Below are 115,343 nucleotides of genomic sequence, written 5' to 3'. Positions count from 1 at the left end.
AGCGCTCGCGCAGCTTGACCGGCGTCCACCACGGCAGGTCGAGCTCCCGCAGCCGCGCGATCAGCTCGGCCACGAGCTGCAGCGCCGGCTCGCTCGCGAGGTGCACGCGCGCCTCTCTCCTCAGCGTCTCGTCGTCCTTGGTGTCAGGATCTCGGTGCTGCAGCGATCGCTCCGCCATCGTTCCTCCGTGTCCCCCTGGCCGCTCTGCTGCATACCAGAACCGGATCGGCGACGGGCAGCCCGCGCGCGCCGCCGCGAAGGGCGCTCCCGCTCGGCTCGATCCGAGCTTCTTCGACGCGCCACGGCGAACCGCCAGTGTGTCGTTATGCAACGACGCGCGAACGTCTCGGATCCGGGCTAGGCTCTCGCGGCCATGCACGACGCGGTGGAGGGCGCCGGCGAGCGCGCTGCGCGAGGGCTCGATCGGCTGGACCGCCCCGGGCGAGGGCTATCGCCGTGGGCGCGCCGCGTCGCGTGGGCCGCCGCCGAGGCGATGCTCTGCGATGAGGACGAGCGCGGGGAGCTCGTCCCGCCGGGCGCGGGGGTCTGCGAGCGCGCTGTCGCGGCGCTGGATCTCTCGCTCGGGCAGGCCAGCCCCGAGACCCGGCGCGGGTTCGCGCTGCTGGCCGCCTGCCTCGAGCTGCTGCCGCCGTTCGTGATCGGCGCCCTCGGCCGGATGAGCCGGCTCCCGCTCGGCAGGCGGCTCGCCTACCTCGAGGCGCTGGAGTCGAGCCGCGTCGGGCTCCTCGCCATGCTGCTCCTCGCGTTCAAGGTGCCGCTGTGCATCCCGGCCTTCGAGGAGGGCACGGAGCTCGCGCTGACCGGCCTCGACCGCGAGAGCACCGCGGCGCGCCGCAGGTTGCCCGCGCTCCGCCCGGCCGCGGACGCGCCGCCCGCGGCCCTCGCGCGCGCGGCGTCGCCCGACGACGCCGCGCGCGCGCAGCCCGCCGCGCCGGGCGCCGAGGGGGCGGCGTGAGCAGCGCCATCGCGTCGAGCGAGCCGATCGTCAGCGGGCGCGACCTGCCGGACGGGTTCGACGAGGCGTGCGACGTCGTCGTGGTCGGCTCCGGCGCCGGCGGCGCGGTCGTCGCGGCGCTGCTCGCCGAGGCGGGGCGCCGCGTGATCGTGCTGGAGGAGGGCCCCTACTACCGCCCTGACGACTACCAGCGCTGGAAGCCCAGCGAGTCGCTGCGGCGGCTGTTCCGCGAGGGCGGCATGCTCACCGCGCTCGGCGTGGGCCAGACGCCGATCATCTCCCTCACCCTCGGGCGCGCCGTCGGCGGCTCGTCGGTGGTGACCGGCGGCGTCTGCTTCCGCATCCCGGGCAGCGTGCACGCGCGGTGGGTGCGCGACCTCGGCCTCGACGAGCTGTCGGAGCGCGCGCTCGAGGCGGCGTACGACAGCGTCGAGCAGCGGCTCCACGTGCGCGAGGTCCCCGAGGCGCTGCGCTCGGCGTCGACGGCGCGGTTCGTCGAGGGGGCGCGGCGGCTCGGCATCCCGATGCGCCCGCTCCGCCGCAACACAGGCGACGCGTGCGAGGGGAACGGCCGGTGCAACTTCACCTGCCCCGCCGGGGCGAAGCGCTCGGTGGACATCGCCTACCTGCCCTCGGCCGTCGCGGGCGGCGCGCGCGTCGTCGCCGACGCGCTGGTCGAGCGGATCACCGTGGCGCGCGGGCGCGCCGCCGGCGTCGAGGGTCGGCTGCTCGGCGGCGAGCCGGGCGCGCCGCCGCGCCGGTTCCGGGTGCGCGCGAAGGTCGTCGTCGCCGCGTGCGGCACGCTGCACACGCCGCTGCTCCTCGGCACCGCGGGCGCGTTCAGGGCGAGCGGCGCGCTCGGCAACGACGTGACGCTGCACCCCGCGGTGCGCGTGGTCGCGCGGTTCGACGACACCCTGAACGGCTGGGACGGCGCGCTCCAGAGCGTCTACTCCGACCACTTCGACGCCGAGGGGATCAAGCTCGTCGGGGTGTACTCGGCGGTGAACGTGCTCGCGGCCGGCCTGCCCGGCGTCGGGCCCGCGCTGCGGCGGCGCGTCCGCGCGCTCCCGCGCTGCGCGGTGTTCGGCGCCATGATCCACGACGAGGGCGGCGGCCGCGTCCGCCGCGGCCTGGGCCGGGAGCCGCTCGTCTCGTACGCGATGGCGCCGCGGGATCTCGCGCGGCTCCGCCGCGCCATCACGATCCTCAGCGAGATGGCGCTCGCCGCCGGCGCGCGCGAGGTCTACACCGCGCTGCTCGGCGCCCCGCCGATCACGTCCATGGACGCCGCGCTCGCGGACGAGCGCGCCCCCGTGGACGCGCGCCGCATCGAGTGCATGGCGTTCCACCCGCTCGGGAGCGCGCGCGTGGCGAACGATCCGCGGCGCGGCATCGTCGACCAGAGCGGCGAGTGCTTCGAGCTGCCGGGGCTCTTCGTGGCCGATGGCTCCATCCTCCCCACGAGCATCGGCGTGAACTCGCAGGTGCCGATCATGGCGATGGCGACGCGCATCGCGTGGCGGATGGCCGAGCGGTTCCCGCGGCTCGCGGCGGCGAGCCCCGCGTAGGGGCAATGGCGCGGTGCTAACGTGTCGGCCCCGACCTACAGCCGAGGTTCCAGCATGCAGGCGATGATCGATCTCCGCTCCGACACCGTGACCCGACCGACCGAGGCCATGCGCGCGGCCATGGCGGCGGCCGAGGTCGGCGACGACGTGTACCGGGAGGACCCCACCGTGCGCCGGCTCGAGGAGCGCGTCGCGGAGCTCACGGGCAAGGAGGCCGCGCTGTTCGTGCCGAGCGGGACGATGGGCAACCAGATCGCGCTCCTCTGCCACACGCAGCGCGGCGACGAGGTGATCGCGGGCGAGGGCGCGCACTGCGCCTTCTACGAGAGCGGCGCCGCGCCCGCGTGGAGCGGCGTGCAGTTCGTCTTCGCCGGCCGCGGCGGCCTGTTCACGGCGGGGGACGTGGAGGACGCGATCAAGCCGCCGCTCTACTACCTGCCGCGCACGCGCGTCGTCGCGATCGAGAACACCCACAACCGCGCCGGCGGCCGGGTCTTCCCGCAGGACGACGTGCTCGCGATCGCGAGGGTCGCGCGCGCGCACGGGCTCGCGCTCCACCTCGACGGGGCGCGCATCTGGAACGCCTCGGTCGCCTGCGGCAGACCGGTCGCCGAGCTCGCGGCGCCGTTCGACACGGTGAGCGTCTGCTTCTCGAAGGGGCTCGGCGCCCCGGTCGGGTCCGCGCTGTGCGGCAGCGCCGACGTCGTGCGCGCCGCGCTCCGCTTCCGGAAGATGCTCGGCGGCGGGATGAGGCAAGCCGGCGTGCTCGCGGCCGCCGCGCTGTACGCGCTCTCGCACCACCAGGACCGCATCGCCGAGGACCACGAGGCAGCGCGCGCGATCGCCCGCGCGCTGCGCGAGGTCGCGCGCCGCGCCGCCGCGGAGCCCTCCACCGCGCCGCCGCCCGCGACGATCGAGGAGCCCGAGACGAACATCCTCTACATCGACACGCCCGGCGTCCCGGCCGAGCGGCTCGTCGACGCCGCGCGGCGCCGCGGCGTGCTCGTCGGGGCGGCGGGCCGGAGCGCCGTCCGCGCCGTGACCCACCTCGACGTCGCGCCCGAGCAGGTCGCGCTCGCGGCGAGCGCGCTCGCCGAGGCGCTCGCCGAGGCGCTGGCGCAGCCGCTCGATCGCGACGGCGCGGGCGTGCGCGCATGAGCCGCCGCGCCGCGAACGCCTCCGCGCCGGCGCTCGCCCTCGCGATCGCCGCGCTGCTCGGCCCCGCGTGCGCGCCGGCGCGCGGCGACGCGTACCTCGCCGCGATCGCCGCCGGCGAGCGCGCCTACCACGCGGGGCGCTACCGCGAGGCGGCCAGCGCGTTCGACGGCGCGGCGTCGCGCGCGCTGCTCGTGAAGGACCGCGACGAGGCGCGGCTCATGCAGGCGCGCGCCTTCGAGCGGGCGGAGGCCTGGGGCGAGGCGCGCGCGTCGTACGAGCGGCTGCTCGCCGACTCGCCGGACGGGCCGCGCTCGGAGCGCGCGGAGTTCGAGCTCGCCGATCTCGCGATCGAGCACGGCGACGCGGACGCGGGCTTCGCGATGCTGCTCGCGGCGACGCGGCGCCACCCGTCGCACGGGCTCGCGCGCAACGCGCTGAAGCGGCTCATCCGGCGCGAGGAGGAGCGCGCCGGAGCGGGCGGCGCGCTCGCCTGGCTGCGTCAGCAGGCCCCCGCGCTCCGCGGGACGGAGCTCGATCAGGACGTCGCCTACCACGAGGCGCTCCTCCTCGAGCAGGGCGGCGATCGCGAGGGCGCGCTGCGCGCGCTCGTCGCCGCCGCGCGCGCGCACCCGTACCCCGCCGGCAGCCTGACGGACGACGCGCTCTTCCACGCCGCGGAGCTCGCCGCCGCGCTCGGGCGCCCCGAGGAGGCCATCGGCTACCTGCGAGAGATGCTCGCCGCGCGCGAGTCCGCCCTTACCGGCAGCTACGACCGCGGGAAGTTCGACGACGCGCAGCTCGAGATCGCGCGCCTCTACAGCGAAGCGCTCGGCGACCGCGCGGCCGCGCGGCGCGAGCTGCGCAAGCTCTACACGGACCACCCCGCGTCCATCCTGCGCGACGACGCGCTATGGACCGAGGCGAAGCTGTGGCGCGAGGACGGCAGGGCCGAGGAGGCCTGCGCGACCGCGGCCCTGATCGTCCGGGAGCTCCCCGAGTCGCGCTACGCGCGCTGCGCGCACGCGATCTGCCCGTCGCTCCCGGCCGCGAAGAGCCCGTGCGCGGACTACATCCTCCGCGAGCTCGACGGCAAGAAGGAACCTTGACGCCGGGGCGCCGCCGTGACGGCGCCCGCCCGCGCTCAGGGGTCCTCTTCGTCCGCGGGCTCCAGCTCGGCGTCGTCGTCCTCGCCCTCCTCATCGTCGTCGCCGAGGTCGTCGTCATCGGCCTCGTCGAGGTCGTCGTCGTCCTCGCGCGGCTCGTACTTGAGGTCGATGCCGATGTCCCCGAGCTGCGTCTCGAGGAGCTCGAAGAGCTCGTCCACGTCGTCGCCCCCCCACTCATCGAGCACGTCAGTCAAGAACTCAAAAAAATCACCGCTGTCCAGACGACGCTCGATCTCTTCGACCTGCTCTTCCGAGAACGCCTCGAGGACGTCCTCGCGCAGCGCTTCGGTGTCGCCTTCCTCAACGGCATCCGCCGCAGAGAGGCGGATCTGCTTTACGGCACGCTTGTCGAGGTGAATCTCCATGAAGGTGGCTTCGTTTAGGCGACCCTCGCAGCTGCCGTCAAGCGGCGTATGGCGTCGAGCTTCAAGAGACCGCTCGGCTCGCTCCCCCGCACCCCCTTTTCCGGGGGCGCGCCCCGCGGCGCAGAGGCCCCCGGGCGCCGGCGCCCCGCCGCCCGCGCCGCGGAGGAGCGTTGCCCGCGGCAGATCTCTCGCGTATCTCAAGCAACTCGTGCGTCTACGACCTCCGCCCGGCGCGCTTCCGGTCGCGATCATCGCGGCCGGCGCCTTGCTGTCCTCGACAGCCGCGGCCGCGCCTCCCGGAGGCAAGGTCGAGGGCGCGCTCCCGCGCGCCGCGCCGACCCCTCCCGCCGGCGCCCGGACGGCGGGAGCCGTGGACCAAGGCACCGGCGGCGACCCCGCCGCGCCCGAGGCGGACGACGCGATCGAGGCGCAGGAGGACGGCGCCGCGACCGCGCAGCCTCCTCCCCTCAGCCCGCGCGTGCAGCTCGCGACCCGGCCGCCGCCGCTGCACGTCGAGTACGCGCAGTACGGCGTCGCGCTCGCGGCGGAGATCAGCCTCGACGCCGGCGCGGCGTGCCCGCGGTCGGGGCCCCTGTACTCGTGCATCCTCGGCAGCGGCGGCGGGCTCGCGATCCGCAGCGGCTACCGCTCGCCTGGCCCCTGGTACTTCGGCGGGGCGTACCAGTTCACCAAGATGGACTCGAGCAACCTCTACCGGCTTGGAATCTTCCAGCAGCTGCGCGCCGAGATGAGGTACATGCCGGACATCGGCTACCGCGCGGCGCCGTATTTTTCCGCCGGGATCGGCGGCGTCGTCTACGGCAACGAGTGGGGCGTCGAGACGGGCGGCGCGCTCATCTTCGGCGGCGTCGGCGTCGAGCTGGAGGTGTCGCGCCGGGCGGTGTTCGGCGTGAGCTGCGTGTACCGGCCGGTGCTGCTCGCGGGCTGGAAGGACACGGCCAACTACGAGCGGGCCACCGCCATCGCGCAGTTCGTCGGCTTCGAGCTCCTGCTCGAGGTGCGGACCGAGCTCGGTCGGCGCTGAGCGGCTCCCCTGCCTGCTCGAGAGAACGCACCGTCTACTTGACTCGACCGTCGCTCCGCGGTCCCCTCGGCAGCGTGATCTGCGATGTGTGCGGTCGCGAGAATGCTGGCGATCTGACGTTCTGTCAGGATTGCGGCCGACGGCTCAAGGCTCGCGAGGCGCGGGTCGCTCCGCCGACGCCGCCGAGCGGCTTGCCGCAGGTGTCGCTCCCGGCCCTGTCCGCGCCAGCGCAGCCCGAGGAGGCTCCGGCGAACGACGCGCGCGCGGCCGGCCGTACGCCGGGGGCGCGCCACGCCCCGGGACGACTTCGCCCGGAGGCGCCGGTGTTCTCGTTCAGCCCGATCAGCTCGGCGAGGACGGAGCCCGCGATGCAGGCGGTGCACGGCCGCGCGGAGGTGACGTCCCGCCCGGCGCGCGAGGGCGCCTCGACGGTGGCTTCGGGCGCCCTGGGCAGCGCCATCCAGATGGCGCCGGCCCTGCAAGCGCCGAGGGTCACGGACCGGGTCGACGCGCACGTGCCGCCCGCGACGCCCACGATCACCGACGCGCTGCTGGGGCTGTCGTGCGCGAGCTGCGATGCAGACAACCCCCCGGGCTACCGCTACTGCGTGACGTGCGGCGCGCCGCTGCACAAGAAGGACGGCGCCGCCTTGGCGGTCCCCCCCGCCTTGGCGGTCCCCCCCGCCTTGGCGGTCCCCCCCGCCTTGGCGGTCCCCCCCGCCTTGGCGGTCCCCCCCGCCTTGGCGGTCCCCCCCCCAGCGGTCCCCCCGCCCTCGACGGACCCGGCGCCCCGGAAGGCAAGGGGCAGCGACCCGGACGCCGCGCTCTCCCCTGAAGCGCCGTACGTTGCGCACCCGCCGCTCGAGAAGATCGAGACGACCGCGCGCGGGCTCCAGGACGCCGCTCTCCGGCACCCGCCCCCGCCCGACGCCGCTCTCCGGCACCCGCCCCCGCCCGACGCCGCGCCGCGCGACGATCGCGCCGGTGGGTCCGAGATCCAGCGGCAGGCCCCCGGCGGCTCGCCGCCGGGCAAACCGGCCCCTCCGCCGCTGCCGCCCGTCGCCCTGCCGCCCCCACGGCTGCCCGCTCCGCCAGCCGGCGGGGGCGCCCATGACAAGATCGTCGGCTCGCCGGTGCTCGACATCGCGTCGTCGCGCCAGACGCCCGCCCCGCCGGTCGAGTGCGCGCGCTGCCACGGCCAGTGCATGGCGGGCACCCGGTTTTGCAAGTACTGCGGGGCGCCGCTCGACGGCGAGCGGTCCACCTCGGAGCGCCCTGCCAGGGCCGTCGCCGACCGACCGTCCGCCCCGGAGGTCGGGCGCGACCCACCGCGGCTGCCGCAGGGCGAGCCCGCCAAGCCGAGCTCGACCGACACGGGCAGCACACCGCCGCCCTCTCAGATCCCGCTCGCCCCGCTGCGGGCGTCCTACTCGGTTCGCCCGCCGGCGTGGGTCCCGGCTGACACCCGGCCCGCCCGGGCGCCCGAGGGCAAGCTCATCGTGATCGTCGAAGACGGGACCGAGGGGAAGAGCTTTCCGCTCGCGGGCACGCAGATCGACATCGGCCGCAGCGAGGGGGACATCCTCCTCGAGGACGACCAGTACGTCTCGCCGCGGCACGCGCGGATCATTCCGCAGAGCGGTTCCTGGGTTCTCCGGGACCTGGGCAGCGTGAACCGCATCTACCTGCGCATCAGGAAGACGCACGCCCTCCGAGATGGCGACTTGCTCCTCCTGGGGCTCGAGGTGTTACAGTTTCAGACCGTGAGCGACGGGGAGCGAGGCCTCGGCCATGCGATCCAGCATGGAACGTTGCTGTTTGGCTCGCCCGCCATCCACCGGCGGGCGAGACTCTGCCAGAAGACGGTGGAGGGCGTGACGCGGGACGTGTACCACCTCTACCGGGATGAAACGGTGATCGGACGGGAGACGGGAGACATCGTGTTCACGGCCGATCCGTTCCTCTCGCGACGCCACGCCGCCATCCGGAGGAACCCGGCGACGGGCGAGTTCACGCTCACCGACCTGGATTCGTCGAACGGGACCTACGTCGCCATCCGCGAGGACGTCAGCCTCGTGGATCGCGATTTCGTGCGCATCGGGCAGCACCTGTTCCGCGTGGATCTCCCCCGATGAGCGACCAGACCGTCCGCGAAACGCCCACCGAGGCGCTGGAAGTCGATGGGCTCCCGAGCGCAGCGTCGGTAGGGGCCGACTCGAGCGGCAACGCGGGCAAGGCCCTTGGTGACTCCCCGCTCGGCGCCGCGTCGCTCGAGTCCGGCAAGGCGGGGTCTGTGGAAGCAGGCAAGCCCGTGAACTGGAAGCCGCCCCCGCCGCCCAAGATGCGTCCGGCCACGAGCGCCGCGCGCGAGCAGAAGGCTGGCATCGCTGTGAAGCCCGTGAAAGCGCCCAGCACCCCGATCCCCGACAAGGTCGGGAGGAAGCTCCCTCCGCCGCCGCGGGTGCGGCTCACCGCGAGCGGGTCGCGCGACGAGGACTCCGATGGCGGCGTGACGAGGTCGGACGACCTCGCGGACGCCGTGACCCCCGACGCGCCCGCGGCCGCCGCCCGGGCAAAGGCCGCCCACGCGGCACCGGCGATCGCGACCTCGTACGGCGACGGCGCGTTCGACGAGACCCCCGCCGCGGAGGCCGCGCACGGCGACGGCTCGGCAGGCGACGAGGGGGGCGAGGGCGCGGGGCGCCCCGAAGACATGGACAGCGAGGCTGCAGCGCCGGACGAGCCGCGTCGCCCCGAGGTCGTGCTGCGGCTATTCGGCCGGACCGACGTGGGCCAGGTCCGCGAGCACAACGAGGACAACTTCATCGTCGCGGACCTCACGAAGGCGAGCCGCGGCCTGATGGAGATGGACCGCTACCAGGTCATCGGCGAGCGGGGGGCGCTGCTCGGCGTGTGCGACGGCATGGGCGGCGCCGCTGCCGGCGAGGTCGCGAGCCAGCTCGCGGTCGACATCATCTACCAGCGGATGAGCGCCGGCGGCCCCCCGCAGAACCACGACGAGCTCGCGGCGCGGCTGGTGCAGGCGATCGAGGCCGCGGGGCTCAGGATCTTCAGCGAGGCGAAGCTCGATCGGACCAGGCGGGGGATGGGGACCACGTCCACCATCGCCGCGCTCATGGACGATCACCTGTTCCTCGGCCAGGTCGGCGACAGCCGCGCGTACGTCCTGCGCGGCGATCGGCTCGTGCAGGTGACGCGCGACCAGTCGCTCGTGAACCAGCTCATCGAGGCCGGCCAGCTCACGGAGGAGGAGGCCGAGACGTTCGAGCACAACAACATCATCCTCCAGGCGCTCGGCACGGCGGACTCGGTGCAGGTCGATCTCACGTACGTCGCGCTCAAGAGCGGCGACACGCTGATGCTCTGCTCCGACGGGCTCTCGGGCATGGTGCGCAACGAGGAGATCCGCGAGGTGCTGCGGACCGTCGACGACCCCATCGAGGCCTGCAAGGTGCTGACGGATCGGGCCAACCAGGCCGGCGGCCACGACAACATCACGGTGGTGGTCGCGAAGTTCGACGGCGACGGGCTCGCCCCGCCGGAGCTCGAGGACATCGAGGAGCTCCGCTACCAGAAGTACCAGCTGCCCGAGCACCTCCTGGCCCAGAACTCGGTCGCGTCCGAGCCGGCGCGCAAGGTGAAAGAGCTCGACGAGAAGAAGATCTCGCAGCGGCCTCCCTCGCCGAAGTCGTGGCTGAGCAGCTCGGACGGCGACATGGGCGAGGAAAGCGACGAGTACGATCGCGCCTTCTCCGTCCTGGCGCCGGACGACGCCCTGGACGAGCGCAACGCCCGCGCGCCCGTCCAGGGCGACGAGCCGATCATGATCCCGACCGACGGAGCGCCGCAGTGGCTCGTGATCTTGATGATCGTGAGCGCTGTCGCGTGCGTTACCATCGCCGGCTACTACCTGCTTCGTTAGGCCGCGCGCGGCGCACGCGCGCGCGCCTCCACCGCCATGCTGCGCAGCAACGACAAGCGTGCCCGGCAGACCCCGGCCGCCCCGCAGGAAGGGTCGCCGCCGCGCCCCCCGGACGCGGACGGGGGCGTCGACGTGCAGACCGCGCAGCGCATCGTCAGGGATGCCGTCGTGCAGGCGATGCAGCGCGAGGACAAGGCGGTCGCGCTCGTGCGCGCGAAGGCCGACGAGGCGAGGCGCCGGGTGGCGCGCAACAACCTGCTCCTCGGGCTCGGCGTCGTCGCGGCGCTCGTGGCGGTGGCGGTGGCGGGCGTGGTCGCGTACCGGTCGCGGCGCGCGGCGGACGCGCTGGCGCGCGAGGTCGGCCTGGGGCGCGCTCCCGCGGCGCGACCGTCGGGCGCGATCCCGGAGCAGGTGCTCTCGGGCCGCGCCATCTTCGAGCAGAACCGGCTGGCGCTCTACGTGATGGGCTACATGGCGGATAACCGCATCGGCGGTTGCTGCTCGGCGTTCGCCATCGCGCCGAACCTGCTCGCCACGAACGCGCACTGCGTCCGCGACTGCCGCGCGCGCGGCGGCACGCCGATCGTCACGCAGAACGACTCGATGGGGAAGACCCGCCTCCGCATCGTCGCGATGTCGGCCCACCCGGCGTACAAGTCCGGGCAGGCGGGCGCCGGCTCGCCGGACGTCGCCCTGCTCCGCATCGACGGCAAGGCGCCGCGCGCGGTGACGCTCGCGAACGACGCCGAGCTGCGGGCCATCGGGCCGGGCGACGACGCCTACGTCATCGGCTTCCCCGGCCGCCTGATGGACCCGCTGAGCCCCTCGGCGACGTTCCTGGAGGGCCGCATCGGGCGGGTGACCGGCCTCGACGACGAGGCGACGACGCCGGATCGCGCCGTGCTCATCCAGCACGACGCGGTGACGCGCGGGGGCAACAGCGGGAGCCCCATCTTCAACCAGTACGGCCACGTGATCGGCATCCACGCGGCGCACATCGACGACGAAGACGACGTGACGATCGATGGGCGCAAGACGAAGGTGACGCAGAGCTCGCCGTTCCGGATCGGGATGCGCATCGATCTACTGCAGGGGGTCCCCGCGCCGTGATGCTGCGCGTCGTGCACACCTTCGGGCGCAACGCCGGGTCGGTGGAGCTCCATGACAGGCGCGTGGTGCGCTTCGGCCGCGCGCCGGACAACGACGTCGTGTTCGACCCGAACCACGACCGCGACGCGAGCAGCCACCACGCGGAGGCGCGCCTCGAGGCGGCGGGCTGGGTGCTCTACGATCTCGACAGCCGCAACGGGACCTACGCGGGCGGGCAGCGGATCAAGCGGCACCCGATCGCCTCGGGCGACGAGATCACGTTCGGCGCGAAGGGGCCGCGGGTGCAGCTCGAGCTGGTGGAGCGCCGCGCGCCCGGTCCTCCCCAGACGCACGCGGCGCCGGCGCACCCCGCGCTCGCCGCGGCCCCTCCGGCGCCGCCCACGGGCTACCCCGCGCCCGCGGCGTACCCTGCGCACGCGGGCTACCCCGCGCACGCCGCGCCTTCCGCCGGCCACGCCGCGCCCGCCGCCGGCCACGCTGCGCCCGCGGCGTACCCCGCGCCCGCGGCGTACCCCGCGCCCGCCGGCGCTCACCCGGGGCGCGTGCCGGCCGCGCCGCCGGCTGGCTCGCGGCGGGTCGGCGAGCGGACGATCGCGATGATGATCTCCTCGGCGGTGTCCGCCGCCACGGGGCGCTCGAAGCCGCGCGGCACCGTCGAGATCAACGCCATGCTCCACAAGGAGGTGCACGCCGCGACCGCCGGCCAGCGCCGCACGACCTACGTCCTCGCCTCGCTCCTCGTCGTCGCGCTCACGAGCCTCGGCGCGCTCATCATTTACAACCGCTCCTCGCACGACGAGATCAGCCAGCTACGCGCGGAGCTCGCGCGCCTCCCGCCGGAGGACCCGCGGCGCAAGGAGATCGAGCAGCGCCTCGGGACGCTTCACCCCTCGAACGCCAACTTCGGGCGCAACCTCCACGATCGATCCAGAAAGGGGATCTTCATGCTCGCGTCCGGGCGCGAGGGGTTCTGCACGGCGTTCGCGGTGCGTCCCTCGATCCTCGCGACGAACGCGCACTGCATCACCGCGGCCAAGCGCCGCGGCGGCACGATCGTGGCGCTCGAGAACGAGGGCCGGGGCCAGGTAAGCTTCGCCGTGACCAGCATGCGGACGCACCCGCAGTACCGCGACAGCGCGGACCAGCTCACCCCCGACATCGGCGTCGTGTCGATCGCGGGGCGCGCCGCCGCCGTGCTGGAGCTCGCGACCCGCGAGCAGCTCGCCGCGGCCGGCGCGGGCGACGACGTGTACCTCATCGGCTTCCCGGAGCGGCTCACGGACGCCACGAACCCCGTCGCCACCTTCCTCGCCGCCAACATCGGCCGGATCACGGGCGCGAACGGCCGGCCTGCGCCCGCCGCAGAGGCCTGGCTGATCCAGCACGACGCCCGCAGCACGAGCGGCATGAACGGGAGCCCCATCTTCAACGGCGATGGCAAGGTCATCGGCATCAACGCTGGCGGGTACCTCGAGGGCAACGACGAGACGATCTCCGGCCAGAAGACGGAGGTGGTAAAGGCCTCCCCCTACAAGTTCGGGATGCGCATCGACCTGCTCGACGCCATCCTGCGCTGACCCCCGCGCGAGAGAGATGCTCCGCCACGCGCTCCGCCGGCTCCTCTGGACGCTGCCCACCCTCGTGGGCGTCTCGCTGCTGACCTTCTTCGTCCTCTCCTTCGTCCCGGACCCGACCGACGATCCGCTGCTCGCCAGCTCGCTGTCCAGCGCCGAGCTGGCGCGGCTCCGCCGGGAGCGCTTCCTCGATCTCCCGCGCTTCATCAACCTCGAGCCGCGCGACGTGCGCCTGCGCGCCCTCGAGGCAGCGCGGGCGATCGCCGACGGCGGCGATGACGCCGCGGCCGCGGCCGACGAGCTGCGGCGCCTCGGCGGCGCCGCGCTGCCGCACATCCTCCCGCTCGACGCGCTCGCGCCCGAGCCGCGCACGCGCGTCGCCCTCGCGCTCGCGCCCGTCGCGGCGCGGATGGGCCTGCCGAGGGCCGAGGAGGCCGCGGACCCGGCGCACGCGGTCGCCTTCTGGACGCGCTTCTGGGACGACCGCGGCATCGAGTTCCGCAGCGCGTCGGTGCGGAGCGGGGTACGCCGCCTGGTCCGCTACGGCTCCACGTCGCGCGCCGCCGAGCTGCTCGAGCTCGACACGTTCGCGCTGCAGCCGGTGATCGCCGCGCTCCAGCCGCCGCGCGACGCGGAGACGTTCGCGCAGGCGCAGGCGCTCGTCGACGTCGCGGCGCACATCGCCGAGGTCGACGACCGGATCGCCCCGGGCGACGACCTCGCGGAGGCCCGCGCGTGCGTCACGCGGTGGAAGTCCTTCTGGAACGTGTACCGCAGCGACTTCGAGGTGTTCACCGGCCCGACGCGGCTCGCGGCGACGGTGCTCGAGACGCGCTACGGCAAGTGGGCGCTCGGCGCGGTCACCCACCGCCTCGGCGTCGCGGCGACCGGCGAGCCGGTGCTCGACGAGCTCGCGCGGCGCGCGCCGGTCACGCTCGCGCTCGTGTTCGGGGCGATCGCGCTCGCCTACGCGGTGGCCGTGCCGCTCGGCGCGCTGAGCGCCGCCTCGCGCGGCCGGCGGAGCGACTCCGCGGTCGCGGCCGCCGTGCTCACGCTCGCCGTCCTCCCGACCGCCGTCGTGGCCGTGGCCGCCGCGCTCCTCTCGGGCGGCACGCAGTCGCTGCTCCTGCCGACGTGCCTCATCGCGCTGTCGCTCATCGCCGCGCCGACGCGGCAGCAGCGCGCCGCGCTCGTCGCGGTCCTCACGCAGGACTTCATCCGGGCCGCGCGCGCGCGGGGCGCCGGCACCGCGCGCGCCATCACGGTCCACGCGCTGCGCAACGCCGTGCTCCCGGTCGTGACGCTCGCCGTCCTGGAGCCGCCGATGGCGCTCGGCGGCGCCTTCGTCGTGGAGCGCGTCTTCGAGCTCCACGGGCTCGGCGAGCTCACCCTGCTCGCCGTGCAGGCGCGCGACGTGAGCTGGCTCATGGCGATCTCCATCGGCGCCGCGGGCATCGCCGCGCTCGGCGTGATCGCGACCGATCTCGCGTACGTGCTCATCGACCCGCGGCTCGGCCCGGCGGTGCTCTCCCGGAGGGGCGGGGCGTGACCCACGCGGAGGCGTTCCTTCGCCGGATGGTCGGCAGCAAGCGCGTCACCGCCGGCGCCGTCCTGCTCGGCGTGCTCGCGCTGCTCGCCATCTTCGCCGAGCTGCTCGCCGCCCCCGCGCCGATCGCCCGCTTCGGGCCGGGCGGCGCCGAGATCCTCCCGGCGGTCACCGAGTCCGCGACGCTCGAGTCGCTCACCGAGGCCGAGCTCGGGGCGCGCTTCGAGGGCGGCCTCGCGATCTGGCCGCCGATCCGCTACGGCCCGGAGCAGCGCACCGACGCCGGCCCGAACGCGTCGCCATCCCGCGCGCACCCGCTCGGCACGGACTTCGAGAGCCGCGATCTCGCCGCGCGCCTGATCTACGGCGCGCGCACCGCGCTCGGCCTGTCGCTGAGCGCGGTGCTCGTGGGCATGTTCCTCGGCGTCGTCCTCGGCGGGCTCGCCGGCACGCTGCGCGGCTTCTGGAACGACGGCCTCGTCCGCCTCGTCGAGACGGTCGACACGTTCCCGGCGATCCTCGTCGTGGCGATCGTGCGCGCCATCGAGCGCGAGCCCTCCGCGCTGTCGCTGGTGCTCGCGGTCGCCTTCGTCCGCTGGGCGGAGATCGCGCGCCTCGTGCGCGCCGAGGTGCTGCGCGCGTCGAGCGAGGAGTACGTGATGGCGGCGCAGGCGCTCGGCAGCACGCGGCTGCGCGTCTTCTACCGCCACATCCTCCCGAACGCGCTCGGCCCCGCGATCGTGAGCTCCGTGCTCGGGGTGGCGTCCGTGGTCCTGCTCGAGGCGGCGATCTCGTTCCTCGGGATGGGCGCGCCCACCCGCGTGGCGTCGTGGGGGGAGACGCTGGGCCAGGCGGCGCGCCACCCGAGCGAGATCCGGCTGCTCGTGTTCCCCTTCGTCCTGCTCCTGGCCACGGTCGGCGGCTCGTACCTCATCGCCGACGCGCTGCGCGACGCCGTCGACGCGCGCACCGTGCGCTCGCGCAAGCCGCGCTGAGGTCGGGGCGGGGCGGCGAGGCGGCCGCGGGCGGCGCGGCGCGCATTTCACGCCCGAGGCACGCCCGGTTCAGGCCTGACCTGCGCCCGGCTCGCACCGGCCAGCGCTCGGCCAGCGCTCGGCCAGCGCCGATTGCGCCGAAATCGGCCTCATCTGCGCGATCTCGGCGGCGGGGGTCTCGCGCCACTCGATCTCGATGGAAAGGCCCGCTATGAATTCGCCCGCCATGGCTGTTCCCGAGATCAGCGAGCAGGAGTTCGAGCGCGAGGTGCTCCGCAGCGAGTTGCCCGTGCTCATTGATTTCACCTCCACCCGGAGCACGCAGTGCAAAGCGGTCGCGCCGGAGGTCGACGCCATCGCGCGCGAGCTCGAAGGCAAGGCCAAGGTGGTCAAGGTCGACATCGACCGGTCGAAGCGCATCGCCACCACGCTGCGCATCCAGGCCGTCCCGACATTCATGGTCTTTCACCGGGGCCGCCCGGTGGCCGCCGAGCAGGGCGTCATCGACCGCAAGCAGCTCCGCGAGCTGCTCGATCCGTTCCTCCCGCGCGCCGAGGGCGCCATCCGGGCGGCCGAGCTGGCGCAGCTGATCCGCGAGGGTCAGGTGGTCGCCGTCGACACGCGCGAGGGCCCGGCGTACGGCCGCGCCCACATCCCCAGCGCGGTTCACCTCCCGCTGGATGAGATCGAGGGGCGGCTGGCCGAGCTCCACATGCTCCCGGGCGCGCCGGTCCTCTACTGTCGTGCCGGCGACAGGTCGAAGGAGATGGCCGCGAAGCTCGCGGAGGAGGGCGTCCCGGTCGCGTTCCTCGAGGGCGGCTTTCTCTCGTGGGAGGCCGAGGCGCTGCCCATCGAGCGCCCCGACTGATCCCTCCCTCGCGCACAGCGCCGCGCGCTCGACGCGCGGCGCTGTGATGCGATCAGCGATGTCCGACGTCAGCCCTTGGCGGCCGAGAGCGCCGCCGAGACGACCTCGCGCACGGGCACGCCGTGCGTCCTTGCCGCCGCGGCGCAGTCGTCGAACTCCGGCTTGATCTGCGGCGGCCCGAACGGCCCCTCGCTGATCTTCACCCGGATGGCGCCATACGCGGTCTTCACCGTCGTGATCCGCCGCGGGCGCTCCGTGCGCGCGACCGGGATCTTCCGGAGCCCGATGCTGGTCGTCTCGCGCAGGAGCGCCGTCGCGACGGCGTCCGCCTGCGGGGCGGCGGCGAGCGCCGCGATCGTCAGCGCGGGGCGGCCCTTCTTCATCGTGATCGGCGCCGCCCACGCGTCCAGCGCGCCTGCCGCGAGCAGCGCCTCGATCGCGTGCCCGGCCACCTCGCCCGTCAGGTCGTCGACGTTCGCCTCCACGATCACGTGCGATGCGCTGCCGAGGCTCTCCTCCCCGCCCGAGCGCGTCCCGAGGACGACCCGCAGCAGGTTGGGGCGGTCGGGCAGCTCTCGCGTGCCGGCGCCGAAGCCGATCCGGTCGGGCGCGAACGTCGGCCAGCGCTCGAACCGGGTGGCCAGCGTCGCGATGATGGCCGCGCCCGTGGGGGTGACCAGCTCGGCGTCGAGCTCGACGCCGTAGGTAGGCACGCCGCGGAGGCACGCGACCGCGGCGGGCGGCGGCAGCGGGAGGATCCCGTGCCGCGCCTTCACGAACCCGCGCCCCATCGGCAGCGGCGACCCGACGACCTCCGCCCCGATGTGCACGATGGCCGCGGCGGCGCCCACGATGTCGACGATCGCGTCGACGGCGCCCACCTCGTGGAAGTGCACGTCTTCCAGGCGGATCCGGTGGACGGCGGCCTCGGCCTCACCGAGGCGCCGGAAGATCCGGCGCGCCAGCGCGGCGACGGGCGGATCGAGCGGCGCCGCGGCGAGCATGGCGTCGATGGATCCGTAGGTGCGCTCCGGCTGGGGCGCCTCGACGTGCACGTCGAACGAGGTCGCCACGATGCCGCTCCGATGGGCGTGCCCGCGGTGGAGGTGGAAGCCGTCGAGGGGCAGCGCGGCGACGGCGCGCTCGATCACGAGGAGTGGCACCCCGAGGTCGAGCAGCGCCGCGATGGTCATGTCGCCCGCGATGCCGCTGAACGCGTCGAAGAACAGGATCTTGCCTGCGCCCGCGCCTTCTTCGAGGAGCGGCGCGCGTGGGTGGTCGTGGCCGTGCGCGTGCTCGTGACCGTGCGCGGGCGCATGGTCGTGGCCGTGCGCGTGCGCGTGCTCGTGACCGTGCGCGTGCTCGTGGCCGTGCTCGTGCTCGTGGCCGTGCGCGTGCTCGTGATCGGGCGCGTGCTCGTGGTCGTGCGCGTGCTCGTCACCATGCGCGTGCTCGTGACCGTGCGCGTGCTCGTGGTCGTGGTCGTGCCCGTGTCCCATGTCTCGCCTGCTCCGTTCAGCGGGCGTCGGCGCGTCGCGACGCTCCCGCGGTCGCGCTCGTTCCGCGCTCACTCCTTCGGCAACATGCGATGGACCACCATCGCCGCGCCGAAGCCGCTGTCGATGTTGACCACGGCGACGCCGGAGGCGCACGACGTGAGCATCGAGAAGAGCGCGGTGAAGCCGCCCAGCGCCGCGCCGTAGCCGATCGACGTCGGGACCGCGATGACCGGCGCCGCCACGAGCCCGCCGACCACGCTCGGCAGCGCGCCCTCCATGCCCGCGACGACGATCACGGCCGACGCCTTGCGCAGCTCCTCGACGCGATGGAGAAAGCGATGCAGCCCCGCGACCCCCACGTCGTACAGCCGCTTCGGCTCGAGCCCCACGGCCCGCAGCGTCTCGATGGCCTCCTCGGCGACCGGCACATCGCTCGTGCCCGCGGTCACGACGGCGACCGGCCCCGCGGCGCGCTTCGGCGCCGGAGCGACCTCGATGGTGCCGGTCCGCGCAATGGGTACATAACGAAACGCGGGCAAGAGCGACGCGACGGCCGCCCCCTTCGCGGCGTCGACCCGGGTCACGAGCACGTTCTGCCCGGCCCCCGAGATCTCCTGGGCGATCAGCGCGATCTGCTCGGGCGTCTTCCCTTCGCCGAAGATCACCTCGGGCACGCCCTGCCTCAGCGCGCGGTGGTGATCGACGGTCGCGACACCCAGGTCCCGGAAAGGCAGCCCCCGGAGCGCCTCGAGCGCCTCCTCGATGGCGAGCTCACCAGAACGAACGCGCTCAAGCATCTCTCGGACGAGGCGCGGCTCCATGTGCGCAGCCGCTTAGCGCGGCAGCGCCGCCACCGCAAACCTTCCGCCTCGTTCGCCCGCTGTGGCCGGCGGCTCGGCCCGCGGTGCGTCTCCTGCGCGCCCCCGCGCCCGCCCCTCCCGGACGCTCCCCCGGCGCCCTCCCCCGGCGCCCTCCCCCGGCGCCCTCCCCCGGCGCTCTCCCCCGGCATTCCTTGCTCCGATGCACCTCCCCTGGCCGAGGAGACGCGCGCGGCGCAAAGCGCGCGCAAACCGCCCAGGCTCTTTGCGCAGGAGGGGGCGGCGGGGCTACTTTCCGCGCCGCGTGCCCGCCTTCGTCGCTCCCCTCGTCGGCTTTGCTCTCGGCGCGCTGCTCGCCTGGTTCAGCGCCGCAGCCCCTCACCGCCCGGGCGCGCTGCGCGCGGCCGAGCCTCGGCTCGCGCCGGACCCACGCGATCGGCCGCTCGCCCTCGTCACCCTGTTCGCCGTCCTCGTCTTCGCGCCGGTCTGCGCCTACTTCCTCGTCTTCGCGCCGGACTGGAGCTTCGCGTACCTCGTCGACACCCGCCGGATCCCGTCCGCCATCGACCTCGTGCTGCTCCTCCTCGACGCCGCCTCGGTGCCCGCCGGGTTCGCCGCCGCGCAACGCTTCGCCGCGAGCGCCGGCGGCAGGCCCACCGCGCAGCGCTCGGTTCGCGCGGTCGCCGTGTTCGCCGGCGCGCCCCTCGCGATCGCCCTCGTCGCCGTCATCGCCCTGGCCCGGCGCCTCGCGCTCGACGGCACCTACCGCCAGGTCGAGGGCGACTTCGGCGTCCATCCGGTCGCCGGCGGCCCCCTGGGCTACGCGCTCCTCTGGATGCACACGATGCTCGCCGCCGGCTTCGCGGTCACCGTGAGCGCCCTCCTCCGGCGCGAGCTGCCGGGCGGCGGGCACAAGGCCGAGTCCGCCCGCGCCCCGCAATCCCGCGCCGTCCCGACCGAGCCGGCGCCGGTGGTCGATCCGCCCCGGCCCGCCTCCACGCGCCCGCAGCGCCGGCTCGGCCTCGGCAAGGGCGGTCGCTCCAACCGGCCGGACTGAGGCCGCGCCCGCGCTCCAGCGGGTCGCCTCACCGCGTTGCCTCACCGCGTTGCCTCACCGCGTTGCCTCACCGCGTTGACGGAGCCACCGCGCTCCAGCACCCTGTCGCCCCATGTCCGAACGAGCCCGCGTGGATCAGCAGATCGAAGAACTGATGGAGCTGGCCGATCAGGTCGTGACACGCGCCAGGAAGGGCGGCGCCGATGTCGCGGAGGCGATCGCCCGCTCCGGGTCCGAGCTCTCCACAAAGGTGCGCCTCGGCGAGCCTGAGCTCGTCGAGGAGGCCGTCCACAAGAGCCTCGGCATGCGGATCATCAAGAAGCAGCGCGTCGCGCTGACCTCGACCTCCGACCTCACGCCCCGCGGCATCGATCGTTTCGTGGCGGACGCGCTGGAGCTCGCCGACATTTCCCAGGAGGACGAGTTCGCCGGCCCCGCCGATCCCCAGCTCATCGCCACGGGTCCCTTCCCCGCGCTCGACCTCTACGACCCTTCCGGCGGGGGCGTCACGGCCGCGCAGGCCATCGACATCGCGCGCCGCGGCGAGCAGGCCGCGCGCGACGCCGATCCTCGCATCACGAACAGCGACGGCGCGACGTTCTCGCGGACCGCGAGCGCCTTCGCCCTCGTCCTTTCCGGTGGCTTCCGCGGCGGTTACGCCGGCTCGTACGCGTCGCTCGTGGTCTCGCCGGTCGCCGACGACACCGGCGACAAGAAGCGCCGCGGCTTCTACTTCAGCGCCCGGCGCTACCTCGCCGACCTCGACGCCCCGGACGCGGTGGGCCGCGAGGCAGCCCGCCGGACGCTGCGCAAGCTCGGCGCCCGCAAGGTGGCGACCTGCGAGGCGCCGGTCGTCTTCGACCCGGACGTCGCCCGCTCGATGCTGGGGCTGCTCGGTTCCTGCCTCATGGGCAGCTCGATCTGGCGCAAGTCGAGCTACCTCGTCGGCCGCGAGGGGACGCGCGTCGCCAGCGATCTCATCACGGTGGTCGACGACCCGCTGATCCCGCGTGCGCCCGGCTCGCGCCCGTTCGACGGCGAGGGCGTCCAGGCGCGGCGCAACGTCGTGGTCGAGCAGGGCATCCTGAAGACCTACCTGTGCGACAGCTACAGCGGCCGGAAGCTCAAGCGCCCGCCGACCGGCAGCGCCTCGCGCGGGGCGGGCGGCGGCGTGGGCCCGTCGACGTCCAACTTCATCCTCCAGCCCACCTCCACGCCCGCGGAGGAGATCGTGCGCTCCACGCCGCGCGGGCTGTACGTCACCGAGATGATGGGCTTCGGCTTCAACGCCGTGACCGGCGACTTCTCCCGGGGCGCGTCCGGCTTCTGGATCGAGAACGGCCAGCTGACGCACCCCGTCAGCGAGGTCACGATCTCGCTGAACCTCGACGAGCTCCTCCAGCGGATCGACGCCGTCGGCGACGATCTGGATCTCCGGACGGCGACGGCGGCCCCGACGTTCCGGGTCTCCGCCATGACCATCGCTGGAAGCTGAATGCCTCCGTCCGAGGAGCCTGCGCTCCTCGAGCTCACCCGTTTCCAGGAAAATCGGATCCGGACTCGACAGCGGGCTGAGAGCGACCGGTGAACCGGCCCCAGGTTGCGCTGCGGGAGGGGGGGACTCCGTCCGCAGCCGGTCGCTCCGCAGTGCTGCGGCTTCTGTCGGATTGCCCGACAGCCGGCCGCGGCCGTCCTCGCCTGGCCTCTCAGCCGGGCGCAGGACGGCCGGGGCCCTCGCTCAGCGCGAGGACCCGCCAGCGGCCAGACTGCGCGGTGGCTCTTCCGATGCCGCGCCGGCGCCCGCCTGGAGGGGCGTCCCTGTCTGCGCAGCGGCTTCAGGCACGAGGAAGGCCTTCAGCTGCTGCGCGTCGTTGCGACCGATCCGGCCCACGAACGAGGGCAGGCTGATCGGCTCGTCCGACAGGGCGACGAACGTCCCCTGCGAGTTCGCTCGATGGAGCGCCTCGAAGAGGGAGGTGGCGTCCACGTCACTGGACACCGCCCGTACGTCGACGATGTACACGTCCGCGGGGTCCGCCCCCGCGTAGATCAGCGCGTCATAGGGGTGGCTTGCGTGCCGTATGGGCACACCTTCCCCGAGCGACCGCGCCACATGGGTCATCGTGTCCTTCGTGCCGATGACCATCATCGACCTGGAGGTCGCCTTCGCGAGCTCCCGGGGCACCGAATAGCCCCATGCGCGGAGGAACTCGGCCACGTCCGCCGCCTTGAAACGCAAGTGTCTCCCTGGCGTACGGAAATGGGCAATCCTCCCCCGATCTACCCAGTTATGGATTGTCTTCAAGTCGACCTCGCACAAGGCTGCGAGGTCGGATGCCGTCAACAGCTTTTCACGAACACCAGCCATCGCCGAACTCCACGCGAAAGGCACCTGCCGCACAGCTCGCGTTCACAGCGCGGCAGCGTCTCCTCAGGTGGCGGCCCCCCCCACCCGTCTGTCTACTCGATTGAAACCTAGCTCTCACAGACGGGTCCGTCACCCGCTTTGCTCGAATTTTCTCGGCCCCTTAGAGAGAACGCCCCGCGCGGAGGCAGACTCCCCATGCTTCAGGGGATCTCCACGTTCATTATGTTCACGCAACCGGGTGTAGGCCAGAGGGTCACGAAGGAGCCAGCCGATCCATCGGGAGCGCGGGGCCCTATGCGAGCCAGGCTCATCCCCGCTCTGGGCTCCGGCGAAGCGGGCGACCTGGACACGACGACACCTCCTCCATCCTTTAATTTGAGCGGTTCTCCCGAGTTTGACAGCCCATGGCTGCCAAGTTTTGGCACGCGGAGCAGCATCGTCTCGGGAGGAGCCGGAGGATCGAGCTCATCCTCTGTGACGTAGCCCTCGTTGACGACCAGCGCGTAAGCGCCGGCTTCCAGGGAAATGGAGGGCAATTCAGTCTCTCCGCCCACATCGGCGAGCACATACCCTGTGAGCTCAGCTGTGACCTCACCATCGTTGTAGAGCTCGACCCACTCCTGAGCCGGCTCGGCCCCTACCGGGTTTGCCAGCACCTCGTTGATGATCACGTGAGGCATGGGCGCACGCGTCATGGCTGAGAGCGTCCGTCGCTCCACCCGTCCGGCGTTATCGATGATGGCCACGGCGAGCTCCACGGGCGTGAGGGGCGGCACGGGCGCGAGGACGAACGGCTCGCCGGGCGCCAGCGCCAGGACCTCGTCGAGCCCCGCCCCCGCGACCGCCCAGAGCAGCGGCGCGTCCGCCGAACGGACGTGAATCCGATCGTCGGCGACCCGAGCGCAGCCCGGCCCCAGGGGCACTTCGTCCAGCGCGCACGCCACTGCCATGGGAGGGAGGGGATCCGATTCCAGCGCAAACGGTCGCGGGTCGAGGCTCACGATCGACGGCTCACCCGCGAAGGCGACGGGCGGGCCGACGAGGCGAAGGTCGTCCGCCTGCCTGGGTGCGGCGGGCGCCGGCTCGCCCTCGAAGCGCAGGCAGTGCGCGCCGATGCCATCGGCCGCGCCGCGGCGCAGCTCGCCCGCCGGTCCGCCCGGGGCGAGCTGCGCCGGAGCGACCCTCTCCGGGAGGGGCGCATCGCCGCACCACACGCCGAACGTGAGGCTCGCCCCGGCGTCGAGCGGGGGCCAGAGCCGCGGGAGCACAGGCGGCGAGCCCTCCGCGGCGATCTGGATGTGGTGCGAGAAGGAGGGGCTGCCGCTCGCCACGGCGTAGGTCTCCCCGGGCGCGAGCGGGGCGAGCGGCGCCACGGTCAGCCAGAGGTCTCCCGAGGGCGTGTCGCTCAGCCAGGCGATCGAGGGGACCACGCGCTCCGAGAGCGCCTTCGACAGCTCGCCTTGCTCGATCTGCCGGACGTGCGCCGCGCCGATCTTCCCGCGGATGATCAGCGCGCGCGCTGGATCGACGCTCGCGGCAGAGGCGCCCGGGAGGCGCACCCGCAGCCGCAGCACCGGGGGCGCGGCGTCCGGCGGCGCGGCGGGCTCGATCTGGAGCTCGGGGGCTACGTCCGTGTCGCCGGCGGTCCCGGTGACCTCGTCTTCATCGAGGCGAGGGGGAGCCGCGAGCTCTGGCGCGCAGGAAGGGCAGCCCACGAGCGGCGCGAGCACGAGCGGCAGGGCGTAGCGGGCGCAGGGCGTGCACGAGGGGCGGGTCAGGCGACGATGGGTCATGACGCCGAGTTCGGCGGGAGCCCGCTGCCGGTTGCCCCGACGTCGCTTTTTTTTTCGAGGCCGCTACCCTCGCCTCGCATGGCCCCCGAGGACATCAAGAAGCTCCGGCAGGAGCTCGGCTGTACCGCCCGCGAGCTCGCCGGAGCGCTGGGTATCGAGCAGGAGACGGTGCTCGCATGGGAGCACGGCGACCTCTTTCCGACGAAGCGCTTCGTCGGGATGATGGAGGAGCTGCGGCGCAAAGGTCCGGAGGCGATCCCCCGGAAGAAGAAACGGCAGGCGAACGTCTCGCCGCTCCAGGTGCTCGCCGACCCCGAGCTCTGGCGGCTTTTCCGCAAGCTCCTCTCCCACCCGGAGCTCAGGAGCGCGGCGCTGAAGCTGGCAGAGGCTTATCAGGATCCGGCGGACGCTCCACCGTCGTGAGCGGCGAGATGAGCGGCGGGCCGACGCACTCGAAGGTCAGAGGGAGGTGACGGCTCAGGCGTCTTCCTCGTCCTCGTCCTCGTCCTCGTCATCCTCGTCGTCGTCCTCGTCCTCGTCCTCGTCCTCGTCCTCGTCCTCGTCCTCGTCGTCGCCCTCTTCGTCTTCGTCCTCTTCGCCTTCCTCGTCCTCGTCCTCGTCCTCGTCGTCGCCCTCTTCGTCTTCGTCCTCTTCGCCTTCCTCGTCCTCGTCCTCGTCCTCGTCCTCGTCGTCGCCCTCTTCGTCCTCGTCCTCTTCGCCTTCCTCGTCCTCTTCCTCGTCCTCGTCGTCGCCGTCTTCGTCTTCGTCTTTGTCTTTGTCGTCCTCGTCGCTCTCCGCGTGACGCACTTCGTCGTCCGCGACATCGCTCTCGTGTCCGACGGCGACCTTCGCGCCAGGCTCAGCATCCACGCCAGAAACCGGACTCTCCACACGCACCTCGCTCTCTGTGGCTTCCATCGCAGCATCTCCCTCCCGCGGCGCAACAGGCGACACGCCGACGTCTTCCGGTAGGCTCTCCTCCGCGCTGGCGACGCTCGTCCGGATCGCTCCCTCCGCGCCGGCGAAGCTCTCCTGTTCCGATGTCGCCACCGCCCCCTCGGGCGGCTCCTCGCCGAGCTCGCGCTCGTAGGCGCGGCGCGACTCCTCGGTCAGCTCGGTGAACTCGCGCAGGGTCGGCAGCTCGCCGAGCGCCTTCAGGCCGAAGAACTCGAGGAACTGCGCCGTCGTGCCGTACAGCATCGGACGCCCGGGCTCGTCCTTCTTGCCCAGGATCCTCACGAGATCGCGCTCCAGGAGCGACTTGAGCGCGGCGCCGGAGTCGACGCCCCGGATCTCGTCGATCTCGGGCCGCGTGATCGGCTGCCGGTAAGCCACGATCGCGAGCGTCTCGGTCTGGGCGCGGGACATCTTGACCGGCTTCTGATCGGTCACCTCGCGAACGAAGGGCGCAAACGCGGGGCTCGTTCGAAAGACATACCCGCCGGCGATCTCGTCCAGGCGGAACCCTCGCCCATCGTACTCCGCGACGAGCTCGGCCAGCAGCTCTCGCACGACGCGGTGCTCTGCGTTCGCCGAGCGCGCGAGCTCGCGGGCCGGCACGGGTCGCTCCGCCACGAAGATGAGCGCCTCCAGGACTCCCTTCAGGTGCTTGCGCGCGACCGCGGAGAGCCCCGGCGCCGCGGTCGCGCTCCGGACCGGGGCAGCGGCGCGCCGCGCCGGGTCGCCGAGCTGGGCCCATGCGACGGCGCGGAAGCGCGCGACCGGATCCTGCCGCACCCCCTTCGGCGCTCGCGGCTCCTTCTTCGCCGCCCGCCCCCGCTTCGCTCCTCCAAGCCACGCGTGCGCCGCCGCCCTCAGCCGCGCCGGTGTGCCCTGTCCTCTCGCCCTCGCCGGCGCGCCCTGCCCTGCCGTCTTCGGCGCCCGCGGCTCCTTCTTCGCCCCCCGCGCGCGCTTCGCTCCGCCGAGCCACGCGTGCGCCGCCGCCCTCAGCCGCGCCGGTGTGCCCTGTCCTCTCGCCCTCGCCGGCGCGCCCTGCCCTGCCGTCTTCGGCGCCCGCGGCTCCTTCTTCGCCTCCCGCGCGCGCTTCGCTCCGCCGAGCCACGCGTGCGCCGCCGCCCTCAGCCGCGCCGGCGCGCCCTGTCCCGTTGCCTTCGATCCGCGCCGCCGCTTCGCCGCGGCATCAGCCACCGTCACGGCCACTCCCTGCGTCTACCTCATCCACCCCTGGCGGCGGCGCCGCGACGCCGTCCGACGACGGCCGGTCGCTCGCGTGCGCGACCGCATCGCGGCGCGTCCCGTCCAGAGCGGCGCTTGCATCCGCCTCGGCCGCTGGCTCGACGTCGGCGACGTCGGGCGCGTTGCTCGTCTCCTCCGCGGGCTCAGCGCGCTCCGGAGGCGCCGGTTCGTCGCTCGGCTCCTCGGCTGGTCCGACAACCTCAGGAACCGCAGGCTCGACGCCCTCCTCCGCGGGGGACTCCAGCACATCGAGCGCCGCAGACTCCTCGGCTGGTCCGGCAAGCTCCGGCTCCGCAGGCTCGATGCTCTCCTCCGCTGCGACCTCCACGACCTCGAGCGCCGCAGGCTCCTCGGCTGGTCCGGCAAGCTCCGGCTCCGCAGGCTCGATGCTCTCCTCCGCTGCGACCTCCACGACCTCGAGCGCCGCAGGCTCCTCGCTCGGCTCCTCGGCTGCCCCGGCAAGCTCCGGCTCCGCCGGCCCGACGCTCTCCTCCGCGGGGGACTCCAGCACATCGAGCTCCGCCGCCTCTGCGACGTCCTCTACGACGTCGAGCTCCGCAGGCTCGCCACTCGGCTCCTCGGCTGGCCCGGCAAGCTCCGGCTCCGCCGGCTCGGCGCTCTCCTCCGCGGGGGACTCCACGACGTCGAGCTCCGCAGGCTCGCCACTCGGCTCCTCGGCTGCCCCGGCAAGCTCCGGCTCCGCCGGCTCGGCGCTCTCCTCCGCGGCGGACTCCAGGACATCGAGCGTCGCAGGGTCTTCGCTCGGCTCCTCGGCCGGCCCGGCAACCTCAGGCCCCGCCGGCTCGACGCTCTCCTCCGTGGTGGCCTCCACAACCTCGAGCGCCGCAGGCTCGCCACTCGGCTCCTCGGCTGACCAGGCAAGCTCCGGCTCTGCGGGCTCGACGCTCTCCTCCGTGGTGGCCTCCAAGACCTCGAGCGCCGCAGGCTCGCCACTCGGCTCCTCGGCTGACCCGGCAAGCTCCGGCTCCGCAGCCTCCTCGCTCGGCTCCTCGGCTGACCAGGCAAGCTCCGGCTCCGCAGCCTCCTCGCTCGGCTCCTCGGCTGACCCGGCAAGCTCCAGCTCCGCGGGCCCGACGCTCTCCTCCGTAGTGGCCTCCACGACCTCGGGCTCCGCAGCCTCCTCGCTCGGTTCCTCGGCTGACCCGGCAAGCTCCGGCTCCGCAGCCTCCTCGCTCGGTTCCTCGGCTGACCCGGCAAGCTCCGGCTCCGCAGGCTCGACGCCTTCCTCCGGTGCGGCCTCCAGGACCGCAAGCTCCCCGGCCTCCAGCTCGGCCGACTCGCCACTCAGCGCCTCAGCTGACCCGGCAACCTCGGGCCCAGACGGCTCGACGCCCTCCTCCGCTGCGGCCTCCACGAACTCGAGCTCCGCCGCCTCCGCAACCGAAAGCTCCACCGTTTCGAGCTCCGCCGCCTCCGCAACATCCTCCCGCGCCGGCTCGCCGCCCCCCACCACCTCCGCTGCCTCTCCCTCACCGGCAGGCGGCACTTGTTCCGCTTCGCTCCCGGCCGCCTCGATCCGCTCCGCCGCGGGCGCGCCGTCCTCGGGCTCGAAGCCCGGCGGGGGCGCGCCGTCCCCCACCGAGAGCTGGATGTGGATCGGCGCCAGCGGGTCCGTCTGGTGGACCCGGATCAGCCTCAGCTTGCACATCTCGAGCACGGCCAGGAACGTGATCACGACCTCGAAGCGAGGGATGACGCCCCCCTTCGAGACGCTGTCGAGCAGCAGATCCTCGAAGCGCATCGCCCGCCGCGCCGAGAGCTTCTCCGTGAGCTCCACGATGCGATCCGTGATGCTGATGCGATCGAAGACGACCTCGTGATCGATCTGGACGTTCGTCCGCTTCAGCACCCGCTCGAACGCGTCCAGCAGGCCGAAGATCGTCGTCGACGCGAACGGGGCCGGCCCCTTCGGCACCTCGCTCTCGCTCATGCCGCGCGTGAACACGTCGCGCCCCAGCGTGCCGCGCTCGGCCAGCTCGGCCGCGGCCACCTTGTACTTCTGGTACTCCAGGAGCCGCCGGACGAGCTCCTCGCGCGGATCCTCCTCCTCGCCGGGCATCCCGTCGTCGTCCTGCCCCGCAGGCACGCTCGGCAGCAGCATCTTCGACTTGATGTGCGCCAGCGTCGCCGCCATCACGAGGTACTCGCTCGCGAGGTCGATCGACAGCGAGCGCATGATCTTCAGATATTCGAGGTACTTCTCCGTGACGAAGCTCACGGGGATGTCGAGGATATCGAGCTCGTGCTGCTGGATGAGGTGCAGCAGCAGGTCGAGCGGCCCCTCGAACGAGGGGAGCGTGACGACGTACTCGCCCTCGCGCGGCCCCGCGTCCGCCCCCTCGCGGGCCGCCGGGGCGACCTCGCGGGCCGGGGAGGCCGCCTCGCTGGCCCGAGAGGCGGCCCCGCCGGCCCGCGAGGCCGCGCCCCCGCGGGCGGCGGGCGCAGGAGCAGCGCCCGCGTTGCCGCGCCCTTTGCCGCCGCGCGCCCTTGCCGCGCCCGCCTTCGAACCGCTCACGCGGCGACCGTAATCGCAAGGCGCCGGTCGGTCCACGCCCGAGCGTCCCCCGGCGGCGCCACCGGCGGAAACGCCGCTCCACCGGACAATTTATGGCGAGAGCGGTGCTAGCATCAGCGCTGTCGATGAAGCCGTCCCCCGCGAAGAGCTGCCCCTCGTGCGGTGAGCGCTACGACGCGGGCGTGCTCTATTGCCCGCGCGACGGCACCCCGCTCGCGAGCTCGCGCAAGAGCCCCTCCTCCGCCGCCCTCGAGCGCGACCCCTACGTGGGCCTCACGCTCGGCGGGCAGATCCAGGTCCGCCACCTCATCGGCATCGGCTCGATGGGCCGCGTCTACCGCGCCTTCCAGGCGGGGATCGAGCGCGACGTGGCCGTCAAGATCCTCCACCGCGAGCTGAGCACCAACGCCGAGCTCGTGACCCGCTTCCACCGTGAGGCCAGGATCTCGAGCCGGCTCGTCCACCCGAACGTCGTCCAGGTGCTCATGACCGGGAGCGTCTCCTCCACGGACGACCCCCGGATCGGCGGCGAGCTCTACCTCGTCATGGAGCACCTCGACGGCCTCTCGCTCCTCTCCGCGCTCGCCGCGGCGGGCGCGGGCGGCGAGAGCGAGGCGCTCCCGCTGCCGAGGGCGCTCCACATCATCCTCCAGGTCTGCGACGCCGTGGGCGAGGCGCACGCGCAGGGCATCGTCCACCGGGACCTCAAGCCCGAGAACATCATGCTCGTCCGCCGCGGCGAGGACCCGGACTACGTGAAGGTGCTCGACTTCGGCATCGCCCGCCTCGACTGGGCCGACAAGGCGATGACCACCCAGGCCGGGCTCATCTTCGGCACCGCCAAGTACATCTCGCCCGAGGGCGCCGAGGGGCAGCGCGTCGGCCCGCCGGCGGACGTCTACTCGATCGCGACGATGCTCTACCAGTGCCTCGCCGGGCGCGCGCCGTTCGAGGGCGACTCGCCTGTCGCGCTGCTCGTCCAGCACACGCACGCCCCGCCGGCGGAGCTGCGCAGCATCGCGCGCTCGAGCTACGTGCCCGCGCCCATCGCGCAGGTCGTGATGCAGAACCTCGCCAAGAAGCCGTCCGACCGGGCCCCCGACGCGCGCGCCCTCGGCCGCGACCTCGCCCTCGCCGTGCGCGCGAGCGGCCTCGACCCGGACGAGATCGCCGCCCAGCCCGGGCTCCTGCGCGCCAGCGCGGTCATGAAGCTGGCCTCGAAATCGCGCACCAAGTCGCTCGACCTCTCCCCCGCCCTCGCCGCCCAGATCGGCGGCATCCCCGCGCCCACGCTGGAGAGCGCGCACCTCAGCGATCTCGAGCCGCTCCGGACGCAGGCAGAGGCAGAGCGGTACGGGCCCCCGGCGTCGCACCGCCCCGACGAGGAGCGCGCCTCGTCCAGCGGCGCCGAGCGCTCCTCGTCGCCGAGAGCGAGCGGCGTGGAGCGCTCATCGTTCGACAGCGCCGAGCGCTCGTCGAGAGCGAGCGGCGTGGAGCGCTCATCGTTCAGCAGCACGGAGCGCGCCTCCTTCACCAGCGCCGAGCGCTCGTCCTTCGGCGGCGCCGAACGCACCTCCTTCGTCGGCGACGAGCGCGCCTCCCACAGCGGCGCCGAGCGCGCCTCCTTCACCAGCGCCGAGCGCTCGTCCTTCGGCGGCGCCGAGCGCTCCAGCGGCACCCAGCGCTCGTCCTTCAGCGGCGCGGCATCTTCCTGGCCCACCCCCGCGGCGGAAGAGCCCGCGCGCACCGCGATCGGCCTCGGCATCGACCCCGCGCACGACTCTGCGCCCGCGCCTTCGACCATGCAGGGCGTCGAGTCCGCCGCGCGGCCGCTCCCCCGCCGCGCCGTGATCGCCCGCGCCGCCGCCCTCCTCGCGTGCGCCGGCGCGGTGGGGATCGTCGCGTTCGTCGGCGGGCGGCACCTCGGCGCCTTCGGGGGGCCGGCCGCGAGCGACTCCATCGAGGCGCACATCGAGCGCGCGCGCGACTGCATGGGCAGGCACGCGTGGGACGCTCCGCCCGGCGAGAACGTGAAGGACATCCTCTCGCTCGCGCTCGCGCGGTGGCCAGGGGACGCGCGGCTCGCCGCGCTCCGCCGCGAGTCGTCCGAGCGCATCGTCACCGACGCCCTCGGGCGGAAGTACGCCGGCGACAGGGCCGGCGCGATCCGGCTGGCGAAGCTCGCGATCGAGCTGCACCCGGAGCTCACCACCGCCCAGCACCTCGTCGTCGAGCTCTCGGGCAGCCCGCCGGGCACCGCCCCGGAGCCGCCGCCCCAGGTCTCCCCCGAGAGCTCCGCGCTCCCGACCGCGGGCCCCGGCCGCAGGCCGCCGTCGCGCCGCCCCGCCCCGGGCCGCGCCGAGCCGTCGGCGCCCTCGGCCAGGGGCGCGCCCCCCTCGCCGGCCCCGGGCGGCGCGGGCGCGCCCCAGAGGCCCGGCGCCGCCCCGCCGCCAGCCAGCGCCGGGCCCGCGCCGGCCTTGCCTCCCTCGCCGCCGCCGCTGCCCGCCGATTCCCTCTCGCCGCTCCCCTCTTCAACGGGTCCGTGGCTATAATCGAGCGCAGGTGAATCCAGGCCGTTGGTACCCCACGTCGCGAGCGCCCACCAACGTCCGCGCTGGGGAGGGCCATCGCGCGTCACCGCCGCACCGACGGAGAGCGCGGCCGGCGCATGGCGCACGCGGCGGCGCGGGCGGCGCCGCGCTCGCCCTGCTCCTGCTCGCGGCCCCCGGCCGCGCCGACGAGAGCAGGGCCGCGCGCCGGGCCGCCGCCGCGCGCGAGCAGGACTTCCCGTACACCATGGTCGAGGTGAGCGGCGGCGTGATGACGCTCCCCGGCGCCGACGTCTGCCCCATCTCCGGGTCGCCAGAGACGTGCGAGCGGGGCGAGACGAGCGTCTCCTTCGGCATCCACAACCTCTACCGCTGGGGCGACATCGGCTTCGGCGCGGGCATCTTCTGGGCGGCCACGCTGAGCTCCGAGGCCGCGCGCGGCGCCTCCTCCCTCGAGCGCGATCACTCGCGCCGCTACTTCATGCTCGACGGGGTGTTCCGGTACTACGGCATCCGCACGGACACCTGGGAGGGGTGGGCGGGGGTGACGATCGGCGGCGTCGTCGTCAACGACTCCTGGTCGGTCGAGGCAGACCGCAACCCGTACTCGGACACGGCCTACGTCGGGCCCAGGGCAGCGACGATCGGCACCGAGGGGGTCGCCGCGGGGCTCGCGATCGGCGGCGAGTGGACCTTCGCCGACAACTGGAGCCTCGGGGGCCACCTCCGCTACTCGAGCTGGTTCCTCCCGGAGCAGCGCAAGGTCTCGCCGACGGGCGATCGCGCCTCGCTCTCCGAGCGCGTCGACATGTTCAACATCGGCGTCCTGATCGCCTACCGCGTCGCGCTCTGACGTCGCGGCCACCGCGCCCACCAGGGACGAACGCCGCGCTCGCGCGCGCTCCGCGCGGCAGTTGACGCGACATCGCCAGGTCTGTACGCCTCGTCGGCCGTACCCACCCGCGAGGAGCCACGATGTCGCTGAATCTCTCGAAGGTCGGCCACACGACCCAGCCGAGCGCCTTCACCATCAACTGGAAGACCCTGGCCACCTACGCGCTCGGCATCGGCGCCAGGCGCGAGGAGCTCGAGTACCTCTACGAGGGCACGCCGGGGGGCATGAAGGTCTACCCGACGTTCGGCGTCATCCCGACCCAGGGCACCGTGTTCGAGGCGCTCGAGGCCGTCGGGGCCGAGCTGCCGCTCATCGTGCACGGCGGCCAGACGCTCCGGGTCCACCGCCCGCTCCCGACGAGCGGGACGCTGTTCACGACCGCGACCCTGGCAGCCGTCTACGACCTCAAGAAGTTCGCGCAGGTGATCGTCGAGACGAAGACCACGCTCGAGGGCCAGCCGCTCTTCGACACGGTGTGGTCGATCATCGTGCGCGGCGTCGGCGGGTTCGGCGGGCCGCGCCCCCCGCACAACGAGTCGGAGGCCCCGGTGCCCAAGGACCGCGAGCCCGACTGGGTGATCGAGCAGGCGACCACGCCGGAGCAGGCGCTGCTCTACCGGCTCTCGGGCGACGAGAACCCGCTCCACGCCGACCCCGAGGTCGCGGCCAAGGCGGGCTTCGCCCAGGGCCCCATCCTGCACGGCCTCTGCACGTACGGCTTCGCGGCGCGCGCGATCATCCAGGGCGCGGCGGGCGGCGACGCGAGCCGGCTGCGGGCCTACGGCGCGCAGTTCCGCAAGCCGGTGTGGCCCGGCGACACCCTCGTCACGCGCGGCTACGCGCTGGACGGCGGCAAGGTCGCAGTGGTCACGTCGGTCAAGGAGCGGCCGGACCCGGTGCTCACGAGCGCCTGGGCGGAGATCGGCTGACGGCCGGCGCGGGCGCGTGCTAAGGCCGAGGCCCGCATCAGGGAAGCGATATGAGCAAGACGACCGAGAAGGACAGGGCCAAGGACGACGAGGATCTCGACGAGGACGAGTCGCTCGACGAGGACAAGGACGACGGGGAGGAGGAAGAAGCAAAGGCCACCGCGGTCCACGGCCGCGACGACGACGACGAGGACGACGGCGCCGAGCCGGAAGATCCGTACTGGTGGACGCCGCACGCGGTGCTCAGCGCGCTCGTGCTGGTCGGGCTCCTCGGCTTCTTCGGCATGTTCAACAAGACGCCGCTCGCTCGCCTCGCGGCCCCTGTCGCTCCGGAGCCCGAGGAGCACCACGTCGCCGCGTCTCCGCCGCCCACGCCTGCTCCGACGCCTCGCCCGGCGCAGTCAGCGCAGGCGCCGCGGGAGATGTTCGGCGCGAAGCACCTGCTCGTCATGTACAAGGGGAGCCGCCGCGCCCCCCCGACGATCGAGCGCACGAAGGAAGAGGCCCAGGCCCGCGCGACCGAGGCCATGAAGAAGGCCAAGGCCGACCCGAGCAAGTTCGCCGACCTCGTGAAGGAGTACTCGGACGAGCCGGGCGCGGACAAGCGCGGCGGCGACCTCGGCAAGTTCCCGAAGGGCGCGATGGTCCCCGAGTTCCAGGCCGGCCTCGAGAAGATCAAGGTCGGCGAGGTGAGCGACCTCGTCGAGACGCCGTTCGGCTTCCACGTCATCTTCCGCACGCAGTGATCGCCGGGCGCCTCACGGCGCCCGCCAGCGCACAGGGAGCCCCGCGGCGCCGTGACGCCGCGGGCCCCGCTCACCGCGCCGCGGCGCCGTGACGCCGCGAGTTCCCGCTCACCGCGCTGCGGCGCTCACGGGGCCGGCGCGGTGACGAGCTTCTTCAGCCGCGCCGTCTTCTCTTCCTTGGTCAGCGTCATCTTGGCGTGCTCGTCGGCGGTCATGCCGCTGCGGAGCACGCGGGCCTCGTCGCCGACGCCGTAGACGCTCTTGTCGGCGCGGGCGAAGATCCACTCGGTGGCGGGGCTGTCGCCCTCCTTGTGCATCAGGCGCACCGCGCCGTCGCCGATGCCCTTCTCCCGGGCCGCGCCCGGCAGCTTCGCCAGCGTCGACAGCACGTCCTTGGCCTGGTCGACGTCGCCGCGCACGACCGACAGCACCCGGTAGCGCTTGTCGGCTTCCTTGTAGTAGCCGAACGCGCCGGGCCCCGCGCCGTCGACGCCGAGCACGTCCTTGGTCTCGTAGCGGATCCCGAGCGCGATCATGTTGTCCTTGGGCAGCGCCGCCGCGGCCGGGGGCAGCGCCGGCTCGCCGGGCAGCTTCGAGCCGAGCTCCTTCACGAGCCCGGGCAGGACCTTCTCGCTCGACGACTTGAGCGCCGCCTCGGCCAGCGCCTCGTCGTTGTACGTGATCTCCGCGAGGTACTGCCCGCGCCAGAGGTAGGCGTTCCCGACCCCCATCGCGGCCGCGCCGCCGCCGTCGATGGGGCGCGGCGTCGCCTCGTCGACGGGGTCGCCGTCGCCGACCGTGCGCTTCGTGAACATCCCGTAGGCGCCCTCGGTGGACCCGAACTTCGAGAGGTGCACGTCGACGGTCGCGGAGCCGCCGGTGCCGCTCACGTACCGCGCCTCGACCACGCGCCGCACGCCGAATCCCTTGTAGATCTCGCACTCCCCGTCGAACATGTCGCAGATGCTGTCGAGCGGCAGGGACGCCGATTCGCCGAACGTCTTCTCGGCGCCGTTCGGGTCGAGGCAGAAGCCGCCCGTCATGCGCGGGAAGAACGGCGCGCTCGCCGCGTCGCTGATCTTCCCCCCGCCGTCCGAGCAGGCGGCCGGCTTGGCGGCCGCCGGCGGCGGCGGCGGCGCGCCGAGGCGCTCCTCCTTCTTGCTGCAGCCCGCGGACAGCGCGACCGCGAGCGCCCCGGCGAGGAGCGCGCGGCACATGCGACACGTGCGATACGTGCGACACGTTGAAGACGCGCTGTGGGCAAACAGGACTCTCGATGAACACCTTTCCGGCGGGAATCGCATGGCCCGTTCGCCTTGCACCTTTTTTCATAGCGCCGCAATCGTTAGCGCCCGCCGCGCTGTGTTTTGAGAGATTCGCCATGGGATTCGATGACTTGGCGCGCGGCGGACGGGGCATGCGGCTTGCCTTTGCCCGCTCTTCGGTGCGTTCTTCCTCCTGTTCGCGACCTCCTCTGTGTGATCCTCATCGACCGCGGGCTTGCTCTCCGGGGGCGCGCGCGCGGCGCCGCGGCGGAGCGCGCGGCTTCACCCTCCCGGAGCTGCTCGCGGTGGTCGTGCTGATCGGCATCCTCGCCGCCACCGCGTCGCCGAGCTTCGTCAATGGCATGCGCGATCGCCGCGTGAACCGCACCGCCATGGAGATCAGCGGCCTCTACCGCCTCGCGCGCCACCAGGCGATCGGGCGCGGGACGGCGGTCCTCGTGCGGTGGTCGGGGTCGGCGCGCGAGTTCGAGGTGCGACAGGCGCGGATCGAGGGCCTCGTGCCCGGCTCGCAGCTCTCGAGGAGCTGCCTCAACGTGGCCAACTGGACGGACCCGGCCCAGACCGAGCTGGTCACGAAGCTCAACGTCACGGACGTCGAGCTGGCCAACGTGGAGCTCCGCGATCCCACCCCCCCCGACGGGGTCGCTCACAGCGACGCCGACATCTGCTTCACGGCGCGGGGGCGGACCTTCGTCCGCTACGACCCCGGCGCCGGGTTCGTGCCGCTGCTCGGCGCGATCCGCGTGAACGTGACCAACAACGGGACCGGGCTCCTCCGCTCGGTCTTCGTCCCGCCGAACGGCGTCGCGAGGCTCGGCCTGTGAGCGCGGGGCACGCTGGTCCCCACGGCCGGGCGGCGAGCGCCGGCTACACGCTCATCGAGGTGATGGCGGCGCTCGGCGTGCTCACGATCGGCGCCACCGGGGTGCTCGCGCTGCAGAAGGCGACGCTCATCAGCAACACGAACGCGCGCAACATCGCGATCGCCAACAACATCGCCATGACCTGGGCAGAGCGGCTGCGGGTGGACGCGCTGCAGTGGAACGATCCCGGCGGGGTGCCCGACCGCGACGGCGACACCGACTGGCTCAGGCTGATGACCACCGCCCCCTTCCCGGCGAAGGTGACGCCCACGCTGATCTCGGCGCTCGGCGCGCCGAACGCCGACGTGTTCGGGACCGACATCTACGCGGGCGACCCGTCGCAGTCCGCGTTCTGCACGCACGTCCGCTTCAGCCAGTTCACCGACGCCACGACGGGCGCGCGGCGCTGGGATACCCTCATCCGGGCCGAGATCCGCGTCACGTGGGAGCGCAGCGGGAACCCGATCGACTGCACGGTCGCCACGGCCACCGTCGACGCGGAGCCGGAGCGCTTCGGCGCGGTCTACGTCACGACCGCCGTCCGCCGGAACACGACCGAGAGATGACCGCGATGCGAGACCGACGCACTTCCCCCCCCGCGCGGGCGCGCGCTTCAGGACAGCGAGGCTTCACGCTCGTGGAGCTGCTCGTGGCGATGGCCGCCGGCCTCGTCGTGTCGCTCGCGGCCTTCCTGCTCTCGAAGAACGCGACCCGCTTCTTCCAGAACGAGGCGAGGGCCTCGGCCTCGCACCTCGCGGCGACGATCGGGCTGAACCGGCTCGCCGCGGACCTGCAGCGCGCCGCCTACCTCTCCGCGCGCAACATCCAGACAGACAACCAGCTCTGCGGAAATCGCCCGGTGACGCCGAGCGGCCTGAGGCACCTCGCGGGCATCGCGATCCAGCGCCAGGGGTCGGTGTTCCTTCATCCCTCGGAGCTCGGCCAGAGCATCGTCAACGGCCTGTGGCCGGACGCGCTCGTCATCGGCGGCAGCTTGAACACCACCGAGGTGTTCGCGTCGCGCGTCGTCAACGACAACGGCACCTGGTACGTCCAACTCCTCGACAGCGCCGCCCTGAGGCGCACGAACGATCGCGCGCTGGGCGGCGGGCTGAGCATGGAAGACATCTTCCTGGAGGGCCGCATCCTGCGGATCAGCCGCCCGAGCCAGAAGCATATCTATGCCGTCATCGATCGTCTGGAGCCGGGAAACCTCGTCTACCTCAAGTCTCCTCCCGGCGTGACGACGGTGGAAGCCACCACGGACAACTGCGGCCTGCCCCTCACCGGCGGCAACGCATGGGTGAGCGTCATCTCCCGCGTCCGCTATGACATCCGGAGCCTCGTCGGCAAACCGACCTCCTATGCCCCGCTCGTGGCGCCCATCACACCGGCGCTCACCGGCGACAACGGGCGCACGGAGCTCGTGCGGGTCGAGCTGGACGACGAAGATCAGGAGATCCCGGGGACGCTCGAGGTGATCGCGGAGTACGCCGTCGACCTCAAGTTCGGGATCTCCGCCGTGCAGGCGACCCCCGTACTGCAGGACAGCGATCCACAGATCACGCGGTATCCGATCGCCGCGACCGACAACGCGAGCGTGTACACCATCGCCGCAGCCAACGACCAGCCGGGCGCCAGGCCGCAGGACGTGCGTTCGGTCCAGATCCGGCTGTCGACCCGCACCCGGGCGCCCGACCGCGACGTCGGCTTCCCGGTGGGCCCCGATGGCCGCAGGCTCAGGTTCCTGATCCCCGGCATCGTCGCCGGCGTCAACACGCCGACAGACACGGTGCCTGCCGGAGCCTCTCCGGTGTTCGCCCGGATGCGCACGCTCTACGCCGATGTCGCGCTCCCGAACCAGGCAGAGCCAAGATGATGAAGAACGCATGCATCGCCCGCTCCCGCCGGCGCTCCCGCGAGCGGGGCGCCGCCGTGTTCATCGTCGTGCTGGTCATCACGATGCTCACCGCCATCGGCCTGTTCGCGGCCCACGCCGCCACGCTGTCGACCATCGCGAGCGGCCATCAGCGCCGGATGACACAGACCCACTACCTCGCCGAGTATGCGATGCAGCTCGCGCTCGCCGAGATCGAGCAGAGGGGCGGCCTGGGTGGCCTGTCCACGGGTGTGGACTGCCTGGGAGCACCCATCGATTGCAAGACGATCAACTCGCGCGAGCTCCAGGGCAGCGCGGCGGAAGGCCTCCTCGAGCTCGACGGGTCCGGCGCGCCAGGGAGCCTCGGTCGCACGGACATCCGGTGGAGCTTCGAGGTGGAGTTGACCGACAGCATCCCGCATGCGCTGGGGAAGCACGAAGGCACCTCCCAGACCGAACAGACCCAGGTGGGTATAGGCTACTGCACGGTCGCCATGAACGGGCGGCTCATCGCCTGGCCTGACCCTGGCAGCACGGCCGATGAAGGCGAGGTCGTCGCCACGGCGGGCGCCCAGGAAGCCCTGTCCCTCGTAGCCCATGTCCTCTGCCCGCTGCCGCGGTAGTGAAAGCGACGAACCGGAGCGCACGATGCGAAACCTGACGAAGGTACTTGTCACGATGGGCTCCGCGGCGACGGTCGGCCTCCTCGCCCCCCGCGCGCGGGGGCAGGCCGTCGATGTCGAGCCGCCGCTCCCCAACGTCCTCTTGCTCGTCGACACCTCGGGCTCGATGGAGTGGACCGTGGCGGGCGGAGAGCCGGACTGCAATCCGCTCCATGCCCCTGCCTCCGAGGACCGGAAGAGCCGCTGGGCGAAGCTCGTCGAGTCGCTGACGGGCCCGATCAACGACTTCTCGTGCTACGCGCAGCCCCGCACGAGCTCCGAGTTCGTCGACGAGTTCAGCCTCGGCCCGGAGCCGCCCTACGACAGGAACTATTACATCCCCTTCCATCGCCTGCTCTCCGCGGGCTGCACGAAGGGCCCCGGGGCGGACTACAACTCGCTGCGAGAGCACCCCTACGACGACGCGGCCCAGGCCTGCACGACGGCGTGGAATCAGCAGCCGTCCGGCCTGCTCGACGTCTACCGCGACCGCATCCGGTTCTCGCTCATGACGTTCGACACGCTCCCCGACGCGAGCACCGGGCTCCTCTCCGGCTCGCCCGATCCAGCGGGCGGCATGGAGGGGATGTGGAGCTACTTCCTCGAGTTCCAGAGCGGCGCCGGGTACCCGGCGCGGGGCAACCCGCCCGACTGCGCCGTCGAGGACATCGAGGTCGGCGCCAAGAACCCGGCCGCGCCGCTCTGGGAAGGGCCGCTCGTCCCCCTGCCCTCCTACACGGCGGACATCACCGAGGTCCGCACGACGAACGAGCGCATCCAGAACGCGCTCATCGCGACGCGCCCCTACGGCGCGACGCCGCTCGCCGGGATGCTGACCGACGCGCGCGACTACATCCTCAACGAAGCCTCGATATGGGAGGGCCGGCCGCTCGGGCCGCGCGACGACCCGTACATCAGCGGCGGCTGCCGCAAGACCTCGGTCGTGCTCATCTCCGACGGCGAGCCGAACCTCGACCTGCGCCCGACCTGCGCGCAGGGCCCGGGCCCGGGCCCGGAAGGGACGGGCTGCCCCTACGAGGAGCCGCACACCGTCGCTCACTCGCTCAACACCCACGTGAACCCGAACCGGCGCGTGCGGACCTATACCGTCGGGTTCGGCCTCTCCACCGCGGCGGGCACCGACTGCTCGACGATCGCCGAGTCCGACTTCCTGCCCGCCGGCCGCTGCGACAACGCCGCCGGCGCGCTCAAGGCGTGCTGCACGCTCGCGCGCATCGCCATCGAGGGCGGGACCGACCGCGGCTACTTCCCGGACGACGCCAACGAGCTCTCCTCGGTGATGTCGCAGATCTTCGCGCGCATCGCCGCGAACTCGACGAGCCGCACCCTCCCCGTCTTCGCCAACGCGGTCACGACCGCGGACACCGGCAGCGAGGCCACGGGGGTCGCCTACCAGTTCGGCTCGTCGTTCAGCCCGCCGCCGGACGGCTCGCTCTGGAGCGGCAACCTCGAGCGCAAGCGCTTCGTCTGCGAGGCGGTGAACGGCGTGATGACGACGCAGATCGAGGACGTCGACCCGAACAAGGGCGACGACTTCGCGGCCAACGTCAACGCCAACGACCTCTCGCGGCCGCGGAGGTTCTTCAGCGTGGTCGCCCAGCCCGACGCCGCGCTGAACATCTGGTCGGAGCGGAGCATCCGCCCGTCGGCCGCGTCCGCGGACGGGCTCGGCAGCTACACGGGCACGGTGACCGGCGGCGGCTCCCCGGCGACGGGCTCGGTGTTCGCGACCGAGCTCTCCAACGCGCCGCGCGCGCTCGGCTTCGATCCCAGCGTGGCCACCGTCGCCCCGCAGTGCTCTGGCGGGCTGCGGGCCAACACCGTCGCGCTCTGCGCCGAGCGCCTCGTCGCGTGGGAGGCCGGCGAGCCGATGCCCTCGGACGTCGCCACGCGCGACGGGAACGAGCTCGGCAGCATCTATCACTCCACCCCGATCGTCGTGGGGCCGCCGCGCGAGTCCATCCCCGACGAGTCGTACCGCGCCTTCGCCGAGGACCCGGATCAGGCGAACCGGCCGCTCATGCTCTACACCGCCACGACCGACGGGCAGCTGCACGCCTTCCAGGTGACGGCGGCGAACGCGGCCGACCCGCTCAAGGTGGACCGCGTCGAGAACAACGAGCTCTGGTCCTTCCTGCCGCCCCACGTCCTCCCGCGGCTCCTCCAGACGTTCAACCAGCAGTCGATCCTGCTCGACGGCGCGCCCGTCGTGAAGAACGTCGTCTTCGAGCGCACGGGCGCGCAGGCGGCGGCCGGCAGCTCGACCTGGAACACCGTGCTGCTCGCCTCCGGCGGCGCGGGCGGCGGCTTCTACTACGCGCTCGACGTGACGAACCCGCGGGAGCCGCGGTTCCTGTGGCAGCTCTCCAGGGACAACAACAACGACGAGCTGTTCGGCGAGACGACGCCGACGCCGGCGATCGCCACGGTGGCGATCGAGACCAACGGCTCGCTCCGCGAGGTCGCGGTCGCCATCCTGCCCGGCGGCTCCGCCCCGCTCGACACGAACCAGAGCGCGTGCGCCCGGAAGAGCACGACGCACCCGTTGTTCCAGCCGACGGGCAACCTGGCGGTCCGCGCCTCGGTCCGGTGCTGGGGCCACAGGAGCACCACCGGCGAGGTCGGCCCGGCGCGCTCGCTCACGATCGTCCGGCTCGACACAGGCGAGGTGATCCGCACGTTCCGGGGCCTCGCCGCCGAGGGGCCGGCCGGGCTCGCGTCGCGGACGACGGAGGTCGACTTCGACTCTCCGATCACCGGCATCCCCGTGCCGTTCCCGTCGGGGGTCGGCGAGGTCGCCGAGCGCATCTACATCGGCGACGCCGACGGGACGCTCTGGCACGTCCGCCTGGCGAGCAACGACCCGGCCAGCTGGACCGTGAACCTCGCCTGGGACGCATACTCGTTCGAGAACGACACCGCGGCGAGCAGCCAGCCGATCGAGACGACGCCCGTCGTGAGCACCGACCCGCTCGGCAACACGGTCGTCCTGTTCTCCACCGGCGACCAGGAGGCGTTCACGGCGGGCGGCACCATCGAGACGCGCGTCTGGTCGATCACCGAGAAGCCGGTCAGCAACAGCCTCCGCTTCACCGAGAACTGGGTCGTCCCGTTCACGGACGGCAAGCGCGTGACCGGGCCGCTCTCTCTCTTCAACGGCTGCGCGTACTTCGCGACGTTCACGCCCGCCGCGCCCGGGACCTACGCGTGCGCGGACGGGTTCGGCTCGATCTGGGGCGTCGACTACCTGCGCGGCGCCGCGGCGAACCCGGCCGCCTACCCGAACGCCTGCCTCGTGATCGATCCGCTGTCGCCTCCCCAGCACTTCGAGGATCAGACGCCGGGCACCGTCGTCTTCGGCGTGGCCGTGACGCAGAAGCCGACGTGCATCGAGACGGAGACGTTCTCCGATCCGTACTTCGGCGCGCAGACCATCGTCCGCCAGTCGACCCCGCCCGAGTACCAGCTCGTGTTCCACACCGGCGCCGCGGGCCAGGAGGACGCCCAGGGGGCCGAGACGCGCACGAGCACGAGGTCGCTGCAGGCGCCGCGCCGGATCGTCAAGGTCGACTCATGGGCGACCCTCGTCGAATGAAGCGAGCCGGTCTTCTTTCGCGTGCCGCGGCGGCGCGCGCCGCCGCGGCGCTCGCCGCGTGCGTCGCGTGCGCGTGCGCCGCGCTCGCCTGCCGCAGCGACGCGGGCGCGCCGGCGCCGGCGCCGCCGCCGAGCGACGCGTCGGCCCCGCGACCGCCGGTCGACCAGGCGCTGCCGGGCGAGCTCGCCGAGGGCGTCGAGCAGGCGTTCGGCCTGCCCATCCCGCGGCGCATGAAGGTGCGCGCGCGCTTCTCGGACGCGGTCTTCGCGGTCGGGGAAATCCCGGCCGAGCGGGTGGCGAATTACGTGCGCACGCGCGTCCTCGCGGGCAACGTCGAGACAGGTCCGGCGAAGACGATCTTCTCGCGCGCGACGGTGAAGAGCGCGCCGCAGCGGATGATCCGGATCGAGGTGGTCTCGCGCGCGCACGTCTCGGAGCTCGTCGTCCGCGACGAGACCCGTCCGCCTCCGGAGCGGGGCCTGTCCGTCGAGGAGCGCTGGCGCCGCAACGGGCTCACGCCGGACGGCAAGGTGCTCGATCCCACCCGCCTCGAGTGAGCGCGGCCCGCGCCGGCCTCGACGTTGTGCGCCGCGAGGGGCCGCCGCGCCAGTCGACATCCTCGACCTTTCGAAGTAGATCGCGCCCGTGTCGACCAAGCCGCTCCCCACCGCTCCGCTCCGCAGGACCCCGCTCTACGACGAGCACATCAAGCTTGGCGGCCGCATGGTCCCGTTCGCCGGCTGGGAAATGCCGGTCCAGTACAAAGGCGTGACCGAGGAGCACAGGGCGGTGCGCACCGCCGCCGGGCTCTTCGACGTCTCGCACATGGGCGAGATGATCCTGAGCGGCGAGCACGCCGGGCAGGTGGTCGACTACCTCGTCACGAACGACGTCAAGAAGCTGGAGGACGGTCAGGCGCTCTACACGTGCGCGTGCAACGACGCCGGCACGATCCTCGACGATCTCATCGTTTACCGGATCGACCCGCGGCAGTGGCTCATCGTCTGCAACGCGTCGAACCGCGACAAGATCTCCGCGCAGTTCCGGAGCGCGGCGCAGAACCACTGCAGCTTCGAGGACGCGTCGGACCGCACCGCGATGATGGCGCTCCAGGGGCCGAAGGCGCTCGACATCGTCGCGCTCACGGGCGGCGACGGCGCGGCGCTGCGCGAGCTGCCCTCGTTCCACTTCCGCGACGCGACGCTCGCCAACATCCGCTGCACCGTGGCCCGCACCGGCTACACCGGCGAGGACGGCATCGAGATCTTCTGCTCCCCGTCCGACGCACAGCGGCTCTGGCGCGCGCTCGTCGAGCTCGGCAGCCCGCTCGGCCTCGAGGCGACGGGCCTCGGCGCGCGCGACACGCTCCGCCTGGAGGCGCGCCTGTCCCTCTACGGCAACGACATCGACGAGACCACGAACCCGATCGAGGCGGGCCTCGGGTGGGTGGTGAAGCTCGACAAGGGCGATTTCGTCGGGCGCGCCGCGCTCCAGCGCGTCAAGGAGGAGGGGCCCGTGCGCAGGCTGGTCGGCTTCGAGATGGTGGGGCGCGGCATCGCGCGCCACGGCTACCCGCTGCTCGACGCCGGCGGCGCGAAGGTCGGCGTCTGCACGAGCGGCAGCCCGGGGCCGACCGTCGGCAAGAGCATCGGGCTCGGCTACCTGCCGGTGTCGATGGCCACCGTCGGGACCACGTTCCAGGTCGACTGCCGCGGGCGCTCGGTCGAGGCGGTCGTGGTCAAGACGCCATTCTACAAGCGGGCCTGAGCCGCGGCGCGCGGCCGCGAGCGCGCGAGTCGGTGCGAGTCGATCGATGAGCGGCGCGGGGCGACCAGAGACCCAGGTTGGCAAAGGGAGAAGAAGTCACATGGCGAGCGATGATGTCCGAACGGACCGGCGGTACACGAAGGACCACGAGTGGGCGAAGCAGGAGAACGACCAGGTGGTCGTCGGGATCACCGCCTTCGCGGTCGATCAGCTCGGCGACATCACGCTGGTCAACCTCGACGTGAAGCCGGGCGACACGATCACCGCGGGCAAGGCCTTCGGCACGATCGAGAGCGTCAAGACGCTGAGCGATCTGTTCGCGCCGGTGAGCGGCAAGGTCGAGCGCGTGAACAGCGACCTCGAGAACCGCCCGGAGCTCGTCAACGAGGACTGCTACGGCAAGGCGTGGATGATCGTCGTCTCGCCCTCGGACCAGGGCGAGCTCGGCGGGCTCATGGAGCCCGCCGCGTACGCCGAGCTCCTGAAGACCGCGGCGCACTGAGCGCCGCGCGCCCTCGTCACACTTCCCGCATCACCCTTCCCGCTGCACAAGACCATGCGTTACCTGCCCCATACGCCCGAGGAAATCAGCGAGATGCTGCAGGCCGTCGGCCTGTCGTCGCTCGATGAGCTCTACAGCGCGATCCCGAAGGAGGCGCGGCTCACGCGCCCGCTCTCGATGGATCCTCCCCTCGATGAGGCCTCGCTCATGCGGCACCTCGAGGAGCTCGCGCAGAAGAACCGCGCCGGGCGCATGCTCTCGTTCCTGGGAGCCGGCGCCTACGAGCACCATTTCCCGCCGGCGGCCGACCAGCTGCTGCTCCGGAGCGAGTTCTACACCGCCTACACGCCGTACCAGCCCGAGGTCTCCCAGGGCACGCTCCAGGTGATCTTCGAGTTCCAGACGATCGTGAGCGAGATCCTCGGGCTGCCGGTCGCCAACGCGTCGATGTACGACGGCGCGAGCGCGCTGGCGGAGGCGGTGCTGATGGCGCGCCGGCTCACGGGGCGCGAGCGCACGGTGCTGTCCGAGGGCGTGCACCCCGACTACGTCGGCACGGTCGAGACGTACGTGCACGGCATCGGGACCGGCAAGGCGTCGCTGGTCCGCGTCGACGTGGGCCGCGACGGCACGGCGGACATCGACGCGCTGACGCGGTCGATCGACGAGACGACCGCCTGCGTGGTGGTCGGCTACCCGAACTTCTTCGGCGTGGTGGGCGACATCCGGAAGGTGGCCGAGGTGTGCCACCAGAAGGGCGCGCTGCTCATCACGGTCACGCTGGATCCGTACGCGCTCGCGCTGCTGGAGTCGCCGGGCGCGCTCGGGGCCGACATCGCGGTGGCGGAGGGCCAGCCGCTCGGGCTGCCGCCGCAGTACGGCGGGCCGAACGTCGGGCTCTTCGCGTGCAGGAACGACCGCAAGTACCTGCAGCAGGTGCCCGGCAGGCTGGTGGGCGAGACGGTCGACAAGCACGGGACGCGCGGCTACGTGCTGACGCTCGCGACGCGCGAGCAGCACATCCGCCGCGAGCGCGCGACGAGCAACATCTGCACGAACAGCGGGCTCTGCGCGACGGCGGTCACGATGCGGATGTGCATGCTGGGCAAGCGCGGGTTCGTCGACGCGGCGAGGCAGTGCCTCGCGAAGGCCGAGCACCTCAAGCGGGAGATCGCGCGGCTCGATGGGTACGCGCTGCCGCTGTCGGCGCCCACCTTCCACGAGTTCGTCGTGCAGGTCCGCGGGGGCGACGCGGGCAAGCTCACGCGGGCGCTGGCGGAGCAGGGGATCATCGCCGGGCTCGATCTCGGGCGGATCGACGCGCGGAGACGGGACGAGCTGCTCGTCGCGGTGACCGAGCGGCACAGCCGCGCGGATCTCGATCGGCTCGTGCAGGGGCTCGCGGCGTTCAAGGGCTGAAGCGGCGGGCGGCGGGCGGCAAGGTGGCGCCGAGCTGCCCGGCTTCCTTGCCGGGAGCACTCGCCGGGGGGGCCACCGCTTCTCGGTCGAGCGCCACGACGAGCGCGCTCGCCGGGGCTTGCCGCCCCTGCCAGGTCAGCGCCAGGCGACGTCGCGGCCGCGGTCCTGCGCCGGCAACGGGTTGGGCCACAGCGGCAGGAGCGACTGGCGGTAGACGGTGAGCCGCAGCAGGTCGATCCCGGCAACGGCGCCGAACGACATGGCGTTGTCCGTCCCGTAGCTCCCCTGCAGCGACAGGCTGATCCCGAGCGGGCCGCCCAGCGTGAGCGCGCCGGCGACGCCGGTGGAGCCAGGGCCCCAGAAGCGCCGGTAGCCGCCCACGTCGAGGGCCAGGCCGAGCGGACCGGCCTGGAAGCCGCGCGTCGCGACCCGCGCGAGCAACGCAAGATCGATCCCGCTGTCGAGGATCGGCGTCGCGCGCATCAGGCCGCCCACGATGATGGGCGCGTCCGGCGTGGTCCCGACGCCGATGTCGAACGACAGCGCGCCGTCAAAGACGAGATCACTGTCGCCCTGCTTCCAGCCGACCGCGCCTGCGCCGAAGAAGGTCCACGCGGATGTGTCCGCGCGCGAAGGCGATGACCAGGCGAGCGGGGCAAGCAGGGCCCCCAGGGCGACGAGACAGGTGATCGGCGAGCGCACGCGGAGCGAGCTACCACGAAGCGCCGAGCGGCGATAGGTCAGCGCGCGCCGCCCCGCCGCTCGACGATCCGCCGCGCCACGAGGGTCGCCACCTCGGGGTCGAAGAGGAGCGTGTTGTGCCCCCGCGCCTCCATCACCCGCACCTCGCCGCCCGGCAACGCGTGCGCGATCGGCGAACGAACCAGCGTGTCGGCGCCCGCGACGATCGACAGGTGCGGGATGCTCGACCGCGCCGTCCCGAGGAGGACGCGCCGGAGGATCGGGCTCGACACGTCGAGGTCGCGCGCGCCGCCGAAGCCGAGCAGCCCGGCGCGAGGGATGCCGCCGAACGGGCTCGCCATCGAGATGGTCTGCACGATCCGAGGGTCGCCGACCTCCTGCGCAAAGAAGCGGCACACGATGCCGCCCATGCTGTGGCCGACGAGGTGCAGGCGCGCCCCGTCCGGCAACGCCGAGACGATGGCCGCCAGGCGCTCCGACAGCGCCTCGACACCGGGCCCAGGCGCGTACGACATCGTCGCGGTGTGGACCGACCCCGCCGAAGCCTCGGCGCGCACCGCGCCCGGCCGGCCAGGCGCCCGCGGCGCGCGCGACGTGGCCGCATGGCGCTCGATCGCCGTCCGCAACGGCCGGAGGACACCGGCGGACGCGAAGAGGCCGTGCAGGATGATCACCACGTCGTCACCGGCGCGCGTCCCGGCCGGGATCACCGGCGCGAGCGTGTCGTACGGCAAGAGGACCGCCTGCCTCGCAAACGACGCCACTTCCCTGCCGGTCGCCGCGAAGGCCGCCGCACGGAGCCACTTCACCACGTGGTGGCTCTTACCATGGATCCGTCGCGCGACGTCCTCGTGGCCTCCCGACGCGCTGTGTCGCGGGCGGCCGAGGACGCGGAACGTCGGTCACGGCCGCAGCAGCCACACATGGAAGCTGCGGAAGGTCCCCTGGATCGACCGGATCCGGACGAGATCGCCCGGCGCTGCATCGCGCAGCGGCACGCGGATCTCCGACCAACGGTCCGCCGGGCGCTCGGGCACCTCGACGCGCGCCTCGCCGCCTTCGCCGCGACCGACCGCCACGCCGAGCGCGATCGGGCCGCCCCCGTCGGTGCGCAGCGCGAGCACGGCAGGACCGCCGGCGGCCGCGCCGATCGAGAACGACTGCTCGCGCCCCTCGGGGATGAGCCTGCCCGCGTCGAACCGCGGCGCGCCGTCGGCGCCGTCCCGCAGCACGGCGCCGACGACCCAGCCGCCGCGCGGCGACGGGAACCCGTAGCCGTGCGCCCGCTCGTCGATCAGGTCCGCGATGTCCACCTCGTCGACGGCGCCGGCGCGGCGCTCCCCCGGCGGGGCGAGCGCCGACCAGTCCGCCTCGTAGATCACCTTCTCGTCCGCGGCGCACATCACGTTGTCCTCGATCTTCACCGCGTCGACGCGCCTGCCGAAGACGTCCGCGAGCCCGCCCCACCAGGAAGGGTACAGGGCGAAGACGTCGGGCCGCTCGGCGGCGTCGAGCCGCTCGATGAGCTCGACCACGGCAGGCACCCCGTGCACCGAGGCCCGCGCGAACGGCATGCCCCGGTAGCCGCCGAGCCCGAGCCCGTCGATGGCCGGGATCCCCGACAGGTACGGGATCGCGCCGGCGTCGCCGAGCAACACCCGCCGCGGCCGCGGCGCGCGCGCGGCCAGCCGCCGCGCTACCTCGACGTGCTGCCCGGCGATGTTCGCCGACGAGCGGGCGAAATGGTCGATCTGCCGCGCGAACCACGGCGAGGGCGCGGCGAGCGCCGCGAGCGCCAGCGCCGCGGCCACGCCCGCCGCGAGCCGCCCGCGCCGCGCGAGCGCCTCGGTCCCGAGGGCCGCGGCGACGAGCAGCATCGCGAGCGTCGGCGCGGCGTAGCGGAGGTTCTGGTAGCGCGCCGTCGCGTTGAGCGCGACGAGCAGCAGCGACCCGTAGGCGCCGATGAGCAGCGGCACGGCGAGGCGCCGCGAGCGCCGGTCGAGCGCCGCGACGAGGCCGAGCAGCGGCAGGAGGAGCGCGCAGGACGGGCCGCCGAGCGCGCCCTCCAGCGCCTGCACCCGCAGCGCGGCGAGGTTCTTGATCACCTCGACCGCCTTCTCGAGCGGCGCGGGATACGGGTTCGAGAGGATGAGCTTGCGCACCGCCCCCGCGGCGCCCCACTCGCCCGTGAACGCGCGGTTGGCGGCGGCCTGCGCGCCGAGGAGCAGCGCGGTGGGCAGCGACGCGCGCGCGAGGGACGCCGCCGCGCCGAGCGAGCCCGCCGCGTGGGCCACGGCGACCGCGAGCGGCGCCGCGAGCGCGATCGCCTCGGGCCGCGTCGCCACGAGCAGCGCGGCGAGCAGCCCCGCGCGGAGCTGCTCGGCCGGGCGCCGCGGCGGCGGGGCGAGCTCGGCGCGCCGCACCGCGACGAGCGCCCGGCCCAGCACGGCGCCGAACAGGGCGACCTCCATGCCGGAGAACCAGCTCCAGTCGAGCAGCGGCACCGCCACGACGAAGAGCGGCGCGAGCCAGCCGACCCAGCGGGCGGAGGCGGCGCCGGGCCCGCGCGGCTCGAGGAGCCACCGGAGCGAGCGGCAGAGGTCGAGGAGCGCGGCGCACGCGACGAGCGCGGCGAAGAGGCCGAGCCAGGCGCCGCGGAAGCCGAGCAGGTACCCGGGCGCGAGGACGAGGGGGTACGTCAGGCTGGTCCCGCCCGACGAGTAGCCGTTGCCGGGGATCCACGAGAACGGGTGGCCCAGGGCCGCGGCGCGGGCGAACCCGAAGTGGATGTAGACGTCGTCGAGCGGCGCGGGCCACGCGCCGCCCGTCCTGGCCAGCGCGGGGCCGTAGAACGCCGCGGCCGAGCCGAGGACCGGGAGCGCGGCGCTCGCGTGCCACAAGAGCAGCCGGGTCCGCGGCGGGCGCCTCACGGCCCGGGCGGTACCACGAAGGGGGCCGGGACGGCGCGCCGATTCTGGTTAGACTGCGGGCCATGGTGCTCAGAGCTGTGGTGGACGAATCGATCGACGCCGCCCACTGGGAGGCCGTCGAGGAGGCGGCCGAGCTCCTGCAAGAGGAGCAGTTCCAGGCGGCGCTCGTGGCGCTGCGCGACGTGATCAAGGCCTCGCCGTCGAACCCGTACGCATACAACCTGCTCGGCCACGCGCTCTACGAGCTCGGCCAGCTCGAGCCGGCGCGCGACGCCTACCGCGCCGCCGTGCGGCTCGCGCCGAGCTTCCTCGGCGCGCGCGTGGCCCTGTCGCACGCGCTGCGGCGGGTCGGCGACGTCGAGGGGGCGATCGCGCAGGCGAAGGAGGCGCTCCGCCGCTTCCCGAAGGACGGCGAGGCGATGCACGCGATGGGGCTCGCGTACGCGGCCCGCGGGAACCGCGCGCTCGCGCGGAAGCACCTGCAGGGCTTCCTCGACGCGGGCCCGGAGGTCGAGGCCGCCATGGAGGTGCGCCAGGTCCTCGAGATGCTCGGCGTCGGCGACGACGACGAGCCGCTCCAGTTCGAGTAGCCTCTGCCGGCGCGCGCGACGCGCGCGGCGTTCCCCGGAGGAGAGACACGCGATGGCGACCACCCCGCACTTCGATCTCATCATCATCGGAACGGGGCCGGGCGGCGAAGGCGCCGCCATGACGGCCGCGAAGAACGGCAAATCGGTCGCGGCGATCGAGCGCTACACGCGGGTGGGCGGGGGCTGCACCCACTGGGGCACGATCCCGAGCAAGGCGCTCCGCCGCGCCATCTACCACATGAACCTGATCAATCAGAGCCCCATCTACAAGCGGATGGATGTGGTGCCGGAGTACCCGTTCGGCGAGCTCCTCGCGACAGCGAACCACGTCATCGACGAGCAGGTCGACCTGCGCGAGGGCTTCTACGACCACAACAACGTCCGGCTCATCCCGGGGCAGGCCAGGTTCGTCGACCCGCACACGATCGAGGTGGAGACCGACGGGACGCAGCACCGGCGCTTCACGGCCGACACCTTCGTCATCGCGACCGGCTCTCGCCCGTACCGGCCCGACGACGTGGACTTCAACCACCCGCGCATCTTCGACAGCGACACGCTGCTGCGGATGGATCACACCCCCCGGAGCATCACGATCTACGGCGCGGGCGTCATCGGCAGCGAGTACGCGTCGATGCTGCGCAACATGCAGGTCGCGGTGAACCTCGTGAACACGCGCGCCAAGCTGCTGGAGTTCCTCGACGACGAGATCACCGACGCGCTCGGGTATCACTTCTGCAGCACCGGGATCCGCGTCCTGAACGGCGAGGAGTACGAGAAGGTCGAGGCCACGAAGGAGGGCGTCGTGGTCTCGCTGAAGAGCGGGAAGAAGCTCCGGAGCGAGGTCTTCCTCTGGGCGAACGGCAGGAGCGGCAACACGACCGACCTCGGCCTGGAGAGCGTCGGCATCACGGCGAACAAGCGCGGCCAGCTCGAGGTGAACGAGAGCTTCCAGACGAGCCAGCCGCACATCTACGCGGTCGGCGACGTCGTCGGCTTCCCGGCGCTCGCCAGCGCGAGCTACGACCAGGGCCGGTTCGCGGCCAGCCACATCTGCGGCGAGGCCGACTACAAGCTGGTCCGGGACATCCCCACGGGCATCTACACGACGCCGGAGATCTCGTCGCTGGGCAAGAGCGAGCGGGATCTCACGGCGGAGAAGGTGCCTTACGAGGTGGGGAAGTCGACGTTCAAGACGCTGGCCCGCGCGCAGATCACGGGCCAGCAGGTCGGGATGCTGAAGCTGATCTTCCACCGCGAGACGCTCGCGCTGCTCGGCATCCACTGCTTCGGCGAGAACGCGGCGGAGATCATCCACATCGGGCAGGCGATCATGTCGCAGCCGGCGCCGAACAACACGATTCGCTACTTCGTGAACACGACGTTCAATTACCCCACCATGGCCGAGGCCTACCGGGTCGCGGCGCTCGACGGGCTCGGGCGCGTGTTCTGACGGGGAGGGCGCCGCCTCGATCCGCGTGGGCGATCAGCACGTCGCTCGGCGTCGGCAGGCTGGCTCCCCGTCGAGGACACGCAGCCGTCGAGCAACCACGAGCTCCCGAGCGCCCCGGGACCAGCCCTACCGGCGCTCGCCGCTCGGCGCTCGCCAGGGACGTCCAGCGCGGGCAGACCCGCGCGAGCGCTCGGGTCCGCGAGCGCTCGGGTCGGCGGTTGCGAGCGCCCCGTGCGGCGGTGATACTCTGTCCGAGGAGCACGCTGTCATGGCCGCCGCTGCACCGCTCATCATCCCCCCAGCCGACCGCGCCGGCGCGGTCGCGCCAGAGGGCTCGGAAGACCAGCTCTTCGTCGTGCATGACGTCTCGTGGGAGGAGTACGAGGCCCTCCTGGCGGTCCTCGGCGATCGTCCGGGCGTGCGGGTGACCTACTGCGAGGGAGTGCTGGAGCTGATGAGCCCGGGCGGACCGCACGAAGGGCGGAAGAAGATCCTGGCCCGCCTCGTCGAGACCTACGCCGAGGAGGCGGATCTGCCGCTCAGCGGATACGGCAGCATGACCGTCCGCAGGCGATTCGCGAATCGGGGCGTGGAGCCGGACGAATGTTTCGTGCTCGGGACCGTGGAGGACGGGGGAATCCCGGAGCTCGCGATCGAGGTCATCGAGAAGAGCGGGACGATCGACAAGCTCTCCGTCTACGCCGGGCTCGGCGTGCCCGAGGTCTGGTTTCTGAAGAAGGGTAAGCTCTCCGTCCACCTGCTCGGCCCGGATGGCTACGCCGAGGCGGAGCGAAGCCGGTTCCTGCCGGGCCTCGATGTAGCGGAGCTGATGCAGTTCGCGCAGCGCGCGGGGGACCAGACGACGGTGGTGCGCGCGTGGCGAGCGAGGCTCCGGGAGCGGGGCGCCAGGTAGCTCGGTCCGCTGAACGTCGAAGAGCCGTCGCCAGAGCAGGCTCGCGGCTCTCGAGCGTCGCCGAGGGCGGTCTCGGGACCGAGATCGGGGGTCCGGGGAGCCGCCAAAGGCGGTCTCGGGACCGAGATCGGGGGTCCGGGGAGCCGCCAAAGGCGGTCTCGGGACCGAGATCGGGGGTCCGGGGAGCCGCCAAAGGGGTCTCTAGGCCGGAACCGACGGTCTCGAGATGGTTCCACCCCTCGCCTCGTCATATCGAGACCCTCGCCGGCGGTCTCCGGACCTGACTCGCCTATCCCCCGCCCCGCGCCCGCGCCGCGCACGCCGCCGCGAGCGCCTCCGCCCCGACCTCCCGCGCCGCGATCTCGCACGCGCGCCACGCCGCCAGGCGCTCCGGCCCGGCCGCCCCCCGCGGCGCGGCCGCGACGCGCGCCTCGACCGAGCGCGCGAAGGCGTCCATCGCCGCCTCGTCACCGCGCGCCGACAGGAGCGCGCCGAGCGTGAGCGCCGCGTGCGCGGTCTGCCGCTCCGCGCCCGGGTACATCACCTCCGCGAGCGCCTCGGCGAGCGCCGGGGCGTCGCGGCGCGCCGCCGCCTCGCGCGCGAGCACCTCCGGCGACGCGGGCTCGGCCCCCGCGACGCCGAGGCGCCGCTCCAGGTAGCCGACCACCGAGCGGGCGACGCGCTGGAACGAGGCGAGCCCGTCGGTCGGCACCTCCAGCACGCCGCCCCCGGCGCGCGCGCCCTCGACGTCGAGGTCGAGCACGATCACGAGATCTTCCCGCTCGCCGAGGATCAGGAGGTCGGGCGCCCAGTCGAGCGAGCGCTCCTCCGCGAGCCACGCCGTCGCCCGCGCGACGTCGCCGCGCGGCAGGAGCAGCGTGCCGTCCGGGAGCGCGAGGCCGTCCGCCGCCGCGTAGAGCGCCGCGACGTCCGGCGGCTCGGCGAGCCCGGCAGGCCACGCGCCCGCTTCCGCGCCCGTCGAGGCGGGCCGCGCCTCCACGCCGGCGTGCGCGAGCAGCGCGGCGACGCGCGACGCGAGATCGCCGCCCGCGCTCACGGCGCCGGCACCCGGCCGTGAGGCGCGGCCGCGAGGTTCTCGAGGAAGCCGTGGGCCTGGGCCGCCGCCGCGGGCACGTCGAAGACAACGAAGTGACCGTCGCTCTGTCTGGCGACGGGCCACTGCGCGAGCACCCCCGAGGCGCGGCCGCCGGCGAGGTTGCCGGCGAGCCCGCCGGGCGGCACCTCGACCGGCCGAGGGCCGCCGAAGCCGTACTCGCGGATCGGGCGCTGCGGGGGCGATTGCAGCGGCAGGCCCATCGCGAGCGCGTGCATCTCGATGCCGCGCGGCGGCGCGTAGGTGTCGCCGGTGCCGTCCGGATTGATGCCCTCGGTCATGTAGATGCTCTTCGGCGCGAAGCCGTCGCGGGGCGCGACGAACAGCCGCGCAGCGTAGTGGATCGGATCGACAACGTCGACGATCGACTGCGCGAGCGAGATCGCCGGGTGGAACTCGTTCACCTCGCCCTCCTCCTCTCCCCGGAGCCCGAGGAAGACCGACTTGACGAGCCCCGCGATGCTCGGCGGCGGGTTCGTCTTCTCGAGCAGGGTGACCGACATGACGGCCGACGCCCCGGAGAGCACCCCGCCTCGCGCCGAGTCGTCCGCCGCGAGGTAGAGCGGGCCGTTCAGCCCGCCCTGCGAGTGCCCGAAGAAGAGGATCTTCGACGCGTCGAACCGGATCTCCTCCCCCGCGCTGGACACGCCGGCGGGCACCGCCATGCGCGACTCGGTGAAGAGGCGCGCCCGCTGCACCTCGTCGAGCGCGGACTGGCGCGCGTTCGTGCGCGCCGCGGCCACGTTCTGCACGTTGTAGAAGAGGAGTCCGGCCTGCCCTGGCTGCTGCGGCGCCTCCGGGCGCGCGCCGTGGAAGATCTGGTCGACGCCCATGACCGCGAGGCACCGCCGCGCGAGCTCCAGGCCGGTGTGGCTGCGGACGTAGGACCGGTAATCGCCGCCCGTGCCGTGGGCGTACAGCACGATCGGGTAGCCGGCCTGCGGCATGGGGCAGCGGCTCGCGGCCGGGACCGTGATCGAGAAGCGCAGGTCGAAGTAGCCGGAGACCACCGGCTCGCCGTCCTTGATCCGGAAGCCGCCGCCGTCGTCGTGGCTCGCGTACGGGGCCCGGCCCACCTGGTAGCTCGGCGAGGGCCCGTAGACGCCCGCGTACTCGTCCCACGTCCGCTGGTGGTTCACGAGCCGCCAGAGCGCGGGCCGCGCCTGCGGCGGCGGGACGTTCGCGAGCAGGTGATCGCGCAGCGCGAAGAGCTCCTCGGTGGGGTCGGAGGTGGTGAAGACCGCGAGGTGAACGACGCGCGTCCTGTCGACGCCCGCGGCCTCGAGCTCGTCCACCGCCGGCGCGAGCGCCTCCCGGGCGGCCGCCACCCCGGCGGTGGCCGGGTCGATCCCGAGCGCCTGGCGGAGCTCCGGGCTCGCCTCCACCGGGCCGCCGCCCTCGCCGCGCAGGGCGTCCGTGACGACGAGCGCGTACCGCGTCCGCGGCCGCAGCGGGAAGCCCATCACGGGCATGAAGGCGAGGGTATTGGACGGCCAGTAGACGCCCGCCTCGCGCCGGAAGTAGACCGAGATCGGGCGCCGCTCACCGCGCGCCGGCGAGCCCGGATCGACGTCGATGAGCTGCACCGCGCCGAGGGGGCTCATGGCGAAGGCGGGCGTCGACGGGAGCGAGGAGACGTCGATCGGCCCGGCGAAGCGCAGGAACCCCGCCGCCGCGGGGGAGAAGCCGTCGAGGACCGAGTCCATCTCGCGGACGTACTCGTCGAGGATCCGGATCCGACGCGGGTTGTGGTAGCCGTCGAGCCGCACCGCGCCGCCCTCGCGGCGCAGGTCGCTCGGCCACGGCGCGTCGAAGAACCGCTCTCCGCGGAGCTCGCCCTGCGCAGGCGAGACCCAGATGGACGAGACGCTCGGGCCCGCGTCGGCGCAGCCGAGCGCGGCGACGAGCGACGGTGCCGCGATCACCGCCGCGGCGAAGGAGGGACGCATGGCGAAATGGTGGCGCACGCGCTCGTCGAGATCGACCGGGAGCGCGCGCGCTCGAGCGGCCGGACAGGCGCGGCGCGGCGCTGCGCTCCGCTCCGCGCGGGACGGCCGAGCGCGCCCGCTGCGCGCCCGCCATCACCAAGCGGACGCCACAGCGGGCCGCGTCCGGGGTGACTTCGGCCTGTGCTTCATATATATATGATTTAGGTGCTCCGCATGTCCCTGGAAGGCAGACTCGCGCTCGTCACGGGCGGAGGTCGCGGCATCGGCCGCGCGATCGCCGAGCGGCTCGCGCGCGAGGGCGCGCGCGTCGCCGTCGCGGGCCGCACGCAGGCCGAGATCGATGAGGTCGCGGCGGCCGTCGGCGGCGTCGCCGTCCAGCTCGACGTGGGCGACCGCGAGGGCGCGCGGGCGGCGCTCGCCGCGCTCGAGGCCCAGGTCGGGCCCGTCGACGTGCTCATCAACAACGCGGGAGCGGCCGAGAGCGCGCCGTTCGACCGGACCACCGACGCGCTCTGGGACCGCATGTTCGCGGTCAACGTGACCGGCGCCTTCGCGCTGTGCCGCGCCCTCATCCCGGGGATGATCGCGCGCGGGTTCGGGCGCGTCGTCAACGTCGCCTCCACCGCGGGGCTCGTGGGGTTCGCCTACTCGACCGCGTACTGCGCGTCGAAGCACGCCATGGTCGGGATGACCCGCACGATCGCGCTGGAGATCGCCCGGACGCCGGTGACCATCAACTGCGTCTGCCCCGGGTGGGTGAACACGCGGATGACCGACGAGGCGGTCGCGCGCATCGCCGCGAAGACCGGCCGCGGCGAGGACGCGGCGCGGCGGTCGCTCGAGGCGATGTCGCCCCAGGGCCGGATGGTCGAGCCCGAGGAGGTCGCGCTCGTCGTGTCGATGCTCTGCAGCGACGAGGCGCGCGGCATCCACGGCCAGGCGATCCCGGTCGACGGGGGGCAGGTGATGCGGTGAAGGGCGGCCTCGCGATCGTCCAGCCCGCCGGGTGGCCGGCGCCGCGAGGCTACGCGAACGGCGTCGTGACGCGCGGCAGGACGCTGCACGTCGCGGGGCAGATCGGGTGGGACGCGGCGTCGGGGCAGTTCCGGAGCGACGACATGGCCGAGCAGTTCGCGCAGGCGCTCGACAACGTGCTCGCGGTCGTCGCGGCCGCCGGCGGCGGGCCGGGCGACGTCGCGCGGATGACCGTCTACGTGACCGACCTCGACGCGTACCGGAGCGCGCGCCGCGCCATCGGCGCCGCGTGGCGCGCGCGGTTCGGCAAGCACTTCCCGGCGATGGCCCTCGTCGGCGTGGCGGGGCTCGTCGAGCCGCGCGCGCTCGTCGAGATCGAGGCCGTCGCGGCGGTCGACGAGCCCGGTGAGGGCGCGGCGCGCCACGACATCCACGCGCCCGGCGCGCCCGACCGGGACGAGGGCGGCCTGTGAGGCGCGGGGCGCCGGCGAGGCGGCCGCTCGCCGTGGTCCCCCCGCCCGAGAGCGCGCGCGGCGACCAGGCGGCCGTCCGCGCCTGGGTGCGCATCCTGGCGGTCCACAAGCGCGCGCTCGCCGCGATCCGCGAGGACCTGGAGCACGAGATGACCCTCCCGCGCTTCGACCTCCTGGCCAACCTCGTGCGCAGCGACGGGCAGACGCTCGCGTCGCTCTCCCGCAGCATGCTCGTCACGGCGGGCAACCTCACCGGGCTCGTCGACCGCGCGGCGCGCGACGGCATGGTCGAGCGGCGGGCCGATCCGAGCGACCGCCGCGCGTGGCGGGTGCACCTGACCCCGAAGGGGCAGCGCGCGTTCCGCGACGCCGAGCGGCGCCACGCGGCGCGGGTCGCCCGGGTGTTCTCCGGGCTGAGCCCGGCCGAGATCTCCACCCTGACGCGGCTGCTCGACAAGCTGCGCACCACGCTCCGCGAGCCGGACATGCCGGCCCCGTCCCGCCCCGGCAGCGCCGCCCGCGCGCACGCCGAGCGCGGCGCGCGCAGCCCGCCGCGGCGCACGCGGACGAAGCCCTGACCGCGCGAGACACGCCCCCCGAAGCGCATCGAACCAACCAGGAGAGGCCCCATGACCCTCACCCCCCGCTCCTTCCAGCTCGAGGTAAGCCGCGGCGTCGCGGAGATCACGCTGAGCCGCCCCGAGCGGCTGAACTCCCTCACCTTCGAGGTCTACGGCGAGCTCACCGCCACCTTCCGCTCGCTCGAGCGCTCGGCCGCGCGCGCGGTCGTGCTCACCGGACAGGGGCGCGGCTTCTGCTCGGGCGGCGACGTCGAGGGGATCATCGCCGAGCTCTTCGCGCGCGACGCGCGGGGGCTGCTCGAGTTCACCCGCGTCACGGGCGCGCTGATCCAGAGCATCTGCGAGCTCCGGCGCCCGGTCGTCGCCGCGGTCAACGGGGTCGCCGTCGGCGCCGGCGCGGTGATCGCCGCCGCCTGCGACCTGCGCATCGCCGCGGCGAGCGCCCGCTTCGGGTTCATCTTCCCGAAGGTCGGCCTCTCCGGCGCCGACATGGGCGCCTCGTACCTCCTGCCGCGCATCGTCGGCCACGGCCGCGCCGCCGAGCTGCTCTTCCTCGGCGACCTCATCGGCGCCGACGAGGCGCTCCGCATCGGCCTCGTGAACCGCGTCGTCCCCGACGGCGAGGCGCTGCAGGCGGCGCGCGACTGGGCCGAGCGCCTCGCGCGCGGGCCGGCGTTCGCGCACGCGATCACGAAGCAGATGCTGGAGAGCGAGCGCACGATGCCCCTCGCCGCCGCGATCGAGGCCGAGGCGCAGGCGCAGGCCCTCTGCATGGCGCACCCCGACTTCCGCGAGGCGTACGAGGCGAACAAGGCGAAGCGCCCGCCGCGCTTCGAGGGCGCCGACCCGGGCGACGCCGCGGCGCCTGCCGCCGCCGACTCGGACGCGGCCCCCACCCCGAGGTCCACCGGCCAGGCGACGCCCCGCTCATGACGAAGCTCGCGCTCTCCTCGGCCGATCTCCCGGTCTTCTTCGAGGAGCGCCACGCGGCGCTCGCGGCGCGGCTGACCCCCGAGGCGCTCGCGCCGCTCGCCGGGGCACGCGACGCCGCCGACGTGGCGCGCCGCATGGGCGAGCCGCTCGGGCTCTACGCGCACCTCGTCCCCGAGGCGCTCGGCGGCGCGCCCGCGGGCGCCGGCCGCGCCGCGGACAGGGCCGCCATCGACGTGCGGTCGCTCGTCCTCGTCCGCGAGGCGCTCGGCCAGGTCTCGCCGCTCGCCGACGCGATCTTCGCGGTGCAGGGGCTCGGCTCGTACCCGGTCGTGCTGGCCGGCAGCGACGCCCAGCGCCGCGAGATCCTGCCCGACGTGCTCTCGGGGCGGCGGATCGGGGCCTTCGCGCTGACCGAGCCCGAGGCGGGCAGCGACGTCGCCTCGCTGCGGACGGAGGCCCGCCGCGAGGGGGACGGGTGGGTCCTCGACGGCGAGAAGGTGCTGATCTCGAACGTGCCGCTCGCGCATCACCTCGTGGTCTTCGCGCGCACGGGCTCGGCCGCTCCGCAGCACGGCGGCGGCGCCGGCGGGCGCGGCGCCGGCCGCGCCGCGATCACCGCGTTCCTCGTCGACAGCGGCGCGCCCGGCGTCTCCGCCGAGCCGCTGCCGATGTCGGTCCCGCACCCGATCGGCCGGCTCCGCTTCGAGGGCTGCCGCGTGCCGGACAGCGCGCGCCTCGGCGAGGTGGGCGGCGGCTTCAAGCTCGCGATGCAGACGCTCGACGCCTTCCGGATCTCGGTCGGCGCGGCGGCGAACGGGATGGCGGCGCGCGCGCTGCGCGAGGCGATCGCGCACGTCACGCGCCGCAGGCAGTTCGGCGCGCCGCTGTCCGAGCAGCAGATGGTGCGCGCCTACCTCGCCGAGATGGCGACCGAGCTCGACGCGGCGCGCCTCCTCGTCGCCCGCGCGGCCCACAAGCGCGACACGGCGCCGGAGGACGCGGGCGGCGCGGCGGCGCGCGTGTCGACCGAGGCGGCCATGGCGAAGATGTTCGCCACCGAGGCGGCGCAGCGGATCATCGACCGCGCCGTCCAGCTGCACGGGGGCATGGGCGTCATCGAGGGGACCGAGGTGGAGCGGCTCTACCGCGAGATCCGGCCGCTGCGCATCTACGAGGGGACGACGGAGATCCAGAAGCTCATCATCGCGAAGGGGATCCTCGAGCGCGCGGCCGCGGAGCGACCGGCGGACGAGCCCCCTCCCGGCAGGGCGCCGTAGCGATGTGGAAGCCGCCGGAGAGGCTCCGCCACGCGCTGCCGCGCGACGAGCCCCCGACCGCGGCCGAGGCGGCGCGCGCGCGCCTCTTCTCGCCGCTCCGCCTCGCCTCGGGCCTCGAGCTCGCCGAGCGCTCGTGGGTGCCGGCGATGGTGCCGTGGCGGGCGACGGAGGACGGGCTCGTCACGCAGGAAGTGCTCGACTGGTACGGCCGCTTCGCCGACGGCCAGCCCGGCGCCCTCGTCGTCGAGGCGACGGGCATCCGCGACGTGCCGAGCGGGCCGCTGCTCCGCGCCGGCCACGATCGGTTCATCCGGGGGCTGAAGGAGCTCGTCCGGACGGTCCGCGCCCGGAGCGGCGGCCGGACGCGCGTGTTCCTCCAGCTCATCGACTTCCTGCGCATCCGCAGGCGCCCGCCGAGGGACAGGTTCCTCCGGCAGTTCCTGGAGATCACCGGCGCGCACCGGGCCGCGCTCGCCGAGGCGCTCGGCGAGCCGGGGCTCTTGGACGCGCGCGCGCCGGAGCTCGAGGTGCGCGAGCGGCTGCTCGCGCTCGACGACGACCGGCTCGCGGCCGTGCTCGCGCCGCGCGAGCTCGAGGCGCTGCGCTTCGGCGAGCGGGAGCGGGTCACCGACGTCGCGCTCCCCCACATCCGCGACCTGCCGCGCGCGCTGCCCGGCCTGTTCGCCGACGCCGCGGCGAGGGCGCGCGAGGCGGGCTTCGACGGGGTCGAGCTCCACTACGCGCACGCCTACACCATGGCCTCGTTCCTCTCGGCGCTGAACACCCGGGCGGACGGCTACGGCGGCGACCGCGAGCGCCGGGCGCGCCTCCCGCTCGAGGTCTACGCGGCCGTGCGCGCGGCGGTGTCGGCCCGCTTCACGGTGGGCTGCCGCTTCCTCTGCGACGACGTCATCGCGGGGGGCAACCGGGTCGACGACGCGGCCTTCTTCGCGCTCGCCTTCGCGCGCGCCGGCATGGACTTCCTGTCGCTCTCGACCGGCGGCAAGTTCGAGGACGCGAAGCAGCCGAAGGTCGGCGAGGCGGCGTACCCCTACACCGGCCCGAGCGGGTACGAGTGCATGCCGACCGCGCTCTCGGACGCGGTCGGGCCGTTCGGCCGGCAGATCCCGAAGCAGGCGCAGATCCGGCGCGCCGTGCGCGAGGCCGGCCTGGAGACGCCGGTCGTCGTCGCGGGCGGGATCTGCACGTTCGCCCAGGCTGAGGCGATCCTCGCGCGCGGCGAGGCGGACCTCATCGGGGCCGCGCGGCAGACGCTGGCCGATCCGGACTGGTTCCTGAAGGTGCGCCTCGGGCGGGGCGGCGAGGTACGCCGGTGCATCTACTCGAACTACTGCGAGGCGCTCGACCAGCGCCATCGGCCGGTGACGTGCCAGCTCTGGGATCGCGAGGGGCTCGACGAGCCGGGCGTCGCGACGACGGACGGAGGGAAGCGGCGGCTCACGGCGCCGCGCTGGGGGCGAGGGGTGGGCGAGCGCGCTTAGCGCGGGGATGGCGAGGACGGCGAGACGAGACGAGAAGGGACTCGCGCACGCGCACGCGCACGCGCACGAAGGACGGCAGACGGAGGACGGCTGGCGAGGGACGGAGGACTGAGGGGAGACGAGGGATGAGGGACGGAGGCTGGGGGCGAGTGAGCGAGAGGAGCCGTGACGATGGACGCACCGACATTCCCTGACGAGTTCAACCTCGCCAACTACTACCTTTTCGACCGGCTGCGCGAGGGGCTCGGCGACAAGGTCGCCCTCCTCTTCGGCGATCAGCGGCACACCTACGCCGACGTCGCCGAGAAGGTCCGCAGGCTCCGCGCGCATCTCGCCGTCGAGGACGTCGCGCCCGAGCAGCGGGTGCTCATCCTCCTGCACGACTCGCCCGCTTTCGTGTGGGCCTTCTTCGCAGCGCTGAACCACGGCGCCGTCGTGGCGATGGGCAACCCCGAGGCGCCCGCCGCCGACCTCGCGTACCTGGTCGAGTACACGCGCGCCGCGGCGGTCGTCACGATCCCGCGCGTGGCCGAGTCGATCACGGACGCGCTCGCCGCCGCGGACCTCCGGACGCTCGTGCTCGTGCCGGAGGTCCCGACCGGCGGCGACCTCGAGGCCGAGCTCGCTGTCTCGCCGGCCCTCGATCCGATGCGGGGGATCTCGCTGCGCGACGCCCTCGCGCAGGGGCGCGCCGCGCTCGTCCCGAAGACCGCCCTGCAAGGCCCCCGCCCCACGCGGCGCGACGACGTCGCCATCTGGCTGTTCACGTCGGGCTCGACCGGCAGGAGCAAGGCGGCAATCCATACGCACCGCGACTTCGCCTTCAACACCGAGTGGTACGCCAAGCGGACCGTGGGCTACCGAAAGGACGACATCACCGTCTCGGTGCCGCGCCTCTTCTTCGGCTACGCCACGGGCACGAACCTGATGTTCCCCTTCGCCGTCGGCGCGACGGCCGGCCTCTTCGTCGAGCGGCCGACGCCGGAGTCGCTCGCGCAGTACATCGAGCTTTACCGCCCCACCGTGGTCACGAACGTGCCGACCATGATGAGCAAGCTGCTCGACCACGACGACGCCCGCGCCGCGCGCGGCGAGCCGCGCCTCGACCTCTCCAGCGTCCGCTTCCACCTCTCCGCGGGCGAGGCGCTCCCGCCGGCGCTCCTCGAGCGCTTCCGCGCGCGGTTCCACGCGGACATCTACGACGGCATCGGCTCCGCCGAGATGTTCCACATCTACTGCACGAACCGCCCCGGCGACGTGCGCCCCGGGTCGCTCGGACGCGTCGTGGAGGGGTACACGATCAAGATCCTCGCCTCGGACGCGGCCGGACCTGGCGCGCCCGAGCTCGCGCCCGGCGAGACCGGCGTGATGTGGGTGAAGGGCGACTCCGTCGCGCTCGGCTACTTCCAGGATCGCGAGAAGAGCTGGGGCACCTTCCACGGCCACTGGTGCCGCACCGGGGATCTGTTCCGTATGGATGGCGAGGGCTACCTCTGGTTCAGCGGGCGCGCCGACGAGCTCCTCAAGGTGGGCGGCGTCTGGGTCGCGCCGGTCGAGGTCGAGGAGTGCCTGAGCGAGCACCCGGCGGTCAGCCTCGCCGCGGTGATCGGCGCCGAGGAAGAAGGCCTCGTGAAGCCGAAGGCGTTCGTCGTCGTGCGCGACGACGCGCGCGGCCGCATCGCCACGGAGGAGGGGCGGGCCGCGCTCGCCGGGGAGCTCAAGGCGTTCGTGAAGGACCGGCTGAGCAAGCACAAGTACCCGCGGTGGGTCGTCTTCCTCGACGACGTCCCCAGGAACGACCGCGGCAAGGCCGACCGCAAGGTTCTCCGCCAGCGCGAGGCCGCCGGCGAGAACCCGGCGGGGCTGTAGAGGGCGAGGACGTGCCGGCCGCGCCCCGCCTCGCCGAGCTCACGACGGCAGAGCTCGCCGCGCTCCTGTCGGCCGGCGCGCCGTGCGTCGCGCTCGTGCCGGTCGGGTCGGTTGAGCCGCACGGCCCGCACCTGCCGCTCGGCACGGACACGCTCATCGGCGAGGCCGCGGCCGAGCTCGCCGGCCGGCGGCTGTGGGAGCGAGGCGTGGCCGCGCTCCTCGCGCCGCCCGTCGGCTATGGCGTGACCGACTTCGCCGCGGGCTTCGCGGGCGCGATCTCGATCCCGGCGCCCGCGCTCACCGCCTTCCTGCGCGCCGTCGCGGAGGCGTACCTGTCGGCGGGCCTGTCGCACGTCTGCTTCATCAACAACCACCTCGAGCCGGAGCACGACCGCGCGGTGCGCGCCGCCACCTTGGACCTGCCCCCGGGCCGCGCCTCCGTGGCCTGCCCGCTCGCGCGCCGCTGGGCGCGGACCCTCTCCGACGAGTTCCGGAGCGGCGCTTGCCACGCGGGCCGCTACGAGACCTCCCTCGTCCTCGCCGCGGCCTCCGCGCTCGTCCGGAAGGACATCGCCCTCGGCCTGCCGGACCTCGGCGTGAGCCTGTCGGAGGGCATCCGGGCGGGGGCGAAGAGCTTCCGCGCCCTCGGCATGGACGCCGCCTACACCGGCGCTCCGCGCGAGGCCTCCGAGGACGAGGGCCGCGCGCTGCTCGATCTCCTCGCGACGATGATCGTCACGGAGGTCGAAGAGGGTCTCTCCCGAGCGACCGTACCGGACTCCCCTTCTGGACAGGGCACTGGCAGGTAATCCAGCTGACCGAGCAGGCCAGGAAAGCTGCGCAGGCCGAGAAGGCTGCGCAGGCAGATCGGGCCGGGCCAGGCTGAGAAGCTCAGTCGGCGGAGTGGTCGGACAGGCAGTCAGGTAGGCGGAAGCAAGCGAGTCTGCTCCGTCACCCCCGCTCACACGCAGCCAGTCGGTAAATATCCGCCAGCGCGCCACGCCGCGAGAGCGCGACACCGCAAACCGCGCAAACAGCGCAAACAGCGCAAGACGAGCGCGCAGGGGCTAGACAACCGCCAGCGAAGCGCGCGATACTGGTCAGTTTGCGCTGACTCACAACTCAGCATCACGAGACTTTTCACAACAATTTTCGGTTCGCGATTGACGCGTTCCGTTTGAAGACGTAAAACGGTATCGTTTTCCTCGCGTGCCGATCGAAGCCAAGACGATCCGACCGCTGACCTGCTGATAGGTGAGGCGGCGCGCAGGTGGATGATGGGTTTGGCAGGAGCGCGCTTTTGCGCTCCTGCACAGGGGCATCACATGTGGCCTCGCGGGCGGAGCTCGCCTGGCGACGCGGATCGGAGAGTATCATGAGGAATCGCACGGTCATTGGCGGGTCTCGGCATCTTCTCCTGGCTTCCCTCGTCGCCGCTTCCGGCGCGGCGCTCGCCGGGTGCGTCGGCGCGGACGACGCGGGGGACGAGCCGCTCTTGGAGGCGCGGCAGGCGGTGACGACCTGCGTGACCTTCGAGCGACCCGGGACGACCGGCGGCGTGGTCAAGGACGTGGGCATCCATGAGGCATACCCCGCGTACTCGGACTACAACGCGGGCAACATGGTTGTTGGCGTGACCTCCGGGGACAGCCCGAAGCGCATGTACGGGCTGCTCGGGTTCAACCTCTCGTCCATTCCCTCTGACGCCGTCATCGTCTCGGCGAGCCTCTCCGTGAACCTCAGCGCCGCGACGGCCGAGGCGATCCGTGTACACCGGGTCACATTGCCCTGGGAGGAGACCACCGCCACGTGGACCACGCACGGGAGTGCATGGGACCCCGAGGTCCTGGGGACCGTCACGACGAAGGCGGGATACGCCTCCAGCCGCCCGTCGACCAGCATCACGGCGCTCGTGCAGAGCTGGGTGAATGGCACCGTCGCCAACAACGGAGTCCTCTTCGAGCAGACCGCGAATCGCACCGACATCCGAACCAGCGAGAACGCAGACACCCAGTGGGAGAAGCGGAAGCCGACACTCACGGTCTGCTATGACAGCGCGACGGGCTCCGGGTCGAGCTCCACGTCCTCCAGCACCTCGGCTTCCAGCACCTCGGCTTCCAGCACCTCGGCTTCCAGCACCTCGGCTTCCAGCACCTCGGCTTCCAGCACCTCGGCTTCCAGCACCTCGGCTTCCAGCACCTCGGCTTCCAGCACCTCGGCTTCCAGCACCTCGGCTTCCAGCACCTCGGCTTCCAGCACCTCGGCTTCCAGCACCTCGGCTTCCAGCTCGGGCTCCGGCGGCGCCGGCGGCGCGGGTGGGGCCGGCGGCGCCGGCGGTACCGGCGGCGCGGGTGGGGTCGGCGGCGCGGGCGGCGGAGGTGGAGGCGGCGTGCCTGGCCTGCCGATAAGCTGCAGCAGCAGCACGCCGGGCGCGGGCGCCAACTGTGGCGTCGAGGGCAACGACGACTGCTGCTCGACCCTCCCGGTGCCAGGCGGCACGTTCAACCGGCTCAACCTTCCGAGCCTGCCGGCCACGGTCAGCGACTTCTATCTCGACAAGTACATGGTCACCGTGGGGCGCTTCCGGCAGTACATCGAGCGGACCGGCGGCCCGACGCAGGCCAACCCGCCGCCCGCCGGCGCGGGCGCCCACCCGAAGATCCCGAACAGCGGCTGGGACCCGTCGTGGAACTCGAAGCTCTCGGCCAACACGAGCGGGCTCAAGACAGCGCTCATCTGCGAGCAGTGGGACTGGCCGTCGTGGAGCAACGCCCCGGGAGTCGAGGAGAAGAAGCCGATCGTCTGCGCGACGTGGTACGAGCTGTTCGCGTTCTGCGCGTGGGACGGCGGCCGGCTGCCCACCCAGGCGGAGATCAACTACGTGTCTGCCGGCGGCAACGAGCAGCGCATCTACCCCTGGGGCGGCGCGAACGTCGAGGACATCGAGCTCGACGACGCCTCGTGGTGCTGCCAGGGCGACGGCACCGTCGCGGGCGCCTGCAAGACGTCTTATCCCTCGCTCTACCCGTGCAGCCCGTCGGACCTCACCGACGTCGGCAAATTCCCGAACGGCGCCGGGCGCTGGGGCCACATGGACCTGGCCGGCAACGCGTACAAGGCCACCCGCGACGGCTCGGATATCTATCAGCTGCTGGTGCCCTGCAACAACTGCTCGCGGCTCGACAACAACTCCAACGCGCGCTTCATGCACGGCGGCAGCTTCCTGGCCGCCGGGTACAAGCAGACGACGGACTTCCAGGCCTCCTACCGGGGCGACGATCGCCGCTACTACGTCACCGCCATGTGCGCGCGCGACCTGTGAGCTGAAGCGGGGAAAGCGCGCTGGACCGAGCTCTTCAGCTCGCGTCCGGCGCCGCCAGCCGGCCATCACCGGGCTGCATCATGGTCAACCCGAGATGCCGTCGTTCCTGAGCACCGCGCCGAGGACGCTGCCCGCCGCGAGGCGCTGCTCCGGGCGCCGCCATGAGAGAGCGGCCCGCGCTCGATTCCGCTGCCGCTCGAGACGAGCTCGGGGCGGACGCCGTCGGTGCGCCGGCAGGTTGTGCTGGAGCTCCGGCGATGCGGAGCGCGGAGCGCGGAGCCAGGCGTGCGGACAATCATGTAGGCAAAAGCGCGCACCTCTGCTCGGGCGCCATTCATGGCTCCATCCATGATTGGACTGAGTGACAAAATGCACCACCGATCCGCGCGCTCCACGTGACCGCTGGACGCGGACGCGGAAACGTGGGCAACATCGCCAAACAGGCCTCCGCGGCGCTCGACAATGCTCGACAATGCTCGACAATGACGACGATGCCGACGGGCCCGCGCAACGGTATCAAATTTTTGCACCGGCACCACAAACAGCATCAACAGGTCTTCGACAGCGCATATCCATTCGTTGATGGACGCGTTCCGATCAGAGCCGTAAGCTGGTATCGTTTTGCTCGCGCGCGGTCGCGCGGCTCTGACGGCAGAGCGATCCGACGGCTGACCTGATGAAGAGGATGCTTCACGGCGCACAGGCAGATGTGGCTTTTTGCGGCGCGCACGCTGGCGCTCCGGCGCGACGGCATCATGAGCGGCCTCGCGGGCGGAGCTCGCCCGACGACGCGGCCCGGAGAGCATCATGAGGAATCGAACGTTCGTGAGAGGGTCCCGGCATCTGCTCCTCGCCTCGCTCGCCGCCTCCGGCGCGGCGCTCGCGGGGTGCGTCGACGCGCCGGACGCTGGCGGCGAGCTCATCAGCGAGGCGGAGCAGGCGGCGACGGTCTGCGTGACGCTCAAGCGCACCGGGGACACGGGCGTGGTCAGGGATGCGCTCATCCATGACAGCTATGCCGACGCCACGCTCACCGGAGGCGACATGTACGCCGGCGAGAGCAATGGGGCGCACATGCACGCGCTGATCGCGTTCGATCTCTCGTCGATCCCCCGCGACGCCATCATCGTCTCCGCGGACCTCTCTCTTCACATGGGCGCCGCGGTCCCCGAAGTGATGCGCGCGCACCGGGTCACGAGGGCGTGGGACGAGAGCAAGGTCACGTGGGACTCGCACTCGGCGGCCTGGGATCCCGAGGTCCTGGGGACCGTCACGGCGAGCTCGGGGTACGTCTACGGCTACCACACGCTCAGCCTCACGGGGATCGTGCAGAGCTGGGTGAGAGGCGCCGTGCCGAACAACGGGGTGCTCTTCGAGCAGACCGCGAATCGTACCCACGTCAGGACGAGCGAGAGCTCGCTGGATAAGCGGCCGTATCTCGATGTTTGCTATGACAGCGCCACGGGGAGCGGCTCGACCAGCACGACGAGCAGCTCCAGCACCAGCTCCACCACGGCCTCCAGCACCAGCTCCACCACGGCCTCCAGCACCAGCTCCACCACGGCCTCCAGCACCAGCTCCACCACGGCCTCCAGCACCAGCTCCACCACGGCCTCCAGCACCAGCTCCACCACGGCCTCCAGCACCAGCTCCACCACGGCCTCCAGCACCAGCTCCACCACGGCCTCCAGCACCAGCTCCACGACCACCACGACGTCGACCTCTGGCGGAGAGGGCGGCGCCGGCGGAGAGGGCGGCGCCGGCGGAGAGGGCGGCGCCGGCGGCGGAGGAGGCGGCGTGCCTGGCGAGCCGATCAGCTGCCACAGCAGCACGCCGGGCGCAGGCGCCAACTGCGGCGTCCACGGGAACGACGACTGCTGCTCGACCATCCCGGTCCCCGGCGGCACGTTCAACCGGCTCAACAACGCGAGCCTGCCGGCCACCATCAGCGACTTCCACCTCGACAAGTACACGATCACCGTCGGGCGCTTCCGGCAGTACATCGAGCAGACCGGCGGCCCGACGCAGGCCAACCCGCCGCCGGCCGGGGCGGGCGCTCACCCCAGGATCCCCAACAGCGGCTGGGACCCGTCGTGGAACTCGCAGCTCACCGCCGATACGAGCGCGCTCCGGACCGCGCTCATCTGCGATCCCTACGGCTGGCCGACCTGGAGCGACACCCCGGGAGCCAAGGAGAAGAAACCGATCGTCTGCGCCACGTGGTACGAGCTGTTCTCGTTCTGCGCCTGGGACGGCGGCCGCCTGCCCACCCAGGCCGAGATGAACTACGCCTCTGCCGGCGGCAACGAGCAACGCCTCTACCCGTGGGGCGGCTCGACCGTCTCGGATATCACGCTCCAGGACGGGTCCTGGTGCTGCCAGGGCGACGGAACCCGGGCGGGCGACGGAACCCCCGAGAATAGCTGCATCACAAACTACCCTACGGACTCCAGGCAGTATCCGTGCGCGCAAACGGACATCACGGACGTCGGCAGCTTCCCCCGTGGCGCCGGGCGGTGGGGTCACCTGGATCTCGCCGGCAACGCCTACAAGTCCACCCGCGACGGGGCCGACATCTATCAGCTGCTGACGCCCTGCAACGACTGCTCGCGGCTCGACAACGGCTCCAGCACGCGCTTCATGCACGGCGGCAGCTTCCTCGCCGCCGCGTTCAAGCAGACGACCGACTACCAGGTCGCCTACGCGAACAACTCGCGGCGCTACTACGTCACCGCCATGTGCGCGCGCGACCTGTGAGCTGAAGCCGGGACAGCGCCGGACCGAGCGCTTCGGCTCGCGTCCGGCGCCGCCAGCCTCGGCGAGCGCCAGGCCGCGTCAGGGTCGTGCGCCGACGCAAGCGCAAGGTGGAGCGAACACAGGCGCTGTCAGCCTGCCGACGCGCGCGACGGCGCGCCGAACTTGGCCCTCGGCAGCGCCGCCTGATACGCGCGCTCCGTATGCGCGTGCGAGGCTTTCTCCTGCTGCCGACGATTGCGCTCTCCGCGCTCAGCGTGAGCTGCCCGCGCCCCGCCTCCGAGCCAGCCACGACGTCCCCCGCCCCCGCCCCCGCCTCGGCGGTCACCGCGCCGACCAGCGCCACGGTGCCCCCCCTCGCGGCCCCGGCCCCCGCGCTCGCAGATCCGGCGACCGCCGCGGATCCGGCCGGGCACGCGGCCACGCCGGGCGCGAGCGCCGCGACGGATCCGGCCGCGAGCGCCTTGACGGATCCGGCCGCGGACCTGGCCGCGCCGGGCGTCGACCCGCTCGCCTTGACGGCGCTGCCGCCGCAGCTCGTCGACGACGGCTCGGACGAGCTGCCCCGGCTCGATCCGCCCCCGGCCACCCCGCAGACGCCGGCAGAGGAGGTCGACGAGCTCGCGAGCATCGCCAGGGAGACATGGATCTTCGCCGAGCCGCGCTGGACCAGCCGGCGCATCGGCTACCTGCGCGCCGGCGCCGTCGTCGCGCGCCGGCCGGAGCCGTCCGGCAGAGCGTCGTGCGCCGGGGGCTGGTACCGCATCGAGCCGAGCGGCTACGTCTGCATCGGCGCCAGCGCCACGCTGAACGTCCACGACCTCGCGGTCGAGGCCTCGTCGCGCCGCCCCCTCCGTCGATTCGCCGCGGCCGCGCCGCCCGCGCCGCCGCAGCTCCCCGGTGAGGCCACGCCCAGCGCCCCGCACGCGGCGCTCGCCGCGCTGGATCTCCGCGGCGAGGCCGCGCTCACGGCGCCCACGGACGCCGACGCGCCCCTCGGAGCCCACCCCGGCGCGGCAGGCGCAGCGCCCGGGTCGCTCGCCGGCGTCCTCGACGCCACCCCCGCGGCCCACCCCGGGGCGGCAGGCGCAGCGCCCGGGTCGCTCGCTGGCGTCCTCGACGCCACCCCCGCGGCCCACCCCGGCGCGCCGGACGCGGAGCTCGCCGCCTGGCTCAACGGGCTGCCCTACACGTACGTGATGTCGCGCTCCCCCACCCCGCCGCTCTACGCGCGGCTGCCGAGCGACGAAGAGCAACGCAGCGCCGAGCCCGACCTCGGCGCGCACCTGCGCCGCGCCGCGACCGCCGCGCGCGCGCCCGACTTCGTCGCGCCGCCGCCCGCCGACGCGACGCCCTCGGTCCTGCTCTACGGCCGGCCGGCGCCGGGGCTCGCCGGCGATCGCCGCTCGCCCGACGCGCTCGTCCTCGGCCACGCCCGCACGCGCTCGGGCTTCGCGCTGCTCTCGACCTTCGACCACGACGGGCGCCGCTTCGGCCTGACCACCGACCTCACCGTCCTGCCGCTCGACCGCACCCGCGTCATCCGGCCGAGCGCTTTCTCGGGGCTCCAGCTCCCCGAGGACGCCGGGCTCCCCGTCGCCTTCGCGAAGCGCCGCCACGCCGCGCGCCTCGTCCCGGGCGAGCGCGGCGGCGTCACGCGCGCCCCGCTCGGCTTCCGCGAGGCGATCCCGCTGTCCGGCGCCTCCAGGCGCGTCGGCGGCGTCGACTACCTCGAGGCGCGCGACGGCTCGCTCGTCCGCGCCGACGACGTCGTGCGCGTCGATCCGCTCCCCGGCGCGCCCGCGTGGGCGGTGCGCGGGCGGAAGTGGATCGACGTCTCCATCAACCAGCAGAGCCTCGTCGCCTACGAGGGCTCCCGCCCTGTCTACGTGACCCTCGTCTCGACCGGCGCCGACGGCCTCGGCGACCCGAAGACGACGCGCTCGACCGTCCAGGGGCTGTTCCGGATCCACACGAAGCACGTCACGGTCACGATGGATGGTGACGAGGAGGACGAGGATCCGTTCGACTTCCGCGACGTGCCTTTCGTCCAGTACTTCACCGAGGGGTTCGCGTTCCACGCCGCCTACTGGCACGACGACTTCGGCACGGCGCGCAGCCATGGATGCGTGAACCTCTCGCCGCTCGACGCCGCCTGGCTGTTCGAGTGGACGACCCCCGAGGTGCCGGCCGCCTGGCACGGCGCGCTCTCGCTACGGAAGGGCACGCTCGTCTCCATCCGCCCCTGAGCGGCGTCGCTCGCTGGCGCTGCCCCTTCCGTGCCGTGCGAAGGCACGCTACACGGTCTGCCATGGCCGCCACGCAGGAGCCCGTCTCGCTCGATCAGCTCATGGCGATCGATCCGCTGCTCTCCGACGAGGAGCGCATGGTCCGCGACTCCGTCCGCCGCTTCGTGCGCGAGCGCTACCTGCCGCGCGCCGCGGACCTCTTCGCCCGGGAGGAGTTCGCGACCGACCTGATCCCGGAGATCGCCGCGCTCGGCCTGCTCGGGGGCTCGCTGACAGGGTATGGCTGCGCCGGGATGAACTCGGTCGCTTACGGCCTCGCGCTGCAGGAGCTCGAGTACGGCGACAGCGGCCTGCGCAGCTTCGTCAGCGTCCAGGGCTCGCTGGCGATGTTCCCGATCTGGAAATACGGCTCCGAGGCGCAGAAGGAGCGCTGGCTGCCGAGGATGGCCACGGCCGAGCTGATCGGCTGCTTCGGGCTGACGGAGCCAGACAGCGGCTCGGATCCGAGCTCGATGAAGACGCGCGCCCGGAAGGACGGGAGCTCGTACGTGCTCACGGGCACGAAGATGTGGATCACGAGCGCGCCGCTCGCGCACCTCTGCGTCGTGTGGGCCAAGGTGGATGACGGAGGGCCCGAGTCGATCCGCGGCTTCGTGGTGGAGCGGGGGATGAAGGGCCTGGAGACGCCGCTCATCCACGGCAAGATGAGCCTGCGCGCGAGCCCGACCGGCGAGATCGTCCTGAACGAGGTGCGCGTGCCGGAGGAGAACGTGCTGCCGGGCGTCGTCGGCCTGAAGGGCCCGCTGAGCTGCCTGACGCAGGCGCGCTTCGGCATCTCGTGGGGCGTGCTGGGCGCCGCGCGGGCCTGCTACGAGACAGCGCTCTCCTATTCGCGCGAGCGCGTCCAGTTCGGCCAGCCGATCGCGTCGCGGCAGCTCATCCAGGCCGAGCTCGTGGAGATGGCGACGGAGATCGCGAAGGGGCAGATCATGGCGCTGCACTTCGCGCGGCTGAAGGACGCGGGCGGCATCAGCCCGGTGCAGGTCTCGCTGTGCAAGCGGAACAACGTGGGCGCGGCGCTCCGGGCCGCGAGGACCGCGCGCAGCGTGCTCGGCGCGAACGGGATCCTGCTCGACTACCCGGTCATCCGGCACATGCTGAACCTGGAGACCGTGTACACGTACGAGGGCACCGACGAGGTGCACTGTCTGATCCTCGGGAACGCGCTCACGGGGCACAACGCGTTCTGAGGGGGAGCCGCCCCGGGCGCGCGTCCGTGTGCTGATCGCGTGAGTTGATCGCGCGCGCGAGCGCGAGGAATGCGCCGAGCGCCGCGGACACGGACGCATCGCGCCGGCGGATGAACACGGTCGCCACACGTCCCTTGTTCGCCGGGAGGGGGTGAATCGAGAGGGCGGCGCCGAGGGCGCTGCGCGCTACCACGGCGCGGCAGCATCGTGCGGGAGATGCCGGCGCGCGAGCTCGCCGGGACGCTGGCGCGGGAGATGCTGGAGACCCGGTCGGGCGGGGCCTGTTGAGGCGAGCCGCGGAAGCGGCGGTGGGGAGCTGGGATACGGGTCGAGCCGGGGATCGCGCCCCTACCCCGCCTTCGCCGGCGCCTTCCTTCGCAGCCCGACCAGGAACAGCTCCACGCTGTTCGCCCGCGTGCCCTCGGGCCGGATGCTCCGGACCTCGTCGCACAGGTTCCGCAGCGCGTCGCGGGCCTTCACGAAGTCCTCGCTCATGAAGATCTTGCCGACGAAGGCGCCGCCGGGCGCGAGCAGCGCCTCGGCCACGGCCACGGCGCGCATGAACAGCTCGTAGCTCCGCGCCTGATCGGCGATCTTGCTGCCGCTCGTCGCGGGCGCCATGTCCGACAGCACCACGTCGTACGGGGCGAACTGCGCGAGCGCCTCGTTCGTCAGCGAGAGCGCGTCGCCCTGCACCACCGTCGCCTGCGGGCCGAACGCCGCCGTGATCGGCGAGAGGTCGACGGCGAGCAGCTTGCCCGCCGCGCCGATCCGCTGCGCGGCGTACATCGACCACGAGCCGGGCGCCGCGCCCAGGTCGAGCACGCGCTGGCCAGGGCGGAGCAGCCGCACCCGACGGTCGATCTCCTCGAGCTTGAAGACGCTGCGCGCCGGATAGCCCTGCGCCTTCGCCGCCTTCGTGAAGGCGTCCGGGCGCTTGTACGGGTTCCTGGGCTTCTGCGGCACGAGGTTACCGGAGGGCTCCGCCAGCGGGGGGCGCGCGCTCGCTCAGCGGCGCGCGCGCTCCCCACCAGCAGCCGGGGATCAGCCGCCCTTCTTCTTGGTCGGCTGCTGCGCCGGCTTGGGGAGCCCCTTGCCGCCGCGCTTCTTCACGGCGCCGCGGATCGTGACCACCTGGTTCTTCGGGCCAGGGACGGGGCCCTCGATGAGGATGAGGTTGTCCTCGGGCAGGAGCTTCACGATCTTGAGGTTGAGCGCGCTCACCGTCTCGTCGCCGTAGTGGCCGGGCATCTTCAGGCCGGGCAGCGTGCGACCGGGGGTCATGTTCGTACCGATCGAGCCGCCGTGGCGGAAGTACTCGTGGGTGCCGTGCGAGCTGACCGCCCCGGCGAAGCTCCACCGGCGGATGACGCCGCTGAAGCCGCGGCCGCGCGAGCGGCCCTGCGCGTCCACGCGCTGGCCGACCTCGAAGATCTCGTCGACCTTGAGCGCCTGCCCGAGCTCGTACTTCGCCGCGTGCTCGGGGCTGCAGCGCAGCTCGCGCACGATGCGCTTCGGCGTCTGACCCGACTTCTTGAACGCGCCGGCGACCGGCTTCGTCGTGTGCCGCTCGGCGCGCTCGCCGAGGCCCAGGACGAGCGCGCTGTAGCCGTCCTTCTCGAGGGTGCGCTTGCCGATGACGACGCAGCCCGCCTGCACGACCGTGCAGCGCAGGACCTCGCCCGTCTCGTTGAAGATCTGCGTCATGCCGATCTTCTTGCCGATGATGCCGGGATGCTGATTCATGATGCGGTTGCCTTCTCGCTCCGTCTGGGGGTGGCTCGGACTGGCTCCGCGCGGCGCGCGCCGCGAGAGCGATCCCCTCGGCGCGCCTCGATGCGAGCCGGTTCGGAGCGAAGAACCGGGGCGGTTACCCGCCGGGCGCGTTGGGGGCGCACAGAGTACTCACGGGACCTCCGAAGGGAAGCGAAAGTTGTCGCCTCGGTTGTGAAGCGGACCACAATCCGCACCGTTCTGTGGTTTCGAGCGTTTCGAGCGTTTCGAGCGTTTCGAGCGTTTCGAGCGTTCGAGCGCACCGTCGGGCCGGGCTGAGCCGACCGGGAGCTCGGCATGAGGCCCAGCGCAGCGGGTCGAGCGCCATCGCCGTCCGCGCGGCTCGAGCGTCGCCGGCGCCCACCCCGCCGCCCGCCCTGCCCCGGACAGCTCCCTGCCCGCGACCCCTCGCGATCCGCGCCGCGCGCTCGAGCGGAGGCCTCTCGGACATTGTCCTTCCCGGCGGACATTTCCTGACTCTCCCTGGCATCGCCGATCCCGGAAGCGGCCTCAAGCTATGTCGTCGGAGGTCATGGATGACAGACATCATCGCTCACGGTGAACCGCGCGACGTCGAGCGCCTCATGGAACGTTACTGGTTTCTGCTGAGGGGCGGGGAACCCGGCGCCGGCGACGACAGCGCGGTCACGACGCAGGTGGTCCGTGACGGCGAGTTCGTCGTGGTGAGCGTCGAGGCGACGGCGCTCGGCTGGCCCGAGGGGACGCTGCTCTTCCGGTTCAGGTCCGAGACAGCGCCCTGCGTCGAGTGCGTCGATCGCGCGGCCGCGATCGCGCGCCAACGGACCCACGGCATGCTCACCTCGAGCGACGTGCGCGAGATGCTCCGCTTCGCCGTGGCCCGCTGCGCGGCCTCGGGCATCGACCTGGTCCACGCCAGCGCGCCGGGCAGCGCGGAGGTGCCCGCCTCGGGGACGCGCCGCGCGGCGCGAGCCGCGGAGAGCGGCGCGAAGCGCTACGACGCCGAGCTCTGGCTCATCCTCTGACAGCACCCGCGCGCCGGCGAGGGCGCTGAGCCCGCGCGCCGGCGAGGGCGCGGCCGCGTCACGCGCCGACCACGTTGAGGGTCGCCTTGACCATCCCCATCCAGCACTGAAGCACCATCTTCCCTTCCTTCTGCGGGGTGACGGCCACCTCGACGGGCGTGTTCAGCGGCAGGTCCTTCTCGACCTTCAGATCGGGAATCGCGATCGCCTTCAGACACTCGCTCTTCGTCGTCCGCGTGAAGCGGAGCACGACGGGCTCTCCCTTCTTCAGATCGACGGTCGACGGGGAGAAGCCGCCGTCCGTGACGGCGATGTCGACGCGCTTGACGTTCGCCGGCGCGGCGAGCTCGGCGGCCGCCACGGCCGGCGTCTCCTCGGCGGGCTTGCTACAGGCGAGCGACGGCAGGGAGAGGGCAAGCGCGGCGGCGAGGAGCTGGCGACTCATGGTCAGCCCGTTCTTACCCAGCGGAAAAGGCGCGTCAAGCCGCCTCCAGGCCTCCGCCCGGGGCGAGCGAGGGGCGCTTCGACATCGGCGACATCAGCGGCAGAAGAGCGCGCGCGGGCGGCCGGTCACCGGTCGCCGGTCACCGGTCGCCGGTCGTCGGTCACCCATGCCGGCCCGAGAGGATCTGCAGAATCGACGAGAAGAGGTTGATGAAGTTGAGGTAGAGGTCGAGCGCGCCGCCGACCGGATCCTCCTCGTCCGAGTGGAGCAAGCGCGAGGTGTTGTAGAGGACGTATCCGCCGAACACGAGGACGGAGACGCTGGAGATCGCCAGTCCGAGGAGCGTGCTCCCGAGCAGGATGTTGAGGAGCATCGCGCCGAGGACGACCATCGCGCCCATCACCAGCCCGCTGGCCAGGAACGAGAGGTCCTCCTTCGAGAGGAGGACGCCGAGCGTGAGGCTGCCGAACGTGAGGACCGTCAGGATGAAGGTGTCGCGCACCGGGTCGGACGACAGGGTGCCGCCGAGGCCCGCGGCGACCTGGGCCATGTAGAGCGCGGGCGCCGTGGTGACGCCGAGGATGGCCGCCATCCCGAAGAGCGCGAGGACGTTGACGCCGGGGATGTGGCGCACGGCGCGGGCGCCGAACATCACCCCGAACACGATGGCCATCGAGATGATCGGGTGGTTCGCGAAGAGCTCGACCACCGGCGGCATCGCGTTCTCGAAGGCCCCCTCCTCCACGTCCGGCGCCCCGATGTACAGCGCACACATGGCGCCCACGGAGGACACGAGCAGGCTCGCCGTGAAGAGCCCATACACCTTCTTGAGGAAGTTGATCCGAAGCGCCGCCTTCGGGTTGGCCGCGACGCTCGCCCCGTGGGCGCTGGCCTGGCGTGTATTCATCTGCTGCGCTCCTCCTCCAGGGCGATCCGCCGCTGGGCGATCTCCTAGTCGTGTACCATTCACCAGGGCCGCGCAACACCCCTGCGATGAAGCTCACGGTCGTCCGCTGCCTGCGAAAAATCTCATGCCAGCGGCACGGCGCGCCGCCCGCCCGGGAGGAGCCTCCGGCGCCGGGCGCCCTGGGCGAGGTGGGCGAGGTGGGCGACGCGCCTGTCGAGCCCGCCCGTCCAGCAGGCTGACGACCCGGAAAAGGGTGCTGTGGAAAGGAGGAGAGAAATCACCAGAGCTCTCGTCCGTGGACCGCAACGACCGAACACGCCCCATCCTCATCGTCGCCTGGAACAACGCTCGTCGCCAGGCGCACGCGCGCACGCCGGACATGGGAGCCGGACATGGGAGAACAATACGCCGTCCACCAGGAACGCTTCGTTCCATACAGCGCAACCGACGTGGGCGTCGCAACGCGGCAGGCTGTTGTGTCGCGCCGCACGCTCGTGTACGAAAGGACGGCGCAAGACCGCGAGCGCGCCGCGCAGGGCCAGGAGGACGAGGGTTCATGAACGTGACGACGATCGCCGTTGCCGAGGTCGAGCCCGCGACGGCGCCCTTGCCGGGCTTCGACGGCGAAGCGGCGGTGCAAAGCCTGCTGGTCTCGCCGATCGAGGCCTCCTACCGCCACCGCCTGCCGGTCGTGGGGCGCACAGACCTGCACCCGCTCGTCCAGGCAGCCTATACCGCCTTCACCCAGCGCTATCCGCTCGTGATCTCGCCCGACGTGATCTGGTTCTGCCTGGCGCGCGGCTTCACGCTCCACCTCGCCGCGAACGACGAGCAGCGCCGCCGCTTCCTCCCCGAAGATCACGATTTCGAGCTCGTCGTCGAGCGGCCGGATTTCACCCTCGGCACCGTGAACCCGTGGCCCGTATTGTTTCCGGACTTTTCCCGGCAGGTTGCCGCGCGGGTCGGCTCACTGCGAGATCTCGTGGCGGCCAATTTCTCCACGACGGGCCCTGTCGAGCGGGTGTCGTCCGAGTTCACGGTGGCGACCCCGCTCGCGCCTCATTACGACTGGGAGCCGCCGTTCCCGGGCGACCTCGTGTACCCGCATCGCGGGATCCCGCGCGTGTACCTGCTCGGCACATCCGACGACTGGCGCTGGGTGCGCCAGCGCGTGGCGATGCTCGGCGCCGTCGGGCAGGAGCGCTGGATGCGCGCCGTCCTGCCCGTGCTCGACCAGATCGCCGCCTCGTCGGAGGGGCGCGCCGACCCGTCGTTCTGGCGCGCCTTCTTCAGGTACGAGAACCAGGCGGACGAGCTCACCGGGTGGATCCACGTGCTGTTTCCCTACCTGCGCGCCTGGCCCAACGACTACTTCACCCCGAACCCCTATATCGACTCATGGCACGACCGATGGCTGCGAGCGGAGGCCCGCAGCGACGCCCTCGGCGGGCTGGGGAACCCGCAGGGCCCCGGGCTCTCCGAGCTGCCTCCCGGCCTGACGAGCGCGCAGCTGCGCTTGATCGACGGGAGCCGCCGCGAGCACCCGATGGAGTTCATCAGCGGCCTGATCGGCGTCACGCAGGACCCGCACTCCCTCGCGCTCATCCCCGACTTCGCGTGGGCCGTCGCGCACCAAGCAGCCGAGTCGACCGTCCACCGCGCCGCCGAGGCCTCGTGAGCCGCGCGGCGCGCGTGGTCGCGGCCCGCGCGCTCGCAATGCGCCCGCGACGACGCGACGGACCGCAGCCAGCGCTTCGGCATGGACGGCCGGCCCACCCTGGCCTAGGATAGGGAGTCCGCGACGGGGCGACGCCGCGCGTCGTCCATCTCGCCCGACACGGAGGCTCCAGTGCCCGGAGGTAAATTCGCTCTCCTTGAAGTGCCGGATCTGAATGGCGGGCAGCCGTCGTACCTCCGCCTCGGGGCCGCCGCCCCGCTCGGCGAGAGCGCTGGCGACGACCTCGCCGAGCGGATTCAGACCTTCACCGACGACACGCGCAAGCGGGACGGCTCGCCGGGCTTCGTGCCCGAGGGCGAGCGCCAGGCCGAGACAGCGAAGCTGCACACGAAGGGCGGCTGGCGCGACCACTCGGACGGCAACCGGATCTCGACCACCAAGGGCGACAAGGTCGAGGTCATCGGCGGCAACTACCGCCTGCTCATCCTCGGCCACGGGGAGCACCAGGCCGGCTGGGACATCTCCGGCGGGCACATCACCGAGGTCAGCGAGACCTTCGGCGGCGGCACCACCATCGAGTGGGTGCAGAACTACGGCGGGACGTGGAAGGTGGTCGAGACGACCATCAAGGGCGAGGTGCACACGACCTACCACGGCGACGTCTACGACAACTATTACGGCAAGATCAAGCAGAGCCAGACGGGCACGGACACGTTCCCCACGCTCCAGGTCACCGACGACTACCTCGACGACACGAACCCGCCCTCGCCCCAGGCGATCCCCACCGAGAACCCCGAGATCATCGACAACACGTGGGCGAAGAGCATCTCGTCCTACACCGGCTCGGAGAAGCTCCCGGTGCCAAAGATCACGAACGAGACCTGGGCCGAAGTGATGGTCTCGAAGACGAACGCCACGTCGATGACCGACGAGACGACCGTCAAGGAAGCGTCGACCTCCACCATGAAGGCCGAGTCGATCACGTCCTCCACCACGGTCGACGGGACCATGGAGGACACGACCAAGGCGAAGACGATCAAGAACGACACCACGGCGGACAAGATCATCTCCGTGACGCACGCCGACACCAAGGACGAGATGTACGGCGACGCCGACTCCTACACGAGGGGCGACAGCAAGACCGTCGTCGACGGCATCGAGACGACCATCAACCTCGGCATGGTCAACGAGGTCGTCCTGGGGGCGATGGTCGAGACGACGCTCGGCGGAGAGGCGACCTTCACGGCCGGGGGGACCGTCGAGGTGACCCTCGGCGCCAAGGTGGAGCTCAGCATGACCGCGAGCGTGGACTTCTCGGTCGGCCCCAAGCTCGAGCTGGGAACGGCGGGGGTGGAGCTGCACCTCAGCAAGACGGAGGTCGCGCTCACGCACAAGGTCCTCTCGGCGTTCAACCTCTTCTTCTGAGGGCGCGGGCCGCGAGCCCCGCGCTCCGCGCTGCCCACCGGATACGGAGCTCCCATGGCCGACGATGGCAAGTACGGTATCCTCTATGTGCCTGATTTCGGCGACGGCATGTCGTCGTACCTGCGCGTCGGCGCGACCCCGGACGACGACTACACCTGGCGGGATGAGACCGACGGCAACCGGATCACGACCACCCGCGGCGACAAGGTCGAGGTCATCGGGGGCACCTACAAGCTGACGGTCCTCGGCCGCCGCGAGTTCAAGGCCAGCACCGAGGTGGAGGCCGGGAGGATCAAGGAGGGCGGCATCACCTTCCAGGGCCAGAGCGAGATCGACTTCGTGCAGGGCCCCCGCGGCGCGCGGAGGATCCGCGAGGCGACCGTCAAGGGCGAGGTGCACACGACCTACCACGGCGACGCCATGGAGTACCATTACGGGAGCAAGCTGGTGAGCCGCACCGGCGACCCGAACACGCCCAGCCCGATCGAGGATTACCCGCCGCAGATGACGGAGAACCCGACGGTCATCGACAGGACGTGGGCGAAGAGCATCTCGTCCTACACCGGCTCGGCGAAGCTGCCGGTGCCCAAGATCCACGAGGAGACCTGGGCGGAGACGATGGAGTCGAAGACCCACGTCACGACGACGACCGACGAGACGACCGTCAAGGGACCATCGCGAGATACGATGAAGGCCGGGTCGATCAAGTCCGCCACCACCGTCGAACAGACCATCTCGGATACGACGAAGGCCGGGACCATCAAGAACGACACCACGGCGGACAAGATCATCTCCGTGACCCACGCCGACACAAAAGACGAGATGTACGGCGACGCCGACTCCTACACGAGGGGCGACAGCAAGACCGTCGTCGACGGCATCGAGACGACCATCAACTTCGGCGTGGTCAACGAGGTCGTCCTGGGGGCGATGGTCGAGGCGACGCTCGGCGCGGAGGTGACGCTCTCGGTCGGGGCCACGGTCGACGCCACGCTCGGCCTGGAGGCGTCCATCAGCGTCACCGCGACGCTCGAGGCCACCGCCGGCCCGTCGCTCCAGATGGGGCCGGCGCGAGAGAAGGTCTCCCTGGACCGGACCAAGGCCGCGCCCGTCCGCACGAACATCGCGGCGGTCCACCTCTTGGTGTGACGCCGAGGAGCGGCGAGCCCACGGATGGCGAACAAGAACCTCACCCCCTTCCTCTTCGGCAGCAAGGTCACCTCGCGCCAGCCCCCCCAGCCGGAGATGACCCTGATCGTCCGGGCGAAGTTCACGCTCAGGCCCGGAGCGCCGCTGTCCTTGCCCGAGGGGCACCCGGTGCTCGCGCAGGAGACGCTGCGGGGCGACGTGTTCCACGACGACGATCACGACCAGACGGGCGAGTGCCTGTATCCGAGCGATCTCGCGGACTACAAGCCGCACGCCGACGTGCTCCTGCTCGGCTCGTGCCACACGCCGAACAAGGCGCGCATGACCGAGTGTCCGGTGCGGTTCGGCGTCGGGTCGTGGTCGAAGATCCTGCGCGTGGTCGGCGACCGCGTGTGGATGGACGGCCTCCTCGGGCCGGCCATGAGCGATCCCGTGCCGTTCGAGCGGATGCCGCTCGGCGATAGATACAGCTTCGGGGGGCCCGGACACCCGCTGAACCCGGTGGGCAAGGGGCACGGGACGCGCGAGCTCCCCAACGTCGAGGCCGCGGACGACCTCCTGCTGTCGCGCTCGGATCGGCCGGCGCCCGCGGGCTTCGGGCCCGTGTCCCCGAACCGCCCCGACCGGCGCGCGAAGGTCGGGAAGAACTACGGCAAGGCGTACCGCGAGAAGCGCGCGCCGTACTTCGCCGACGACCTCGACTGGACGTACTTCAACGCCGCCCGGCCCGACCAGCAGCTCCCCTACCTGCGCGGCGACGAGGAGCTCCTGTTCCAGAACCTCCACCCGGGCGCGGAGGTCTTCCGGTCGCGGCTGCCAGGGCTCCGGATCCGCGCCTTCGCGAACGACGCGGAGCGCGGGTTCCGCGAGGTGCCGATGCACCTCGATACGCTCCTCGCCGACCTCGACAAGGAGGCCCTCTTCCTCACCTGGCGGGGCCTCACGGAGGTGACGGACGACGACCTCTCGCCCGTCACGACGCTCGTCGCCTCCGAGCCGCTCGACGCGGCGCCGCTGCCCGAGGCGCACTACCGCGAGATCCTCGCGCGGTTCGAGGCGGATCCGCTCGAGATAGACGAGCAGCTCTCGCCGGAGCTCAAGGAGGAGTGGCGGGCGCTGCAGGCCCTGGAGCGACGGAAGGGCGCCGACGCGGCGCCCGCGCCGGACGCGTCGGGGCTCGACCCCCTGTCGGCGCTGCTCAAGGCGCGGCTCGGCGACGTCGCCAGGCCGCAGCAGGACAGGATCCGCCGCGCGATGGCGGCGCTCGCGGGCGTCGCGGTGCCGGGGGGGAAGGTCCTCGGCAGCGTCATCGCGGAGGCGCTGCGCAACCTGCCCAGGGCGTCGCCGGCCCTCCCACCGCTGGTCGCCGGCGCGGCGCCCATGGTGATGGACGCGGCGCTCCGGACGGCGTTCCGGAGGGTCGCGCGGGCCGTCGAAGAGGCGAAGTCGCTGGCGGCCACGCGCGGGACGCAGGTCCCGGGGCTCGCGGCCTGGGACAAGCTCGTCGACGACCCGAAGCTCTCGGCGATGGGCCTCTCCGCGGCCCCGCCGCGCGCGCCCGGGCAGCCGGGGCCGGGGAGCGACCTGTCGGACCAGGACCTGAGCGACCAGGACCTGAGCGGCGTCGACCTGACCGGCGCGAACCTCACCGGCGCCATCCTCACGGGGGCCAACCTCCGGGGCGCCAGGCTCGCGCGCGCGACGCTGAAGCAGGCGGTGCTGTTCGGCGCCGACCTGCGGGAGGCGGACTTCACGGAGGCTGACCTGAGCCTCGCCACGCTGCAGGGCGCGTGGGCCGAGCGCGCCGTCTTCCGCGGCGCCACGCTCGAGGGCACCTCGTTCGACGGCGCGCGGCTCATGGAGGCCGACCTCTCGGGCACCCAGGGCACGCAGCTCGTCTTCTCGCGGGCGGACATGACCGGGGCCATCGCGCGCGGGGCGACGTGGGCCGTGGCGTTCCTGGAGGGCACCGTGCTCGAGCGCGCGGACCTGTCCAAGGCCTCGCTCACGCGGTCGTTCGTGTCGAAGGTCAAGGCGACGTCCGCCACGTTCGCGGGCGCCACCCTCACCGGGACGAGCTTCTCCGGCTCCGACCTGACCGGGGCGAGCTTCACGGGCGCGCGGGGCGACGGGAGCGTGTGGCTGGGCGCGACGCTCACCGGCGCCGATCTCAGCTACGCCGTGCTGACCAGCGCCCACTTCACGGAGGCCACGGCAGGAGAGGCGAGCTTCTTCGGCGCCAACGCGCGAGGCGCCCGGTTCGACCGGGCCGACCTCACGCGCGCCGACTTCACGCGGGCGAACCTCTTCGAGGCGGACCTGCTCAAGGCGCAGGTCCCGGAGGCGAAGTTCGTCGACGCGAACCTCTACGGCGCGACATTCTACAAGACTGCGGGCTCTGGCTGCGATTTCAGGGGGGCGAACCTGAAGAAGTCGACCCTGGAGCGGGATCGATGACCCCGGACGAGCTGAAGGCGATGGTGCAGGCGGGGGAGCCGCTCGAGGGCAGGGCGCTCGGCGACATGGATCTGCGGGGCGCCGACCTCCGCAAGGCCCGGCTGCGCGGCGCGAAGCTCGGCCGGCTGCAGCTCGGCGGCGCGGATCTCTCGGGCGCCGATCTCCGCGGCGCCGAGCTGGCCTGGTGCGCGCTCGCCGGCGCGGACCTGTCCGGCGCCGACCTGGAGGGGGCCGTCGTCGTCCAGAGCGACCTCTCGGGCGCGGACCTGTCCGGCGCGAACCTCACCGGGGTCAACCTGGTGCGGGGCCAGCTCGGCGGGGCCAACCTGAGCGGCGCGCGCATCGAGGGGGCGAACCTGGCCGAGTCGCGGCTCGCGGGGGCGGAGCTCGGCCGGGCGACGCTGTCGAACGCGCGGCTCGACCTCGCCGACCTGTCGGGCGCGGCGCTCGACGGCGCGACGCTCTCGCGGTCGTCGTTCACGCGCGCGAACCTCGAGGGCGCCTCGCTGGCGCAGGCGCGGATCGAGGGCTCATCGTTCGCCGAGGCGAACCTGAGGCGGGCCGACTTCACGGGCGCCGAGCTCGACACGGTGGTCTTCCTGAAGGCCGATCTCCGGGAGGCCGTGCTGCCGAAGAAGCTCACGAAGACGGTGTTCGACGGCGCGCGCCTCGGCCAGCTCGACCTCTCCGGGGCGGACCTCGCGGGCGCGGCGCTCGAGGGGATGGACTTCGCCGGGGTGAGCTTCGAGAACGCGGACCTCACGCTGTCGTCGCTCCAGGGCACGAACCTCCGGGGCGCGAGCTTCCGGGGCGCGACGCTCGACCAGACGATGCTCGCGAACTGCGATCTCACGGGCGCGGACTTCCGGGGCGCGACGGTGAGGTCGTGCATGCTGTTCAGGGCGCGGCTGCCGGGCGCGGACCTGTCGGGCAAGGACCTCGAGATGGTCGTCTTCACCGAGGCCGATCTCTCCGGCGCCAACCTGTCCGGCTCGCGGCTCGTGCGCTGCGTCCTGGAGGGGGCCGACCTGACGGGCGCGAACCTCACGCGCGCGCTCGTGTCGCAGACGTCGCTCAGGTCCGCGCGCGTCGAGGGCATCACCTTCGAGAAGGCGATCTTCGATTGCGTGGACTTCTCCGGCGTGGATCTGCGGCGCACGGCGCTCGCTGGACTGACCATCTCGCGGTGCTTCTTCGCGCACGGGGACCTCTCGGGGATGGACCTGTCGGGGTGCAACCTGTCGAACTGCGACTTCACCGCGTGCAACCTGGAGCGGACGCGCCTCGACGGGGCCATCCTGACGAACTCGAACTTCAGGCTGGCGAACCTGCGGCAGGCCTCGCTGGCGGGCGCGATGGCGAAGACCGCCTTCTTCGGCGAGAGCGTGCTCGCCGGCGCCGGGCTGACGCAGGCGATGCTCCGCAACGCGATCTTCGTGAAGGCCGATCTCTCGGGGGCGAACCTCGCGGGGGCCGACCTCCGGGAGACGGTGATGCACGAGATCCGCGCGGCCGGGGCGCTCTTCGTGGGCGTCAAGCTGCACTACGCCGATCTGTCGCACGCGGACATCTCGGGCGCGGACTTCTCCGGTGCGGACCTGCACTGGGCGAACCTGCACCACGTCCGCGACGAGAAGACACGGTATCTCGATGCAAATCTCGCCACGGCGAGGCGCACGGACGTCGATCGGCTGGAGGCCGAGGCCTGGATGCCGCCCGAGCGGCGCTCGTAGAGGAGGAGCCATGTCGATGGGAGCCATGAAGGACGGCGATCGCGGGGCGGCGGTGCGGGTGGACGCGCCGGCGGGCGAGGAGCTCGAGCGGCGGGCGCGCGGCGCGGAGGTGCCCAGGATCGGCCTGGCGAGGGCCGGGGCCGCGGCGCCGGAAGGCGCGGCGCTGCCGGCGGCCGGCGGCGCGGCGCTGCCGGCCGAGTACCTGGGCCCGGCCCGGGTCACCGCGGCGGAGGGGGGCGCTGTCGCGGCGGAGCTGCCGGGCGGCCAGGCGGTCGCCGTCGAGATGGCGCTCGCGCTGCCGTACGAGCCGGCGCTGGGGGACACGCTGCTCGTGATCGGGCGGGCGGAGCGGTACTACGCCATCGGCGTGCTCCACGGGCGGGGGCGGACGGTGCTGTCGCTCCAGGGCGACGTGGCGGTGCACGCGAGGGAGGGCGCGCTCTCGCTGTCCGGCGACCGGGGCGTCGAGATCCGGGGGCCGGAGCTCGACGTGCACACGGGCAACATCCGGATGGTGGCCGACGCCGTGGTCCAGAAGTTCACCTCGGTCTACCAGCGGGTGAGCGCGCTCCTCAGCGTGCAGGCGAGCGAGTCGCACACGGTCGTGGAGAAGACGTCGTTCACGAAGGCGAAGAACGCCACGATCCTGACCGAGGAGACGGTCACGGTGAACGGCAAGCAGATCCTCTTGGGCTAGGAGGCCAGCGCGATGTTCCGGATTGCGAACAACAAGGGTGCCGGCATGAGCGCCGGTTTACCAGACGTGTGCTTGTCGCCTGTGCTCGGGCCGTACCCCTTCCCCAATTTCAACCCGAACGCGATGATGTTCCCGTTCTCGTTCAACGTGTGGTTCTCGATGATGCCCGCGCTGAACATGGCGTCGATAAGCCCCATCACGCTGGGCGACCAGCTGGGCACGCTGCACCCGACGTTCATGGGGCCAGCGCGGCACACGATCGGCGACCCCGCGGTTCACATCAACTTCCTCAAGGGGACGTCGATGCTGTGTCCGAGGACAGGTAACAGGATCAACTGCGTCCTGGGGGTGCAGCTGTTGCCGAGCTTGACCAACGTCCGCTTCGGCTACAGCGCGGGGAGCGCCGCAGGGGCCCGGTCCGCTGGCGCCTCCGTGCTGGCCGACCTCGACGCGCTCGTGGCGTCGCTCCATCCGTGCGGGGGCGAGCCGTCCGTCGTCGAGAGCGCCTGGCTCGGGCCGGGGGTGGGCTACCTGCGTATCCGCAGGTTCTCGCTGGACGTGCCCGCCCGGGTCCACATGGCGGTGAGGGCGCTCGAGGCGGAAGGGCTGGAGACGCTCGTGCTGGATCTGCGGGGCAACCCCGGAGGGGCGCTGACGGCGTCCCTCGAGCTCGCCGGCGATTTCCTGGAGCCCGGGAGCGTCCTCGGGAGGACGATCGACGCGGACGGCGATGAGGTCGTGTACCGATCGAACCACCGCAATCCGTGCCGCGCGCCGCTGTGGCTCCTGGTGGACCGCGGGACGGCATCGGCGGCGGAGCTCTTCGCCGGCTGCCTGCAATGGCACGGGCGCGCGCTCGTCGCCGGCGAGCGCACGTACGGCAAGGGGACGGCGCTGAAGGTCGCCGCGGACCCGGCGGACGGCGCGCAGGTGCTCGCGCCGGCGGCGATGATGGTGCTGCCGGGCGGAGAGTCGATCCAGGCGACGGGCGTGCGGCCTGACGTCGAGCTGGCGGGGAGCGAGGCGGAGGGCGAGCAGGCGTCGCTGGCGCAGTTCTTCACCAGAGATCTCGCCGAGGTGCGGCGCTCCTCGCGGAGCGCGCCTGTGTGAAGGGCTGAAGCGCCGCATCAGCGCCCACCGCGTCCCCGGACCTCGCGCCTGGTTCCGTGATGGAGAGATACGCGCCGTGCTTCTTCGATATAGTCCAGGACAGAACCGAGGGCACGGATGGGCTGTGATATAGATTACGGTGATATCGCTGCGGAGAACGAGCGCCTGAAGCAGCGCGTCCGGGAGCTGGAGCAGGCGGACGAGGAGCGGGCTCGCCTCCAGGAGGCGTTCCGGCGGAGCGAGGAGCATGTTCGCCTCTTCCTCACCTACACGCCGGCCGCGTTTGCCATGTTCGATCGAGACATGCGCTACGTGATGGCCAGTCACCGCTACGGGGCGGATTTCGGCCTGGACCATCGAGAGCTCATCGGCCGGAGCCATTATGAGGTCTTCCCCGACGTCCCCGAGCACTGGAAGGTGATCCACCAGCGCTGCCTGGCAGGGGCCTCGGAAGGGAAAGATGAAGAGCCCTTCCCGCGGGCCGACGGGCACGTCGAATGGGGGAGCTGGAAGATCTTCCCGTGGCACACGATGACCGGCGAGATCGGCGGGATCATGCTGTTCACGGAGGTGATCACCGAGCGAAAGCGGCTCGAGGACACGCTCCGGACGCAGGCGAAGACGCTCCTGGAGCTGTCGGCGCCCATCGTACCCATCAGCCAGGGCGTCCTCGTGCTGCCGCTGGTGGGCGCGCTGGACGCGGCGCGGGCGCAGCAGATGATGGAGAACCTGCTGGGCAAGGTGGTCGAGCGGCAGACGCGGGTGGCGATCATCGACGTCACGGGCGTGCCGATCATCGACACGAGCTCGGTCAACGCCCTCCTGCAGGTCGCGCGGGCGGTCCGGCTGCTCGGGGCGCAGGTCGTCCTGACAGGCATCCGGCCCGAGGTGGCCCAGGCGATCGTCGCCCTCGACCTCGACCTCGCGGGCATCGTGACCCGTCGCGATCTGCAGAGCGGGATCGCCTTCGCGACCACGTCGGGCCTGACAGGGGCGTCGCCGTAGCCGCGGTGAGACGCCCCGGCCCGGGAGCTATCACGGCTGCGTGGTCTCGACGGACTGCACGTCGAGCTGGATGAATTGACCGACGAAAGGCTCGGGCGCCGGGGGGACGCCGTCCACGACCAGATGCTTGAAGTTGGCGATCTGCTTACCATTTTGACCATCGCCGAGGAAAGATGCGGTGGCTCCGCCCCTGACTGGAATGGTCTTCGTATGGTCGATGATGAACGTGTCGTGACCCACGTCGGGGTTGTCGTTCAGATAGTAGACCTCGGGCGGGTCGGAGACCGTGATGCTGTAGATGTTGTACGTCGCGTTGTCGGGCGAGCCGCCCACGCGAAAGTGCATGCCGTCGGGCGTGCCGTCCCGGTATTTCATCGGCTCGACGACGCCGCGGAGTCGGACAGTCACTTGATAGAGGGTGTCGGGCGAACCGCCGAACGTCCTTGTCTCGTCGACCCTCGCGGACACCGCACACTCGTCGCTGCCACCCGGGTCCTGGTCGCACGGCATCTCCCAGCGAAAGCCGTCGATGCTGGCGGCCGCGGCCCGCGGGTCTTCGCCGCCGCTGCCGCCGCTGCCGCCGCTGCCGCCGCTGCCGCCGCTGCCGCCGCTGCCGCCGCTGCCGCCGCTGCCGCTGGCCTCGCCGGAGCTCGCGCTGCTGGAGACGCTCGTGCTGGTGCCCGTCGCGGCTCCCCCGCCCGAACCCCCGGAGCCCGCCGAGCTGGAGGCACCCTGGTCGTTCGCAGGAGGGTCGGCATCGGAGCCGCAGGCCAGGAGGAGCAACATCGCAGGGATCGCGAGCAGAGAGATTCTCATTTCACACCAGTCCGGCGAGAGCGCCGGTATAGAAGTTAGTATCGCCGAACATTGTCTCGTTCATCAACCGGGGTACCACGTGATTCGCGGGTCATCGGGCGCGCGCACGTGGTCGAAGGCGGCATCCGCGAGTCGCGCCAGATTGTACTGCGGCCGCCAGTCGAGCAGGAACCTGGCCTTCGTGTTGTCCAGCCAGGTCGAATGGTACGGCGTCTTCACCCGCACACTGGGCAGGCCCCGGGTCGTCTCCAGGTAAGACGCCAGCTCACCGTAGTCCACCGGTTCATCCATGCAGATGTTGAAGGTCTGCTGGCGCGCCTTCTCATGACCGATCGCCTTGAGGATCGCGGCGACCAGATCCTCCACGTGCACGAAATTACGCTTCACCGGCTTGCCGTCAGGGTCGAGCATCACCGGGACGGCGCCTGAGCGGACGTGACCCTCCGCCGCCTCGGCCCCGACAAGATCGCGCCACCTCGGCCCCCCGAACACGTCGTCACCGAACGACAGCTGGGCCTTGAAGTCGTCTTTCTCCATGATCCACGGCGCGCGCAGGCAGCATCCATTCAGCCCGTACTGGAGGTAATATTGCTCGAGCATGACCTCCTCGAGCACCTTGGAAAGCGCATAACAGCCCGGGTAAGCGCTGTGCTTCTGCGCCTCCGTGACGGGGGCGGGGTGCGGATAGAAGAAGTGGCCCATCCCGGCGTCGCCCCCGACCAAGATGAATTGCTCGAATGCAGGGCTGACGCGGCAGGCTTCGAGCAGCCAGAACATGCCCTTGATGGCCACGTCCATGATGCTCTCGGGCGTCTCCTTGCTGGTCGCCAGGTGCAGCACGTGGCTCACGCCCTCCACGGCCTCCCTGGCCACGGCGCGATGCTCGAGCGACCCACGTACCACGTCCAGGCGCGCCGTCCGCTCCAGCATGCGGTTGTGACACAGCGCGCGGACCTTCCAGGCCTCGAACCTGGGCTCCGACAGGAACCTGCGGATGAAGGCCTGGCCCACCTTGCCCGCCGCCCCGGTGACCAGAATCGTCTTTGTCTCACTCATTCCATCGCTCCTCGGTCTCCAGCATCATCTCTGGACTGTACGTCGCCGGCCCTTGCTGCTCATGAAGCGCGCCGCGCCGAGCGGATCAGCACCTGCTGCAGGACGATGAAGCTCAGGAGCAGCAGCCCGATGCTGATGTGGTGCCAGGGGGACGGCAGCCGTCCATCCAGATTGAGCACCGCCCGTACGATGCCCGTGATCATCACGCCCATCAGGGTACCGACGACGCTGCCGATACCGCCGGTCAGCAGTGTTCCACCGATCACCACCGAGGCGATGGCTTCGAGCTCCACGCCGGCGCCGATGTTCGGCTTCCCGGCGCTGTCGATCAGCGCCGTCGTGACCCCGCCGAGGCCCGCGCACAGGCCGCTCAACGCATACAACCACACCGTCGTGGCGCCCAGCGGCACTCCCATGAGCAGAGCAGCTTGCCTGTCCCCGCCGATGGCCAGGACGTTCCGGCCGAAGCTCGTGCTCCGGCTCAATAGCACTCCCAGCGCGAGGACGACCAGGAACAGCAGCGCCGTCGCGGCGACCCAGGTCCGCTCCAGGCCCGGGATCGCCAGCGAGAAACCGAGCTCATCGACAATCCAGTCGAACGTGGGGTGATCGATGCCGATGGGCTGCATGCTGACGACGAACGCCATGCCCCGCGCGAAGAACATACCCGCCAGCGTCACCAGAAACGGGGGCAAAGAGAAGCCATGGATCAGATACCCCGTCATGGCGCCGAACGCGACCGACACAGCGAGACCGACGCCAAGGGCCAGCAACGGATGGTAACCACCTGCTACCAGCGTGCCCACGAGGACCGTCGTGAGCGCGACGACGGATCCGACCGAGAGGTCGATTCCCCCCGACAGGATCACGAACGTCATGCCCACCGCGCAGATGCCCATCGCTGCGTTACCCTTGATCAGGTCGACCAGGAAACGCAGGCTGCGTGTTGAATCGTAGAACACCAGCGCGCCCGAGTAGAGGGCGACCAGGAGGACCGCGGTCACGATGAGCGGCAGGTGCCGCCGATCCCAGCCACGCGCCGCTACTGCCACCGCTTGCCTCCGAACAGCGCGATGAGCCGCCGGCGCGACTCCTCGGAGATCAACAAACAGCTCAGCAGCATCACGCCGGCCTTGGGCATTGGCTCGATCTCCGAAGGGACGTGCTGGCTGTACATCGTGACGGAGAGCGTCTGTATCAACAATGCTCCTATCAGGGTGCCGCCCAGATAGAAGCGCCCACCGGTGAGCGCCGTACCACCGATCACCACGGCGAAGATGGCGTCCAGCTCCCGAAGGCGCCCCACGCGATCGGGGTCGGCCGTGGAGATGTACGATGCGGCCACGAGCCCGGCGATGCCGGCGCACAGACCAGAAAACCCGTACAACCAGAGCTTGATGCGGCGGTCGCCGACGCCTGCGAGGCGGCTGGCTCGCTCGTTGTCGCCGATCGCTTCCATGAACAGGCCGAGCGCCGTCTTTCGGGAGAGCAGCGCCGCAACGACGAACACGACGGCTACCAGCAACATGGAGAACGGCAAGCCAACCAGGTGACCATTGCCGATGAACGCGAACGTAGCATCCGCGTGAGTCACCGGCTCGGCGTGGGTGATGAGCATGGCGACGCCGCGGGCACCGACCATGCTGATCAAGGTCGCGATAATGGGCTGGATGTTGAGCAGCGTGACCAGCGCGCCGTTGAATAAACCAACGCTGCCCGCGACGGCCAAGGACACCAGCGCTGCCAGCAGCGGTGGATACTGGCCGTCCTTCATCAGGATCACGCAGATGGCGCCAGACAACGCCATGACCGAGCCGACCGATAGATCGATGCCCCTGACGGCCACGACCAAGGTCAGGCCGATGGCGAGGAGCATCACCTCCGAGCCCTGGTTGAGCAGGTTGATGGGTGTCCCGTAGTAAGCCCCGTCGCGCTCGACGATCGAGAAGAAGTTCCTGGACAGGATGAAGTTGAACACGAGGAGCGCTAGCAGGCCGAGCAAAGGCCAGGCTTCGCGGCGTCTCCGCCTGAGCAGCAGGGCACCGGCGCCGCCGGTGAGGAGCATGATCCCGATGCCCGTGAGGCTGGCATTGGTGCGCAGCGCCTCAGAGATCTTCTCGAGCATCGGGCGGTGCCTCCTTTTGCTGAGCAATGGCCTGGATGATCGACTCAGCAGTCACTGAATCTCCCGCGAGCTCGCTCTGCTGCTTGCGATCTCTCAGGACCACCACCCTGGAGCAGTTGCGCGCGATCTCCTCGAGCTCCGAGGAGATCAGAACCGTGGCGACTCCCCTCTCGCTGAGCGATTTCACGAGCCCCTCGATCTCCAGCTTGGCGCCGATGTCGACCCCACGCGTGGGCTCGTCGAGGAGCATGACTCGTGGTTGCATGGCCATCCAGCGCGCCAGCAGCACCTTCTGCTGATTGCCGCCTGATAGCAGCTTGATGGGCGTCTCCGGGGACGGTGTCTTGATGCTCAGGGCCCTGATGTAGTGCTCGACCAGACGTTCCTGCTCGCGGCGCGGGATCACCCGCAGCGCCCCCTGGGAGGCCTGCAAGGCCAGGATGAGGTTCTCGCGCACCGAGAGATTGGGGACGATGCCATCCACCTTGCGGTCTTCCGGGCAGTACGAGAGCCCCGCCCGGATCGCGTGCCGTGGCGTCTTGAGCTCGAGCTCGCGGCCGTCCACCCGGAGCTCACCGCGGTCGGCGGGCTCGATCCCGAACAGCATCCTGGCGGCTTCGCTTCGACCGGAGCCGAGCAACCCCGCCAGACCCACGACCTCGCCAGCGCGGAGCGCGAGGTCGATGGGTCCGATGACCCCCTTTCGTTCGAGGCCGCGTGCGGCGAGCACCGGCTCCGCGGTGCTCGCCTCCACTCCAGGGCCGGTACGACCGCCTGGCGCGGGCCTGTCGGGTGCGCCGAGCTTCACGCCTAGCATCGCCTGAACGAGCTCCAGGCGAGGCAGCGCGCTGCTCGCGTATTGCCCGACCAAGCAGCCATTCCTGAGCACCGTGATCCGATCGCTGACGGCGTAGACTTGATCCAGAAAGTGGGTCACGAAGAGTATCGCCAGCCCCTGCGCCTTGAGCCTCCGCATCACGTCAAACAGCCGCTGCGCCTCCGCTTCGTCCAGGCTGGAGGTCGGCTCATCCAGGATCAGGATGCGGGCATCTATGGCGAGCGCGCGGGCAATCGCCACCATCTGCTGTAGTGCGGTGGGCAACGCGGCTACCGATCGCGTCACGTCCAGGTCCAGCGCCAGGCGCGCGAGGGCCTGGCGAGCCTTCGCGCGGACGGCGCGCTGGTCGATCAGACCGAAGCGCCGAGGCTGACGGCCCAGCATGATATTGTCCGCGATGGAGAGGTGCGGGATCAGGCTTATTTCCTGGTGCACGGTGCTGATCCCCAGCGCCTCTGCGTCACGTGGAGAGGTCGGCCGGATCGACGCGCCGTCCAGGCGCAGGGTCCCGGCGTCGGGGCGATAGACGCCGGTCAACAGCTTGATCAGCGTTGACTTGCCCGCCCCGTTCTCCCCCATCAGCGCCTGGATCTCGCCCGCGTGCGCCTCGAGGTGCACGTCATGCAGAGCGCGAACACCGGGGAACGATTTGCTGAGGCCCTCGACGGAGAGCAGTGCTTTCGAACCAGCCATGCGGCTGCTACTCCGGAGGTGAGGGCCGTTCAGTCAACGAGCTCACGAGAGGGTGACGTTTGCGCCGAGGCCGCGGCACGCCGGCGCCGCTGCCTGGTCAGTAGGGCCGCGAGCTGATGAGCGCGGCCGCCTGCTCGCGCTCGAAGACCTGGCCGGGGACGATCGTCCGCTTCGGCACCTTCTCGCCGCGCGCGATCTTCTCGATGGTATCGAGGAGCAGGGGGCCGTGCATGGCGCTGCACTCCACCGTCGCGTTCAGCTTACCATCCATCATGGCCTCGAAGGCCGGCTTCACGGCGTCGATCGACACCACCAGGATATCTTGCCCGGGCTTCAACCCTGCCGCCTGGATCGCCTGGATGGCCCCGAGCGCCATGTCGTCGTTGTGAGCGTAGACGGCGTTGATCTCCCCCTTGTGGGCCGCGAGCAGCGTCTCCATCACTGTCTTGCCCTTGGTACGCGTGAAGTCACCGCTCTGGCTCGCGATGATCTTCATGTCCGGATGCTTCGCGATGACCTCGGCAAAGCCGGCTTTGCGCATCACCGCCACGTCCGCCGCCGGCGTACCCACGAGCTCGATGATGCGCGCGCTGCCGTTCGTCTTCTTCGCAAGCCACTCGGCCGCCTGACGCCCCTCCCAGACGAAGTCTGCGACCAGCACCGTCGTATACAGATCCTCGTCGGCGTCGACGCCCCGGCTCGTCAACACCACGGGGATCCCGGCGCGCTTGGCCTCTTTCAACGTGGGCTTCCATCCCAGCGACTCTTGAGGCGCAATCACGATGATATCGACGCCCTTGGTGATGAACCCATTCACGGCGTTGACCTGGTTGTTGTGCACGTTCTGGCCGTCTGCGAAGAGCAGCTGGATGTGGCGCTTCTCCGCTTCCTCCTGGATCGACTTGCTGTGCGCGACTCTCCAGGAGCTCTCGGCGCCCGTCTGCGAGAAGCCAACCACGATCTCGGACAGCTTCTTCGGCGCCCGCCCCGCGGTGTCGGTGACCGATGCCGACTTCGAGGTGGCGCGCTCGGCCTCACTCTCGCCGCGGGCGCAGCCGACAGCAAGGGGTGCTGAGCCCACGATGGACAGGAACATTCTCCGTGAGACTGGGTTCTGGGGCTTCATGCTCTTCTTTGCTCCTGCTGCCTCTGGTGCGCGCGGGGCGCTGACCGGCCCTACGCCGGAGAGTGTTCACGTCAGGTTCGTGAGCGGCCCGGTGCAGTACCGCGGGTCGCCGAACGTGGTCCGGGTATCGCCGAACAGATTCAAGATCGAGACGAGCAGATCGTTGTGCGGGCGGTTCGGGTAACGGAGCCAGCGCCCGGCGCGCATGCCGCCGCCGCCGCCGGCCAGCAGGAACGGCATGTTCTCCTTCTTGTGACTCGGCGGATCCGAGAGCTCGGACCCGAAGAAGACGACGCTCTCGTCGAGCAGCGAGTGCCCGCCCATGTCGATCTTCTCCATCTCCTCGAGGAGGTAGAGGTGCTGCTTCGAATACCAGTTGCAGATGCGCTCGCACTCGTCCGGCCTGAAGCCGCCGTCGTGCTGGTAGAAGTGGTGGTGCTCGGTCAGGTTGAGCCAGGGGAAGGTGTGCTTCGCCTCGGTGTCGCTCCACTGCAGCGTGCCGACCGCGGTGATGTCGCAGGCGAGCGACATCACCAGCATGTCCATCATCAGCTTGCCGACCTTGGGGATCGCCGCGTCGGTCGAGGTGTCCTTGATCGAGCCGGTATCGGAGGAGTTGAGCCCCGTGCGCGGGTTGTAGTCGGAGGTGTCGACCTTCTCCGGCGCCTTGCACGCGCTCGTCTCGACCGGCACGTTGTTGATGCTCATCTCGATCTCGCGGATCTTCGTCAGGTGCTGGTCGATCTTCTGCCTGTCGGCGGCGCCGAGCCGCGCGGACAGGGCGGAGTAGCGCCCGTCGAGGAAGTCGAGGATCGACTTCTTGCGCGCGAGGCGGCGGGCGGCTTCGTTGCCGGCGGTGGGGTCCAGCGAGCCGAAGAGCTCGGTGAAGATCTCCATCGGATCGAGGCGCGGCGGGATCGGCTTGAACGGCGCGGCGTTCTCGAAATTCGCGGCGTTCATCGGCGACAGCAGGCCGTGGGACTTGCCCGTCGCCCAGCGCACCGCGATCTGGATGCTCGCCTTCGCCTTGATACCGGCGGAGATCTGGGAGGCGATCACCTGATCGATGGACGGCCCGTTCCCGTAGCCGCCGTTCGTGGAGCCCTCCTGAGCGCTGCCCGTGAGCCAGGCGATGATCCCGGCCTGGTGCTGCTCACCGCGCGCGCTCTTCATGTCGAGGCCGTCGACGACGAGCAGCCGGTCCTGCACCGGCGCGAGCGGCGACAGGATGGGGCCCAGGGTGAAGCTCGTCTCGCTCCCGGTCGGCCGCCAGCGATCGATCACCGTCCCGCCTGGCGTGTAGACGGCGAGGAAACGCTTGGCGGGGGCGGGGGCCGCGCGCGCCGTGCGCTCGGGGCCCATGATCTCCAGCCAGGGGAGCGCGATGGCGATGGCGCCAGCGCCCCGCAGCACGGCACGTCGGCTCAAACGAAAGTTGGACATGACCATCACTCCTGGTGAGCAACCGAGATGTAGTGGAAAGCATCCGTCTGCGTGAGATCGATCAGGAGCTGCTTCACGTTGTACCCGGACGCCTTGAAGGCGGTCGTTATCTCCTGCTTGGTGCAAGCGTCCTCGGCGCGCAGGGTGAGACCGTAGGCGTACTCGGTCCAGCGCGTCGCGAAGCAGCCATGCACCTCTTCGGTCTCGGCGAGCTCCTTCACCAGCTCCGTCGGACCGCTCACCGTCTCCGTCGAGCCCGGGAGCGAGCCGCTCGCGTCGATGGTGACGTCGTTCTCTGTCGTGCGGAACAGCCCGACCGCGTCGTAGTTCTCGAACGTGAAGCCGACCGGATCCATGAGATGGTGGCACCCCCGGCAGACCTCATCCTGGCTGTGCTGGCTGAAGCGCTCGCGCGCCGTCGCGCCGGAGTACGGATCCGGCGGCTTCACCCGCTCCAGGATGTCGCCGGTGGGGAGCGGGATCTTCAGGCACATCAGCTTCTGGAGCACGAACGAGCCGCGGACCACGGGGTTCGTCGTGTTCGCGTGCGTCGTCCCGGCCATCATGCCCGCCTGGGTGAGGAGCCCGAGGCGCTGGGTCGTGTCGAGCTGCACCTGCTGGAACTCGTCGCCTGTCACGCCGGAGACGCCGTAGAACGCCGCGAGAGGCCCGTTCATGAACGTGTACGGGGCCGTCAAGACGGACGCCCAGGTGCCGGTCCCCTCGAAGATCTCGTGCTCGAGGAACCGCTGCGTCTCCTCGCGCATGAGCGAGCCGATCGTCTTGGAGAAGGTCGGGAACGCCTCCGCGTTCCGCTCGAGATCCGCGAGGTTGCTGATGGGGAGCAGGTTGTCGAAGAAGAACCGGATGGTCTTCCGAGCCCGGGGGTCTTCGAGCATGCGCTCGGCGTGCGCGCGCACGCCTTCCTTCGTCGAGAGCTCACCTGCCTGCGCCGCCATGCGTAGCTCCTCATCAGGCGTCGTGCCCCAGAACAGGTACGAGAGCCGCGTCGCCATCTCGTCGCCCGTGGGCCGGCGGAGCTCGGGGTGCTCCGGGTCGGATGTGCCCCACTCGATGCGGTAGAGAAAATCTGGCGACTGGAGCAGCGCCTCGATCACGGTCGCGATGCCGACGTCGAACGTCGCATCCGTCCGCCCGACGCTGTACAGCGCGAGGAGCTCGTCCGCCTCGCCGGCGGCGAGCGGCCTTCGGTAAGCGAGCGGCGCGATCCGCTCGACGATGGTGCGCGCGCACGCTTCCTCGCCCTCCGGTCTCACGTTGCTCGCGCAAGGGGCGAGCTTCGCGAGCACCTCCGGGGAGGCGGTCGCGCGCCGGGCGACGCCCTCCGCGACGGTGCTCAGCTGCTCGGCCAGCAGGCTCGAGACCGACAGCGCGTCCGCGTCGTTGCCAAAGCCGTTTCCGACATCCTCGCTCGGCAGCGAGAAGGCCGGCTGGGTCGTGTCACCGAAGAGGTCGCGAACAGTGTTGTTGTACTCGAAGCGCGTCAGCCGCCGCAGCGGCGCTCGCCCGGGGCGCACCGTGCCGTCCTCGCACGCGATCGGGGCGGGGCTGGAACCCTCGGGATCCCCGGCACCAGACTCCTCCAGTATCCCCGTACAGCCGCTGGCCAGGACCAGCACGATCGGGATAGCCGACCGAGAGCCTCGGAGAGGACGTGCCGGCTCGTGACCTGAGGGCCTAAACATCGTTGTCGCTCCTCGCCCGCTCTGGGCACGCATGAGTTCCATAGATAAACAAGCTGCAAAATGACCAGAAGATCATCGCCGCCACGTTGCACGCGCTGGCGCGTGCTCGTACTCAGGCAGTAGCAGTTCGCCCTCGAACCGGCTCACCACGAACGGAAGTATTGCAGGGGTGAAGTTTTCCTGTCGAAGCGTGCAACTGGTCGCGCCGACGAAGCACCCCTCGCTGCGAGCCGTATCCCGGTGGAGCACGTGCACTCGGACCGGCGACGCTGTCGGGCCTCCGTCACTCCGCAGCCGAGCTCAGCTCCGACTCGGTCCCCTCGTCAGAGTTCACCCCGCGCCTCCCCTTTCATGCCATAAGCGGACAGGGACGTGTCGTGCTCCACGAGCGATGGCACGCGTTCCGTTGCCCGGCTGAGCCGCCGCTTGACCGTGGCCAGCGATACACCGACCGCTTTCGCGATCTCCGGCAGGCTCATGCCGTCCATGTGGCGGAGCACGAACGCGGTCCGGTCGTCCGCGCTCAGCGTGTCGAGGATCGCGTAGAGGCGCGCCAGCGCCTCGATCTTACGTCGCCCCCCGGCGCCTCGACTGACTTCCAGGAGCCGTAGTCATCGCGAGCAAGCGCTTCATGGTGAACACCTCGCCGGATAGGCTGGACATAGCCGCGTCAAGGCCGACGAGCCTCCTCCGGCACGGAGGCTCGCCAGAGGCGGTCGAGAGCGTACACTGCCTCCGGTGGTTGTGAACCATGCTTAACAAAAGCTACACCGGCAGTGTCGGATGCGCCGCCTTCGCTCCACCGCCGGCCGGGCCGAGTTGACGCGCTGGCGCGGCTCCCTTACGCACGTGCCGTGTCATCCCGCCGGCCTTCTCCCCTCCTCCTCGCCGCCGCGCTCGCGCTCGCAGCCTCCGCATGCTCCAGCCGGTCGCAGGACCACGCGCCGCCCGCAGGCAGCGCCGCGCCTGGCCCGGCCGCCGCGGCGTCCTCGTCGTCCACCGCCGACGCGGCGGCGCCCGCCGCTCCAGCTGCCGCCTCCGCGGGCAGCGCGGGCCCGATGGTGACCGTTCCGGCCGGCGAGCTCGTCGCCGGCACGGCCTGCGGCGACCACCCTCGCCTCCCCGCGGAGGAGCTCGCAGGCGTTTCCATCGGCGTCGGCGAGTTCACCATCGATACGTACCCTTACCCCAACGACCCTGCCCAACCTCCGCTCACCGGCGTCACCCAGGAGAAGGCGAAGCAGCTCTGCGAGGCCCGCGGGCGACGGCTGTGCACCGAGCTGGAGTGGGAACGGGCGTGCAAGGGGCCGTCGAATGGCCGTTATGAGTACGGCGACCGGTTCGACGCCAAGGCCTGCCCGAGCGGGCTGGGCGCCATCCCCGCCTACGCCGCTCACGAGCGCTGCGCGAGCGGCTTCGGGGTGCGAGCGATGCACGGATTCGTCTGGGAGTGGACCGCGAGCGCGTGGAAGCGCGGGAAGGAGGAGGGCAAAGCCGTGCTCCGGGGCGGTCACGGCAACCAGCCTTATGCCCACATGCGTTGCAGCGCCGTCCGGGCGGCCGATCCGGCGACCTCGGAGGCGAACGTGGGCTTTCGCTGCTGCGGCGGGGCCGTGAACCCGGCGGAGGTGGTGATCCCCGCGCCCGAGGAGGCCCCGCCGGCGCTCGCGCTCGAGGTCGCGCCGGACGAGGCGCTGCTCGGGCGGCTCGAGCGGGCCCTCGTCAATGCCCAGCTCAAGGACGCCGCGGGCGTGACCTCTGCGTTCGCGAAGGTGTGGCGCTGGCACCCGACGCCGAACGAGGAGCTCATCGTGGCGAGCTACGAGAGCAAGAAGGAAGGCGGCGCGGGCCTCGTGCAGCCGCTGGTCATCCGGCTCTGCGACAAGACGGTGCAGCTGCTCGGGCGGCTCGCCGGGCCGGTCGCCGAGATGGAGGAGCCCTCGGTCGCGGACGACGCGCCAGGAACGGTGAGCTTCACGGTGAAGACCGGAGACGACGCGGGCGAGGCGCGCTTCGTCTACCAGTTCGCCCAGGTGGTGACGCAGGCGCCGTCCTGGATCAAGGCCGGCACGACGCTGGACGCGCCGGCCACGAGCGCAGCGCCGAGCGCGCCCGCGCCGGCCGCCTCCGCGCCGGCCGCAGCGGCGTCGAGCCCGGCGCCGCGTACATCAGGGCCGTGAGGGGAACGCACTACCAGGAGCGTGCCCGTACACCACGAGAGTCGGAAGGACGTGAGCGGCTACCCCCGGGACGCGGACATCACGCGTCGCGTGTGGCGCGGTGCTCGCGGCGCGACCGCCGGCGCCTCGAGCACACCGCCAGCGCGAACAGCGCGGCCAAGGTCCCCTTTCCGCTCTTCCCCCCCGCGCCGCTGCGGCCCCCCGTGACCGCGCAACCGACCTCCTCCGTTTGCCCTCCTGGACAGGGAAGCCAGAGCCGACATTCCTCGCCCGCCTTCACGCAGAGCCGCTCGCCGCCGGGCCCGGAGCAGGCCTCGCCGAAGTGACCGGCCTCGAGGCCAGCCGCAGCGCAGCTCTTCCCCCCGCCGGGCCGGGGTGCGCAAGCCATTGCAGCGGGACAGTCCGCGTGGACCTCGCAGGGCACCGTGCACGCGTCCACGGTCGGATCGAGCGGCGGTCGCGCGGGCGGCGGCCCCTCGTCGAGGATCGCTTGCACGAAGGCCGCATGCACGTCGACGCGCGTGTTGGTCCCCGTCGTGCACTCCGGATCGCCGAACGAAGTGACGCCGATGAGGCGCTCGGCGCCGTCATCGTTCAGGAAGACCGGACCGCCGCTGTCGCCACCGCACGACATCCCCGGCTCGGCCGCAATGGTAAAGGTCCCCGCCTCGACCGCGGTCACCCGGGCAACGCCGCTGCGCCGGCTGCCTGTCTGGCCCTCCTCGTCGATACCGAACCCCACGACGCGCGTGGGCCGCCCCAGGACGTCCGGCGGCAGCGCCGACAGGTCCAGCCGCACCGGCGCGACGGGCGCGTCCTCGGCCAGGATCAGCGCCCCGATGTCATTCTCTCCAGCGCTCCAGCCAGGATGCAGCCGGCCCGCGACGGTGCGCACGCGCTCGGCAGGGGACGCCTGCGCCACCTCGGGCGCGAAGACCGCCGAGAGCACCTGCGGGGCGTCCGCGTTCTCCACGCAATGCGCCGCCGTCAGGACGACCCGCGGAGCGATCAGCGTGCCCGAGCAGACGACCAGCGAGGCGTCCTCCGCCTCGCCGCATGTCGGCGCCACCGGGACGATGGCCCCCACGGCCGGAGAGCCCGGATCGAGCGCTCCGCCGGTCACGGCGCGCCGATCCTCCCCGACGGAGGGCTCGAGTGGCCCACCGCAACCGCCCGCCGCAACGAGGAGCAGCACGGCGGCAAGCCCGCGCGGCCGAGGAAGCCTCACGCCTCATTCCTTCGAGAAATCACCCTGTGGAACGTCCGATGGCGCGCCGTCGCTGCTCCAGTACCTCCACGCCCCGACCTTCTGGTCCTTGTCGTACTGGCCCTGCACCGCCAGCACGCCATTCGGGTGCCACTCCGAGTAAGGGCCGTGTGCATGGTGCTCGAGCAGCGTCCCTTCGGCCCATTTCTTCCCATCGGAGCGCCACGCGGTCCACTTCGTCTCCCGCGAGTCGCTGGCGTGGATCTCCTCGCGGTTCTTCGTGCCCTCCTCGTGATAGAGGGTCCACAGGCCCTGCTTGATGCCGCCGCGGTAATCGCCCTCGAGCTGCTTCACGCCGGTCTCGAAGTAGCTCACCCAGCCGCCTTCCATCTTGCCGTCGACGTAGCTCCCTTCCGTCTTGACCTTGCCGTTCTTGTGCCACTCCACCCAGCGGCCGTGCTTCTTGCCGTCGGGCTTCGCGCACCACTGCAGGGTCCCCGCCGGTGGAGCGCGGCCATGTAGCTGCGCTCCATCAGGACAGGGACCGGGGGAACGATCGCAGCCAAGGGCGGCGACGCCCGCGATGACGGCCAGGGCCACGAGGGGCCTGCGACGAGACCCTAGTAGCAGGTGCCGACCCCGCTACAGCTACAGTTGTTGCTCGCGAAGGTGTAGTCGTCGGAGGCCGCCTGGAAGGTCCCGAGACCGTAGTCGTGCTTCGCGCAGTCCTGTGTGTACGCCGTCGTGCCCACGCACGCGGGGGCGCTGGTGATACCGCACCCCTGACCGCAGCGGCCCTTGCAGCCGTTGCCGCTGCCGCCGTTGCAGCCACAGCCCCTGCCGGCCTGGCGATAGTAGCCGGACCCGATGTACTGACTGCCACAGGAGCACGAGATGTGCGTCCAGCCGTGCTCCGAGACGTAGCGGTAGGGCGTGAGGACCTCGCCGACAGGCACGATCTGCATGAAGCTCGTCTGGCGCACCGACGTCTCCTCGACCCGCGTGCGCTGCCCCTCTGGCGGCACGGACCTCGTGAGCCCCTCGAGCAGAGCGTCGAGGAGCTGGGCCTGCGCAGCGTCGAGCGGGCTGCCGCCTGGCATGAAGTCGCCCGTGCCCTGGTTGTAGTCGACATGGAAGGCCACGAGCGAATCACCGAAATCGTAGGTCACGTCGACGACGTTGGCCTCGGCCTCGTCCACCAGCACGCGCACGGACGCCGCGCCCGACCGGCAGGTCGCTTCGAGCGTGTCCGCGTCGTGCTGGACCAGCGCAAAGCCCTCCTCCCCCGGAGCCTGCTCCAGCGGCTCGCTCGCGCAGCCCGTCACCATGGATACAGCCAGCGTGACCCCGCAAAAGAATCGCTTCTTCATCTGACTCTCGTTTCCGCGCTGCTCGGGTGAGCGACCACGCCCGGAGATGTTAAAACGGTCGCTCGTACCAGCTCAACATGAAATCAGGCTGTCCGACAGCGGCTCCGGCTGCCGACGTGCAAGGATGCCGCGGGGGTCCGCCGCTGGCGCGCATCATCGCCTCCCGTGCAGAGCCCACGCCCCAGGACGACATGACCGCAATGACGGCCCAAGGTGAACCGCTGTAAGACGAGGTGCGGGCGCGCCCGCCCGCGCCACGCCGGCGAGCCTCCCCCCGCCGGACCGCTCACGCCACAGGCGGCGCCGCCTCCGGCACGTCCGAGCGCCAGCGGCGATGACGCGTCGTTGTTTCATTCGAGACACCTCCCCGCCAGGGTGCTCGGCATAGCGTCCCAACTTCAATCCACCCACAGAGGGAAGTGTCTCATGATGAAGAAGGGCGCCAGAACCAACATCACTTTGGCGCTTCTCGCGCTGCCGGCCGCTGCGATGAGCGCTTGCTCCGGCGGCGACGAGTCGGTGAAGCCCGTGGCCCCGCCGGCCCCGCCTGCCGAGGGAGCCGAGCAGCACAGCGTGCAGCTTGGCCCGCGGCCTTACTACCTCGTCGAGGACATGGACGAGGGAGAGCTGAAGGAGGCGCTCAAGGCGTGCTCCGACGGGCCCTTCGCGCGCACCGACTTCTCGATCGGCCATCGCGGCGCCTGCATGCAGTTCCCGGAGCACACGAGGGAGTCGTACGAGGCCGCCGCCCGCATGGGGGCCGGCATCGTGGAGTGCGACGTCACGTTCACCAAGGACCGCCGGCTCGTGTGCCGCCACGACCAGTGCGATCTCCACACGACGACGAACATCCTGGCGATCCCGGAGCTCGCAGAGAAGTGCTCGGAGCCGTTCGTGCCGGCCGACGCCGAGGCCGGCACGCCCGCGTCGGCGAAGTGCTGCACGAGCGACATCACGCTCGCCGAGTTCAAGCAGCTCTGCGGCAAGATGGACGCCGCGAACCCGGACGCGACCACGGCCGAGGCGTACATGGCCGCGACACCGGACTTCCGCACGGACCTGTACGCCGCCTGCGGCACGCTGCTGACGCACGCCGAGAGCATCGAGCTCTTCTCGAGCCTGGGCGTCAAGTTCACGCCCGAGCTCAAGACCCCGGGGGTCGAGATGCCGTACGAGGGCGACTACACGCAGGAGGACTTCGCGCAGCAGATGATCGACGACTACAAGGCGGCCGGCGTCGACCCGGAGAGCGTGTTCGCGCAGTCCTTCAGCCTGGACGACGTGCTCTACTGGCTCGCGAAAGAGCCGGAGTTCGGCGCGCAGGCCGTGTACCTCGACAGCCGCGTCGACACGCCCGAGGGCTACGAGGCGGCGGTCTCCGGGATGCAGCGCCTCGCGGACCAGGGCGTGAAGATCGTCGCGCCGCCCTTGTTCGCGCTCGTGACGCTCGACGGGAACGAGAAGCTCGTGCCGTCAGCGTACGCGACGGCCGCCAGGGCCGCGGGCCTCGACATCATCACGTGGACGCTCGAGCGCTCGGGCCCTCTGGCGAGCGGCGGCGGCTACTATTTCCAGTCGGTCGTGGGTGCCATCGACAACGACGGCGACACGATGGTGATGCTCGACGTGCTCGCGCGCGACGTGGGCGTCCGCGGCGTCTTCTCCGACTGGCCGGCCACCGTGACGTACTACGCGAACTGCATGGGCTTCTGAGCCGAGCGGCCGGCGCCGGCGGCGCGCGCCCGACCCGGCGAGACCCCGCCGCTCAGGGGCGCACCGCGAGGTACACCGTGCTCCAGAGCTGCACCGCGTTCGACTCGTCGTGGTGCGCCCGCTCGGCGCCGAACGGGACCAGCCGGTAACGGCCGCCCTCGACAGCCCAGCTCCAGAGCTCCCACGTGCTCGCCTCGCGCGAGGCGCGGATCACCTCCCAGAGCGCGCTCCGCGCCCGCTCCAGCGCGCCCCGAGCGCGGGTCGACGACAGATCGCCGCGGGCGAGCTGCCGGTCGATGCCGGCGGCGAGCATCGCCTGCTGCCACGACCAGGTGACCGTGCCGTGGTAATGGCCCGCCGTGAACAGCCCGCGCACCGCCGGGTCCGGCGCGAACGCAGGGTTCGCGACGAGGATGCCCACCGGCGTCCGCAGGCCGGCCGGGAAGGGGCGAACCAGGCGGCCCGCGATCTCCTCGAGCGCTTCCGGCGACGGGTCCGTGAACAGGAGGACGAAGCCGTCGTCGGAGTGCATGACCGGAACGGGCCGGCCCTCCCCGTCGAGCGCGATCGCCGGGAACGAGAGCGTCCCCGAGAGCGACGCGACCACCGGCGCCGGATCGATGCCCAGCGACGCCGCGTAGGCCGCCGCGCGCCGCCTCGCCTCGGCCTCGGGCAGCTCCACGCGGAAGAACGCGCCGGCGTCCTTCCACGCGCGCGCGAGCCGCTCCGCCCGGGCGGAGCCCTCGTCGTCCGGCCCCGCGCCGAGCAGGGGGCTCGCGAGGAGCCGCGCCGAGGCGCGGAGGGCGGCGGGCACGAGCGCGACGTTCACGTCGTACGGGATCCGGCCGAACGCGAGCCCCTCCCTGCTGTCGCGCCACTCGCCCACCGACTCGCCCTCCTTGAGCGCGATCAGCGCCCTCGGCTCCCGCGTCTCGGCGAACGGGGCGGCGAGGCGGAGCACGAGCGCCACGTTGCGCGCGAGCGCCTGCGCGTACGCCTCGCCGCCCGGCGTCCGGCGCGCCAGGAACGCCGCCGCGCGCGCCCGCCCCGGCGCGCTGCCGAGCAGGTACTCGGCGGCGAGCGGCGCGAGGAGGAAGTCGTCGTCGACCATCTTGTAGTCGAGGACGGGCTCGCGCAGCGCGAGGCCGGCCTCGCGCAGCGCGTGGCCGGCCTCGCGCAGCGCATAGATCGACTCGCGCCGCGCCCCGCCGCGCCCCGCCGCGAGGCGCAGGAGCGCCGCGTACTCGCCGATCGCCTCCTCGTGCGCGACCTCGCCCTCCGGGCTGAGCCGGTCGAGGACCGAGCCGAGAGCCGCCTCGACGACCGCCGGCTCGAGGACCGGCAGGAGCATCCTCACCGCGAGCAGGGTGTCCCGGCCGAAGTACGTGAGGAAGCGCCACGACCCGGCGAGCAGCTTCTCCCGGTACGTGAGAAAGGCGAGCGCCTGGCGGTGGCGCGGGTCGTCGCCGGCGCGCTCGTTCGCGATCTCGTCGAGGGGCACCGGCGTGAGCGGCGCCTCGTCCGAGAGCGCCGTCACGCGGAAGCGGAGCCCGCGCGGCCCCGCCGCGAGCTCGACGCGCCCGTCGAGCCCGAGCGCGGCCGTCGCGCCGTCCAGCGGCTCGATGAGGAGCTCGAGGTGGTGCTCGCCGTCCACCGTCGTGCGCCGCACGGCGATCGACCCGCAGGCCGGCGCCGAACGCGCCTCGACGTCGGCGCGGAGCCACGCCGGAAGCTCGCCGTCGCGGCCCACCTCGCGGACGGTGCGGATGCTCCCGAGGACCAGCCGGTGCACGCGCAGCGCCGGGGCCGCGCTCACGAGGAGCGCCGAGACGCCGCGCATCCCGCCCGGCCGCTCCACCCCCGAGACGCCCCCCTCGACCGAGAGCTCGACCGGCGCCGGCAGCGCGTCGAACCACGCCGCGACCCCCATGTTCCCCGCCGGGAAAGCGACGATGAGCCGCGGCGACACACCCGAGGTCACGAGGAGATGGGCCGCGATATGGCCACGACGGAAGAAGTGGTTGTGAATGGCGCCTTCCTGGAGCGCGAAGGCCAGGAGCTCGGGTGGGCGCGGCGCGGGCGCGCCGGCGTCGGGCGCGGCGGAAACGCCGGTAGCGCTGGAGGCCCCCGACGCGCAGGAGGCGGCCAGGAGCGTTGACAAGGTCGTTCCCATCATGAAGCGCGCGGTCCTCGTGAGCCTCGTCGGCCTCGCTGGCACCGCGAGACCCTAGCTAGCCGGGACGGGCCTGCCAAGGACTAAGGATCTTCCTGCGGCAGCTTGGTCACCTCGCCTACACGAACGTCACATATCGCGCGTTTCGCTGGAAGTTCACAGACTCAGCAGGACGCCCGGCGGGACATCGCCAAACGGCCTTCGCGGCACGGCGCCGGAGAACCGGAGAAACGGGGCGAACACAAAAGAAAGAGTTCACGCTTTTGTTGCCCTGTGATAACCCATCCGAGACGTCGGTTGTTGATAGTGAGTTCGCAGCAGGCGACTGGCCTGCCAACAACGATGACTAAGGAAGGGGGTTCGAGATGGACGAGAGCATCTCCGGCCAGGGCGCGGCCGGCAGCAACGGTTCCGATCGAGAGCAGCTCAGCAACCCGCGAGAGGGCCTTATCTATACATGGGTCGACGGCAGCCTCGGCGTGGTCGAGGAGGTCGTGCGCGCGGGGTTCGGCTTCCTCGAGGACGTGCGCACCGAGACGCAGGAGCGGCTCGGCGCGACGCTCGACCTGATCGAGGGCATCGATCGCAGCGTGTTCCGGGTCGCGCGCAAGGCGCTCGGGCGCATCGACGGCATCGGCGCGCGCGCCATCACGAACAGCGAGCACGGCTGGGTCGCGCTGCTCGGCGCGCTCCGCCGCACGTCGCAGAGCGCGGCGGGGCTCGCCTCGGAGACGGCCGTCTCCATCGTGGGCGAGCGCCGGGCGACACAGCAGCTCGTCATGCCGTCGTCCTGAGCTCGGCGCTCACGAACTGACGCTCGACGAGCCGGCGATAGAGACCGTCCTGGGCGATGAGCGCCGCGTGTGCGCCGCTCTGCACGATCGTACCCCCATCCATCACGAGCACGCGGTCGGCGCCGATCACCGTCGAGAGCCGGTGGGCGATGATCAACGTCGTTCGCCCCTTCATCAGCGCCTCGAGCGCCGCCTTCACGAGGTGCTCGCTCTCGGCGTCGAGCGCGCTCGTGGCCTCGTCGAGCACGAGCAGCCGAGGGTCCTTGAGCATGGCGCGGGCGATCGCCACACGCTGCTTCTGCCCGCCGGACAGCTGCACGCCGCGCTCGCCGACCAGCGTGCGATATCCCTCCGGGAACCGCTGGATGAAATCGTGCGCGTTCGCCGCGCGCGCGGCGGCCTCGACCTCCGCGTCAGAGGCAGCCTCCCGTCCATAACGGATGTTGTCGGCCACGCTCGTGGCGAAGAGGAGCGGCTCCTGCGCGACGATGCCTATCTGCCGGCGGAGCCAGCTCGGCGACAGGTCGCGGAGGTCGCGCCCGTCGAGGAGGATCCGCCCCTCGTCGGGATCATAGAGCCGCAGGAGCAGCGAGGAGATCGTCGATTTACCCGCCCCGGACGGCCCGACCAGGGCAATCACCTCTCCGGGGCGAACCGAGAGATCGATGCCCTTGAGCACCGGCACGTCCCGGCGCGTCGGGTAGCTGAACCGCACGCGCTGGAGCTCGAGGCCCCCCTGGACGGAGGCAGGCTGGAGGCCGCCGGTGGCCGCCATGGCCGGCTGGCGATCGAGGAGCTCGAAGATGCGCTCGACGGCGCCGGTGGCCTTCATGAAGTCGGCCCAGAGGTCGCTGAGGCCGCCGAGCGCGAAGGCGACGACGATCGTGTAGACGAGGAACGACGTGAGCCCGCCGAGGGTGAGGCGGCCGGCGACCACGAGGTGGCCGCCGTACCAGAGCACGAGCGCGACCGCGCTGTAGCCGGCGAACATCACCACCCCCATGAAGCTGCCCGAGGTGCGGATGCGCTTTCTCGCGAGCTCGAACGACTCGGTGACCCGGCCGGCATAGCGGTCCACCTCGCGCTTCTCGCCGGCGAAGGCCCGCACCGTGCGGATGCCCGAGAGCGCCTCCTCGGCGACCTCGCTGGCGCGGGCGAGCGCGTCCTGGACGCTGCGGGAGAGCCGGCGGACCCGGCGGCCGTAGGCCACCGAGCCGAGCGCCACGACGGGCACCACGGCGAGCATGAGGAGCGTGAGCCGCGGCGAGGTGTAGAAGAGGAACGCGACGCCGCCGATCACGGACGCGACGAAGCGCAGGGCCATCGAGACGTTGAGCGTGACGGCGCTCTGGAGGACCGTGGTGTCCGACGCGAGGCGGTTCGTCAGCTCGCCCGTCCGGTGGTCGTCGAAGAACGCCACCTCCTGCCGGAGGAGGTGCTCGAAGAGCTGCGACCGCAGCCGGGCCACGACGCGCTCGCCGGCGGTCGCGAAGAGGACGTACCGCAGCGCGATGGCGGCCGCCTGGACGACGATGAGCAGCGCCAGCCAGAGCGCCGCGTCGTCGATGGCCTGGACGCTGTTGACGGCGTTGCCCGGGCCGAGCGCGTCGTCGATGATCTTCCGGATCGCCTGCGGGAGCAGGAGGCTGATGCCGCTGCCGATGGCCAGGAACAGGGTGCCGAGCGCGAGCGCGCCGAGCTCGGGGCGCGCGAGGAGGAGGAGGCGTCGGAGGTGCGCGCGGCCGGGGCGCCGGTCGTTGCCTGGGCTCTGCATGGCGGGCGCGAGCGTAGCAGCCGCGACGGAGGCGGTGCTCCCGCGGATCAGCGCTCCCCGGCGCCGCGCCCCGCGCCGCGGCCCTCGGCGCCGCGCCTCGCCCGGCGGCGGAGCGCGATGGCCAGCGCGACAAGCGCGACAAGCGCGGCGCCCAGCCCGGCGACGGCGAGGAGCAGCCCCCGCCCGCGCCACGGGCGCAGCGGCCCCGGCGCGGCCTGCCCGGGGCCCTCTGCTTCCGCTGGCCGCCCGTCGGTCGAGCCCTGCGCGCGCGGGAGCGGGACGAGCGCGCGCCGCGCCGCCGCCGCGTCGGCGAGGGCGCGGCGGACGCCGGCGGCGTCGAGCGCCGCGTCCGCCGGGATGAGCGCGCGCAGCGCGGCCCGCGCCCTGAAGAACGGGGCGCCCTCGCTGCTCCACGCGGCGGGCGAGGTGTCGAGCGCCTCGTCGAGCGCGGCCGGGATCACCTCCTTCACGATCGCGTCCACGGCGCCGGGCGACGCCGGCCTCGCCAGCGCGATGTAGCCGGCGTCCTGGATGCCGCGGCGCAGGCTCTTCAGGCGCATCGAGGGGAGCACGCCGGCGAAGCCGAGCGAGCGCGCGGCGAACGCCCCGCGCTGCGTGCCGGGATAGAGCAGCATGCCGTCGCCGAGGCAGGCGTCGCCGTCCCGGTTGTGGAAGTTCTCGGCGACCGTGAACGGGTCGACCGGGCCTCTGCCGCCGCGGTTGCCGTCGTGCCAGAACGCCGTCTCCCAGAGGAACCAGCGGTCCACCTCGTGCGAGGCCGCGATCCAGCCGTCGGCCATGAGCCCGGTGAGCGGCGCGTCGATCATGAAGGTGCCGGTCCGCGGGAGCGCGCCGTTGTACACCCAGAGCCGCTTGCCGGCCTCGCGCGCGGCGCGCGCCCACGTCGAGTCGAAGCGGTTGGCGGGCGTGAGCACGAGGTCGACGTCCTGCTTCACGGGGTCGACCTCGCCGCACGAGTGCCCCACGAGGATGCGCGACGAGAGGCGCGAGCCGCGGATCAGCCGGCGCCACCCGGGCCCGCGGGGGCTCTCGCACTGCTCGTCGACCGCGTACAGCATGACGTCGTCCACGGCCGGCGGGAGGAGCTCCGCGACGGCCTCGACGCGGCGGAGCGCCTCCTCCCCGGGATCGCCGAAGCCGCCGTAGGCGCCGAGCGCCACCGCGGCGGGCGGGACGCCGGCGCCCGGCCCGCGGTAGCCGCGCTCCTTCGTGTAGAGCGAGCCGTCGATCGCCGCGCGCAGCCGCTCCACCTCGGCGGGGCTCCGGACCGACGCGAAGCCGTCGACGTGGTGCTCGTGGAGCAGCTGCCAGAGCTGCTGCTCGACGGCGGGTCCGTCGCCGACCCGCGCGGCGACCTCGTCGGCCTCGTAGAACGCGATGAAGTCGACCGGGCTGTACGGCAGCGTCGCCGGGGCGACCTCGAGCCGGAGATCGAGCGACGCGAGCTCGCCGTGCGACGCCGAGCTGACCACCACCTTGCCCTCGTACGCGCCGGAGACGGCGCTTTCCGGGACGTGGAGGTCGATCCAGACGGCCCTCGTCTCGCGCGCGCCCACCTCGAGCGGGTACGGCGCCCAGGGCGGCGCGAGCTCGACCGGGATGAGCGCGTCGGGGAGGAAGCCGAGGTGCCTGTCGTCGGGCGGCCGCGCCGCCGGGCTCCACCCGAGCGACTCCGCGGGCCTCTGCTCGTTGCGCGATCGCCGCTTGATCTCGACGTAGTGCTCGACGAAGCGGTCGATCGCGATCGCCGGCGCGGGCGCCGTGCCCGGGACCGGCGCCTGCTGCCGCGGCGCAGCCGGCGCCTGCTGCTGCGGCGCAGCCGACGCCTGCTGCTGCGGCGCCGGCGCGGGGGCGCCTCCGCTGACCGCGGGCCCGAGCCCCGAGAGCTCGACCTTGACGCCGCGCACGGGCTCCGCGCCGGCCTCGACGATCACCTGGAACGCGACGACCTCCGCGCGGAGCGCGCCGAGCCGGATCGGCTCGCCGGGCCGGAAGATCGCGTTGCCCTCGCCGCGCGAGAGCGGCAGGCCCACGTCCTGCCGGCGGACGCGCGTGCCGTCGTCGGCCACCCAGACACGCGCGCGCTCCTCGGCGGCTGCCGCCCTCGGAGGCAGCGCGGTGTACCAGAGCGCGGTGAGCAGCGCGGCGGGGAGTAGCGGAACGGATCGCGGCATGACGCTCGGCTTTCCTGAGGAGGAGCGGCCGCCTGGATCGGCGGGAGCGCCATCGTAGGAGCGCGGCCGCTCGCCCCTCAAGCGCAGCGTGCCGCGCGGCGCGAGCGCGACCCGCCACCGCGCCCCGCGCGGCGGTTGACAGGGCCGGCTGGCTCGGGCCATCTCGCGCCGTGGATCTCACGAGAGCCGCACTCCTCGCCGGCGGCGCCGCCGTGGCCGGCGTCATCAACGCGGTCGCCGGCGGCGGCACGCTCGTGTCGTTCCCCGCGGCGATCGCGGCCGGGCTGGCCCCGCTCGCCGCGAACGCGACCAACGCCGTGGCGCTCACGCCCGCGTCGCTCGCGTCCGCGTGGGCGTACCGCCGCGAGCTCTCCCGGGACTACCGCGTCCTGCGCGTCCTCCTGCTGCCGTCGCTGCTCGGCGGCATCGTCGGCTCGGCGCTCCTGCTCGTGACGCCGCAGCGCGTCTTCGACGCCGCGGTGCCCGGGCTCGTGCTGCTCGCGACGCTGCTCCTCTTCTGGCAGAACCTGCGCCCGGCGCGGCCCTCCGCGAAGGGCGGCGCGGGCGCGGGCGCGGGCGTGTCGGAGGAGTTCGCCCTGCCCTCGCGGCCGTGGCTCGTGTTCCTGCTCCAGTTCCTCGTGAGCGTCTACGGCGGCTACTTCGGCGCGGGCATCGGCATCATGATGCTCGCGCTCCTGTCCTCGTTCGCGGGCAACGTGGACATCCACCGGATGAACGCGATCAAGACGGTGCTCGCCAGCCTGATCAACGGCGTCGCCGCGATCGCCTTCGTCTTCGCGGGCGCGGTCGACGCGGTGGCCACGCCGATCATGATGGCGGCGGCGGTGGTCGGCTCGTTCGCCGGCGCCGCTGTCGCGCGGCGCATCGAGCCGAGGAAGGTGCGCTGGTTCGTGGTGGTGCTCGGGCTCGTGCTCACGGCCAAGCTCGCGTGGGACCGGTTCGGCCCGGCGGCCGAGCCCTCCGGCGCGGCCTGCCCGGACTCCCCCCCTCAGACCGTGGATCGCGGCGCGACGGCGGCGCGGACAGGCCTCGCGCCGACGAGCAGCGGATAGAGCACCCCCGCGAGCGCGCCGCCGCCGAGCGGGGCGAGCCAGAACAGCCACAGCTGCGAGAGCGCCCACCCGCCGACGAACAGCGCCGGACCGGTCGAGCGCGCCGGGTTCACCGAGACGTTCGTCACCGGGATCCCGATCAGGTGAACGAGGGTGAGCGCGAGCCCGATGGGGATCGGCGCGAACCCGATCGGAGCGCGGAGATCGGTCGCGCCGAGGAACACCATCACGAAGCCGAACGTGAGGACGATCTCGGCGACGAGGCTCGCGAAGAGCGAGTAACCGCCGGGCGAGTGCGCTCCGTAGCCGTTCGAGGCGAACCCGGCGCTCAGGGCGAAGCCGGCGGAGCCGCTGGCGATGATGTAGAGGATGCCCGCGGCGACGATGGCGCCGGCGACCTGGGCGAGGAGGTACGGCAGGAGATCCCTCGCGGGGAAGCGCCCGCCGACCATCAGGCCGATGGTGACGGCGGGGTTGAAGTGGGCGCCCGAGATGTGGCCCACCGCGTAGGCCATCGTCAGCACGGAGAGCCCGAACGCGAGCGCCACGCCCAGGAAGCCGATCCCCAGCCGGGGATACGCGGCCGCCAGCACGGCGCTCCCGCAGCCGCCGAGCACGAGCCAGAACGTCCCGAGAAATTCCGCGGCCGTACGCCTGGACAACGACATCTCCATCTTTCTTCTCTCCTGTGACCGGCTCCCTCCGATGCGGCGCGAACCGCAGCGGCGGCCGCGCCCGGCCGCGGAGCCGCCCCGACGGCCCGGGCAGGCCGAGCGCTCGGCCGGCGGTCTGCCGCCGGGACGACGCTCCACCTGCGCTCTGTCGATGTTGGATGAGCGCTGGCGGGCCGCGTTGCTGCGGGACGGCTCGACCTCGATCCACAGGGTCGCGCGCGCCTCGCCGGCGGCGACGATCAGGCGGGCGCGCGCTCTGTCGGGCGGGCGCGCGCGGCCCCCAACGAGCACGAGGCTCCCGCCGGCGGCAGCGGCGGGAGCCTCGTCGTGGGGACCATCGACCGGGCGCGGTCGGGGATCAGGCGCGCTTACAGGCCGACGAGCTGGGGCGGGCAGCTGTAGGTGTTGCCCATGTGGGTGACGTCGGTCTGCTGCCCGGACATGCTGTCCCGGTCTCCGGAGATCGTGTTCCCTGCATTGGTGTTCTCCAGGACCACATAGTTGCCGCCGAGGTCATGGGCCTTGTTCTTCATGTCGTTCACCGCGCCCTCCTGCAGGTTGGCGTTGCTGGTGAACTTCCCCGAGAACGAGCCGCCCTGCTCTCCGATCACCGTTCCGACGAAGCGGCACCCCTGCGGGGCCGGCTGCTTGGTGACGATGATCCTCTCCGCGCCCGGGTTGAGCTCCACGGCGGCGCAGGCAGGCAGGATCGAGCAGGACAGGAGGAAGAGGGCAAACGCGCGGTAGATCGGGGTTTTCATGACTGGCACCTTCTGCCGATTGCTACGGGCGCGCAGCGGCACTTCTTCCTCGCCGCGCCGCGAGGAAGGCAGGATCCCGACGCCGCGGTTTGCCGACGGCGCCGGTGTGCCGGCGGGGTGCTCCAAGAGAAGAAGATGAACCACAGAGGCACAGAGGGCACAGAGGGCACAGAGGAGATAGGGAGGGAGAGAGAGCAGGAAGGAAGAGAACCCCATCCTCGATCTCTCTTTCTCCCCTCTGTGCCCTCTGTGCCTCTGTGGTTCGTCCTCTTCCTCTCGTGACGTCAGGTCACGGCCGAGGCGAACCTCACAGGTGCTCGAGCCGCCGGAGCCGGTACGCCCGCCCGTCCCACAGCGAGAACGGCCGCTCGCCGCTCGCCAGCACGTCGAACCCGTGGCGGGCCGCGAGCCGCGCGACGTCGGCCGCGTCGCGCGCGAGGTCGCCTCGGTACGAGTAGTTCAGGACGACGAGCTCCCCGCCCGGCCGCAGCACCCGTCGCGCCTCCGCGACGTGCCGGTCCACGGCCGCCTCGCCCGCCGCGACGAGGTAGGGGAACGAGTCGACCGCGTACACGAGATCGAAGCGGGCGGGCGGCACATCGCCGAGATCGACGCCCGACGAGACAGCGAGCACGACGTTCGGCAGCCCCGCGCAGCGGCGCCGCGCGGCCTCGACCATGCGCGGCGCGACGTCGAGCCCCCAGGCCTCGCGCACCCGCGGCGCGAGCGCCGCCTCGAAGCGGCCGATCCCGCAGCCGATCTGGAGGATCGCGCGGTCCTCCCCGAGGAGGCCCCACCGCTCGAGGAGCTCGACCACCTCCCGCGTGGCGCGCTCGAGGAGCTCCGGATCGCCGAGGGAGTACGCCGCGACGCTCGCCTCCTCCGAGCGCGCGCAGAGGTCGTCGAAGAGCTGCGCGGTGCGCGCCGGCGCGTCCGCCCCGGCGCCGCCGCCCGCGTCCCGGTGCGCGCCGAGGATCTCCGCCACCGTCGCGCACGCGGCGCGCCGCTCGTCCAGGCAGCGGTGCAGCGCCTCGAGGCGCGCCGCCGGCTCGCCTCCCCCGCCCTGCCCCGCCGCCGCCCGCGCCGCCTCGATCGCGCGCTCCGCGGCCGCGAGGTCCCCCGCGGCGCCGAGCAGCCGCACGAGGCCGACCTCCGGCGACACATCGCCGGACATCACGGCCTCCACCGCGCCGTCGAGCGCGCCGCGCCCGGCCTCTCGCCCGCCGTCCCGGCCGACCTCGCCGGCGCCGCGGGGCCGCAGCCGCCGGCGGTACGTCCAGCGATCGACGGCGCCCCACTCGTACTTGTACGGCTCGCGGCCGCGGAGGAAGTCCACGGTCCGCGCGCCCTCGCGCGCCGCGCGCTCGATCGCGCCCGCGAACATCGCGAGCCCCGGGCTCAGGACGGCGAACTCCGGATCGAAGCCGCTGAGGTACCACGCGAGCCTGTCCCGCTCGGCGAACCCGTAGAACGAAGCGATGATCCGCCCGTCGAGCCGCAGCCCGTACAGCCGCAGCGCGCCCCTGGCGCACATCCCCGCCGCGACGGCGCGGTGGAACGGCCAGAGCGACTCGTCCAGCACGCCGCCCTCGCCGCGGGACGTCCAGCGCGCCCTGTGCGTCGCGAACAGCGCGTCGAGCAGCTCGTCCACGCTCGCCGCGTCGGCCACGTCGACGCGCACCTCGCCGGCCTTCGCGAGCCGCTTCCGCGCCC

At 72.2% G+C, this 115,343-nt stretch carries 94 protein-coding genes and 1 pseudogene (2 of these 95 running past the window's edge); 57 read left to right on the top strand and 38 right to left on the bottom strand.

The features are described 5' to 3' along the window. Positions 1-178, bottom strand: the 5' end (the start) of a protein-coding gene (locus WME89_RS12725) for a hypothetical protein (RefSeq protein WP_438009449.1). 1,508 nt of this gene lie to the left of the window's left edge; only the first 178 of its 1,686 coding nucleotides appear in the window; it begins with the start codon at positions 176-178; its stop codon lies beyond the left edge, outside the window. A gap of 195 nt (positions 179-373) precedes the next feature. On the opposite strand from WME89_RS12725, the gene WME89_RS12720 reads away from it, so the two are divergent. The 4 genes from WME89_RS12720 to WME89_RS12705 are packed head-to-tail and all read left to right on the top strand — an operon-like array spanning position 374 to position 4,811. Next, positions 374-976, top strand: a complete 603-nt coding sequence (locus WME89_RS12720) for a hypothetical protein (RefSeq protein WP_438009448.1) — start codon at positions 374-376, stop codon at positions 974-976. Then, positions 973-2,547 carry a GMC family oxidoreductase N-terminal domain-containing protein gene (locus WME89_RS12715; RefSeq protein WP_438009447.1) on the top strand — a complete coding sequence of 525 codons (1,575 nt, stop codon included), beginning with the start codon at positions 973-975 and terminating at the stop codon, positions 2,545-2,547. The genes WME89_RS12720 and WME89_RS12715 overlap by 4 nt, the downstream gene beginning before the upstream one ends. Before the next feature lie 54 nt (positions 2,548-2,601). Then, positions 2,602-3,705 (top strand): low-specificity L-threonine aldolase, encoded by a 1,104-nt coding sequence (gene ltaE / locus WME89_RS12710; protein WP_438009446.1) that lies wholly within the window; start codon positions 2,602-2,604, stop codon positions 3,703-3,705. Next, positions 3,702-4,811 (top strand): tetratricopeptide repeat protein, encoded by a 1,110-nt coding sequence (locus tag WME89_RS12705; RefSeq protein WP_438009445.1) that lies wholly within the window; start codon positions 3,702-3,704, stop codon positions 4,809-4,811. Before ltaE ends, WME89_RS12705 begins: the two co-directional genes overlap by 4 nt. Before the next feature lie 35 nt (positions 4,812-4,846). Here the strand turns inward: WME89_RS12705 and WME89_RS12700 are convergent, their stop codons facing one another. Then, positions 4,847-5,236 (bottom strand): hypothetical protein, encoded by a 390-nt coding sequence (locus WME89_RS12700; protein ID WP_437667330.1) that lies wholly within the window; start codon positions 5,234-5,236, stop codon positions 4,847-4,849. A 208-nt stretch (positions 5,237-5,444) separates the two neighbouring features. Between WME89_RS12700 and WME89_RS12695 the strand changes: the two genes are divergently transcribed. The 7 genes from WME89_RS12695 to WME89_RS12665 all read left to right on the top strand — a co-directional run bounded on the left by WME89_RS12695 (position 5,445) and on the right by WME89_RS12665 (position 15,449). Continuing rightward, on the top strand, positions 5,445-6,281 hold the full coding sequence (locus WME89_RS12695; protein ID WP_438009444.1) for a hypothetical protein: 837 nt from the start codon (positions 5,445-5,447) through the stop codon (positions 6,279-6,281). A gap of 323 nt (positions 6,282-6,604) precedes the next feature. After that, positions 6,605-8,416 carry an FHA domain-containing protein gene (locus tag WME89_RS12690; protein ID WP_438009443.1) on the top strand — a complete coding sequence of 604 codons (1,812 nt, stop codon included), beginning with the start codon at positions 6,605-6,607 and terminating at the stop codon, positions 8,414-8,416. Further along, a complete protein-coding gene (locus WME89_RS12685; protein ID WP_438009442.1) occupies positions 8,413-10,224 on the top strand; it encodes a Stp1/IreP family PP2C-type Ser/Thr phosphatase in 1,812 nt (603 codons plus the stop codon). The genes WME89_RS12690 and WME89_RS12685 overlap by 4 nt, the downstream gene beginning before the upstream one ends. Before the next feature lie 36 nt (positions 10,225-10,260). Next, a complete protein-coding gene (locus tag WME89_RS12680; RefSeq protein WP_437667334.1) occupies positions 10,261-11,334 on the top strand; it encodes a S1 family peptidase in 1,074 nt (357 codons plus the stop codon). After that, a complete protein-coding gene (locus WME89_RS12675) occupies positions 11,334-12,911 on the top strand; it encodes a trypsin-like peptidase domain-containing protein (RefSeq protein WP_438011926.1) in 1,578 nt (525 codons plus the stop codon). Before WME89_RS12680 ends, WME89_RS12675 begins: the two co-directional genes overlap by 1 nt. Positions 12,912-12,927: 16 nt before the next feature. Next, positions 12,928-14,457 (top strand): ABC transporter permease, encoded by a 1,530-nt coding sequence (locus WME89_RS12670; protein WP_438009441.1) that lies wholly within the window; start codon positions 12,928-12,930, stop codon positions 14,455-14,457. Further along, positions 14,454-15,449: an ABC transporter permease gene (locus WME89_RS12665; RefSeq protein WP_438009440.1), complete on the top strand. Its 996-nt coding sequence runs from the start codon at positions 14,454-14,456 to the stop codon at positions 15,447-15,449. Before WME89_RS12670 ends, WME89_RS12665 begins: the two co-directional genes overlap by 4 nt. A 69-nt stretch (positions 15,450-15,518) precedes the next feature. Here WME89_RS12665 and WME89_RS12660 read toward each other — a convergent pair whose 3' ends face one another. Further along, positions 15,519-15,677 carry a hypothetical protein gene (locus WME89_RS12660; RefSeq protein ID WP_438009439.1) on the bottom strand — a complete coding sequence of 53 codons (159 nt, stop codon included), beginning with the start codon at positions 15,675-15,677 and terminating at the stop codon, positions 15,519-15,521. Between WME89_RS12660 and WME89_RS12655 the strand changes: the two genes are divergently transcribed. Further along, entirely contained in the window at positions 15,676-16,317 is a 642-nt protein-coding gene (locus WME89_RS12655) for a thioredoxin domain-containing protein (protein WP_438009438.1), read from the top strand. The two genes, WME89_RS12660 and WME89_RS12655, sit on opposite strands and share 2 nt — an antisense overlap. Positions 16,318-16,385: 68 nt before the next feature. Here WME89_RS12655 and larC read toward each other — a convergent pair whose 3' ends face one another. Next, positions 16,386-17,816, bottom strand: a complete 1,431-nt coding sequence (gene larC, locus WME89_RS12650) for a nickel pincer cofactor biosynthesis protein LarC (RefSeq protein WP_438009437.1) — start codon at positions 17,814-17,816, stop codon at positions 16,386-16,388. A gap of 68 nt (positions 17,817-17,884) precedes the next feature. Then, positions 17,885-18,637, bottom strand: a complete 753-nt coding sequence (gene larB, locus WME89_RS12645; protein ID WP_438009436.1) for a nickel pincer cofactor biosynthesis protein LarB — start codon at positions 18,635-18,637, stop codon at positions 17,885-17,887. A 301-nt stretch (positions 18,638-18,938) separates the two neighbouring features. Between larB and WME89_RS12640 the strand changes: the two genes are divergently transcribed. Beyond that, a complete protein-coding gene (locus tag WME89_RS12640) occupies positions 18,939-19,691 on the top strand; it encodes a hypothetical protein (RefSeq protein ID WP_438009435.1) in 753 nt (250 codons plus the stop codon). A 130-nt stretch (positions 19,692-19,821) separates the two neighbouring features. Beyond that, positions 19,822-21,186, top strand: coding sequence for a TldD/PmbA family protein (locus tag WME89_RS12635; protein WP_437625409.1), 1,365 nt, complete (start codon positions 19,822-19,824; stop codon positions 21,184-21,186). Positions 21,187-21,429: 243 nt separating this feature from the next. Here WME89_RS12635 and WME89_RS12630 read toward each other — a convergent pair whose 3' ends face one another. Together WME89_RS12630 and WME89_RS12625 are read right to left on the bottom strand one after the other, a co-directional pair. Next, complete coding sequence (locus tag WME89_RS12630) at positions 21,430-22,059, bottom strand: helix-turn-helix domain-containing protein (RefSeq protein WP_438009434.1); 630 nt, start codon at positions 22,057-22,059, stop codon at positions 21,430-21,432. A gap of 200 nt (positions 22,060-22,259) precedes the next feature. After that, entirely contained in the window at positions 22,260-23,852 is a 1,593-nt protein-coding gene (locus WME89_RS12625; protein ID WP_438009433.1) for a lamin tail domain-containing protein, read from the bottom strand. Positions 23,853-23,930: 78 nt separating this feature from the next. On the opposite strand from WME89_RS12625, the gene WME89_RS12620 reads away from it, so the two are divergent. Then, the gene (locus tag WME89_RS12620) at positions 23,931-24,275 is read left to right on the top strand and encodes a helix-turn-helix domain-containing protein (RefSeq protein WP_437625406.1); all 345 of its coding nucleotides are present in this window, start codon (positions 23,931-23,933) and stop codon (positions 24,273-24,275) included. A 54-nt stretch (positions 24,276-24,329) separates the two neighbouring features. On the opposite strand, the gene scpB is transcribed toward WME89_RS12620, so the two are convergent. Then, a complete protein-coding gene (gene scpB, locus WME89_RS12615) occupies positions 24,330-26,006 on the bottom strand; it encodes an SMC-Scp complex subunit ScpB (RefSeq protein WP_438009432.1) in 1,677 nt (558 codons plus the stop codon). Further along, complete coding sequence (locus WME89_RS12610) at positions 25,993-28,584, bottom strand: segregation/condensation protein A (RefSeq protein ID WP_438009431.1); 2,592 nt, start codon at positions 28,582-28,584, stop codon at positions 25,993-25,995. The genes scpB and WME89_RS12610 overlap by 14 nt, the downstream gene beginning before the upstream one ends. 125 nt (positions 28,585-28,709) lie before the next feature. Between WME89_RS12610 and WME89_RS12605 the strand changes: the two genes are divergently transcribed. The 4 genes from WME89_RS12605 (at position 28,710) to WME89_RS12590 (ending at position 33,703) form a co-directional block, all read left to right on the top strand. Next, positions 28,710-31,136, top strand: a complete 2,427-nt coding sequence (locus tag WME89_RS12605; protein ID WP_438009430.1) for a serine/threonine-protein kinase — start codon at positions 28,710-28,712, stop codon at positions 31,134-31,136. 10 nt (positions 31,137-31,146) lie between these two features. Next, on the top strand, positions 31,147-31,986 hold the full coding sequence (locus WME89_RS12600; RefSeq protein WP_438009429.1) for a hypothetical protein: 840 nt from the start codon (positions 31,147-31,149) through the stop codon (positions 31,984-31,986). Between the two features lie 122 nt (positions 31,987-32,108). Beyond that, positions 32,109-32,957 (top strand): MaoC/PaaZ C-terminal domain-containing protein, encoded by an 849-nt coding sequence (locus WME89_RS12595; protein WP_438009428.1) that lies wholly within the window; start codon positions 32,109-32,111, stop codon positions 32,955-32,957. A 50-nt stretch (positions 32,958-33,007) separates the two neighbouring features. Then, complete coding sequence (locus tag WME89_RS12590) at positions 33,008-33,703, top strand: peptidylprolyl isomerase (protein WP_438009427.1); 696 nt, start codon at positions 33,008-33,010, stop codon at positions 33,701-33,703. A 125-nt stretch (positions 33,704-33,828) separates the two neighbouring features. Here WME89_RS12590 and WME89_RS12585 read toward each other — a convergent pair whose 3' ends face one another. Beyond that, complete coding sequence (locus WME89_RS12585; protein WP_438009426.1) at positions 33,829-34,920, bottom strand: DUF6599 family protein; 1,092 nt, start codon at positions 34,918-34,920, stop codon at positions 33,829-33,831. A gap of 59 nt (positions 34,921-34,979) precedes the next feature. On the opposite strand from WME89_RS12585, the gene WME89_RS12580 reads away from it, so the two are divergent. From WME89_RS12580 to gcvPA, 9 genes are all read left to right on the top strand, one after another. Continuing rightward, entirely contained in the window at positions 34,980-35,813 is an 834-nt protein-coding gene (locus tag WME89_RS12580) for a pilus assembly FimT family protein (RefSeq protein WP_438009425.1), read from the top strand. After that, the gene (locus WME89_RS12575) at positions 35,810-36,418 is read left to right on the top strand and encodes a type IV pilus modification PilV family protein (protein WP_438009424.1); all 609 of its coding nucleotides are present in this window, start codon (positions 35,810-35,812) and stop codon (positions 36,416-36,418) included. The genes WME89_RS12580 and WME89_RS12575 overlap by 4 nt, the downstream gene beginning before the upstream one ends. Continuing rightward, entirely contained in the window at positions 36,415-37,731 is a 1,317-nt protein-coding gene (locus tag WME89_RS12570) for a PilW family protein (protein WP_438009423.1), read from the top strand. The genes WME89_RS12575 and WME89_RS12570 overlap by 4 nt, the downstream gene beginning before the upstream one ends. Next, positions 37,728-38,354 carry a hypothetical protein gene (locus WME89_RS12565; protein ID WP_438009422.1) on the top strand — a complete coding sequence of 209 codons (627 nt, stop codon included), beginning with the start codon at positions 37,728-37,730 and terminating at the stop codon, positions 38,352-38,354. Before WME89_RS12570 ends, WME89_RS12565 begins: the two co-directional genes overlap by 4 nt. Before the next feature lie 25 nt (positions 38,355-38,379). Next, on the top strand, positions 38,380-42,009 hold the full coding sequence (locus WME89_RS12560; RefSeq protein WP_438009421.1) for a hypothetical protein: 3,630 nt from the start codon (positions 38,380-38,382) through the stop codon (positions 42,007-42,009). Continuing rightward, positions 42,006-42,566 carry a hypothetical protein gene (locus WME89_RS12555; RefSeq protein WP_438009420.1) on the top strand — a complete coding sequence of 187 codons (561 nt, stop codon included), beginning with the start codon at positions 42,006-42,008 and terminating at the stop codon, positions 42,564-42,566. The genes WME89_RS12560 and WME89_RS12555 overlap by 4 nt, the downstream gene beginning before the upstream one ends. An 88-nt stretch (positions 42,567-42,654) precedes the next feature. Then, positions 42,655-43,776 carry a glycine cleavage system aminomethyltransferase GcvT gene (gene gcvT / locus WME89_RS12550; protein WP_438009419.1) on the top strand — a complete coding sequence of 374 codons (1,122 nt, stop codon included), beginning with the start codon at positions 42,655-42,657 and terminating at the stop codon, positions 43,774-43,776. A 100-nt stretch (positions 43,777-43,876) separates the two neighbouring features. Continuing rightward, entirely contained in the window at positions 43,877-44,278 is a 402-nt protein-coding gene (gene gcvH / locus WME89_RS12545) for a glycine cleavage system protein GcvH (protein ID WP_437758270.1), read from the top strand. 54 nt (positions 44,279-44,332) lie between these two features. Next, positions 44,333-45,697 (top strand): aminomethyl-transferring glycine dehydrogenase subunit GcvPA, encoded by a 1,365-nt coding sequence (gcvPA, locus tag WME89_RS12540; protein WP_438009418.1) that lies wholly within the window; start codon positions 44,333-44,335, stop codon positions 45,695-45,697. Between the two features lie 135 nt (positions 45,698-45,832). On the opposite strand, the gene WME89_RS12535 is transcribed toward gcvPA, so the two are convergent. The 3 genes from WME89_RS12535 to WME89_RS12525 form a co-directional block, all read right to left on the bottom strand. Continuing rightward, the gene (locus WME89_RS12535) at positions 45,833-46,399 is read right to left on the bottom strand and encodes a hypothetical protein (protein WP_438009417.1); all 567 of its coding nucleotides are present in this window, start codon (positions 46,397-46,399) and stop codon (positions 45,833-45,835) included. Between the two features lie 38 nt (positions 46,400-46,437). Continuing rightward, positions 46,438-47,211, bottom strand: a complete 774-nt coding sequence (locus WME89_RS12530; protein ID WP_438009416.1) for an esterase/lipase family protein — start codon at positions 47,209-47,211, stop codon at positions 46,438-46,440. A 90-nt stretch (positions 47,212-47,301) separates the two neighbouring features. After that, complete coding sequence (locus tag WME89_RS12525) at positions 47,302-49,329, bottom strand: hypothetical protein (protein WP_438009415.1); 2,028 nt, start codon at positions 49,327-49,329, stop codon at positions 47,302-47,304. Positions 49,330-49,391: 62 nt separating this feature from the next. On the opposite strand from WME89_RS12525, the gene WME89_RS12520 reads away from it, so the two are divergent. From WME89_RS12520 to WME89_RS12510, 3 genes are all read left to right on the top strand, one after another. Continuing rightward, positions 49,392-49,919, top strand: a complete 528-nt coding sequence (locus tag WME89_RS12520; protein ID WP_437625386.1) for a tetratricopeptide repeat protein — start codon at positions 49,392-49,394, stop codon at positions 49,917-49,919. Between the two features lie 52 nt (positions 49,920-49,971). Beyond that, positions 49,972-51,369, top strand: coding sequence for a Si-specific NAD(P)(+) transhydrogenase (gene sthA, locus WME89_RS12515; protein ID WP_438009414.1), 1,398 nt, complete (start codon positions 49,972-49,974; stop codon positions 51,367-51,369). A 268-nt stretch (positions 51,370-51,637) separates the two neighbouring features. Further along, on the top strand, positions 51,638-52,282 hold the full coding sequence (locus WME89_RS12510; RefSeq protein WP_438009413.1) for a Uma2 family endonuclease: 645 nt from the start codon (positions 51,638-51,640) through the stop codon (positions 52,280-52,282). A gap of 289 nt (positions 52,283-52,571) precedes the next feature. Here WME89_RS12510 and WME89_RS12505 read toward each other — a convergent pair whose 3' ends face one another. Both WME89_RS12505 and WME89_RS12500 read right to left on the bottom strand, forming a co-directional pair. Further along, positions 52,572-53,339, bottom strand: coding sequence for a hypothetical protein (locus WME89_RS12505; RefSeq protein ID WP_438009412.1), 768 nt, complete (start codon positions 53,337-53,339; stop codon positions 52,572-52,574). Next, complete coding sequence (locus WME89_RS12500; RefSeq protein WP_438009411.1) at positions 53,336-55,345, bottom strand: hypothetical protein; 2,010 nt, start codon at positions 55,343-55,345, stop codon at positions 53,336-53,338. Before WME89_RS12500 ends, WME89_RS12505 begins: the two co-directional genes overlap by 4 nt. Before the next feature lie 213 nt (positions 55,346-55,558). On the opposite strand from WME89_RS12500, the gene WME89_RS12495 reads away from it, so the two are divergent. The 9 genes and pseudogenes from WME89_RS12495 to WME89_RS12455 form a co-directional block, all read left to right on the top strand. Beyond that, positions 55,559-56,320, top strand: a complete 762-nt coding sequence (locus WME89_RS12495; RefSeq protein ID WP_437625380.1) for an SDR family NAD(P)-dependent oxidoreductase — start codon at positions 55,559-55,561, stop codon at positions 56,318-56,320. Next, positions 56,317-56,793, top strand: coding sequence for a RidA family protein (locus tag WME89_RS12490; protein WP_438009410.1), 477 nt, complete (start codon positions 56,317-56,319; stop codon positions 56,791-56,793). The genes WME89_RS12495 and WME89_RS12490 overlap by 4 nt, the downstream gene beginning before the upstream one ends. A gap of 32 nt (positions 56,794-56,825) precedes the next feature. Beyond that, complete coding sequence (locus WME89_RS12485) at positions 56,826-57,371, top strand: MarR family winged helix-turn-helix transcriptional regulator (RefSeq protein ID WP_437625378.1); 546 nt, start codon at positions 56,826-56,828, stop codon at positions 57,369-57,371. Positions 57,372-57,422: 51 nt separating this feature from the next. After that, positions 57,423-58,307, top strand: coding sequence for an enoyl-CoA hydratase family protein (locus WME89_RS12480; protein ID WP_438009409.1), 885 nt, complete (start codon positions 57,423-57,425; stop codon positions 58,305-58,307). Beyond that, positions 58,304-59,584, top strand: a complete 1,281-nt coding sequence (locus WME89_RS12475; RefSeq protein WP_438009408.1) for an acyl-CoA dehydrogenase family protein — start codon at positions 58,304-58,306, stop codon at positions 59,582-59,584. The genes WME89_RS12480 and WME89_RS12475 overlap by 4 nt, the downstream gene beginning before the upstream one ends. Before the next feature lie 2 nt (positions 59,585-59,586). Further along, positions 59,587-61,086, top strand: a complete 1,500-nt coding sequence (locus WME89_RS12470) for an NADH:flavin oxidoreductase (protein WP_438009407.1) — start codon at positions 59,587-59,589, stop codon at positions 61,084-61,086. Between the two features lie 171 nt (positions 61,087-61,257). Further along, positions 61,258-62,955 carry a benzoate-CoA ligase family protein gene (locus tag WME89_RS12465; RefSeq protein ID WP_438009406.1) on the top strand — a complete coding sequence of 566 codons (1,698 nt, stop codon included), beginning with the start codon at positions 61,258-61,260 and terminating at the stop codon, positions 62,953-62,955. An 11-nt stretch (positions 62,956-62,966) separates the two neighbouring features. Further along, positions 62,967-63,764 carry a creatininase family protein gene (locus WME89_RS12460; RefSeq protein ID WP_438009405.1) on the top strand — a complete coding sequence of 266 codons (798 nt, stop codon included), beginning with the start codon at positions 62,967-62,969 and terminating at the stop codon, positions 63,762-63,764. A 566-nt stretch (positions 63,765-64,330) separates the two neighbouring features. Further along, a pseudogene (locus WME89_RS12455) lies at positions 64,331-64,942 on the top strand (DNRLRE domain-containing protein); the annotation flags it as partial. Positions 64,943-65,001: 59 nt separating this feature from the next. On the opposite strand, the gene WME89_RS12450 reads toward WME89_RS12455, so the two are convergent. Further along, on the bottom strand, positions 65,002-65,229 hold the full coding sequence (locus WME89_RS12450) for a hypothetical protein (RefSeq protein WP_438012103.1): 228 nt from the start codon (positions 65,227-65,229) through the stop codon (positions 65,002-65,004). 115 nt (positions 65,230-65,344) lie between these two features. Between WME89_RS12450 and WME89_RS12445 the strand changes: the two genes are divergently transcribed. From WME89_RS12445 to WME89_RS12430, 4 genes are all read left to right on the top strand, one after another. Further along, positions 65,345-66,277, top strand: a complete 933-nt coding sequence (locus WME89_RS12445; RefSeq protein ID WP_438011925.1) for a formylglycine-generating enzyme family protein — start codon at positions 65,345-65,347, stop codon at positions 66,275-66,277. Between the two features lie 807 nt (positions 66,278-67,084). After that, positions 67,085-69,034, top strand: coding sequence for an SUMF1/EgtB/PvdO family nonheme iron enzyme (locus WME89_RS12440; protein WP_438009404.1), 1,950 nt, complete (start codon positions 67,085-67,087; stop codon positions 69,032-69,034). Positions 69,035-69,234: 200 nt separating this feature from the next. After that, positions 69,235-71,280, top strand: a complete 2,046-nt coding sequence (locus WME89_RS12435; protein WP_438009403.1) for a L,D-transpeptidase family protein — start codon at positions 69,235-69,237, stop codon at positions 71,278-71,280. 62 nt (positions 71,281-71,342) lie between these two features. Beyond that, positions 71,343-72,530, top strand: a complete 1,188-nt coding sequence (locus tag WME89_RS12430; protein ID WP_438009402.1) for an acyl-CoA dehydrogenase family protein — start codon at positions 71,343-71,345, stop codon at positions 72,528-72,530. A 348-nt stretch (positions 72,531-72,878) separates the two neighbouring features. On the opposite strand, the gene WME89_RS12425 is transcribed toward WME89_RS12430, so the two are convergent. Beyond that, positions 72,879-73,496, bottom strand: coding sequence for an SAM-dependent methyltransferase (locus WME89_RS12425; protein ID WP_438009401.1), 618 nt, complete (start codon positions 73,494-73,496; stop codon positions 72,879-72,881). A gap of 78 nt (positions 73,497-73,574) precedes the next feature. After that, positions 73,575-74,276 carry a 50S ribosomal protein L3 gene (gene rplC, locus WME89_RS12420; protein ID WP_437625366.1) on the bottom strand — a complete coding sequence of 234 codons (702 nt, stop codon included), beginning with the start codon at positions 74,274-74,276 and terminating at the stop codon, positions 73,575-73,577. 563 nt (positions 74,277-74,839) lie between these two features. Between rplC and WME89_RS12415 the strand changes: the two genes are divergently transcribed. Then, on the top strand, positions 74,840-75,307 hold the full coding sequence (locus WME89_RS12415; protein ID WP_438009400.1) for a hypothetical protein: 468 nt from the start codon (positions 74,840-74,842) through the stop codon (positions 75,305-75,307). Positions 75,308-75,365: 58 nt separating this feature from the next. Here WME89_RS12415 and WME89_RS12410 read toward each other — a convergent pair whose 3' ends face one another. Together WME89_RS12410 and WME89_RS12405 are read right to left on the bottom strand one after the other, a co-directional pair. After that, the gene (locus WME89_RS12410) at positions 75,366-75,752 is read right to left on the bottom strand and encodes a cupredoxin domain-containing protein (RefSeq protein ID WP_438009399.1); all 387 of its coding nucleotides are present in this window, start codon (positions 75,750-75,752) and stop codon (positions 75,366-75,368) included. A gap of 160 nt (positions 75,753-75,912) precedes the next feature. Beyond that, complete coding sequence (locus WME89_RS12405) at positions 75,913-76,659, bottom strand: Bax inhibitor-1/YccA family protein (RefSeq protein ID WP_438009398.1); 747 nt, start codon at positions 76,657-76,659, stop codon at positions 75,913-75,915. A gap of 556 nt (positions 76,660-77,215) precedes the next feature. On the opposite strand from WME89_RS12405, the gene WME89_RS12400 reads away from it, so the two are divergent. From WME89_RS12400 to WME89_RS12365, 8 genes are all read left to right on the top strand, one after another. Beyond that, on the top strand, positions 77,216-78,337 hold the full coding sequence (locus WME89_RS12400) for a DUF4419 domain-containing protein (protein ID WP_438009397.1): 1,122 nt from the start codon (positions 77,216-77,218) through the stop codon (positions 78,335-78,337). 201 nt (positions 78,338-78,538) lie between these two features. Further along, entirely contained in the window at positions 78,539-79,762 is a 1,224-nt protein-coding gene (locus WME89_RS12395) for a hypothetical protein (RefSeq protein ID WP_438009396.1), read from the top strand. Positions 79,763-79,816: 54 nt separating this feature from the next. After that, positions 79,817-80,911, top strand: a complete 1,095-nt coding sequence (locus WME89_RS12390; RefSeq protein ID WP_438009395.1) for a hypothetical protein — start codon at positions 79,817-79,819, stop codon at positions 80,909-80,911. Between the two features lie 24 nt (positions 80,912-80,935). Continuing rightward, the gene (locus WME89_RS12385; protein WP_438009394.1) at positions 80,936-83,368 is read left to right on the top strand and encodes a DUF2169 domain-containing protein; all 2,433 of its coding nucleotides are present in this window, start codon (positions 80,936-80,938) and stop codon (positions 83,366-83,368) included. After that, positions 83,365-85,101: a pentapeptide repeat-containing protein gene (locus tag WME89_RS12380; protein WP_438009393.1), complete on the top strand. Its 1,737-nt coding sequence runs from the start codon at positions 83,365-83,367 to the stop codon at positions 85,099-85,101. The genes WME89_RS12385 and WME89_RS12380 overlap by 4 nt, the downstream gene beginning before the upstream one ends. Positions 85,102-85,111: 10 nt before the next feature. Continuing rightward, positions 85,112-85,798, top strand: a complete 687-nt coding sequence (locus tag WME89_RS12375; RefSeq protein ID WP_438009392.1) for a DUF3540 domain-containing protein — start codon at positions 85,112-85,114, stop codon at positions 85,796-85,798. A 12-nt stretch (positions 85,799-85,810) separates the two neighbouring features. After that, the gene (locus WME89_RS12370) at positions 85,811-86,908 is read left to right on the top strand and encodes a S41 family peptidase (RefSeq protein WP_438009391.1); all 1,098 of its coding nucleotides are present in this window, start codon (positions 85,811-85,813) and stop codon (positions 86,906-86,908) included. Between the two features lie 117 nt (positions 86,909-87,025). Further along, positions 87,026-87,913, top strand: coding sequence for an STAS domain-containing protein (locus WME89_RS12365; RefSeq protein WP_438009390.1), 888 nt, complete (start codon positions 87,026-87,028; stop codon positions 87,911-87,913). 30 nt (positions 87,914-87,943) lie between these two features. Here WME89_RS12365 and WME89_RS12360 read toward each other — a convergent pair whose 3' ends face one another. From WME89_RS12360 to WME89_RS12320, 9 genes are all read right to left on the bottom strand, one after another. Then, a complete protein-coding gene (locus WME89_RS12360; protein WP_438009389.1) occupies positions 87,944-88,729 on the bottom strand; it encodes a hypothetical protein in 786 nt (261 codons plus the stop codon). Between the two features lie 63 nt (positions 88,730-88,792). Beyond that, positions 88,793-89,785: an NAD-dependent epimerase/dehydratase family protein gene (locus WME89_RS12355; RefSeq protein WP_438009388.1), complete on the bottom strand. Its 993-nt coding sequence runs from the start codon at positions 89,783-89,785 to the stop codon at positions 88,793-88,795. A 59-nt stretch (positions 89,786-89,844) separates the two neighbouring features. Next, positions 89,845-90,837 (bottom strand): ABC transporter permease subunit, encoded by a 993-nt coding sequence (locus tag WME89_RS12350; protein WP_438009387.1) that lies wholly within the window; start codon positions 90,835-90,837, stop codon positions 89,845-89,847. Then, entirely contained in the window at positions 90,828-91,910 is a 1,083-nt protein-coding gene (locus WME89_RS12345) for an ABC transporter permease (RefSeq protein WP_438009386.1), read from the bottom strand. The genes WME89_RS12350 and WME89_RS12345 overlap by 10 nt, the downstream gene beginning before the upstream one ends. Further along, the gene (locus tag WME89_RS12340) at positions 91,891-93,441 is read right to left on the bottom strand and encodes a sugar ABC transporter ATP-binding protein (protein ID WP_438009385.1); all 1,551 of its coding nucleotides are present in this window, start codon (positions 93,439-93,441) and stop codon (positions 91,891-91,893) included. The genes WME89_RS12345 and WME89_RS12340 overlap by 20 nt, the downstream gene beginning before the upstream one ends. Positions 93,442-93,538: 97 nt before the next feature. Next, the gene (locus WME89_RS12335) at positions 93,539-94,522 is read right to left on the bottom strand and encodes an ABC transporter substrate-binding protein (protein WP_438009384.1); all 984 of its coding nucleotides are present in this window, start codon (positions 94,520-94,522) and stop codon (positions 93,539-93,541) included. A 111-nt stretch (positions 94,523-94,633) separates the two neighbouring features. After that, positions 94,634-96,016, bottom strand: a complete 1,383-nt coding sequence (locus tag WME89_RS12330; protein WP_438009383.1) for a DUF1552 domain-containing protein — start codon at positions 96,014-96,016, stop codon at positions 94,634-94,636. Further along, on the bottom strand, positions 96,016-97,650 hold the full coding sequence (locus tag WME89_RS12325; RefSeq protein ID WP_438009382.1) for a DUF1592 domain-containing protein: 1,635 nt from the start codon (positions 97,648-97,650) through the stop codon (positions 96,016-96,018). The genes WME89_RS12330 and WME89_RS12325 overlap by 1 nt, the downstream gene beginning before the upstream one ends. Before the next feature lie 389 nt (positions 97,651-98,039). Beyond that, a complete protein-coding gene (locus tag WME89_RS12320) occupies positions 98,040-98,273 on the bottom strand; it encodes an RNA polymerase sigma factor (RefSeq protein WP_438011924.1) in 234 nt (77 codons plus the stop codon). Positions 98,274-98,570: 297 nt separating this feature from the next. On the opposite strand from WME89_RS12320, the gene WME89_RS12315 reads away from it, so the two are divergent. Next, on the top strand, positions 98,571-99,896 hold the full coding sequence (locus WME89_RS12315; protein ID WP_438009381.1) for a formylglycine-generating enzyme family protein: 1,326 nt from the start codon (positions 98,571-98,573) through the stop codon (positions 99,894-99,896). A gap of 79 nt (positions 99,897-99,975) precedes the next feature. On the opposite strand, the gene WME89_RS12310 is transcribed toward WME89_RS12315, so the two are convergent. The 3 genes from WME89_RS12310 to WME89_RS12300 form a co-directional block, all read right to left on the bottom strand. After that, positions 99,976-101,019: a S1 family peptidase gene (locus WME89_RS12310; protein WP_438009380.1), complete on the bottom strand. Its 1,044-nt coding sequence runs from the start codon at positions 101,017-101,019 to the stop codon at positions 99,976-99,978. A 108-nt stretch (positions 101,020-101,127) separates the two neighbouring features. Continuing rightward, entirely contained in the window at positions 101,128-101,703 is a 576-nt protein-coding gene (locus WME89_RS12305; RefSeq protein WP_438009379.1) for a toxin-antitoxin system YwqK family antitoxin, read from the bottom strand. A 20-nt stretch (positions 101,704-101,723) separates the two neighbouring features. After that, positions 101,724-102,473 carry a hypothetical protein gene (locus WME89_RS12300; protein WP_438009378.1) on the bottom strand — a complete coding sequence of 250 codons (750 nt, stop codon included), beginning with the start codon at positions 102,471-102,473 and terminating at the stop codon, positions 101,724-101,726. 426 nt (positions 102,474-102,899) lie between these two features. Between WME89_RS12300 and WME89_RS12295 the strand changes: the two genes are divergently transcribed. Continuing rightward, positions 102,900-104,186 (top strand): glycerophosphodiester phosphodiesterase family protein, encoded by a 1,287-nt coding sequence (locus WME89_RS12295; protein WP_438009377.1) that lies wholly within the window; start codon positions 102,900-102,902, stop codon positions 104,184-104,186. Between the two features lie 52 nt (positions 104,187-104,238). Here WME89_RS12295 and WME89_RS12290 read toward each other — a convergent pair whose 3' ends face one another. Next, the gene (locus tag WME89_RS12290) at positions 104,239-106,347 is read right to left on the bottom strand and encodes a hypothetical protein (RefSeq protein WP_438009376.1); all 2,109 of its coding nucleotides are present in this window, start codon (positions 106,345-106,347) and stop codon (positions 104,239-104,241) included. Between the two features lie 377 nt (positions 106,348-106,724). Here WME89_RS12290 and WME89_RS12285 point away from each other — a divergent pair, with 377 nt between their 5' ends. Continuing rightward, positions 106,725-107,153 (top strand): hypothetical protein, encoded by a 429-nt coding sequence (locus WME89_RS12285; protein WP_438009375.1) that lies wholly within the window; start codon positions 106,725-106,727, stop codon positions 107,151-107,153. On the opposite strand, the gene WME89_RS12280 is transcribed toward WME89_RS12285, so the two are convergent. Both WME89_RS12280 and WME89_RS12275 read right to left on the bottom strand, forming a co-directional pair. Further along, positions 107,137-108,927: an ABC transporter ATP-binding protein gene (locus tag WME89_RS12280; RefSeq protein ID WP_438009374.1), complete on the bottom strand. Its 1,791-nt coding sequence runs from the start codon at positions 108,925-108,927 to the stop codon at positions 107,137-107,139. The two genes, WME89_RS12285 and WME89_RS12280, sit on opposite strands and share 17 nt — an antisense overlap. Positions 108,928-108,974: 47 nt before the next feature. Next, positions 108,975-111,122, bottom strand: coding sequence for a hypothetical protein (locus WME89_RS12275; RefSeq protein ID WP_438009373.1), 2,148 nt, complete (start codon positions 111,120-111,122; stop codon positions 108,975-108,977). 170 nt (positions 111,123-111,292) lie between these two features. Here WME89_RS12275 and WME89_RS12270 point away from each other — a divergent pair, with 170 nt between their 5' ends. Then, positions 111,293-112,195 (top strand): sulfite exporter TauE/SafE family protein, encoded by a 903-nt coding sequence (locus WME89_RS12270; RefSeq protein ID WP_438009372.1) that lies wholly within the window; start codon positions 111,293-111,295, stop codon positions 112,193-112,195. On the opposite strand, the gene aqpZ is transcribed toward WME89_RS12270, so the two are convergent. The 3 genes from aqpZ to WME89_RS12255 all read right to left on the bottom strand — a co-directional run. Then, complete coding sequence (aqpZ, locus tag WME89_RS12265; protein WP_437625337.1) at positions 112,132-112,863, bottom strand: aquaporin Z; 732 nt, start codon at positions 112,861-112,863, stop codon at positions 112,132-112,134. The genes WME89_RS12270 and aqpZ overlap by 64 nt on opposite strands. 374 nt (positions 112,864-113,237) lie before the next feature. Continuing rightward, entirely contained in the window at positions 113,238-113,630 is a 393-nt protein-coding gene (locus tag WME89_RS12260) for a DUF4156 domain-containing protein (protein WP_438009371.1), read from the bottom strand. A gap of 307 nt (positions 113,631-113,937) precedes the next feature. Continuing rightward, positions 113,938-115,343, bottom strand: the 3' portion of a protein-coding gene (locus WME89_RS12255; RefSeq protein WP_438009370.1) for a GNAT family N-acetyltransferase. It continues 532 nt past the right edge of the window; the window shows 1,406 of its 1,938 coding nt (coding positions 533-1,938); its start codon lies off the right edge, out of view — the gene reads right to left on this strand; it ends in the stop codon at positions 113,938-113,940.

Origin of the sequence: Sorangium sp. So ce321, assembly GCF_051530195.1 — a bacterium.
GTDB lineage: Bacteria > Myxococcota_A > Polyangia > Polyangiales > Polyangiaceae > Sorangium.
This window is presented reverse-complemented; position numbering and strand designations above follow the sequence as displayed.

Bases quoted from the DNA above. Each gene is read 5' to 3' on its own strand.
- sthA (WP_438009414.1), top strand. From the start codon at position 49,972: ATGGCGACCACCCCGCACTTCGATCTCATCATCATCGGAACGGGGCCG.
- WME89_RS12275 (WP_438009373.1), bottom strand. From the start codon at position 111,122: ATGCCGCGATCCGTTCCGCTACTCCCCGCCGCGCTGCTCACCGCGCTC.
- WME89_RS12355 (WP_438009388.1), bottom strand. From the start codon at position 89,785: ATGAGTGAGACAAAGACGATTCTGGTCACCGGGGCGGCGGGCAAGGTG.
- WME89_RS12680 (WP_437667334.1), top strand. From the start codon at position 10,261: ATGCTGCGCAGCAACGACAAGCGTGCCCGGCAGACCCCGGCCGCCCCG.
- WME89_RS12660 (WP_438009439.1), bottom strand. From the start codon at position 15,677: ATGGCGGGCGAATTCATAGCGGGCCTTTCCATCGAGATCGAGTGGCGC.
- WME89_RS12670 (WP_438009441.1), top strand. From the start codon at position 12,928: ATGCTCCGCCACGCGCTCCGCCGGCTCCTCTGGACGCTGCCCACCCTC.
- WME89_RS12625 (WP_438009433.1), bottom strand. From the start codon at position 23,852: ATGACCCATCGTCGCCTGACCCGCCCCTCGTGCACGCCCTGCGCCCGC.
- WME89_RS12465 (WP_438009406.1), top strand. From the start codon at position 61,258: ATGGACGCACCGACATTCCCTGACGAGTTCAACCTCGCCAACTACTAC.
- WME89_RS12345 (WP_438009386.1), bottom strand. From the start codon at position 91,910: ATGCTCGAGAAGATCTCTGAGGCGCTGCGCACCAATGCCAGCCTCACG.
- WME89_RS12705 (WP_438009445.1), top strand. From the start codon at position 3,702: ATGAGCCGCCGCGCCGCGAACGCCTCCGCGCCGGCGCTCGCCCTCGCG.
- WME89_RS12580 (WP_438009425.1), top strand. From the start codon at position 34,980: ATGAACACCTTTCCGGCGGGAATCGCATGGCCCGTTCGCCTTGCACCT.
- WME89_RS12560 (WP_438009421.1), top strand. From the start codon at position 38,380: ATGCGAAACCTGACGAAGGTACTTGTCACGATGGGCTCCGCGGCGACG.
- WME89_RS12435 (WP_438009403.1), top strand. From the start codon at position 69,235: ATGCGCGTGCGAGGCTTTCTCCTGCTGCCGACGATTGCGCTCTCCGCG.
- WME89_RS12330 (WP_438009383.1), bottom strand. From the start codon at position 96,016: ATGGTCATGTCCAACTTTCGTTTGAGCCGACGTGCCGTGCTGCGGGGC.
- WME89_RS12510 (WP_438009413.1), top strand. From the start codon at position 51,638: ATGGCCGCCGCTGCACCGCTCATCATCCCCCCAGCCGACCGCGCCGGC.
- WME89_RS12390 (WP_438009395.1), top strand. From the start codon at position 79,817: ATGGCCGACGATGGCAAGTACGGTATCCTCTATGTGCCTGATTTCGGC.
- WME89_RS12385 (WP_438009394.1), top strand. From the start codon at position 80,936: ATGGCGAACAAGAACCTCACCCCCTTCCTCTTCGGCAGCAAGGTCACC.
- WME89_RS12415 (WP_438009400.1), top strand. From the start codon at position 74,840: ATGACAGACATCATCGCTCACGGTGAACCGCGCGACGTCGAGCGCCTC.
- WME89_RS12405 (WP_438009398.1), bottom strand. From the start codon at position 76,659: ATGAATACACGCCAGGCCAGCGCCCACGGGGCGAGCGTCGCGGCCAAC.
- WME89_RS12475 (WP_438009408.1), top strand. From the start codon at position 58,304: ATGACGAAGCTCGCGCTCTCCTCGGCCGATCTCCCGGTCTTCTTCGAG.
- aqpZ (WP_437625337.1), bottom strand. From the start codon at position 112,863: ATGTCGTTGTCCAGGCGTACGGCCGCGGAATTTCTCGGGACGTTCTGG.
- WME89_RS12565 (WP_438009422.1), top strand. From the start codon at position 37,728: ATGATGAAGAACGCATGCATCGCCCGCTCCCGCCGGCGCTCCCGCGAG.
- gcvH (WP_437758270.1), top strand. From the start codon at position 43,877: ATGGCGAGCGATGATGTCCGAACGGACCGGCGGTACACGAAGGACCAC.
- WME89_RS12380 (WP_438009393.1), top strand. From the start codon at position 83,365: ATGACCCCGGACGAGCTGAAGGCGATGGTGCAGGCGGGGGAGCCGCTC.
- rplC (WP_437625366.1), bottom strand. From the start codon at position 74,276: ATGAATCAGCATCCCGGCATCATCGGCAAGAAGATCGGCATGACGCAG.
- WME89_RS12620 (WP_437625406.1), top strand. From the start codon at position 23,931: ATGGCCCCCGAGGACATCAAGAAGCTCCGGCAGGAGCTCGGCTGTACC.
- WME89_RS12585 (WP_438009426.1), bottom strand. From the start codon at position 34,920: ATGTGCCGCGCGCTCCTCGCCGGGGCGCTCGCGGTCGCGCTGTCCGCG.
- WME89_RS12520 (WP_437625386.1), top strand. From the start codon at position 49,392: ATGGTGCTCAGAGCTGTGGTGGACGAATCGATCGACGCCGCCCACTGG.
- WME89_RS12590 (WP_438009427.1), top strand. From the start codon at position 33,008: ATGAGCAAGACGACCGAGAAGGACAGGGCCAAGGACGACGAGGATCTC.
- gcvPA (WP_438009418.1), top strand. From the start codon at position 44,333: ATGCGTTACCTGCCCCATACGCCCGAGGAAATCAGCGAGATGCTGCAG.
- WME89_RS12340 (WP_438009385.1), bottom strand. From the start codon at position 93,441: ATGGCTGGTTCGAAAGCACTGCTCTCCGTCGAGGGCCTCAGCAAATCG.
- WME89_RS12440 (WP_438009404.1), top strand. From the start codon at position 67,085: ATGAGGAATCGAACGTTCGTGAGAGGGTCCCGGCATCTGCTCCTCGCC.
- WME89_RS12260 (WP_438009371.1), bottom strand. From the start codon at position 113,630: ATGAAAACCCCGATCTACCGCGCGTTTGCCCTCTTCCTCCTGTCCTGC.
- WME89_RS12720 (WP_438009448.1), top strand. From the start codon at position 374: ATGCACGACGCGGTGGAGGGCGCCGGCGAGCGCGCTGCGCGAGGGCTC.
- WME89_RS12480 (WP_438009409.1), top strand. From the start codon at position 57,423: ATGACCCTCACCCCCCGCTCCTTCCAGCTCGAGGTAAGCCGCGGCGTC.
- WME89_RS12285 (WP_438009375.1), top strand. From the start codon at position 106,725: ATGGACGAGAGCATCTCCGGCCAGGGCGCGGCCGGCAGCAACGGTTCC.
- WME89_RS12400 (WP_438009397.1), top strand. From the start codon at position 77,216: ATGAACGTGACGACGATCGCCGTTGCCGAGGTCGAGCCCGCGACGGCG.
- WME89_RS12555 (WP_438009420.1), top strand. From the start codon at position 42,006: ATGAAGCGAGCCGGTCTTCTTTCGCGTGCCGCGGCGGCGCGCGCCGCC.
- WME89_RS12630 (WP_438009434.1), bottom strand. From the start codon at position 22,059: ATGGCTGGTGTTCGTGAAAAGCTGTTGACGGCATCCGACCTCGCAGCC.
- WME89_RS12605 (WP_438009430.1), top strand. From the start codon at position 28,710: ATGAAGCCGTCCCCCGCGAAGAGCTGCCCCTCGTGCGGTGAGCGCTAC.
- WME89_RS12430 (WP_438009402.1), top strand. From the start codon at position 71,343: ATGGCCGCCACGCAGGAGCCCGTCTCGCTCGATCAGCTCATGGCGATC.
- WME89_RS12365 (WP_438009390.1), top strand. From the start codon at position 87,026: ATGGGCTGTGATATAGATTACGGTGATATCGCTGCGGAGAACGAGCGC.
- larB (WP_438009436.1), bottom strand. From the start codon at position 18,637: ATGGAGCCGCGCCTCGTCCGAGAGATGCTTGAGCGCGTTCGTTCTGGT.
- WME89_RS12360 (WP_438009389.1), bottom strand. From the start codon at position 88,729: ATGAGAATCTCTCTGCTCGCGATCCCTGCGATGTTGCTCCTCCTGGCC.
- WME89_RS12570 (WP_438009423.1), top strand. From the start codon at position 36,415: ATGACCGCGATGCGAGACCGACGCACTTCCCCCCCCGCGCGGGCGCGC.
- WME89_RS12655 (WP_438009438.1), top strand. From the start codon at position 15,676: ATGGCTGTTCCCGAGATCAGCGAGCAGGAGTTCGAGCGCGAGGTGCTC.
- ltaE (WP_438009446.1), top strand. From the start codon at position 2,602: ATGCAGGCGATGATCGATCTCCGCTCCGACACCGTGACCCGACCGACC.
- WME89_RS12675 (WP_438011926.1), top strand. From the start codon at position 11,334: ATGCTGCGCGTCGTGCACACCTTCGGGCGCAACGCCGGGTCGGTGGAG.
- WME89_RS12595 (WP_438009428.1), top strand. From the start codon at position 32,109: ATGTCGCTGAATCTCTCGAAGGTCGGCCACACGACCCAGCCGAGCGCC.
- WME89_RS12300 (WP_438009378.1), bottom strand. From the start codon at position 102,473: ATGAAGAAGCGATTCTTTTGCGGGGTCACGCTGGCTGTATCCATGGTG.
- WME89_RS12370 (WP_438009391.1), top strand. From the start codon at position 85,811: ATGTTCCGGATTGCGAACAACAAGGGTGCCGGCATGAGCGCCGGTTTA.
- WME89_RS12700 (WP_437667330.1), bottom strand. From the start codon at position 5,236: ATGGAGATTCACCTCGACAAGCGTGCCGTAAAGCAGATCCGCCTCTCT.
- WME89_RS12470 (WP_438009407.1), top strand. From the start codon at position 59,587: ATGTGGAAGCCGCCGGAGAGGCTCCGCCACGCGCTGCCGCGCGACGAG.
- WME89_RS12375 (WP_438009392.1), top strand. From the start codon at position 85,112: ATGTCGATGGGAGCCATGAAGGACGGCGATCGCGGGGCGGCGGTGCGG.
- WME89_RS12685 (WP_438009442.1), top strand. From the start codon at position 8,413: ATGAGCGACCAGACCGTCCGCGAAACGCCCACCGAGGCGCTGGAAGTC.
- WME89_RS12495 (WP_437625380.1), top strand. From the start codon at position 55,559: ATGTCCCTGGAAGGCAGACTCGCGCTCGTCACGGGCGGAGGTCGCGGC.
- WME89_RS12295 (WP_438009377.1), top strand. From the start codon at position 102,900: ATGATGAAGAAGGGCGCCAGAACCAACATCACTTTGGCGCTTCTCGCG.
- larC (WP_438009437.1), bottom strand. From the start codon at position 17,816: ATGGGACACGGGCACGACCACGACCACGAGCACGCGCACGGTCACGAG.
- WME89_RS12500 (WP_438009411.1), bottom strand. From the start codon at position 55,345: ATGCGTCCCTCCTTCGCCGCGGCGGTGATCGCGGCACCGTCGCTCGTC.
- WME89_RS12410 (WP_438009399.1), bottom strand. From the start codon at position 75,752: ATGAGTCGCCAGCTCCTCGCCGCCGCGCTTGCCCTCTCCCTGCCGTCG.
- WME89_RS12280 (WP_438009374.1), bottom strand. From the start codon at position 108,927: ATGCAGAGCCCAGGCAACGACCGGCGCCCCGGCCGCGCGCACCTCCGA.